The following is a 114284-nucleotide window of genomic DNA, read 5'->3' on the forward strand; positions in this document are numbered from 1 at the left end:
ATATCAGTCTCGCCTTCTTCAACGTTTTTTCAGCCACTCAGCAATGAAATCTGCCACGTTTTCCGGGCTGTTCAGATCCAGAACGGGTAGCGCCAGATCCAGTTTCTGATCGCTGGCCACCGCGATAACATGCTCATCAAGCAGTTCACCGACGCCTCCTTTAATCCCGGCGCGCCAGAGCACAATTTTAGGCACGGGTTCATCTTTGAAGCCTTCGACCAGCACAATCTCCAGCACAGAGGGATCCATGCGGCTCAGCAGATAAGGCAGATTAACAGAGGGCTCTTCCGGCGTCTCACACATCAATGCCCACCGCTGCGCGCTTGCTACGATGACCTGACGGGCTCCCGCCTTTCTGAGCAGATAGCTATCTTTGCCGGGTGTATCAATATCCATCTGATGATGGGTATGCTTAATCAGCCCGGCGCGAATCCCTTTACTGGCCAGCAGGGGGATCACCTGCTGTAGCAGCGTCGTTTTTCCGGTTCCGCTCCAGCCTGTAATAGCAAGAAGGGGTAATGCCATCTCAGCGTCTCTCCTTCAGATCCTCAGGTGTATTGATATTGCGGAAAGCCGACTCATCATCATCCAGCTGAACAGCATGACCGCCATGGTCGCGCAGGAAGTGCATAAGGCGCCGTTCACCCGCCTCCAGATACGCCTGAAGCGGTGCCGCCAGTTTCCGGTGAACCAGGGCCAGCGTCGGGTGGTCGCGCGACGCCGAACGAACCCAGACCGCCGGTGCTGCTCCGCGCTGTCCGGCCAGCTTTTCAACAAAGTTAAGCGGAATGGCTGGCGTATCGCAGGAACAGAACGCTGCCCATTCATCATCAATAGCGCGCAATGCACTATAGATGCCAGCCAGCGGGCCAGGATAATCCCCGACGAGATCCTGAATCACCCGACACCCGCTTAACTGATAGCGATCAATATTACGATTCGCATTAATCATGACAATGTTGACCTGTGGCCTGAACCGTTCAAGAACATGCTCATAAAGCGGCCTGCCATTGAGTTGCACTAATCCCTTGTCCTGACCACCCATACGGCGGCCCTGACCACCGGCCAGAATGATGCCGGTTACTGTCGTCATGCGTCTGCCCTCGCTGATAAGTCGTTGTGAAAGGAGAAAACGAAATGAAATGTCATCGTTTAAATGAACTGCTTGCGCTGCTGCAACCCGCCTGGCAAAAAGAGCCAGACCTCAATCTGGTCACATTTTTGCAGAAACTGGCTCAGGAATCTGGTTTCCGTGGCCCGTTAAGTGAATTAACGGACGATGTATTAATTTACCATCTCAAAATGCGTGACTCCGCCCGCGATGATGCGATTCCGGGCCTGAAAAAAGATTATGAAGTTGATTTCAAAACCGCCCTGCTGCGCGCACGGGGGGTCATTAAATCGGACGAGTAATGTTATCCTTGGCAGCTAAATGCAAGGGCAACTACAGGTAACATCATGAGCGACGCTGCTTTTAACTTCCAGACTCTGAATCCTGACGTGCTGCTGGATGCGCTGTGGGAGACCGGGATCCGCGTCGAATCAGGCCTGACAGCCCTGAACAGTTATGAAAACAGGGTTTACCAGTTCAGCGATGATGAAAAACGCCGCTACGTCGCAAAGTTTTACCGTCCGCAGCGCTGGCGTGCGGAACAGATCGCGGAAGAGCATCAGTTTGCGCATGACCTGCTGGCTGACGAAGTGCCGGTTGCCGCGCCGCTACGATTGCAGGGCGAGTCATTGCACAGTCACGCGGGCTTCTTTTTTGCTGTCTTTCCCAGTCTCGGCGGGCGGCAGTATGAGACAGACAACGAAGATCAGATGGAGTGGGTTGGCCGTTTTCTGGGGCGCATTCATCAGACCGGGCGTAAAGCCCTTTTCAGCCATCGGCCAGCTATAGGGCTGGAAGAATATCTGCATGAACCCCGGCAGGTGCTGGAGCGCGCTCTGCTCGTTCCTGAATCGCTCAAAGCCCCCCTGCTACAGGCTGTCGATAAGCTGGGAAACACGCTGCAGCAACAGTGGCACACTGCGTGGCAGCCGCTACGATTACATGGGGACTGCCATCCGGGTAATATCCTGTGGCGTGACGGGCCGTTATTCGTCGATCTGGATGACGCTCGTAACGGCCCCGCTGTGCAGGATCTCTGGATGCTGGTTAACGGCGACCGGCAGGAACAGCGTATTCAGTGGGATATCCTGCTGGAGGCGTACAGCGAATTCAGTGACTTCGATATTAATGAATTGTCACTGATTGAGCCTTTACGCGCCATGCGCATGGTTTATTATCTGGCCTGGGTTGTCCGACGCTGGGAGGATCCCGCTTTTCCGCGCGCGTTTCCCTGGATGACAGATGAAGATTTCTGGCGCAGGCAGATTTCACTCTTTACCGAGCAGGAGAAGCTGTTGCAGGAACCTCCTCTGCAGCTGACACCGCAATATTAATGACGTAGTCAGGAGATTTTTTCACGATGAAGAAAATTTGGTTTGCACTGATGGGTTTAGTGCTGGCATTCAGCGCGTCTGCTGCCCAGTTCACTGAAGGTAAACAATATGTGAATCTGCAGAAGCCGGTAGCTGGCGAACCTCAGGTGATGGAGTTCTTCTCCTTCTTCTGCCCGCACTGCTATCAGTTTGAACGCATTTATCACGTCAATGACGCGGTGAAAAAGAATCTGCCTGCTGACGTTAAACTGGTGAAATACCATGTTGATTTCCTTGGCGGCGATCTGGGTCCGGTCGTAACTCAGGCCTGGGCTGTCGCGATGGCGCTGGGCGTGGAAGATAAAGTCACGGCACCTATTTTCGATGGCATCCAGAAAACCCAGACCATTACCGATCCTGCCAGCCTGAAAGCGACCTTTGTCCAGGCGGCAGGTATCTCTGCTGCGGATTATGATGCGGCCTGGAACAGCTTTGCGGTTAAAGCCCTGGTAGCGCAGCAGCAGAAAGCCGCTGCGGATGTGGATCTTCGCGGTGTGCCTGCCATGTTCGTCAACGGCAAATACATGGTGAACAACGGCGGTCTGGATACCAGCTCTATGGATAATTTCGTCGCGGACTATGCGAACGTGGTTAAATTCCTTGTAAGCCAGAAGTAATCGGCTTCACCCTTCCATTAAACGCCAGCGCTGCTGGCGTTTTTTTTGGCTTTTGAACATCCGTCTGCTTTTTGTCCATCTCCAGGGCATAAATTTAATATCCACACAAGGGATCGCGCTATTAAAAATAGCGATCGGGTCACGGAAATAAAATAAACAATTGAAATTATTGATTTTTATTTGATACTGAATTGTACGGAGCCCTGAAAAACAGACCGTTATAATTTTTACGCACAAAGTTATCCACAGAACGATCGTTGCGATCCGGCTTCCGGAAGCATGAAAAAAACCTGGCGCGGTACGCCTTAGTTCACCATTTCTGCCAGGTTGTGGCATCCTTATAACCCAACTCATCGCAACGAAGACGACACAGACTTATGGCGCAAATTGCAGAAAATCCCCTGATTCTGGTTGATGGCTCATCCTATCTTTATCGCGCGTATCACGCGTTTCCGCCGCTGACCAATAGTGCAGGTGAACCCACTGGCGCCATGTACGGCGTGCTCAACATGCTGAAAAGCCTGCTGGCGCAATATAATCCGAGTCACGTTGCTGTGGTGTTCGATGCCAAAGGCAAAACCTTCCGGGACGAGCTGTTTGAGCATTACAAATCTCACCGTCCCCCGATGCCTGACGATCTGCGTGCGCAGATCGAGCCGCTCCATGAGATGGTGCGGGCGATGGGGCTGCCGCTGCTGGCGGTGAGCGGCGTTGAGGCTGATGATGTAATCGGTACGCTGGCGCTGGAAGCGGAGAAAAAAGGTCTCCCGGTGCTGATCAGTACGGGCGACAAAGATATGGCCCAGCTGGTCACGCCAGGCATTACGCTGATCAACACCATGACAAACACCATTCTCGGGCCGGAAGAGGTAGAGAACAAATATGGTGTTCCCCCTGCGCTGATCATCGATTTCCTCGCCATGATGGGCGACAGCTCGGACAACATTCCCGGTGTACCGGGCGTGGGTGAGAAAACCGCGCAGGCGCTGCTGCAGGGGCTGGGCAGCATGAAGACGATCTATGACAATCTGGATAAGGTTGCCGCTCTCTCGTTCCGTGGTGCGAAAACCATGGCGACGAAACTCGAACAGAATCGCGATGTGGCCTTTCTCTCCTACCAGCTGGCGACCATTAAGACCGATGTTGAGCTGGAGCAGCCGTGCGAGGCGCTCACGGTCACTGAACCGGATGTGGAGGCACTGCAGGCTCTGTTCAGCCGTTATGAGTTTAAACGCTGGCTGAGCGATCTGCAGGAGGGCAAATGGCTGCAGGGCAAAAAGAGCAACACCCAGGCGCAGAAAGCCCTGGCCGATGAGCCAGCCCCTGCGGTCGAAACCCGCAGCGTTCTCTCATCAGAAGGATATGTCACTATCCTGGACCAGGCGCTGTTTGAAACCTGGCTGGAGAAGCTGAAAAACAGCGACGTCTTTGCCTTTGACCTGGAAACCGATGCGCTGGACACCCTGAGCGCCAGCATCGTTGGCATCAGTTTCGCCATTGCCCCCGGGGAAGCCGCCTATCTGCCGGTTGCCCATGACTATCTCGATGCGCCTGATCAACTGGATCGCGCGGCCGTGCTGGCGCAGCTTAAACCTCTGCTGGAAGATGACAGCGTCTGGAAAGTGGGTCAGAACCTGAAGTATGACCGTGGCGTGCTGAAGAACTACGACATCGAACTGGCGGGCATCAGATTCGACACCATGCTTGAGTCCTACATTCTGAACAGCGTGGTGGGCAAGCATGATATGGACAGCCTGGCCGCACGCTGGCTTCACCACAAGACGATCACCTTCCAGGAGATCGCCGGCAAAGGCAAAAATCAGCTGACCTTCAACCAGATTGCACTGGAACAGGCTTCGCACTATGCGGCTGAAGATGCCGATGTCACCCTGCAGCTGCATCTGAAGATGTGGCCAGAGCTGGAGAAAGAAGCGGGGCCGAAGAACGTTTTCGAGCAGATCGAGATGCCGCTGCTGACCGTGATCTCCCGGATAGAGCGTAATGGCGTATTGATCGATCAGGGCATACTGGCGCAACACTCGAAAGAGCTGACGGCACGCCTGGCAGAACTGGAGTTAAAAGCGCATGAGCTGGCGGGCGAACCCTTCAATCTCTCCTCCACCAAACAGCTCCAGGTGATCCTGTTTGAAAAACAGGGCATCAAACCGACTAAGAAAACCCCGGGTGGTGCGCCTTCCACCAGTGAAGAGGTGCTGGCTGAGCTGGCACTCGATTATCCGCTGCCAAAAGTGATCCTGGAGCATCGCGGTTTATCCAAGCTGAAATCGACCTATACGGATAAGTTGCCGCAGATGATCAACCCGATAAGCGGGCGCGTGCACACTTCGTATCATCAGGCCGTGACCGCGACCGGGCGTCTCTCTTCAGCCGATCCAAACCTGCAGAACATTCCGGTTCGCAATGATGAAGGGCGGCGGATTCGTCAGGCCTTTGTGGCGGCGAAAGGTTATCGCATCGTGGCTGCGGACTATTCGCAGATCGAACTGCGTATTATGGCGCACCTTTCCCAGGACAAAGGGTTACTGGACGCGTTTGCTCAGGGCGAAGATATTCACCGCGCCACAGCATCGGAAGTGTTCGGGGTGCCGCTGGAGAAGGTCAGCGGTGAACAGCGTCGCAGTGCCAAGGCGATCAACTTTGGTCTGATCTATGGGATGAGCGCCTTTGGCCTGTCACGTCAGCTGAATATCGGGGCGGGCGAAGCGAAGAAGTATATGGATCTCTACTTCGAACGTTATCCTGGCGTACTGCGCTATATGGAGAACACCCGTCAGCTGGCGGCGAGTAAAGGCTATGTCGAAACACTGGAAGGCCGCCGGCTCTGGCTGCCCGATATTAAATCGGGCAACGCCATTCGCCGTAAAGCCGCCGAACGTGCCGCGATCAATGCGCCGATGCAGGGAACGGCAGCAGATATCATCAAACGGGCAATGATTGCTGTTGATGCGTGGCTTGAGCAGCAAAACGATGACACCGTCAGAATGATCATGCAGGTTCATGATGAACTGGTCTTCGAGGTCAAAGCGGAAGCGGTTGAAGAGGCCAGCCAGAAAATCCAGGCGCTAATGGAAGGCAGCGTGCGGCTCGACGTGCCGCTGCTGGTGGAAGTCGGCGTGGGCGATAACTGGGACGAAGCCCACTGATTGCCTGCTGCGGGTCGGTTCAGATGAGAGGGATCGACCCGGACTCAGGTATAAGAAAATCGTTGGGTTAACCGGTTTAGCTGAGCGAAGGCTGGTATGACACACAAGTGGTTTTCTAACTGCCTATCGGCTAAACATTTTTCTCGTCATTTAACTACATCGCAACGCTAATTCTGTGACGAGCATGGTAAAAAAAGTCCTTTTTGATGTAAGTAAGCAACAAAAAAGCCTTTGTCACGCACAGAAAATCAGGTAAAGTTCGTCGCGTAGGGTACAGAGGTAAGATGTTCTATCTTTCAGACCTTTTACTTCACGTAATCGGATTTGGCTGAATTTAGCCGCCCCAGTCATTCTGTGACTGGGGCGTTTTTTATTGGGCTTTTCACCGCGTCGCTTCAGCAGCGCGGGGCAGTGCCTTACTCTTCGGCGTCCTGATCCTCATAAGCCGGTTCAAGCGTGTTAAACCAGCTGTCCAGCTTCTGACGCACTTTATCCACGCCAATTTTCTTCAGCGATGAGAAGAGCTCGACCTGTACATCTCCGGCAAAGCCGAGCGCCGCTTCACGCACAACATTCAGCTGGGCTTTACGGGCACCCGAGGCGAGTTTATCGGCTTTGGTGAGCAGCACCAGTACCGGTATGCCGCTTTCCACTGACCACTGAATCATCTGGCGGTCGAGATCCTTGAGTGGGTGGCGGATATCCATCAGCACGACCAGTCCTTTCAGTGCCTGACGTTTTTGCAGGTATTCCCCTAGCGCACGTTGCCACTTCAGCTTCATCTCTTCCGGGACTTCGGCATAGCCGTAGCCAGGCAGGTCGACCAGACGCTTGCCCTCTTTGACTTCAAACAGGTTAATCAGCTGCGTACGTCCCGGCGTTTTACTGGTACGCGCCAGACCTTTCTGATTGGTTAACGTATTCAGCGCACTCGATTTTCCCGCGTTTGAGCGGCCAGCGAAAGCCACTTCAATTCCGGTATCGGCAGGCAGATGACGGATATCCGGCGCGCTCATGACAAAGTGGGTAACGTGATAATTCAGTTCAGACAAGGTGACACTCCAAAAAACGCATTAAGGCAATGCCGGCGATTATACGCGTTATGGCGCGAAAGTGCTCAATCACATCTCTTTAACAAACTGTGTAAGATATTTGCCATAGCTGCTGCGGGTTATTTCGCTTTTTACTTTAATTACTTAAAATAAAAAAAGATAAAATTCAATTGATTACATATTTTCGTTTCTTTTTTGAACGAACTATTTTCGATGGCGACTTGAGGGTTTTACCAGTTGGTCTACATTAGTGTGCAGTGCACGGCAGCACCCATCAGGAAGATGCCTCAGGGATGTCAGGATGGCAATGAGCGAGGGAATGGAAGCGGTCAGAGGAGAGGACCGGACAGGGATAAGGAATAGCTCAGGAGTTGAGCAGGCGCGGGATTGACCGGGATGTTACGAGCCAAAAAGGATTTAAAACATGATTCCTTCTTATGAAGGTATGAAATAAGGCGACAGCTTGAGCTGTCGCCTTTTTTCTTTGTCTGGTTTCTGCTAGATTTCGCCGCAATTCTATACTGAATAAAAAAGCCGGGACCGAACACTATGAAGCAACCTGCACGAGCTGCGCACGGCAAACCTGCCGGCAAAGCCAAACGCAAATCGCGTGACGAAATCAACAACGAAGCGCGCGATCGCAAACGTGATAAAAAGCATCGCGGGCACGCATCTGGCAGCCGTGCGAATCCGGCAGCGCCTGCCAATAGCAGCGGGCGTCAGTCGGACAGCGCGAAAGACCCACGCATCGGGAGTAAAAAACCGGTCGCCCTGATTGCAGACGGAAAGACCACGGCCACTAAGCCAAAGAAAAGCGTCGAAAAGCCCGCCGCGAAAAAAGTACGTCTGACGCCTGAGGAAGAGCTGGCGAAGCTGGAAAATGATGAGCGTCTGGATGCGCTGCTGGATCGACTGGAAAATGGCGAAACGCTGTCAGCTGAAGATCAGGGCTGGCTGGATGCCTCGCTGGATCGCATCGATGAACTGATGGAGCAGCTGGGCATCGTGATGGATGATGACGAAGATGACAAGGCAGAAGAAGATATGTATCGCCTGCTGAAGGGCAATTAAGCCAATTTGATCGGCATGTGGTTCCCGCATGCCGCACATTTCAGGTAAACGACAATGTTTTGGCCTGGATCAATTTTCGCGCTGCTGGCGACATGTTATCTGCTGTGGTTATTGTTTAAACTACGACGCCTGTCGCGTCTGAAGCAACGTTTACGTCGGGTCTCATCCCGCTCACCTTTCATCCCTTCTTCTTCGCGACCTTCTCTCAGACGACGTCACCGGAAGGAGTGAGCATGCCATCGCTGCAGACTGACTGGGATCGGGCGCTAATTGAAAAGTACAATTACGCCGGTCCGCGCTACACCTCTTATCCCACAGCGCTGGAGTTCAGCGAACAGTTCGCGGAAGCCGATTTCCGGCGCGCCGTGGCACGCTATCCGGATCGCCCGCTGTCACTCTACGTCCATATTCCTTTCTGCCATCGTCTCTGCTACTTCTGTGGCTGCAACAAGCTTGTGACGCGTCAGCGCCATAAGGCTGACCGCTATCTGGATGTGCTTGAGCAGGAGATTATTCAGCGCGCGCCGCTGTTTCGTCAGCGTCAGGTTACGCAGCTTCACTGGGGCGGGGGGACGCCTACCTTTCTCGACAAAGCCCAGGTTTCGCGGCTGATGGTGCTGCTGAAACAGCACTTCACGCTGACCGACGAGGCTGAGATGTCGATCGAGGTCGATCCGCGGGAAATTGAGCTGGATATGATCGATCACCTGCGATCGCTGGGATTCAATCGTCTGAGCATGGGCGTGCAGGATTTCAATAAAGCGGTGCAGGAGCGCGTCAATCGGGTGCAGGACGAGGCGGTGATTTTCGGCCTGGTGGCGCGGGCCCGCGAACAGGGCTTCAGCTCCACCAGCATCGACCTGATCTATGGTCTGCCCCTGCAGACGCCCGCCAGCTTCGCTTGGACGCTGGAGCGGGTGCTGGCGCTGAGCCCGGATCGCCTGAGTGTGTTTAACTATGCGCATTTGCCTGCGATGTTCGCGGCGCAGCGCAAAATCAAAGAGGATGAGCTGCCCTCCGCTCAGCAGAAGCTGGATATTCTGCAGCAGACCATCGCGACCCTGACGCAGCAGGGTTACCAGTTTATCGGCATGGACCACTTTGCGAAGCCGCAGGATGAACTGGCTATTGCGCAGCGCAGCGGGCAGCTGCACCGTAATTTTCAGGGCTACACCACCCAGGGCGACAGCGATTTGCTGGGGCTGGGCGTCTCCGCCATCAGTATGATTGGCGACAGTTATGCCCAGAATCAGAAAGAGCTCAATACCTGGTATGATTGTGTGGAACGGCAGGGAAATGGCCTGTGGCGCGGTCTCACCTTAAGCGAGGATGATTGCCTGCGGCGTGATGTGATTAAAACGCTGATTTGTCACTTCTCGCTGGATTTTGCTGCCACAGAAGCGCAGTGGGGGATCGACTTCAGGGATTACTTTGCTGAGGATCTGGCGCTGCTGGAACCGCTGATTGCTGACGGGCTGGTGGAATGTACCGCAACAGGGCTGAAGGTGACGGGAATTGGCCGGTTACTGATTCGTAATATCTGCATGTGCTTTGATCGCTATCTGCGTCAGAAAGCGCGTCAGCAGCAGTTCTCCCGCGTGATCTGAAAAAACGGGCCGGCAATCCTGCCAGCCCGTCCTGAACCGCTTACTCCATGCCAAGCTCTTTCAGCTTGCGCGTCAGTGTGTTGCGTCCCCAGCCCAGTAAACGGGCTGCTTCCTGCTTGTGGCCCTGCGTATGGCGCAGGGCGGTGGTCAGCAGCGTACGCTCCATCTCCGGCTGCGCTTCCGACAGCAGATTCTGATGACCGGAACGCAGGGCGCGGTCGGCCCACTGCGCCAGCAGCGTGGCCCAGCTGTCCGGCAGTGACTGCACCGGATTCTCCGGCGTGCTCGATTCGAACAGCTCCCCGGGCAGATCCTGAATCAGCACTTCCTGACCGGCTGCCATTACCGTCAGCCAGCGACAGGTGTTCTCCAGCTGGCGCACGTTACCCGACCAGTGCAGCCGGGTTAAGGCCGTTTCCGTTTCCGGGTGCAGAATCTTCGCTTCCACACCCAGCTCACGGGCGGCGACCTGCAGGAAATAGCGCGCCAGACGCGGAATATCCTCACGACGCTCACGCAGAGGAGGCAGATGCACGCGAATCACGTTAAGGCGGTGGAACAGGTCTTCGCGGAACTTGCCTTCCTGCACGCGCAGTTCCAGGTTCTGGTGCGTCGCGGCGATAATACGCACATCCACTTTAACCGGCGCATAGCCCCCGACACGATAGAACTGGCCATCGGCCAGCACGCGCAGCAGGCGGGTCTGCACATCCAGCGGCATATCACCGATTTCATCCAGGAACAGCGTGCCGCCATCAGCCTGTTCAAAACGGCCCTGACGGATCTGATTCGCGCCGGTAAAGGCACCTTTCTCGTGACCAAACAGCTCAGATTCGATCAAATCTTTGGGGATCGCGGCCATATTCAGCGCGATAAACGGCGCTTTGGCGCGCGGGCTATGGCGATGCAGCGCATGCGCCACCAGCTCTTTACCGGTTCCCGACTCACCATTAATCAGAACGCTGATCGACGAGCGCGACAGCCGTCCGATAATGCGGAAGACATCCTGCATCGCCGGGGCCTCACCGATGATATCGGTCGTCGGTCCGCTGACCGGCTGATTGCGCGGCTGCTGCTGCTCCTGATAGTGGCTGATCGCACGCTCTACCAGCGCCACGGCTTCATCAATATCAAAAGGTTTAGGCAGATAATCAAACGCCCCCTGCTGATAGGCGCTGACGGCGGCATCGAGATCTGAATGCGCCGTCATAATGATGACCGGAAGCATCGGATGACGCTGTTTAATCTGTTTCAGCAGCGCCAGGCCATCCATGCCCGGCATGCGGATATCTGACAGTAAAACGTCCGGGGTTTTGGTTGAGAGGGCATCCAGCACCTCGCCTGCGCTGTCAAAGGTCGCACAGCTTAAACCGGCTCCAGTGAGCGCGCGTTCAAGCACCCAGCGGATGGAGCTATCGTCATCGACGATCCAGACTATCCCTCGTTGCATAGAAACCTCACTGGCGAATAGGCAGGTAAACCGAAAACTCGGTATGTCCTGGCCAACTGTTAAATTCTATTTTTCCTGAATGCTGATCAATCAGGCTACGGGCAATCGAGAGGCCTAAACCGGTTCCGCCTTCACGTCCGCTGACCATCGGATAGAACAGCGTATCCTGCAGCTGGGCCGGAATGCCGGGGCCATCATCTTCAATATCAATACGTGCCACCAGGCGATAACGGGTGCCGTGCAGCGTCAGCTGGAAAGCCGTACGGGTGCGGATAATAATCGTGCCGCCCTCATCACCCAGCGCCTGCAGGGCGTTGCGGACCACGTTAAGCAGCACCTGCTCGATCTGGTCGGGGTCGTGCGGCAGTTCGGGCAGGCTGGGATCATAATCCCGCACCAGCGAGACATTCTCCGGCAGCTCCATCGACACCAGATTGACCACGCGTTCGGCCACCTGATGAATGCTCTGGGTAATGTGCATACCTGGCTGCTGCGGCCCTAACAGACGATCAACCAGATTCCGCAGCCGGTCAGCCTGTTCAATAATCACTTTGGTATATTCGTTCAGCGAGGGATCGGGCAGGGCACGGGATAAGAGCTGTGCCGCGCCGCGCAATCCACCCAGCGGGTTTTTAATCTCATGGGCCAGGCCGCGAACCAGATCGCGGGCGGCCACCTGCTGGGCGTGCTGTAACTGCTCCTGACTGAGACGACGCTGATTATCCATCGGCGCCATTTCCATCAGAATTAAGCCGTCGGGTAACCGCTGGGCGGTCAGCGACATAATGTGCGCCCGCCCATCAACCACCAGCGTCACTTCACTGTCCGTAAAACCCTGGCCAGCCTCAAGACTCTCACGCATCACCTCAATATTCAGCGAGAAGTAGCCGGTCAGTTCCGGTAACGGCGTGCCGAACAGTTTGCGCGAGCTTTGCGCCAGTAGCTGCTGCGCGGCCGGGTTGGCGTAATGAATAACCAGATCGTTATCCACCAGCAGAATACTGTTGATCAACGCGTTGAGAATCTGCCCTGCATCGGGCAGAGAGCCAGTTGCCATACCACGTTCCTCTGCACTAAATAGGTGCATTTTACTCTTTAAGCCTGAAAGGGCGCGAATGAACGGTGAATTCGCGGAGAAAAAAGCCCATCCGAAGATGGGCTAAAAGTTTCCACGGCAACAAAAATGTCTGACCAGTTAAACGCTGTAGTAAAGCTCGAACTCAACCGGGTGTGGCGTCATGCGAACGCGGTCCATCTCTGTTTTACGCAGTTCGATGTAAGCGTCGATTGATTCGTCAGTGAACACACCGCCACGGGTCAGGAACTCGCGGTCTTCGTTCAGTGCATTCAGAGCTTCTTCCAGAGAGCCTGCAACTTTTGGAATCTCAGCTTCTTCTTCCGGTGGCAGGTCATACAGGTTCTTATCCATCGCATCGCCAGGATGGATCTTGTTGATGATGCCATCCAGGCCAGCCATCAGCAGCGCGGTGAACGCCAGGTATGGGTTAGCCGCTGGATCCGGGAAGCGCGCTTCGATACGGCGGGCTTTCGGGCTGGCAACAACCGGAATACGGATAGAGGCGGAACGGTTACGGGCTGAGTAAGCCAGCATGACCGGTGCTTCGTAACCCGGAACCAGACGCTTGTAGGAGTTGGTGGTCGGGTTCGCCAGGGCGTTGATCGCTTTAGCGTGTTTGATGATACCGCCGATGTAGAACAGTGCCATTTCAGACAGGCCGCCGTACTTATCGCCGGCAAACAGGTTCTGGCCGCCTTTAGAGAGCGACATGTGGCAGTGCATGCCTGAACCGTTGTCGCCAAACATAGGCTTCGGCATAAAGGTCGCGGTTTTGCCGTAAGCGTGCGCGACGTTGTGAACGACATATTTGTAGATCTGAATTTCGTCCGCTTTCTTGGTCATGGTGTTGAAGCGGGTTGCCACTTCGTTCTGACCTGCGGTTGCCACTTCGTGGTGATGCGCTTCAACGACCAGGCCCATCTGCTCCATGGTCAGACACATGGCAGAACGGATGTCCTGTGATGAGTCAACCGGTGGCACCGGGAAGTAACCGCCTTTCAGACCTGGACGGTGGCCTTTGTTACCGCCTTCGTACTCTTTACCGGTGTTCCATGCGGCTTCGATATCGTCGATAGCGACATGTGAACCGGAGGTTGATGAACCAAAACGGATATCATCAAACAGGAAGAATTCAGGTTCTGGTCCAAACAGCACGGTATCCGCGATGCCGGAAGAGCGCAGGAAATCTTCTGCACGCTTGGCGATGGAGCGCGGGTCGCGATCGTAGCCCTGCATGGTGCCTGGCTCAAGAATGTCACAACGGATGATCAGCGTAGAATCTTCGAAGAAAGGATCCATGACCGCGGTGGTCGCGTCAGGCATCAGCACCATGTCTGATTCGTTGATGCCTTTCCAGCCGCCGATAGAGGAACCATCGAACATTTTGCCTTCTTCGAAGAAGTCAGCGTTAACCTGGTGAGCAGGGATCGTAACGTGCTGTTCTTTACCTTTGGTATCGGTAAAACGCAGGTCAACAAACTTAACTTCATGCTCGTTCATCATCGAGAGAACGTGTTCAGCGGACATACTCAACTCTCCTGGAAATGGTCTTTCATTATCTACATGGCGAGGAAACGTCGTTTCCGGAAGGCGTGGCGGGAAACTGCTTCCTGCTCCACCTCTTCCGGCACGCTCTTCAACCGACATCTGACTGGCGTTTACGCTTAAACAGACTAAAGCGAATTCTGTGCCAACTTTTTTGATGTTGCTTAAATCGCCTTGTGCTGCACCTTTTTGTCATTAAGACGCTGCACCACGATGGTTTTAGTGCACCATGATGGTGCTGCTGAGTGCACTTTGAGCACCATTTTGGTGCGCAGGACCAACTTAGTGCATTTTCTGCACCGGGAACAGTGCGAATTTGCGCCAATGCAATAAACTTTCAGTGAAAAGTGTGATCGTGTTCAGTCTTCCGCTTAATCCGTGTACAATAGCGCGCTATTTCTAATGCCTGAGGCAAAGCTGTGATCGAAAATTTGCGTAACATCGCCATCATCGCGCACGTTGACCATGGAAAGACCACCCTGGTTGACAAACTGCTGCAACAATCCGGTACTTTTGATGCCCGTACCGAAGCAACCGAGCGTGTGATGGACTCCAATGATTTGGAGAAAGAGCGTGGGATTACCATCCTCGCAAAAAACACCGCCATTAAGTGGAATGACTACCGTATCAACATCGTTGATACCCCAGGACACGCCGACTTCGGTGGTGAAGTTGAGCGCGTTATGTCCATGGTGGACTCGGTGCTGCTGGTTGTAGATGCGATGGATGGCCCTATGCCGCAAACCCGCTTCGTGACCAAAAAAGCGTTCGCGCATGGTCTGAAGCCGATTGTGGTTATCAACAAAGTAGACCGCCCTGGCGCGCGTCCGGACTGGGTTGTGGATCAGGTCTTCGATCTGTTCGTTAACCTGGATGCGACCGATGAGCAGCTCGACTTCCCTATCATTTTCGCCTCTGCGCTGAATGGTATTGCGGGTCTGGAGCACACCGACATGGCTGACGATATGACCCCGCTGTATCAGGCGATCGTCGACCACGTTTCTCCGCCTCAGGTTGAGGTTGAAGCGCCACTGCAGATGCAAATCTCTCAGCTGGACTACAACAACTACCTGGGCGTGATCGGTATCGGCCGTATCAAACGCGGTAAAGTGAAGCCTAACCAGCAGGTCACTATCATCGATAGCGAAGGCAAAACCCGTAACGGTAAAGTCGGCAAAGTCCTGACTCACCTGGGTCTTGAGCGTATCGACAGCGATCTGGCCGAAGCGGGCGATATCATCGCGATTACCGGTCTGGGCGAGCTGAACATCTCTGACACTATCTGTGATCCACAGAACGTGCAGGCGCTGCCGGCACTGAGCGTCGATGAGCCAACCGTTACCATGTTCTTCAACGTCAACACCTCACCGTTCTGCGGTAAAGAAGGTAAGTACGTGACTTCACGTCAGATCCTTGAGCGTCTGAACAAAGAACTGGTTCACAACGTGGCACTGCGTGTTGAAGAAACCGAAGATGCTGACGCGTTCCGCGTATCAGGTCGTGGTGAGCTTCACCTCTCTGTTCTGATCGAAAACATGCGTCGTGAAGGTTTCGAGCTGGCGGTATCCCGTCCGAAAGTCATCTTCCGTGAGTTCGAAGGCCGTAAGCAGGAGCCATTCGAAAACGTTACGCTGGATATCGAAGAGACGCATCAGGGTTCCGTTATGCAAGCCATGGGCGAGCGTAAAGGCGACCTGAAAAACATGGATCCGGATGGCAAAGGCCGCGTACGTCTTGACTACGTGATCCCAAGCCGTGGTCTGATTGGCTTCCGTAACGAATTCATGACCATGACTTCCGGTACCGGTCTGCTCTATTCGACCTTCAGCCACTACGATGACATCCGTCAGGGCGAAGTCGGCCAGCGTCAGAACGGCGTACTGATCTCTAACGGTCAGGGTAAAGCTGTTGCGTTCGCCCTGTTCGGTCTGCAGGATCGCGGTAAGCTGTTCCTGGGTCACGGTGCAGAAGTCTATGAAGGCCAGATCATCGGTATTCACAGCCGTTCTAACGACCTGACCGTTAACTGTCTGACCGGTAAGAAGCTGACCAACATGCGTGCTTCCGGTACGGATGAAGCCACGACCCTGGTTCCACCGCAGAAAATGACGCTGGAACAGGCTATCGAGTTCATCGATGATGACGAACTGGTAGAAGTGACGCCGCTGTCAGTGCGTATCCGTAAACGTCATCTGACAGAAAACGACCGTAAACGTGCTTCGCGTGGTTCTAAAGACGCATAATTGCGCCTTTAACTGAGAAAAGCTCCGCCATGCGGGGCTTTTTTTTTGCCTGAAGCCCCGCTTTTTTCAGCCGGACCCCGCCCGGCTCATCTGTACTCCCGCACGTTTTGCTCGCCTTCCGGCGTTTACGCTTTTCTCTCCGCGGATGCCTGTTCAGCCTGCACTTTTGCCGCTAGAGTGAATAGTCCAGGGAACCGAGGGAGAGACACCATGCTGTATATCTTTGATTTAGGCAATGTGATTATCGATATCGACTTTAACCGCGTGCTGGGTGTCTGGAGTGATCTGAGTCGTGTGCCGCTGGCGTCGCTGCAAAGCCATTTCCGGATGGATGAGGCATTTGAACAGCATGAGCGCGGCGAGATCAGCGATGAAGATTTCGCACTGGCGCTGTGTGAAAAACTGGAGATCGCGCTGAGCTATGAGCAGTTCGCTGCGGGCTGGCAGGCGGTGTTCGTGGATGTGCGTCCGGAAACCCTGGCGCTGATGAACCGGCTGCGGCTGGAGGGCCATCGGGTGGTGATCCTCTCAAACACCAACCGACTGCATTGTGAATTCTGGCCAACGCAGTACCCGGATGTGCAGCAGGCCGCTGACAGGCTCTATCTGTCGCAGGATCTGGGCATGCGTAAACCGGAAGCCCGGATTTACCAGCACGTTCTGGCGGCGGAAGGGGTGACGGCCGATCAGGCGGTCTTCTTTGATGATAATCCCGACAATATAGAGGCGGCCCGCGCCCTGGGAATTGAAAGTGTACTGGTGACTGACAGTTCGACAGTCCCCAACTGGTTTGCAGGTTAACAGTTACTCATGATGTCACATAAATTTCATCCCGGGCTGCATGCCTTCTGGCTGTGGCTCCGGCTGTTGTGGAAACGCATTGATGAAGACGGTATGACGACCCAGGCGGGTAATCTGGCGTATGTCTCACTGCTGGCGCTGGTGCCGCTGATCGCGGTGGTGTTTGCCCTGTTTGCCGCGTTTCCGGTCTTCTCCGATATCAGCGTGCAGCTGAAGCAGTTCGTCTTTAACAACTTAATGCCCGCCGCAGGCAACACGCTGCAGCGTTATCTGGAGCAGTTTGTTGCTAACGTAAACCGGATGACGGCGGTCGGGGCGATCGGCCTGATCGTGACCGCCCTGCTGTTGATGCATTCGGTCGATACTGCGTTAAACACCATCTGGCGTAGCGACAAGAAGCGGCCGATGGTTTACTCCTTCGCGGTCTACTGGATGATCCTGACGCTGGGTCCGCTGCTGGCCGGTGCCAGCCTGGCGATCAGCTCTTATCTGCTGTCGCTGCGCTGGATTAACGCCACTGGCGTCACCAGCCTGGTCGATCAGATGCTGCGTATTTTTCCACTGCTGCTGTCGTGGTTCGCCTTCTGGCTGCTCTACAGCATCGTTCCGACCCAGCGTGTACCGCCGCGCGATGCGTTGATTGGTGCGCTGGTGGCGGGTGCGCTGTTTGAGCTGGGAAAAAAGGGCTTCGCGCTCTATGTTACGATGTTCCCCTCTTATCAGCTGATCTACGGTGTACTGGCCGTGATCCCGATTCTCTTTCTCTGGGTCTACTGGACCTGGTGTATTGTGTTGCTGGGTGCGGAGATAACTGTCACCTTAGCCGACTACCGGCAGCTGAAACAGCAGCAAAAAGAAGAACAACGCGAGGAAACATGATTGCATTGATTCAGCGCGTGCAGCGAGCCAGCGTCAGCGTCGACCAGCAGGTGGTTGGCGAAATTGGTGCCGGATTACTGGTTTTGCTGGGCGTGGAAAAAGGCGACGACAACGCGCGTGCGGAGCGTCTTGCAGAACGTGTACTGGGCTATCGCATCTTCAGTGACGAACAGGGCAAAATGAACCTGAGCCTCCGCCAGACGGGCGGAAGCGTGCTGGTGGTGTCGCAGTTCACACTGGCCGCAGACACGCAAAAAGGGATGCGCCCCTCTTTTTCAGGGGGAGCCGAGCCGGCTGAAGCGGAACGTCTGTATGAATACTTCAGCCACTGCTGTCGCCAGCAGGCCATCACCACGGCGAACGGTCGTTTTGCCGCGGATATGCAGGTTTCGCTGGTGAATGATGGTCCTGTAACGTTCTGGTTGCAGGTGTGAGATCGTCAGCTGAGCGGCAGGGATCAGGCCACGCAAGCTCCGAACGGGAGAAACATTACATGTATCACCTTCGTGTGCCACAGACGGCGGAAGAGCTGGATATCTATTATCAGTTCCGCTGGGAGATGTTGCGTAAACCTCTGCGCCAGCCGCCGGGGTCGGAACGTGACGCGTGGGATGCCCTGGCGCATCATCAGATGGTGGTTGATGAGCAGGGAAACCCGGTCGCCATTGGCCGTCTCTATATCAATGCCGACAACGAGGCCGCGATCCGCTTTATGGCCGTTCACCCCTCGGTGCAGGGCAAAGGCCTGGGTACGCTGGTGGCGATGACGCTGGAGTCGGTGGCGCGTCAGGAGGGGGTCAAGCGGGTCACCTGCAGTGCCCGTGAGGATGCCGTCGCCTTCTTCGCCAAACTGGGCTACATCAATCAGGGCGAGATCACCGCGCCGCAGACTACGCCGGTACGTCACTTCCTGATGATTAAACCGGTCGTCACCCTTGACGATATCCTGCATCGCGCCGACTGGTGCGGTCAGCTGCAACAGGCCTGGTACGATCACATCCCCCTCAGCGAGAAGATGGGGGTGCGCATCCTGCAGTTTACCGGGCAGAAATTTATCACCACCATGCCGGAAGCGGGCAACCAGAATCCCCATCATACCCTGTTCGCCGGGAGCCTCTTCTCACTGGCTACGCTGACCGGCTGGGGATTAATCTGGCTGCTGCTGCGCGAGCGTCACCTTGGCGGCACCATTATTCTGGCGGATGCGCACATCCGCTACAGCCAGCCCATCAGCGGACGGCCGGGCGCCATTGCCGACCTGGGCTCCTTAAGCGGCGATCTCGACCGGCTGGCGCGCGGACGTAAAGCGCGCGTGCAGCTTGAAGTCGAGCTGTTTGGAGATGATGAGCGTGGCGCGGTGTTTGAAGGGGTCTATATCGTTCTGCCTGCCGATCCCGACGGGCCGCTGGAGGAGGGCGGTTCCGGCGCACGAATCAACTGAGGTTCGGGGCCGCCATGCGGCCCCGATGGGATTATCGGACCTCGCCCGCCTGCATCGTCTGCTGCACCTGCTGACTGTCAGTTACCACAGATAACGTGCCATTAACCGATGGACGCAGCGGCTGACCGGCGGCGAGCGCCGCGCGCAGCTGCAGCTGCATATTGCTGTCACCGGATAACGGCAACGCCGGCCATCCCCAGTTCTGCAACACATTGACCGGCACGGCACGACCTGTCAGCTGCAGCGTCAGCGGCCGGGCAGGCTGCTGGCCCAGGGTGGCTGTGCCTTCCAGCAGGCCTTTATTGCTGAACGCACTCAGTTCCGTCACCTGAATCTGCTGCGCATCGGCACTCAGCGTAATCGACGGATGACGCAGATCGGTGCGGTTAAAGGTCGACTCGGCCGCATTCAGGCTGAGCTTACCTGACCAGATCCCCCACTGATGCTGCTGCGCCAGCCGCAGGTTTTCGCCGGTGCCATCCAGAGAGGTCAGCTGGAAAGGAAACGCCGGATTGATATCAATGATCAGGTTACGGTTCGAGGTGAAGCGCGTCACCTCGACACTCTCCAGCCAGGCGGGCAGCGTGGCCTGCCAGCGGTCGCGCCAGTCCTGTGGCAGGGTATATTCCAGCCCGGCCACCGCCAGGTTTTTCAGCGTCAGACGTTTGTCGCTGCGTGACCATTCACCGTCAGCCCGGATCACCCCATTCGCCCAGCGTGAACTGAACTGGGTCAGCGCCACACCCTGCGGGGAGAAATCCAGGTTGATAATGGGATCGTTGAGCTCAAATCCGCCGTTAATGAAGTTGCTGGCATTCAGCGCCAGCGAACCGTCGTTACTCTGCCAGTCATCGTTCTGCCAGTTCACGTTTCTCAGCGTCAGATCAAGATCCGTCACCGCCCAGTCCGGCCCCTGCAGGCGGGCATCGGTCAGGTCCAGCCGGGTAATGGCAAGGGAGGGCACCACCTGTAACTTATGCAGAAAATCTTTCAGGCTGCTGGCGGTCTGCAGACGAATGTCGTTCAGGCGCAGCTGATTCACCTTCCAGTTGCCCCGGGCATCGCGTTCACCGTTACCGGTCATGGAACCGCGCGCCAGGTCGGCCCCCATATTGTCGATGCGCATCCGGCCCTGGGAAACGCTGCCCTGGATCAGGACGTTTTCAGCCGGTACTTCATTCAGCGTCATGCTGCCCGCGCTCATCTGGAAGCGGGCATCGCGGCCCAGCATATCCAGGGCAACGGGTTTCCACGGCATGATGCCGCCATTCACCTGGCGGGCGAGCAGCGGCAGCGCGGTGTTGGGGCTGTCGACACGCATATTATTGAGTTGCAGGCGGTCGGCCTGAATCGGCAGTGCGCTGCCCTGCGTCAGATTGGCCAGATTCACCTCGCCATCGCGCAGTTCCAGGCTGCTGAAGTGCAGCGGATCGCTGAACTGGATCAGCGCCAGGCCGAGATCGACCCGTCTGGCGACCAGTACCGCAGGCTGCCCGTCGTGACCAAAGCTGAAGTCATCCAGAATGATGTGAGAGGGGGAAGAGAAATTGTGTTCAATTTTACTCAGGGAGAGATGCCATTCGGTTTTGTCGCTCACCCAACGGCTGAACCAGCCTGCACCCCAGTGTGTCTGCAGCAGAACATAGATCACCACCAGGGTGAACAGCAGCAGCAAAAGCAGGGTGAGGAAAAACTTTCCAAGAAATTTCATTGCATCCTTCCCGAGTTGAATCCGGTGAGAGGTTGTTATGCCTGAATTCCCGTTACAGCTCAACAGCCTGGATGTAAATCCGAATAATTAGCAGGCAGGCCGGAGCCTGCCCGTGGCCTTACTTCTCCTGCGGGAAAATCAGGTTGAGGACGATCGCGGTGATACCGCCCGCCGCAATACCGGAAGAGAGCAGGGTTTTCAGCCAGTCCGGCGCAAACTGCAGGATCAGCGGCTGCTGCGAAACGCCCAGGCCCACCGCCAGCGACAGGGCGATAATCATGATGGCGCGACGGTTAAGCGGCTCGCGTGACACGATGCGGACGCCCGACGCGGCAATGGTGCCGAACATCACGATGGTGGCACCGCCGAGCACCGGTTCAGGGATCAGCTGCACCAGACCGCTGACCGCCGGGAACAGCCCCAGTACAATCAGCATCAGCGCCACCACAAAGCCGACGTAGCGGCTGGCCACACCGGTCAGCTGAATCACCCCGTTGTTCTGGCCGAAGCAGGAGTTCGGGAAGGTATTGAACAGCGCGGAAACAAAAGAGTTAAGGCCATTCGCCAGCACGCCCCCTTTCAGGCGTTTCATATAGAGCGGGCCGCTGACCGGCTGCTCGGAGACATCGGACGTCGCGGTGATATCGCCGATGGTCTCCAGGGAGGTCACCATAAACACCAGCATCAGCGGGATAAGCAGATTCCAGTCAAAGCCCAGACCATAGTAGAGCGGGGCAGGCACCACAATCAGCGGCTGATCGGCCGGTAAGCCCGCAGCAGGCAGCATGCCCATCGCCCAGGCCAGCAGATAACCCACCGCCATCGCAATCACCAGCGAGGCCACGCGCAGGTAGGGATTTTTCTGCCGGTTAAGCAGCACAATCACCAGCAGCACGGCTCCCGCCAGCATCAGATTCTTTGGCGCGCCGAAGGTGTGGTCGCTGATGGCACTGAAGCCACCGCCAATCGAGGTCAGTCCTACCTGAATCAGCGACAGGCCGATAATCATCACCACGATACCGGAAACCAGCGGTGTAATAATCCGGCGCGCCAGATGCAGGACGCGCGACAACACCATTTCGGTACAGGAGGCGACCATCAGCGTGCCAAACAGGGCGGCCATCATGGCGGGAACGTCAGCCCCGCCATTTTTCAGCGCCATCCCGCCCATGATTAGCGGCGTGACGAAGTTAAAGCTGGTGCCCTGAATCGACAGCAGGCCCGATCCCACCGGTCCCCAGGTTTTGATTTGCAGCAGTGAGGCCACGCCCGAGGCAAACAGCGACATACTGATTACGTGGCGGGTATCCTCTGCAGGCAGGCCCAGCGCCTGACAAATCAGAATCGCAGGCGTAATGACCGCCACAAACATCGCCAGCAGGTGCTGACCGGCGGCAAACAGCGTCTGCGGCAGTGGTGGACGATCTTCAAGACGGTAAATCAGTTCGCTGTGCCTGGCGGAGGGCTGGTCTGATTGTGGAGTGATGGACATCTTCTGTTCTTCCCGAAAAAGTGTGTGGCGATTGTAATCATCCGCAGGCTAAAAGCAATCGTTTGCCCGTGAGGATAACAGGGCTCTATTAGCGGGATTTTATTCAGACGTTGGTGTAGCGGGTGTTCTCTGGCAGCCAGCGTTCAATCAGGGCGCTGGCCTGTTCGGGATAGTGTTGATGGATATGGCGCGCCACGCGCTGCACTTCCGGCACCATCGCCTGATCGCGCAGCAGGTCAGCGACTTTAAATTCGGCGTTTCCGGTCTGGCGCGTGCCCAGCAGCTCACCGGGGCCGCGGATCTCCAGATCGAACTGGGCAATGACAAAGCCGTCATTGCTGTCGCGCAGCACCTGCAGACGCTTCTGCGCCGTCTTGCTCAGGGGCGCTTTGTAGAGCAGCACGCAGTGAGAAGCCACGGCACCGCGGCCTACGCGTCCGCGCAGCTGATGCAGCTGTGCCAGCCCCAACCGCTCCGGGTTTTCGATGATCATCAGGCTGGCATTGGGCACATCCACGCCTACCTCAATAACGGTGGTCGCGACCAGAAGCTGTAGCTCATTGGCTTTGAACGCCTGCATGACGGCCTGTTTCTCTGCCGGTTTCATCCGGCCATGCACCAGCCCGATGTTCAGGCCGGGCAGCGCGGTTTTCAGCGATTCCCAGCTCGCCTCCGCCGCCTGGGCTTCCAGCAGGTCTGACTCTTCGATCAGGGTGCAGACCCAATAGGCCTGGCGTCCTTCGCGACAGGCGTGCTCAACCCGCGCCACGATCTCATCACGCCGGGAGTCCGGGATAGCCACCGTGGTCACCGGCGTACGTCCCGGCGGCAGCTCGTCGATGGTGGAGGTATCCAGGTCGGCATAGGCGGTCATCGCCAGGGTGCGCGGGATCGGCGTGGCGGTCATGATCAGCTGATGCGGATGAAAACCCTGCTCTTCGCCCTTTTCCCACAGCGCCAGTCGCTGGTGGACGCCAAACCGGTGCTGCTCATCAATAATAACCAGCGCCAGCCCGCTGAACCGGACCTGCTCCTGGAACAGCGCATGGGTGCCGACTACCATCGCCACCTGACCGCTGGCTATCGCCTCCTGCTGCGCCTGACGGGCTTTGCCTTTCTGTTTACCGGCCAGCCAGCCGACTTCAATACCCAGCGGCGCAAACCACTGACGGAAGTTGCTGGCGTGCTGTTCAGCCAGCAGCTCGGTCGGCGCCATCAGCGCGACCTGCCTGCCGTGCGCGATCACATTCAGCGCCGCGAGTGCGGCGACCAGAGTCTTACCGGAGCCGACATCGCCCTGCACCAGCCGCATCATCGGAAAATCGTTGGCCAGATCCTGTTCTATCTCCGTCACCACGCGCGCCTGGGCGCGGGTGGGTGAAAAGGGCAGCGCGGCCAGCAGCTGGTCGCTGAGAGTGTGCCGTGGTGGCATCGGCAGCGCATAGTAACGCTGCGCACCGGCGCGCACCGCCAGCATACTGAGGTTGTGCGCCAGCAGCTCTTCCAGAATCAACCGGCGCTGTGCCGGATGACGGCCACTCTCCAGCTCACTGAGCCTGAGATCGGGCGGTGGACGATGCAGCGTGCGGAGCGCATCAGGCAGGCTGATCAGCCCGCTGCTCAGCTCCTGCGGCAGCAGTTCGGCAATCGGGCAGCTCTCCAGCAGCGTCAGCGCCTGATCGGTGAGATTACGCAGCGTGGCCTGACGAATCCCTTCGGTGGTGGGATAGACCGGCGTCAGGGTCTCTTCCAGCGTCACATTGCTCTGTTCGCCCTGAATGCGGTATTCGGGGTGGATAATCTCCGCGCCACGCTGGCCGCGTTTAATTTCGCCATAGGCGGTGATGCGACGGCCTGGCGAGAGATTATTCTTCATGCCCGCGTTGAAATTGAAGAAGCGCATCGTCAGAACGCCGCTGCCATCGCTGATCTGACAGACCATCATCCGGCGGCGGCCAAAGGTGATGTCGGTGTGCAGCACCTCGCCCTCTACGGTGGCCCAGATGCCGGGCAGCAGATCGTCAATCGCATAGAGTTGGGTACGATCTTCGTAACGCAGCGGGAGGTGAAGCAGAAGGTCCTGAATGGTGTGCAGGCCAATCCTGGCCAGCTTTGCCGCCTGGCTGGCACCGACGCCAGTCAGGGTACTGAGCGGGATGGCATCCAGCAGACGGCCTTTCATCTTTGTTTACCGGTTGACTGCATGGTCGCCCACCAGCTGGGATCGGCGTCGATTTCCCCCTGCGCATTGATGCGCGGATAGGGTAAGCCTTTCTGTTTTGCGACTCTTGCCAGCACCGGGAAGCCGCCTTCAAACAGCAGGCGCTGCTGCTCTTCGTCATCCAGCAGGCTGTGGTCGCGCAGGTAGAGTCCTGCATTCTGCCGCTGCCGCTGAGCTTCATAGAGGATAAGCGCGCAGGCGACGGAGACATTCAGCGACTGCACCATGCCCACCATCGGAATCACGATTTGCCGATCGGCCAGCGCCAGGGCTTCTTCGGTGATACCGGTTTTTTCCTGACCCATCAGGATGCAGGTCGGCAGGGTATAGTCGATCTCGCGGAAATCTACGGCATCAGCGGAGAGATGGGTAGCTAACACCTGCATCTTCTGCTGACGGAGCTGATTAACGGCATCGCCGATAGTGGGGTGGGTAACGACCTTGACCCAGCTGTTGCTGCCAGCGGATGCAGAAGCCTGGGTGCGCATCCGCTCGCTGGGCCAGACCGCATGCACCTCATGGATGCCGACGGCATCGGCGGTGCGGATCACAGCGGAAACGTTATGCGGCTTATGCACCTTCTCCATACAGACCGTGAGATCGTGCTGGCGCAGGGCCAGCATCGTCTGTATCCGGGCAAAACGTTGATCGTTCATGCACTAATTACGGTTACGGTGGACTTTGATCACATCCGGCATCACGCGGATTTTGCGCATGATATTCGCCAGATGGACGCGGTCGCGTGCGGTCAGGCGGATAAAGGCGCTGTAAACGCGGCCATCACGCTCTTCGGTATTCAGGCTCTGAATATTGGAACCGGCCGTATTAATGGCGGCCGTCAGGTTAGCCAGCGCGCCCTGATGGTTAAACATGTCGACCTTGATTTCCGCCACGAACTCCTGCTCGGTGACCTTATCCCACTCGACCGGCATGAATTTTTCGGGCTCTTTCTGGTAGCCGCGAATGTTCCGGCACGACTCATGGTGCACCACCAGCCCTTTACCGGGGCTGACATGGGCGACAATCGGGTCACCGGGAATGGGTCGGCAGCATTTGGCAAAGGTAATCAGTACGCCATCTGCACCTTTAATCGGCAGCTTACCGCGCTTGCTGCTGCTGATCGCCTTGCTGTCAGCCTGCAACAGATTCTTCGCCACCACCACGCTCATCGCATTGCCCAGACCGATTTCCGCCAGCAGGTCGTCAAGCGAGGTCAGCTTCATGCGATCCAGCTCCTGCCGGATATTTTCAGCCGGGATCTCCGCCAGTTTGCGGCTGCCGCCCAGCGCGTGGCTGAGCAGGCGACGACCCAGATTCACGGAGTCTTCGCGTTTGAGGTTTTTCAGCAACTGGCGGATCTTGGCGCGGGCTTTCGAGCTGACGACGAAGTTAAGCCAGGCGGCGTTAGGACGGGCGCCTGGCGCGGTGATAATCTCAATCGTCTGACCGCTGGTCAGGGGTTGCGACAGCGGATAGGGCTGACGGTCAACGCGAGCGCCGACACAGGCATGGCCGATATCGGTGTGCACCGCATAGGCGAAGTCCACCGGCGTGGCGCCGGTGGGCAGCTCCACGATGCGGCCTTCAGGCGTAAAGACGTAGATCTCATCCGGGAAGAGATCGGACTTTACGCTTTCGATAAATTCAAACGAACTGCCCGCACTCTGCTGCAGCTCCAGCAGGCTCTGCAGCCAGCGCTGAGCGCGAATCTGTGCGGTGGTGCCACTTTCGCCCGCCTGTTTGTATGCCCAGTGCGCGGCGACCCCCATTTCCGCCATCTGATCCATATCCTCGGTGCGGATCTGCACTTCCACCGGCACGCCGTGCGGGCCGATCATGGAGGTATGGAGCGATTGATAGCCGTTGGCTTTGGGGATGGCGATGTAATCTTTAACGCGGCCCGGACGCGGCTTGTAGAGGCTGTGCATCTGGCCCAGAACGCGATAGCAGGTATCCAGGTCTTTCACGATAACGCGAAAGGCATAGATATCCATGATCGAGTGAAAACGCTGCTCTTTCAGCGTCATTTTGCGGTAGATCGAGTAAAGATGCTTCTCACGACCGCTGACGCGGCAGGGGATGCCCGCTTCCTGCAGGCGGCCATCGATCTCAGAAAGAATCTTCTGGATCATTTCTTTACGATTACCGCGTGCGGCTTTCACCACCTCTTTAATCACCCGATACCGGTTAGGATAAAGGGCTTCGAAACCGAGCTCTTCCAGCTCCGTTTTAAGATGGTGAATACCCAGGCGATGCGCCAGCGGACTGTAAATCTCTAACGTTTCCAGCGCGATGCGGCGACGTTTGTCCGGGCGTAACGAACCCAGGGTGCGCATGTTGTGGGTGCGGTCAGCCAGCTTGATGAGAATGACGCGGATATCCTGCACCATCGCCATAATCATCTTGCGGAAGTTCTCTGCCTGCGCCTCTTTCTTGTCGCGGAATTTCAGCTTATCCAGCTTGGAAACGCCTTCGACCAGCTCCGCCACGCTTTTACCGAACAGCTGTTCCATGTCCTGATAAGTGGCAGGCGTGTCTTCGATCACGTCATGCAGCAGCGCGGCCATGAGGGTTTCATGGTCGAGCTTCATTTCCGCCAGAATACAGGCTACGGCAACCGGATGGGTGATATAGGGCTCACCGCTGGAGCGTGTCTGTCCCTCGTGGGCATCACGTGCGACAAGATAGGCTTGCTGGAGGCGCTTGATCTGCTCCTCTGGCAAGTATTTTTCAATCAGCTGATTGAGACTTTCAAACAGATACAAGGGCGACCTGCAGGTGGCTGTTAACGACGACCTTCAGCGATAGCGGTAACGGCCTGTAACTCAGCGGCTTCCTGCTCTTGCTGTTCCTGACGATCACGCACATCTAAAATCTGATTGGTGACCAGACCTTCTTCGATTTCGCGCAGGGCGATAACGGTCGGCTTATCGTTCTCTTCCGGAACCAGCGGATCTTTGCCGCCTACCTGCATCTGACGTGCACGACGTGCAGCGACCAACACCAGGTCAAAACGATTACCAACTTTTTCTACTGCGTCCTGAACGGTTACGCGTGCCATAGGTGTGCTACTCCACAGATGAAGAAATGACTGCGCATCATACTGAAACTGTATTCAGACTGCCAACAGTTTGCTGATTAAAGCATCGTGACGCGCCTTCTGGCGCGCCATACGCAGACGTTCTGCGCGAATAATGGTTTTCAGATCGGACAGCGCCAGATCGAAATCATCATTCACAATTAAATAGTCATATTCGGCGTAGTGACTCATTTCCGCTACGGCCTGAGCCATACGACGCGTGATCACCTCTTCGCTGTCCTGGCCACGACCGCGCAGACGGCGGTCGAGCTCTTCTTTAGAAGGCGGCAGAACGAAGATGCTGCGTGCGCCCGGCATTCTGGCGCGAATCTGCTGCGCGCCCTGCCAGTCGATATCCAGAAATACGTCAACGCCGGTTGCCAGCACCTGCTCAATCGCATGGCGCGAGGTTCCATAATAGTTGTCGAAAACCCGGGCATGTTCGAGGAAGGCATCTTCCGCGATCATCTGCTCAAATTCATGTTTCTCAACAAAAAAGTAATGTTCGCCATGGACTTCACCCGGACGCATACCGCGCGTCGTGTGCGAAACAGAGACCTGCGTGTCATACAACGGCTGGGTCTTTAACAGTGCCTGAATCAGGCTGGATTTACCTGCGCCGCTGGGTGCAGAAACAATATAGAGCGTGCCTTGAGCCATGGTTTTCTTGAATTGATTAAAAGCGGAGTCGATTTCCTGCCCAGTATACACAGCTTCCCGCTGCCACGCAGCGTTTGCGCAGCGGTAACAGCCAACTTTTGCGCATCTTCGCGCAATCCGCTGTCGCCACGCTGAAAATCTTACCGGTTTGCGTCGGTAGCCTTCGCGAAACCGAATATGGTCGCTGGCAGGTAATGAGGCCGGGGTGTGGAATACCCCAAAACCTCAGGAGAGCGAGCATGAAAAGAGTTAGCGGAGTGCTGCTGGCAACGCTTTTGTGGATCGTCACAGGGCCTGTGCAGAGCGCCCTGTGTCCGGTCTGGACCCCCATACGGGCGACAGAAGAGATGCGCCGACTGCAGCAGCAACTGCAACACTGGGATGATGCCTACTATCGGCAGGGCCAGAGTCCGGTTGTGGACGCGGATTATGATGCGCTGCAGCAGCGACTCAATCACTGGCAGCACTGCTTTAGTCCGCAGCAGCCCGCTTATGCGCCGCAGTTGCCGGACCAGGGCGAGCACCTGCATCCGGTGGCGCATACGGGTGTTAAAAAGGTGCGCGACCAACTGGCACTGGCTTACTGGATGCAGGACCGGCACGACCTCTGGGTGCAGCCGAAGATCGACGGCATCGCAGTATCACTGGTCTATCGTCACGGCAGGCTGGTATCGCTGCTGAGTCGTGGCGATGGGTTGCGCGGTGAAGAGTGGCTCTCTAAAGCCGCCGCCATCCCAGCTATTCCGCTGCAAATCGACACCGATCTTGAGAATGTGGTCCTTCAGGGTGAGCTCTTCCTGCTGATGACCGATCATCGGCAGGCGGTCGATGGCGGTAAGAATGCGCGCTCACAGGTGGCCGGAGCCATGATGAGTAAACAGCGTGTTCCCCTGCTGAAGTCGCTCGGCATTTTTATCTGGGCCTGGCCGGATGGCCCGGAGACGATGGCAGAACGCCTTCAGCAGCTCAGCCGCTGGGGATTTGGCCTGGCGGCCCGATGGAGTCACCGCGTGAAGGATGAAGAGGAGGTTGCCGCCTGGCGGGAACGCTGGTTTCATGCTGCGCTCCCCTTTGTCACTGATGGTGTCGTGGTCCATCAGAGCCAGCGCCCTGCGGGGCAACGCTGGCTGCCGGGCGAGGGAAGCTGGGCCGTTGCCTGGAAGTATCAGCCGCCCGAAGTCAGCACGGAAGTGCTCTCCGTCGATTTTCCGGTGGGCCGGACCGGAAAAATCGCGGCGGTGCTGAATCTGCAGCCGGTACAGCTGGATGACCGGACGGTCAGGCGGGTAAACATCGGATCGCTGCGGCGCTGGCAGGAGAGCGATATCGTCGCGGGGGATGTGATCACGCTGAGCCTGGCGGGTCAGGGCATTCCCCGGCTGGAACGGGTAATCTGGCGTGTAGCAGAGCGACACCCTCCTCACCCTCCTGAGGCATCACGTTACAGCCCGCTGAGCTGTTTTACCTTCAGTGCGACCTGTCAGAAGCAGCTGCTGGCGAAACTACGCTGGCTCAGCCAGAAAGGCGTACTGAATATTCCGGGCGTTGAGCGCGGGACCTGGCTGCGCCTGCTGGAAAGCGGCAGCATGACTCACCTGTTCGGCTGGCTGGTATTAACCCCGCAGCAGATTGCCGCAGCAACCGGATTGTCGCCGGAACGTGCCGGACAGCTCTGGCACCGTTTTAATCTCACCCGGCAGCAGCCGTTTCGTCGCTGGGTGGAGGCGTCAGGCGTTTCACTGCCGCGCAAGGCCCTGAATGCCCTGCCTGACCAGCAGTGGGAGAGCCTGATAGCGCGGGATGTGATGGCCTGGCAGACATTACCGGGTGTCGGCGCGGCGCTGGCAAATCGCCTGGTGGAGCAGTTTCATGATGCCCGGCTGCAGACGCTGATAACATTCCTGCAGCAGCAGGACATTCCCGCCAGCTCAGTGCTCGGGATGGGGATAGTTGAAAATCGGCAGACCCAGACGGAAGCGCAGCGCCAGTAAACGGGCGAAAAAGCCGAACAGCAGGGTAATGATGATCACCGCTTCATGCGCCAGCGAGGTTTTCAGCAGCAGGATGTAGATCCAGCCTGAGGCAAAAGCGATACCCGCGTAGATTTCCTTCTGAAACACCAGCGGAATACGGTTGCAGAACATATCCCGCAGTACGCCACCAAAGACGCCGGTGATCACTGCGCTTATGGCGGCAATAATCATGGCGTGGCCGGAATCCAGCGCAACCTGCGCGCCGATGATGGAAAAGACCACCAGACCCAGCGCATCCAGCACCAGAAAGACTTTACGCAGATGTGTCATCAGCGGTGCCAGAAAGGTAGTCACAACGGCGGCAGCCGCCACAATCATGATGTATTCGGGATGCTTCACCCAGCCCAGCGGATAGTGGCCCAGCAGGATATCGCGCACCGAACCGCCACCAATAGCGGTGACTGACGCAATGATAATGACGCCGAACAGATCCATTTTGCGGCGACCTGCGGCCAGCGCGCCGGTCATGGCCTCGGCGGTAATACCAATAATGTAGAGAACGGTCAGTAACATAGCAGACTCCGGTAAAACGGCGGCAACGCGACGGCATTGCCCGAGAGACGGCGACGGGGACTTTCTGGCGTCCGGCGTCCGGGATGAGCGCAGTTTATACCAGCCCGCCCCGGCGTCAGCATAGAAAGAGTTTTGCAGAACATCTGCGGCAGGGACAGGAGAGAACGGTGATGCCGGGCAGACGCATGCCTGACGTTTCAGTGACGGGGCTGGAAGCAGGACACAGCGACAACAGGTTCGCCTTCAGGCAGGCACTCATTCGGACAAAAGAGAGAAAGCGGGACAGCGGAGAAGAGTCAGAATCGAAAAGAGAGATGATGCAGCCGATAAAAAAGAAAAGGCGTGCTGGTTAACAGCACGCCAACGCATCGTTTCCGACGCTCAGAGCCCACCATACAGACTTATTTTATTATTTGTTTCGTGCACGAATTTTTAAAAATGCGTTCAGGCTGAAATGATATTCCGGCTGGAACCAGGAACGACCATAGTAGCAGTAAATCAGCATACGAATAGAGGCCATCGCCAGGTAACCCCAGATCGCACATAATACGGAGGGTGTCAGCCAGACGGTAAATAAGGTCACCGCAAGCCCGGCTAATACCGAAGAGGTTTCGGCAAACGCGATACGCGTATATTGTTTCTCACGCTGTAATATCGCACGATAATGCTGGCCCTGGGGAATGATAATAAACACCACGGAGACCATCTGCAGCATTAAGGCCAGTTCAGGCTGATGAAATAGCGAGGTCAGCAGATGACTGCCGGTAAATAAGAGTCCAAAAACCGCAACCCCCATCAACATATTACCCCAGTAGATTATAGAGAGGTCGTTGATCGAGAGCATACAGCGGCGGATGAGCTTGTTACAGAAGCCGCGATCGGCCAGCGCATCCACAGCCAGCAGGGCGATGACGGCAACTGCCAGCAGATTCAGTTCATTCGCCTGCAGAATCTGCGCCAGCAAGGAGAGTTGCAGGACGCCGATGCCAATAATTTTGATTGAAGAGAGCAGAGACCATTTTGCGCTATTAAGACTGCTTTCACGTATTGCCATCATATACTCGATAGAGCCCAGCGACTCTGTGAGAATTAAATAGTTGTGTTACGGCAAGCAGAATTTGCTGTGACACCGTTCTTTAGTGCAATTTTCCGGCCTGCGTTCTGAAAATTATTTCAGACCTGCCGTGTTATTATCGGTTTGAAAATAGTACCCGGATAAAAAGGTTCCCCGGTTAAGCGTCTGTGTCGTGTCATGGCGGCATTCTCCTTTACTGATGAGCATGCCGCCAGATCACGAATAAATCCTTTTGTCGTTTTATATTCTCCTGCCCGCATCCCTGCGGCATTCTCAGCATCCTTTTATTCAGATAACAAAAGAGAAGCTGAGCGGTCCATGACGTTTTCGTGCTTTATCATTATGGGTATTGCTGTGTGTGGAATGATTTATACATTGTTTTATTTAATTTAACACCATAAGAAAAGTCTGATTACGCTACCGCAGAAATAAATGGTTTCACTTTATGCATGATAAATATTAAATCCTCAGCACTGCGGAAATAAACAACGATTAATGATTAATGAATGCGCAACAGGCGAAAAGCGGGCGCGACAGGTAAAGAGGCCTGTAATCACGGGGGATCACCCTGCTGGCGGAAGAGATTACCAGGAATTTCCCTGGTAACAATGCTTAAGCCGCAGTGGTGGTCAATGCTTAACAGGGAGCAACAATCAGATGAGGGCGTAATGCTTTATCTGCAGAAATTTTTCTGTTTTTTTCATAAACGACCAGTGATAAATACAGGAAAAACTCCGTTCTAAGTGATTGATTTATTGGGTCAGCAGTTGATTGAGTTTTTCGAGATCCTTGCTAACCCATTCAATATCCTGCTTAAATTTCTCATCGGACGTAAATGGCTGGCGATAAATCGTCACCAGCACCTCAGCACCCTGTTCGTTAGCGATTACGCGCATCGGCACGTAGATCTCCTTTCCTGAACCGCCATCAATCCAGTGATCCATTACACCAAATGGATTGTGGGGCGAGAACCGCAGCTTCACACTGCCGAGCGGGCCCTTAGCACGCCAGCGATTTCCCTCCGGCTCCAGAGCACTCTGCGTCAGCCCTGACGCCCACTTTGGAAAAAAATCCGGCTTCCAGATGGTTTCATACAGATCTAACCAGTGACGGGGGATTGTCAGACTCAGCGTACGCGAGGAGAGCATATAACCTCCGGAGGATAAGCGAAAAAGGCATTAAAGCATGGCGGCAGGTTTGTTAAAACGTTGTAACAGCAGAACTGTGGGGTCAGCAGAGTTCTGTACAAACGGCAGACAGCAGAATAAGGCTGTCTGCCGCTGATTCAGATGAAATTGCCGCGCGCAGAAACCGGCTGCGCTTCGCTCTGACCGTCTGAATGACGCAGAACAAAGCCGTCCGACTGCGCCATCACGGCACAACTGTGATTGGGAAAGATGCGCAGCAGCGAACCGACGTCCGGGCGGCGATCCTGATAAAGCAGGAAACCGTGCTCCTCCGAGAGCTTCGTCACCTCATACGTGTGGCCGGCTTCATCCACGGCAATACCAAAACCGCTGGCATTGGTGCCGTGTGGGCCTTTGTCGGAACTCAGCATCTTCGATCCCGCATCCACAATCGCGAAGTGGTCGTTCACCGCTACGACGCGGGTGATGACGCTCATAGCCAGCTGGTCGACACGGCTTAAACCGAGTCGGCAGGCGGTGAGATCCAGGAGTGCATAGTTGCCGGGCCGGATTTCATCCAGGCAGGGCGCAATCTCTGCCGCCAGCGCGGTGGGTGTTGAGCCCACGGAGAGGGGGCAATCGGTAAATCCTGCCGCCTGCAGTTTTGCCTGAAGCCGCTGCATCAGGTGGGCCTCCTGACGGGCGATATCCGCAATCGCCGCGGCATGACCGGCACCATAAGCGTGACCGGCATGGGAAAGGAGTCCGGCAAAGCGTAACCCGTGATCCTTCAGCGCCTGAGCAATCACTATCGCCTCATCGGTGTCCGGGTTGACACCAATCCGATGCAATCCGACATCCACCTTAATCGCGACCGCCAGTTCGCACGCCGGTTGCTGCTGGCGGGCCTCAGCAATCGCCGCTACACCTTGAACGCTGTCCGCGATCAGGGTGAGCCTGACCTGATGCAGCACTGCCTGGCGCAGCAAATCGGCCACGCTCTGCGGCTGCACAATCGGGTAGGCCAGCAGCAGATCGCGCACGCCACCCAGAATAAACGTCACGCCTTCGCTGGGCTTAGAAACCGTAACGCCACGGGCACCCAGTGCAAGCTGGCGCTGCGCAATCCAGACGCTTTTATGCGTTTTGATATGCGGCCGCAACGCCACACCGGCCTCATTCGCTTTGCGCTGCATCTGCTGCAGGTTCTGATCCAGCCGCGCGGTGTCTACTTCAATATAGGGTGTAAGGCGATCATCAATCAGCGGGCGCTGCCACTGCTGTGCATCATTGATATCCATAAGATTGTCCGGCAATGACGAGGTAAGAGACACCATCATTCCCTAATTTGCGTGCTGATGCCAGCCGGGTAACGGGCAGAGAAGCGAAGCGTTCACGAGTGGCGATACCAACAGAAAAAAAGGGTGGCCGGAGGAAAGGGCGGCGGACAAAAACAAAAAAGCAGGCGCGGGGCCTGCTTTATGCGTTCACTCAGACGTAGAGCGATTGTTCACCCGGTGGCCGGGTTTTGAAACGGCGATGCAGCCAGAGATACTGTTCGGGCGCGCGCAGGATCTGATTTTCAATCACCTTATTCATATAAGCTGCCGCTGCGACCTCATCAGTATGAGGGTAATTTTCCAGCATCGCTTCGATGATCAGGTGGTAGCCATGATTGTCCGGATTGCGGATCAGCATAATCGGCACCATCGCAGGCTTCGCCAGGCGCGACAGGACAAATGTTCCGTTGGTGGTAGCGGCTTTCTCCACTGCAAACAGCGGCGCAAAGGTGCTGCCTTTCGGGCCGTAATCCTGGTCCGGCGCAAACCAGACCGACTCGCCCTGCTTCAGCGCATTGACCATGCCGCGCAGGTCGCGACGGTCGATCATCGCTTTGTTCGACCGCATCCGGCCCTTGGTCTGCACGTACTCCATTGCCTGATTGTTGTGCGGACGATACATTGCCATCATGGGCTGGCAGAGGCCGCTGATGCGCCCGCCCAGCTCCAGCGACATAAAATGCACACCAATCAGCATCACGCCGCGTTTTTCGTTCTGCGCCGCATAGAGATTGTCCATGCCGGTAACGTTAAACAGACGCCTGACCGCACGGTCAGACCAGAACCAGGCGATACCGGTTTCAGCCAGCGCCATGCCTAACGACGCAAAGTTACCGGCAATCATCGCTTCCGTTTTCTCTTCGCTGATACCGGGAAAACAGAGTTCAATGTTGCGACGGGTGATACGTTCGCGGCGCTGCATAAAATGACGGGAGATCTTACCCGCCCCGGCACCGAGACGCATAAGAACAGGATAGGGAAGCTGGACCAGAAGCCAGAGCACGCTCAGGCCAAACCAGGTAAACCAGTAACGCGGATGCAGCAGCGAACTGCTAAATTTTCCGGTGTTTTTCATTAACTACCTTCATGAGAGAAATGGACGTAACGCATAAAGAGCACTTCCATAGTCTCCAGGCGGTACAGCTGTACTGATTTCGACCGGCACTTTATCAAAAAGTGCCTTCAAAGAAAGGGAAACTCTGGAATCTACAGGATTGACCAGTTTCATGGAGCGATGTCGCCAGAAGGCATCACAAGGATGCAGACCAGAAAAAGCAGATAAATTTCAGCAGATTGAAGCAGGATTATCCGGAAGATAAAGCGTGTCAGATGAGACGCCAGGAAGAGTCCGGAAATGATTATTTATCTATCTTTACGTAAAAATGCGGCCCGTCAGGCGTGGGCGGGCTGCGATTTGCGAATGAATGTTAAAAGCCGATGCGGGAGCGATGAACGAAGCGTCATTGCTGACGCTTCGTTCAGGACGTGAGGCAGGGAGTTACTCGATATTCTGAATCTGCTCGCGCATCTGCTCAATCAGCACTTTCAGTTCGATCGCTGAGGCAGTGATATCGGCGTTGATCGATTTCGAGGCCAGGGTGTTCGACTCGCGATTGAACTCCTGCATCATGAAGTCGAGACGACGGCCAACGGCCTCTTTCTTCTTCAGGATGTTGTAGGTCTCTTTCACATGCGCGTCCAGACGATCCAGCTCTTCGGCGACGTCAACACGCTGCGCCATCATCACCAGTTCCTGCTCAAGGCGATTGTTTTCCAGCTGAACGTCCGCCTCTTCCAGTCTGGTGACCAGGCGCTCACGCTGCCATTTGATCACGTCAGGCATCTGCGCACGCACTTTGCTGACTTCCTGCGACACGCCTTCCAGACGCTGCTCGATCATCGCTTTCAGTGCGCTGCCTTCGCTTTCGCGCGCCGCAATGAAATCATTCAGCGCGTTATCCAGCGCCTGCAGCAGCTGCGTATTGATGGCGTCCAGATCCTGCTCCTGCGCGGACATCACACCCGGCCAGCGCAGAATATCCAGCGGATTGATGGCGCCTTCGTCGCTCTGCATTTTCACCCAGTTGGCCGCCTGCACCAGCTGTTTAGCCAGAGTCTCGTTCAGCATCAGTTCGCCCTGCGCACTGGGATCGGCGTCATAACGCAGATTGCACTCAATTTTACCGCGCGTCAGGCGCTGACGTATGCGCTCACGGATAACCGGTTCCAGCCCGCGAAACTGTTCCGGCAGACGGATATAGGTTTCCAGATAACGCTGGTTAACAGAGCGCAGCTCCCAGGCGGCGCTGCCCCATTCGCCTTTGGCTTCGCTGCGGGCATAAGCGGTCATACTGCGGATCATAAGCGGTACTCATTTGCGGAAAGATGGGTGAAGTATAGCGAGGCGAGCCACGGCATAACAGGCATAAGCGCCTCACAGGAAAATAACGAACCATTTCCGCTTTCCGCGGCAGCCACTTATGATGACCGCTGACCCCTTGTGAGGATAACTGATCTATGTCTCGCGTTATTGCCCTTCCTGTTGTGATGGCCCTGCTGCTGGCGGGCTGCCAGGCGCGCCACCACTCGCCACCTACGAAACCGCAACCTATCTGTGCGGGAGGCGACATGATGATGCAGACCACGCTGTGGTTTGGACTGAGTAAACCGGATGGTGGCAGGGTAAGTTCGCTCGACTGGATGAACTTTGTCGATAACGAGGTCACGCCGCGCTTCAGATCGGGGCTGTCGGTCTATGACGCCAGAGGGCAGTGGCTGGGCGAAAACGGCCAGCTGGCACGCGAAAACAGCAAAGCGTTAATGCTTATCCACGGGATCGATCCTGCCACCAGCCAGGCTATCGAGGCAATACGCAGCCTCTATAAGAAACGGTTTGGTCAGGAGTCGGTGATGCGGGTCGATGCGCCCGTGTGTGTCAGTTTCTGAGGGGAAAAGGGCGGCAGCGTCGCCGCCCGTTGAAAGGTCAGATAAACAGCCCGGCAAAAGCGGCAGAGAGCAGGCTGACCAGCGTAGAACCATACACCAGCTTCCAGCCAAAACGGGACACCACATTACCCTGTTTCTCATTCAGGCCTTTGATGGCGCCCGCAACGATGCCGATGGAGGCAAAGTTAGCAAAGGAGACCAGGAAGACCGACAGGATGCCCAGCCCGCGCGCGCTCATGCCTGCCGCCACTTTCTGCAGCTCAATCATCGCCACAAACTCATTGGCCACCAGCTTGGTCGCCATAATGCTGGCCGCCTGCAGGGCATCGGCTTTAGGGATCCCAACCAGCCAGGCCAGTGGATAGAACAGGTAGCCGAGCAGCTGCTGGAAACTGTAGCCGAACAGGGCGGCGAACAGCGCGTTAACGGCTGCGATCAGGGCAATAAAACCAATCAGCATAGCCAGAATGATCATCGCCACTTTGAAACCGGCCAAGATGTACTCACCCAGCATCTCAAAGAAACTCTGATCTTCATGCAGTTTTTCCAGCGCGATAGGCTGCTCATCCTGGCGGGTCATCGGGTTGATGATCGACAGGATAATAAAGGTGCTGAACATGTTAAGCAGCAGCGCCGCAACCACATATTTCGGTTCAATCATCGACATATACGCACCGACAATCGACAGCGACACGGTCGACATCGCGGTGGCCGCCATGGTGTAGAGGCGGCGTGGCGGAATGTCACCCAGAATCCCTTTGTAGGCGATGAAGTTCTCTGACTGACCCAGAATCAGCGTACTGACGGCGTTAAACGACTCCAGCCTGCCCATGCCGTTAATTTTCGACAGCAGGGTCCCGAAAAGACGGATCAGCAGTGGCAGGATACGCCAGTGCTGCAGGATACCGATCAGCGCCGAAATAAAGACAATCGGGCAGAGCACGCCGAGGAAAATAAAGGCCAGCCCCTGTTTGCTCATGCCGCCAAACACAAACTCAGTGCCCTGTGCGGCAAAGCCCAGCAGCGTTTCAAAGAAACCGGCGAATGAGCCGACCAGCGCCAGACCCCCGGCGGAGTGGAGGAAGAACCAGCCCAGGACTGCTTCCACCACAATCAGTTGAATAATAAAGCGCAGGCGAATCTGTTTACGGTCATGACTGACCAGCAGCGCAAGGGCGAAAATCACCACCAGCGCCAGCAGAAAATGAAGAATGGCGGCCATATGTGTTTTTTATCAGAGAGAAAGGAACGCGCATTTAGCCACAGCTGGCGGGGAATTTCATCTGATGGCTGCTCCGGACCGGCGCAAGAGACAGCGGGCAAGGAAGTCCGTATAATGCGCAGCCAATCATTAGCAAGCCGGAGATTACCCATGCGTCCAGCAGGCCGTAGCGCACAACAGGTGCGTCCAGTCACATTGACCCGCAATTACACCAAACACGCAGAGGGTTCCGTTCTGGTGGAGTTCGGCGAAACGAAAGTGCTTTGCACTGCCTCCGTAGACGAAGGGGTTCCGCGTTTCCTGAAAGGCCAGGGCCAGGGTTGGGTCACGGCCGAATATGGCATGCTGCCGCGCTCGACCCACAGCCGTATGGCGCGTGAAGCGGCAAAAGGTAAGCAGGGTGGCCGCACGCTGGAGATCCAGCGTCTGATCGCCCGTTCACTGCGCGCCGCCGTCGATCTGAAGGCGCTGGGTGAGTTCACCATTACGCTCGACTGCGACGTGATCCAGGCCGATGGCGGCACCCGCACCGCCTCCATCACCGGTGCCTGTGTGGCGCTGGCCGATGCGCTGAATAAGCTGGTTGCCAGCGGCAAGCTGAAAGCGAACCCGATGAAGGGGATGGTTGCGGCCATTTCCGTGGGCATCGTCAGGGGCGAAGCTCTGTGCGATCTGGAATACGTTGAAGATTCTGCTGCTGAAACCGACATGAACGTCGTGATGATGGAAGATGGCCGCATGATCGAGGTGCAGGGCACCGCAGAAGGTGAACCCTTCAGCCACGACGAACTGCTGACGCTGCTGGCACTGGCGCGCGGCGGCATTGAAGAGTTGATTCAGGCGCAGAAAGCGGCGCTGGAAAATTGATGTAACAGGCGACCACAGAGTCGCCTTTTCTTTATTTGAGGAGTGAGAAATGAAAGCCTGGCAGCGTCAGTTTATTGAATTCGCCCTGAACAAGCAGGTGCTGAAGTTCGGTGAGTTCACTTTGAAGTCCGGGCGTAAAAGCCCCTATTTCTTTAATGCCGGTCTGTTTAACAGCGGGCGGGATTTAGCGCTGCTGGGACGCTTCTACGCGCAGGCGCTGGTCGATGGCGCGGTCGATTTCGATCTGCTGTTCGGTCCGGCTTACAAAGGCATTCCGATTGCGACCACCACGGCGGTGGCGCTGGCGGATCATCATGACCGCGACGTGCCTTACTGCTTCAACCGCAAAGAAGCCAAAGATCACGGCGAAGGTGGTCTGCTGGTGGGCAGTCCACTGCAGGGCAAAGTGATGCTGGTGGATGACGTCATCACCGCCGGTACGGCGATCCGTGAGTCGATGGACATTATCGGCGCGCACAACGCCACGCTGGCCGGTGTGCTGGTGTCGCTGGATCGACAGGAGCGCGGACGCGGAGAGATGTCGGCGATTCAGGAAGTGGAACGCGATTACGGCTGCAAAGTGACCGCGATTATCACGCTGGCCGATCTGATTACCTGGCTGGAAGAGAAGCCGGAGATGGCCGATCACCTGGCGCAGGTGCGGGCTTATCAGAAGGCGTACGGGATTTAATCGAGGCGGGCGCGATGCCCGCCTTTTTTACTCTCAGGCCAGCTGAACGGCGATCAGCGGCCAGCGTGCCTCAAAGTCTGCGGTAGGGCTGAAGCGAAACTCAGAACGGACATAGCGCGACAGTAAACCTTCACAGAAAGCCAGCAGCTGACTGGCCAGCAGCGCCTCATCAGCCTGAAAAGCTTCACCTTCACGCATCTTCCGTTCACGCATGACCTGCCGAAGCTGCACTTCAATGCGCTCAAACAGCTGATTGATGCGGCCCTGCAGGCGGTCCTGCTCAAACATCAGCGCATGGCCGGTCAGAATGCGGGTCAGTCCTGGATTACGCTCACCAAATCCCAGTATCAACTGGACGATCAGACGCAGGCGCGTCATGGTCTCTTTTTCATCCTTGAGGATCAGATTGATGCGGGTAATCAGACTGTCTTCAATAAACTCAATCAGGCTATCGAACATCCGGGTCTTGCTGGGGAAGTGACGATAGAGCGCCGCTTCGGATACGCCTACCGTAGCCGCCAGTTTAGCGGTGGTAATGCGCTGACTGCCATCACCGGACTCCAGCATCTGCGCCAGTGCCTGCAAAATCTCTTCGCGACGATTCCGTTTCGCGACTTTTTTTTCTGCCATGACCTTAAAAACCCCTGAAATTTACCTAAAAACAGGCAACACCTACGCATCTGCCACAGGAACGCGTCCCATGGCGATGAGGAAAAATAACGGGCGTAAGTGAAAGTCGGTATTGCGGGTTACTGGCGACCTGAGTGGCCGAAGCCGCCTTCACCGCGCAGGCTGGCGTCGAAATCGTCTACCAGGTTAAATTCCGCCTGCACCACGGGCACGAAGACCAGTTGTGCCATGCGGTCGCCAGGCTGCAGCGAGAAGCTCTCCTGACCGCGATTCCAGACCGAGACCATCAGCTGTCCCTGATAATCGGAGTCGATCAGGCCCACCAGATTGCCTAGCACAATCCCATGTTTGTGGCCCAGACCTGAGCGCGGCAGGATCACCGCAGCCAGTTCAGGATCGGCGATATGAATCGCCAGGCCGGTCGGCACCAGCGTCGTGGTGCCTGGCGCGATAGTGAGAACCTCATCAATGCATGCGCGTAAATCTAACCCGGCAGAACCTGAGGTGGCGTAGGTCGGCAGGGGAAACTCTTTGCCGACACGCGGATCCAGGATTTTAACGTCTATTTTTTTCATCATAACGGCTGACAATCTCGTCTATTAATTGTTGGCCAAGGAGCGACTTATCGCTGAGCGGTAAGCGTTTTTCTCCATCCTGCCAAAAAAGGTGAAGAGCATTGGTATCGCTATTAAACCCCTGTCCGGTTTTAGCGACGTCGTTAGCGCAGATCAGATCCAGATTCTTGCGCACCCGTTTTTGCCGGGCGTATTCTTCCACATTCTGTGTTTCAGCCGCAAATCCGACAACGAATGGCCGCTTTTCCTGAAGGGCGGCGACGCCGGCAACAATATCGGGATTCTTTATCAGGTTCAGCGTGACGGTATCATCGCCGCCCTGTTTCTTGATTTTATCGGTCGCAATATCGACCGCCCGGTAGTCTGCCACGGCTGCGCTTGCAATGAAAATATGTTGTTTGTCTATCTCGCCCATCACGGCGGCCTGCATCTCCAGCGCGCTGGTGACATCAATGCGGCGCACGCCCGCTGGCGCAGGCAGGGTAACCGGGCCGCTGACCAGCGTCACCTGCGCGCCGCGTCTGGCGGCGGCGGCGGCTATCGCAAAGCCCATTTTGCCTGAGCTGTGATTGCTGATGTAGCGCACCGGATCCAGCGCCTCGCGGGTCGGACCGGCGGTGATCATAATGTTGAGATGTTGCAGATCGTTGACGGGTGCGGCCCACTGCACCGCATGGTCAACAATCGCCAGCGGATCAAGCATCCGGCCCGGCCCGACGTCGCCGCAGGCCTGGCTGCCGCTGTCCGGTCCCCAGATCAGCACGCCGCGCACCGCAAGACTCTGCAGATTCTGCTGTGTAACCGCCGCACGATACATCTGCTGATTCATCGCAGGCACCACCGCGACGGGGGAGGCCGTCGCCAGGACGGCAGTCGTCACCAGGTCGTTTGCCATACCGGCAGTGACCCGGGCAATCAGATCGGCAGTGGCTGGTGCCAGCACAATCAGGTCGGCCCATTTGGCCAGTTCGATATGACCCATCGCCGCTTCCGCAGCAGGATCAAGCAGATCGTCAAAGACCGGATAGCCGGACACGGCCTGCAGGCTGAGCGGCGTAATAAAGGCTTTCGCGCCCTCTGTCATCATCACGCGAACATCCGCGCCGCGGTCGCGCAGACGGCGCACCAGTTCAGGTGCTTTGTAAGCAGCGATCCCGCCGCTGACGCCAAGAAGAATTTTTTTGCCGGCTAATCCCATCATGATGTTGGCCTCACTAAGCTCTCAGCCGCTCGTGGCGGCGAATGCACGGACTTTATCACAAAAGCGTGGATACGCCTTTCCACAGGCTGCGTTTGCGAGCCGCCTCGTAGATCGTATCGCCACGCATAGCGGTTCGCATTCGGATGAGTCATGCTGATGCGTATCTCAGGGAGAGCAGATATGAAAATAAGCGGACCACGGGAAAAACTTCAGAAGCTGGGCGCGCATTCGCTCAGCGATACCGAACTCCTGGCTATTTTTCTCCGTACCGGATCGCCAGGGCAGAACGTCATTGCGCTGGCTGACCAGATGTTGCAGGATTTTGGCTCGCTTTATCAGCTTATGACGTCAGGCAAAACGGCCTTCAGCGGCATTAAAGGTGTCGGCGATGCCAAACTGGCGCAGCTGCATGCGATCGCCGAACTGGCGAAGCGCTTCTTCGCCAGCAAACTTGCCCGTGAAAGCGTGATGGAAAATCCGCAGATTACGCGGCAGTACCTGCAAAGTTTGTTAGCCGATCAGGAACGCGAGATCTTTATGACGCTGTTCCTGGATAATCAGCACCGGGTGCTGCGGGCACAGAATATGTTCTCGGGCTCCATCAACAGCGTCGAAGTTCACCCGCGCGAGATCGTCCGCGAAGCCCTGAAGCTTAATGCCGCCGCCCTGATCCTGGCGCATAATCATCCGTCGGGCGTAGCCGAACCGAGCCGGGCAGACCGTGAGGTGACCCATAAAATCAGCGAAGCCTGTCAGCTCCTTGATATCCGTCTGCTGGATCATCTGGTGATAGGTCATGGCGAATATGTCTCTTTCGCCGAGCGCGGATGGCTCTGATAGCGGGAATTTTCGCGCCAGGTGGCGGCTTTTTGCCCGATCATTCGGGATCTTTATCTGTTCGGGACTTGAGCACTTGGGCTGAGCGGCGTATACTACGCCACCTTTGAGAATCTCGGGTTTGGCGGTTAGGCCAGCTTAGCGGGTTCCATGGAACTCGCCTGGCGGGCTGCAAGCCTGACGAGGCGGCCAAAACCTAATTTTTAAAGCTCGAGCTGATTTGATTTTTGGAGAATAGACATGTCACGAGTCTGCCAGGTAACTGGAAAGCGTCCGGTGACCGGTAACAACCGTTCCCACGCAATGAACGCGACGAAACGCCGTTTCCTTCCGAACCTGCACTCACACCGTTTTTGGGTTGAGAGCGAGAAGCGCTTCGTTAGTCTGCGTGTATCTGTTAAAGGTATGCGTATTATTGATAAAAAGGGCATTGATACGGTATTAGCCGACATGCGTGCCCGTGGTGAGAAGTACTAAGGAACTGAATCATGGCTAAAGGTATTCGTGAGAAGATCAAGCTGGTTTCCTCTGCTGGTACAGGTCACTTCTATACCACCACGAAGAACAAGCGTACTAAACCAGAGAAGCTGGAACTGAAAAAGTTCGATCCGGTTGTACGTCAGCATGTGATCTACAAAGAAGCTAAAATTAAGTAATTTTAGTGTTCTGCTAAAAACCCGGCTCCGGCCGGGTTTTTTGTTTGTGTAAAACGCTGAGGAGAGGATATGCCAGAGTTGCCAGAGGTTGAAACCAGCCGCCGCGGTATCGAGCCGCATTTGGTCGGTGAAACTATCCTTCACGCCGTGGTGCGTAATTCACGTCTGCGCTGGCCTGTTTCGCAGGAAATTCTGGCGCTGAGCGATCAGCCGGTGCTCAGCGTGCAGCGCCGCGCAAAATATCTGCTGCTGGAGCTGCCGCATGGCTGGATTATCATCCACCTTGGCATGTCAGGCAGCCTGCGCGTGCTGTCTGAAGAGTTGCCTGCCGCAAAGCATGACCATGTTGATCTGGTTATGAGCAACGGCAAAGTGCTGCGCTACACCGATCCGCGCCGCTTCGGGGCCTGGCTCTGGAGCAGCGATCTGGCGGGCAGCAGCGTGCTGGCACATCTCGGCCCTGAGCCACTGAGCAGCCAGTTTGACGGGAATTACCTGTTTGAGAAGTCGCGCGGCAAGCGAACGCTGATCAAGCCGTGGCTGATGGACAACAAAGTGGTGGTGGGCGTGGGCAACATTTACGCCAGCGAGTCGCTGTTTACCGCCGGGATCCTTCCCGATCGTGCCGCCGGCAGCCTGTCGCAGGCCGAAGCGGAGCTGCTGGTCAACACCATTAAAGCGGTGCTGTTACGCTCCATCGAACAGGGCGGCACCACGCTGCGTGACTTCTTACAGAGCGATGGCAAGCCGGGCTATTTTGCGCAGCAGCTGCAGGTCTATGATCGGGCCGGTGAACCCTGCCGCGTCTGTGGCACACCCATTATCAGCGGCAGGCACGGGCAGCGCAGCACTTACTGGTGCCCACACTGTCAGCATTAAGCCAGTTTAGTCAGCAGGGCCTGATGAACGGCGGCGGGCAGGAAGGCGGTGACATCGCCGCCGTGACGCGCCACCTCTTTGACCAGCGACGACGAGACAAACGAGAAGCCTTCGGACGGCATCAGGAAAACACTCTCCAGCGTCGGCAGCAGATGACGATTCATCTGCGCCAGCTGCATTTCATATTCAAAGTCTGACACCGCACGCAGCCCCCGCACCAGCACATTAGCCTGCTGCTCACGGGCAAAATTCGCCATCAGATCGCTGAAGCCGACGACGTTGACGTTGGGCAGATGGCGCACGACCTCGCGGGCCAGCGCCACGCGCTCATCCAGACTGAACATCGGTTTTTTACCGGGACTGGCAGCAACGGCCAGGATCACCTGATCAAACATCAGCGCGGCGCGCGTCACGATGTCGAGGTGTCCAAGCGTAACGGGATCAAAGGTGCCGGGATAGATGGCTTTTGTGGTCATACTCGCCCTTTTGCCGAAGCATGATTCAGCGCCCAGAGGGCTGAATATTTATTGAAGGTATACTGCGCGTTGACCACCGCCAGAAGCCAGCCCTGCTTTCCGTCGAGAAAACCGGCACGCAGCACCAGCGTTTTCACAAATGCACCCAGCGTATGGCTGAACACGGAAAAGAGGCTGCATCCTTTACCACGCTGATGGCGTTCCGTTGCCCAGGCTTCGGCATAGGCCAGCTGCTTGCGCTGGAAAGCGACCAGATCGCGGCAGGTCAGATGCTGCAGGTCACCGGGCAACGCCACGACCGGTGCGCCCTCGCTCTGCAGCGATTCATGCACCAGATTGTCATTGTAGCGGAAGGTACGCGGATAGAGCCGCAGCACGCGGTCAGGATACCAGCCGCTGTGCCGCATAAAGCGTCCGAGAAACAGATTGCTGCGGCCCAGGCTGTAAATCGTCCGGCCGGGCGGCGCAGCCAGCACCTGCTCAATCGCAGCACGCAGTTCCGGTGAGACGCGCTCATCCGCATCGATCATCAGAATCATATCGCCGGTGGCATAGTGCTGCGCGCGCTGGCGCTGGATGCCGTAGCCCTGCCAGTCATCATTCCGGTAGACCTGTGCGCCTGCCCGGGCCGCGATATCAGTGCTGCCGTCATCACTGCCGGAGTCCAGCACGACAATTTCATCGGCCCAGCTGACCGAGGCCAGGCAGTCAGGCAGCAGCCCGGCTTCATTTTTGGTGATCATCACCACGGAGAGACGCTGGCGTACGGACATTAGTGGGCTCGCGGTGGCAGATGGGGTTCGAGTAACTGTAGCAGGCGCTGAAGCGCGCCCTGATTCTGATGCAGCACCTCTACCGCGTGACGTCCGTAATAGCGGCGATAATCGTCATCCTGCAACAGATTAGTGACCTCTTTTTCCAGCGACACCACGTCGGTAACGGTGATCAGCCCCTGGCCCTCCTGCAGCTTGCCGCAGATATCTTTGAAGTTCCAGATGTGCGGGCCCATCAGCACCGGAAGGGCATGTGCGGCCGGTTCCAGCGGGTTATGTCCGCCCCGTTCCACCAGGCTGCCGCCGACAAAGGCCAGATCCGCAATGCCGTACAGCAGCATCAGTTCACCCATTGAGTCACCGATAACTACCTGGGTTGCACCTGACGGGATCTCGCCGCTGCTGCGCAGAATAAAGCTGAAGCCGCGTTCCTGCGTCAGTTCGCGCGCATCATCAAAGCGTTCGGGATGGCGGGGAACCAGAATCAGCAGCAGATCCGGGAATGTCTGCAACAGGCGGCGATGCGCATCCAGCACGATAGCCTCTTCGCCTTCATGCGTGCTGGTGGCAATCCAGACCGGACGGCGTGGCGCCCACTGGCGCCGCAGCGTTACGGCGCGGGCGGCCAGCTCTGGCGTGACGGAAATATCAAACTTCAGGCTGCCGGTAATCGCCAGCTGGGACCGTTTCAGCCCCAGCCCCAGGAAGCGGTCGCCATCTTCGGCGTTCTGTGCGGCGATCAGCGTGATGCTCTGCAGCAGCCGGCGCATAAATTTGCCCAGCTTGCGATAGCCTTTGGCCGAGCGGGCGGAGAGGCGGGCGTTGGCGATCACCAGCGGAATATTACGCTGGTGCAGTATGCGGATGATGTTCGGCCACAGCTCGGTTTCCATAATGATCACCAGCCTGGGGTTGACCGTATCCAGAAAACGATTGATCGACCCCGGCAGATCGTAGGGCAGATAAACATGGTGAACATCTTTGCCAAACGCGGATTGTGCCCGCTCGGAGCCGGTCGGCGTCATGGTGGTGACGGTAATCGGCAGGGTCGGATAACGATGACGCAGCGCGCGCACCAGCGGAATCGCGGCCAGGGTTTCCCCCACAGAGACCGAGTGCAGCACGATGCCGTCGGGCGCGACTTTGCCGGTGCAATAGCCATAGCGTTCTGCCCAGCGTTTGCGATAGGCCGGCGCTTTACGACCGCGCAGCCACAGGCGCAGCCAGATCAGTGGCTGAATTAAGTAGAGCAGTGCGGTGTAAATGGTCGTCATAGTTACCGTTACAGCAGGTTCGCGTCTGAAAAAAGATTAAAATCGGATGGCGGCATGTTATCAGAAACCCTGCATGCACTCATCCCGGATTGTCAGTTGCCGCTCAGTACCTGCTGATAAAGCGACGTCAGCGCCTGCGCCAGTCGCGACGGGCCGTAAGGTTCAATTTTGCGCCGTGCGGCGTCGCCCATGCGTGAATCGCGGGAAAGTGCCGGTATGGCGTTCACCGCCTGATTTAACCCTTTGATATCCAACGCATCACAGACGAAGCCTTCCTGACCGGCGGTAATGAATTCGGCGCCACCGCAGCCGGTGCTGGTAATGACCGGCAAGCCGCAGGCCATCGCCTCCAGCACCACATTCGGGAAAGGATCGTAGAGCGTGGGCAGCAGCAGGCCATCCGCTGCGTGATAAAACGGCTGCACATCCTGCCGGACGCCGACAAAGCGCAGCCGATCCAGGCAGTTCAGCTGCGTGGCCAGCTGCTGATAGCGTGACTGTTGCTTGTCCTGACCCACCACAATCAGATAGCGATCGCTGGCGGCCAGCGCCTGAATCGCCGCTTTCAGCCCTTTACGTTCAAAGCCGGAGCCGACATAAATCAGTACGGTGGCGTCAGCGGGCAGCGCCAGCTGCTGGCGGCTCGCCTGACGCGCCGCTTCCGTAGCGGGCTGAAAACGGCTGGCGTCGATGGCGTTGTGAATCACATGGATCCTGCCGGCGTCAAGCGAGAAACAGCGCAGGATATCGCGCTTCACCATCTCCGAATTGCAGATCACCGCTTTCAGCGTCGGCGAGTTAAACATCTCCGCTTCCGCCTGCAGAACGTAGCGGTGATAAGGACTGAGTGCCGCGCTCAGCCGCTGCCAGGGCGAGACGATGCGGGCGCGCTGTTCCAGCCAGACGCGATGAACGCCATCCCCGGCGCGGAAAATGTCACAGCCCGCGATGCGCTCATGGCTCTGCACAATATCGAACTGCTCCCGCTCCCAGCAGGCGCGGGCCGCGCGGGCAAAACCGCGTTCTCGGGAGATGCGGCCCAGCTTTGCCGGGTTGCAGATATGCAGATGCCAGTCAGGGTTTGGCGTGCCCTGCCAGCTGCGGGTAATGATGTTGAGGTCGAGCTGTTCGCTACCCAGCGCCTCCAGCGCGCGTGAGATAAACCGCTCGGCGCCGCCATCCGGCCGGTATTTCTGCCGGACGATCGCCAGCCGTAACTTACTCATTCAGGTAACTCCTTGCGGCCGCGACCACATCCTTCACCGGGATCGCCGACAGATAGCGCTGGTCAGTGCGGGTGTCGATAGAATCGGGTGAGGGCAGCGGGCCATAATCGCCCGCCCAGATGACGTGATTGTTGTCGCCCCAGGGCCGCCAGTGCTGCAGTTTGGTCGGGCCAAACAGCGCAATGCAGGGCGTTTTCAGCGCGGCGGCCATGTGCATCGGAGCGGAGTCGACACCAATAAACAGCCGGGCGTGCTCAATCAGCGCGGCCAGCTGCGGCAGCGTGAACTGGCCCGCCAGCGACACCACGTCCGGCGACGCACAGAGCGCCCGGATGCGGTTAATCATGGCCAGCTCCTGCTTGTCCGGTCCGGCGGTCAGCACGACCTTACGGCCGGGCTGCGCCAGTTGTTCGATCGTGGCGGCCACGCTCTCCTCTTCCCAGCATTTGAAGCCCCAGCGCGAGGTTGGCTGCACCACGATATAGGAGCCGGTCACCCGGTGTTCCGCCAGGCGGGCCTGTACGATCTGCCGGTCTGCCTCGCTGTAGTGCATCGACACGCGTGCGCCATCGCTGCTGATGCCCAGGGGCGCCAGCGCCGACATATTCTGCTCAACGGTGTGCAGTTTGCTGTGATTGTGCGTGGGCACCAGGCGGTTATGGCACCATCGCCACAGGGCGTTATCCCGCTTTTTAAAGGCGAACCCGATGCGAACGGGCGCCCCGGAAAGCCGGGTAATCAGGGCTGCGCGCCACTGATCGGCCAGATTAATCACCAGATCATACTGTGCATCACGAATGGCGCGGATCAGGGCTCGCTCATGGCCCAGCTTGCGCCAGGTGCCTTCCTGCTTCCATTTACGATCGATAACGTGCAAATGGCGGATAGCCGGATGCGCTTCCAGCATCGGGCGGGTTTCCTGATAGAGCAGCACATCGATGCTGGCCTGCGGATACCGCGCCCGCAGCGCATTAATCGCGGGCGTGGTGAGCAGCATGTCACCATGATGGCGCAGCTTAATCAGTAATATATTTTGGGGTGAGATGTTTGCTGGAGTCAGGCTGGCCATAAACAAGAGTTCTCAGAATTCAGTGAACCGATTGTAGGGCAAACGCTTTTTAGGATAAAGCCAGCCTCAGCGGTTATTTAGCCCGCCAGCGATAGAGCCGGCCCAGCCACAGCAGTAACTGATACCACTGCTTGATGCCCCGGGCATTGCGCAGCATGCGCAGATGCGTCCGGCTGGCAAAGAGATCTGCGATAATGGCCTGGCGGGCCTGTTCGTCGGGTTCCCGTCTCACGCTGTGGCAGACGCTCAGCGCCTCATGGGTCACCTGATAGTGAAACGATGGGTAGATTTTTACGCGGTCCCGATAGCGGATATTCAGCTCTTCCAGCAGCCGCGCGATTTTCAGGTAGTGACGCTGATATTCAACGTTGCGCGCCCCTGTCCGTTTGCGATTGCTGATCGAGGCGTCGTGCATATAGTAGCGATAGAGCACCGCGTCGGTATAACGCACCCGACTGGCCAGCAGCATAAATTCGGTGGTCCAGGGAATATCCTGATGATGCAGACCGGGTTCAAACTGCAACTGATGCTGCTCAATCAGCGCCCGGCGATAGATGCCCAGCCAGACCACATGCATATAGCGATGGGTTTTCAGGGCAGTGTTGAGCCAGGCGGCACCGCTCAGCACCGGCGTGCTGCGCAGGCGATCCAGCGGGATCAGCGGCTTTACCCGCTGGCTGTGTTTGAAAAACCACTCGGCGTTGCACTGCGCCGCATCCAGATCGTCCGCCTCTGCCATCGTCACCAGCGTCTGGTACATCTCGGGCTGCTGGGTATCATCGGCGTCAGGGAAGGTGACATATTTTCCGCGCGCGATAGCCAGTCCCGCATTGCGCGCCCGCGAGACACCGCCGTTCTCCTGATGAATGACACGAATGTGAGCGTGATGCTGCGCATAGTGGTCGGCGCGTTCGCCTGAGCCGTCGGTGGAACCATCGTCGACGATAATAATTTCCAGCGAGGTCAGTGTCTGCGCCAGCAGTGACCGCATGAACTCATCAAACATGCTGCCCGCGTTATACATCGGGGTAATGATACTCAGCAGAGGAGAAGTACTCATGACACTCTCTGCGCCAGCGTGATATTCACTGCGAAAGGGCGTTGCCTCGTCATAAATCATGTCCAAATCAGCAGAATGAAAACAGGAGTGTCGCGATTATAGAACGGGCTGACCAGCCTGCTTTACTAAAAAGCCACGCACGACCTCTGGAGTGTGTTATGTGCGTTTTTTTTACGCATCCGGCTGATGCAGGCGCGGACGCATCAGCCAGCGATCTCTGTGTCGGGCTCGCAGGCGTGATAGCTGACAGAACCGGCCTCCTTTCGCGCCTGCACGCCGGGGCTCACTACGGCTGGCGCGGATTAAAAAACTTCAGCCTGACATATTTCATCATCCAGCTCATGCTTTCAGCGTACTCTTTCTGATGCCACTTTATGCGGGCAAAGCGCTTGATCTCTTTGTAATGCTTTGGCGCATCAAGCGGCTGCGTGGCCCATGGCGAACGCTGGTAATAACGGTAGTAAAGACGGGAGAGATCGCTGCCCCCCCAGGCGTGCCAGGGTTTGCATTTGCCGGTGTAGTGAATCATCACGGTGTCGTCGGGTACGCCGGAGTGGTCCCAGACTTTGTTGGCAATGATGTCATAAATATGGTTGTAACGATCCGGCAGGATCAGGATCTCCTCCTCCAGCACAATATTCAGCGCATCCTGGTCGGGGAAACCAAACCCGGCGCCGCGGGTCACCAGCACGTCAGTAATGCGCGCCGTGGTCTGCCTGTCGAGCCAGCGTGGAATATTGATCAGCATAAAGCCGGAATTGAAATAGTGATGGTGCGTCAGCCCCAGCCGCGCGCACTGGTTCTGCCGCGCCCGCGGCGTGTCATTGCAGGCCGCCAGCGTGTAGTCCGTGATATCCAGCGTAAACAGGGGCGAGTAATCCCCGACGACCAGGGTGTCGGCGTCGAGGTAGATCACCCGATCGCTGTAGCGCGCCACGGTTTCAGGGATCAGGAAGCGGTAGTGAATACTTTTGGGGTAGCGTCCCACCGCAGGCAGTTGATCAACCCAGGCGCTGTTGAAGATATGCAGCGTAATTGCCAGCCGATGACCGGTCGCCAGCGTACGCAGCTTTTCCACATCCTCTTCACGCAGCGAATCGGAAAAAATGTGGGCGTGGAAAGCGGTATCGGGATGATGGCAAAGAAGTGAAAACAGCGTAATGCCCAGACCACGCGCGTAGGCATGGTTGATGCCAAACGCAACATGAACCGGATTATCATCCATGTCAGCGAGCGTGTTCACCAGCAGCTGACTTTGCTGAACGGCGTCAGCAAGAGGGGTAATGGCCATTACGCTTCACTATTCCAGATTATGAGTAATAAACGTTTGTATTCTAGTCAGTTTATCGTCATCCAACCCGAATAATTTTTCAGCGGGCTGATCAAACTTAAAACGCGTAGCAAAAACGAACGTCGAGGCAGCAATATTATCGGGTCCGATAAATAACACGTTGTTAACCGGACGCTGTTCTCTGATTTCACACGGCCCGTAAAGCATGATCACCGGAACCTGCTGCGCGTCGGCGATATAGGCATTGCCAGAGTCTGAGGAGATGTAGAAATCCATCTGCGCGATGGCCCACGGAACCTCTTCCAGCTTTAGCTCACCAATCAGGCTGACAATATTCTCTTTCGGCCCGGTCAGGCTCAGTAACTCATCCAGCCAGGGCTGTTCAGCGGGCGGGCCAAAGACATAAAAGGTGCAGGGCAGGTCAGACAGCGAGGCCATCAGCTGCTGCCAGACGGTGGCCGGAATGGTTTTAGCCCGGTTACCGGCAGAGATGCTGATGCCGATTTTAATGCCGCTGCGCGGGTTCAGCAACGCGGCAGGCGGCGCAGGCGGCTGCCAGAGCGGCGAGGTCGCATGCTTGGGGAAATCGGTATGGCGATAGTCGCGGTTGATGAGCTTCAGGTAACTGTCGAGCGTTAAGTCCGTTTTCGTATGTTCGACAATGCCGCTGGCCCGGCGATAGAAGGTTGAGTGGTAGGATTTGCGCACGTAAGTGCGCAGAAACTGCCGGTTGGGCGCATTGCATAATGCCGCAAAAAACAGGTTCACGCTGTTTGGCTGTACCAGATAGACGTTGTCATAGCGGTTCATCAGGGTGAACGCCAGCTTCAGTTTGGCCAAAAAGCTGCGCTTCGCCTCTTCGATCAGAAAATAGCGGCTGACCGTGTCGTCGTGACGTGCCAGCGGCTCCACCGCTTTGCTGATCAGCAGCTCAGACTGACCCAGCGCGCGCAGCATCGGGGTGATATTAATAAAGTCCCCAATCTTCGCCGTCTGGATAATTAAGCTGCGTCCGGTCGGGCGGTAAAAGAGCCGCATCAGCGCCCGGAAAGGCAGCAGCAACAGATAGATCAGCACATAGTTCATGGTGTGTTTTCCGTAATAACGGCCTGCAGTCTCTCTGCCACCGTGTCAGCCGTCAGCTCCGCCAGATGATGATTCGGAGCACTCAGTGCCTGCTGATTCTGCCCGTAACCGCCAATCAGTCCGGGATCGGTCGGGCCATACAGTGTGAGATTGGGACGATCCAGCGCCGCGGTCAGATGGCTCAGACCGGTATCGACGGACACCACCGCCCGGGCACCCGCCAGCTGTCGGGCGACCGCTTCCAGCGTCAGTTTTGGCAACACCTCCACATGCGCAAACCCTTCCGCCAGACGCAGCGCACGCTGATGCTCATGCTCGGCACCCCACGGCAGTTTCACCCGCAGTCCACTGGGCTGCATCAGGGCAATCAGCTGCCGCCAGTGTGATTCCGGCCAGTGCTTATTGTCGCGCGTCGTGGCATGCAGAAAGACCAGATAATGGTGCGCGTCGGCGGGCAGATGATGCAGGAAGTGCCCGGCGATCGCATAGTCGCCCTGATGCTGCGGCTTTTCATAACCGAGACTTTTGGCAAACAGTTCGCGCGTCCGCTCTACCGCGTGCTGCTGCCTGCTCACCTCATGGCGGACGTCAAACCACCAGCTGGCAAACGGCTCACGCGCGCTGCGGCTGTCCTGTCCATGCTTCACCCCTTTGGCTAAGCGCGTCACCAGCGCGGCGCTTTTAATCAGCCCCTGCGCATCAATCACGATATCGTACTGGCGTGACTGTAACGCACGCTTAAACAGCACGCGCTCTTCACGCTGCTGGCTGCCAAACCAGTGTTTACGCCAGCGCCGGATGGCGACTGGCAACACCCTGTCGACCGCGGGATGCCAGCCAGGGATCTGAGCAAAATTCTCTTCCACCACCCAGTCAAAACGGATGCCGGGAATGGCAAGCATCGCATCGGTGAGAGCCGGAAGGGAGTGCAGCACATCGCCCATCGACGACGTTTTTACGATCAGGACGTGCATGGCACCTCCTGAGGCGCGAGCAGCTCACGCAATGTCTGGTGGACGCGCTCTGGCTGAATATCGATCAGGCTCTGATGATAACCCTGTTCAGCATCGCCTTTGCGCACTTTGTGGTAGCCGGTGATCAGGCGGATAATGCGCGCCTGACGCGCCAGCGGCGGCGTAAAGTCCGGGCTGCTGGGTCCATAGAGCGCCACCAGCGGGCGGTCCAGCGCGGCGGCAATGTGCATCAGGCCGGAGTCGTTACTGACCACGGCACGACACTGCGCCAGCAGGATCACCGCCTGCTCCAGTTGGGTTTCACCCGCCAGATTCCGGCAGTGTCCGCGCGCCTCTTCAGGCAGCGCCGCGATAATCTCTTCGCCGGTCGGACGATCTTTGGCGGATCCAAACAGCACGATCTGGAAGCCTTCTGCAATCAGCTGACGGGCCAGCGAGGCGTAGTGATAGTGTGGCCAGCGTTTGGCCGGGCCAAATTCAGCACCGGGGCAAAAACCGATGATCGGGCGGGTCGCGGTGAGCCGGAACTGGGCGGCCGTTTCACGCATCTCCTGCTCATCGACCTGCAGTCTGGGCCACAGCAGCGGCTGTGGCAGCTGCGCCGCCGAGGCAACGGGGGTGTCGTAGCCCAGCGCAACATAGCGCTCAACCATCAGCGGAAAAGCCGCTTTGTCCAGCACCCGCAAATCGTTCAGCAGGCCGTAACGCATCTCGCCACGCCAGCCCACACGCCGTCTGATGCCGGCAAAAAAGGGCACCAGCGCCGATTTGAAGGAGTTAGGCAGGACATAGGCCCGGTCGTAATGGCTGGCGCGCAGCACTTTTCCCAGCCGGCGACGTTCGCCGATTTCCAGCGCGCCATGCCCGAGTGGCATCGCCAGCGCCTGATTCACCTCCGGCATGCGTGACAGTAATGGACGGCACCAGGCCGGTGCCATCACGTCAATCACCGCATCGGGATGTTCGGCTTTGAGGGTGCGATAGAGACTTTGCGACATCATCATATCGCCGACCCACGACGGGCCGATTACCAGAATTTTCATCGCCGGAGCAGCTTCCTTTATGCGTTGCGATTCAGCCAGACCATATATTCAGCGACGCCCTGCGCCACCGTTTTAAACGGCTTGTCGTAGCCGGCGGCACGCAGTTTTGTGAGATCGGCCTGGGTATAAGCCTGATAACGGCCTTTGAGTTTTTCCGGGAACGGGATGTATTCGATCTGACCTTTCTGATGGAAATTCAGCACCGCGTCAGCCACTTCCTGGAAGGACTCGGCGCGGCCAGTGCCGCAGTTGTAGATGCCGGAAATATTATTCTCCCAGCACCACAGGTTGACTTCGGCCACATCGTCAACGTGGATGAAGTCGCGCTTAAAGCCATCGCTGCCTTCAAACAGTTTTGGATTCTCACCGTTGCTGATCTGCGTGTTCAGATGGAAGGCTACGCTTGCCATGCTGCCTTTATGACCTTCACGCGGGCCATAGACGTTGAAGTAGCGGAAGCCGCACACCGGCGAGTTCGCCTCCGGCAGCATCTGGCGGACATAGTGGTCGAACAGCATTTTGGAGTAGCCGTAAACATTCAGCGGCTGCTCATACTGGCGCTCTTCGATGAAATGGTCGTTGCGTCCGCCGTAGGTGGCCGCGGAGGAGGCGTAGAGGAAGGGGATCTCGCGTTCAAGGCAGAAGTGCAGCAGCTCTTTGGAGTACTGATAGTTATTCTCCATCATGTACTTGCCATCCCACTCGGTGGTGGCGGAGCAGGCACCCTCGTGGAATACCGCTTCGATCGGGCCTAAGTCGTCACCCGCCATCACGCTGATCAGAAACTCTTCTTTGTCCATGTAATCGACGATGTCGAGGTCGACTAAATTGGCAAATTTGGTGCCATCCTTCAGATTATCCACCACCAGAATATCGGTGTGACCGCGTTTGTTCAGCGCTTTGACGATGTTGCTGCCAATCATGCCCGCGCCGCCAGTTACGATAATCATGTTATTACCTTCAATGTTGTAGGGTGAAACAGGAGGTTTCACGCACGAATGCCTCACATCATAACATTTCATCCGAGTGCAGACAGCCAGATGACTCTTTAACGCTTTGTCCGTCTCTCCTCGCGGCGTGAACTATGCTGCAAAAATGACATTCTGTTGGGCGATTTGTCGTGAAGATGCGGCCTGTTCAGTAAGATATGCCAGATTTTTGCCATCTGAGGAGAGCAATAATGCCTGCGCAATTTTACCAACAACTTCGTCAGCAGCTTGATGACGCACGTCAGGAAGGACTGTTTAAACAGGAGCGGATCATCACCTCTGCCCAGCAGACGGCGATTGCGGTTGGCGACGACCCGGCAGTGATTAACTTCTGCGCCAATAACTACTTAGGGCTGGCAAACCATCCGGCGCTGATTCAGGCGGCAAAAGAGGGAATGGATTCGCATGGGTTTGGCATGGCCTCGGTGCGCTTTATCTGCGGCACTCAGGACAACCATAAGGCGCTGGAGAAGCGGCTGGCGGAGTTTCTCGGGATGGAGGATGCGATTCTCTACTCCTCCTGCTTTGACGCCAATGGTGGCCTGTTTGAAACGCTGCTGGATGCGCAGGATGCAGTGATCTCTGACGCGCTGAATCACGCCTCTATCATCGACGGCGTCCGGCTGTGCAAAGCGCAGCGTTACCGTTATGCCAACAACGACATGGACGGGCTGCGCACGGCGCTTCAGACGGCGCGTGACAACGGCGCGCGGCATATTCTGATCGCCACCGATGGCGTCTTCTCTATGGATGGGGTGATTGCCAATCTGCCTGCAATCTGCGATCTGGCCGATGAGTTCTCTGCGCTGGTTATGGTGGATGATTCCCATGCGGTGGGCTTTGTCGGGAACAGTGGACGCGGCACCCATGAATATTGTGACGTAATGGGCCGGGTCGACATTATTACCGGAACGCTGGGTAAAGCGCTGGGCGGCGCATCCGGCGGTTACACCGCCGCGAAAGCTGAAGTGGTGGAGTGGCTGCGCCAGCGCTCCCGTCCCTATCTGTTCTCCAATTCCCTCGCGCCAGCCATCGTTGCCGCCTCGCTGCGGGTGCTGGATCTGCTCAGCGAAGGCGACGGGCTGCGCCAGCGTCTGTGGGATAACGCCCGCTTCTTTCGCGAGCAGATGACGGCAGCAGGCTTTACCCTGGCCGGTGCCGATCACGCGATTATCCCGGTGATGCTCGGGGAAGCGCGTGTCGCCCAGGCGTTTGCCCGCCTGCTGCAACAGGAAGGCATCTACGTGACCGGTTTCTTCTATCCGGTGGTGCCGAAGGGGCAGGCTCGTATTCGCACCCAAATCTCGGCGGCGCACACTCAGCAACAGCTGGAACGTGCGGTAACCGCCTTTACCCGCATCGGCAAACAACTGGGCGTCATCGCCTGAGGAGTCGGTTATGAAAGCACTCGCCAAACTGAAGAAGGAACCGGGCATCTGGATGGTGGACGATGCGCCAGTGCCTGAGCCGGGGCATAACGATCTGCTGATTAAAATCCGTAAAACCGCTATCTGTGGAACCGATATACATATCTACAACTGGGATGACTGGTCGCGTAAAACCATTCCGGTGCCCATGATTGTCGGCCATGAATATGTGGGTGAGGTGGTTGCTATCGGGCAGGAGGTGAAAGGCTTCACCATTGGCGATCGGGTCTCGGGCGAGGGGCATATCACCTGTGGGCATTGCCGCAACTGCCGTGCCGGACGCACGCACCTGTGCCGGAACAGTGTGGGGGTCGGGGTAAACCGCCAGGGCTGCTTTGCGGAATATCTGGTCATCCCGGCGTTTAACGCGTTTAAAATTCCCGACAACATTTCCGACGAGCTGGCGGCTATTTTTGACCCCTTTGGCAACGCGGTGCATACCGCACTCTCCTTCGATCTGGTTGGTGAGGATGTGCTGATCTCCGGCGCAGGGCCGATCGGGATCATGGCCGCCGCTATCTGTCGCCACGTTGGCGCACGCAACGTGGTGATCACGGATATCAACGAATATCGTCTGGATCTGGCGCGAAAAATGGGGGTCACCCGCGCGGTTAATGTCGCGCATGAAGATCTCCGTGATGTGATGCAGGCGCTGGGCATGACCGAAGGCTTTGATGTCGGGCTGGAGATGTCCGGCGCGCCGCCCGCTTTCCGCGCACTGCTGGAGGTGATGAATCACGGCGGACGGATTGCCCTGCTCGGCATTCCACCGGGTGAAATGGCGATCGACTGGAATCAGGTGATCTTCAAGGGTCTCTTTATCAAAGGGATTTATGGCCGGGAGATGTTTGAAACCTGGTACAAAATGGCGGCGCTGATCCAGTCCGGCCTCGATTTAACCCCGATCATTACCCATCGTTTCGGCATCGACGATTTCCAGCAGGGCTTTGATGAGATGCGCTCAGGGCGCTCGGGAAAAGTGATACTGAACTGGGATTAACGCAGCGGCCGCCGGGACGGCCGCCTGCTCAGCTTCGCTTCTTCTCTTCGTCGGTCAGGTAGCGCACTTTGCGCGTATAATCCTGGCCTTTGAAGTTCAGCGGCTGCTGCGGATCGGCAAGGTATTTCTGCCACTCTGACAACGGGAATCCGCCATGCGCGCCTACCACTTCAGAGGGGATCACCGCCGACTGGCCGCCAATTTTTTTCGAGACCGGCCAGTTGGCCCATTCTCCCAGATTGACGGTTTTAATATCCAGCATGTCCAGCAACACCGCGAGCGGCAGCTGATCGGTCGGCGGCTGGCTGTCGTTCATCAGATTCCAGGTATCATTAAACAGCGTCAGCCACAGCGGTGAAATGCGCTGCCAGACGTCGCGGGTGGCCGCCAGGTAAGCTCCGTTAACGTGATCCACCAGATAAGGCCGGACGCTGTGCGGATAGTAGGCGGGAATCGCCTCCTGGGGCGCTTCAGCCAGCTTGGCAATCATCTTTCCCTGACGGAAGCTGGAGTAGAGATGGCCCGGCTTCATCATGATCTCTGGCATTTTAAGCAGATTGAGGTCGGAATCGATCATCAGAATGCCGTCGCCCTCAGCCTGCAGGGGAGCCTGCAGCTTAATCAAACGGCTGCGGTAGATCTGCTTGTAGCGATAGGAGGCTTCCCGATGTGGCACATCCAGCGTTGCCACGCGGGTTTTCGCCGGCAGGCTGCCAAAGGCATGAGCGGGCTGATCGCTGACAATTACAATCTCTTTTACCTGAGTGGCAAAGCGTGCCGCAAAATCGGTGCTGAGCCGCGCTTCTTCGATATAGTCCGCGCCGGTACAGGGGATCACCACAGAGGTGACCGGCACCGAACCCTGCACCTCTTTATGCGAATAGGGCAGATTATGGCGCGCTCTGATGTGACGGTATCGGGGATTCAAAAAGTTAAGCATGAGGTTTCTTTCTGGTGACGCTCTGTAAGATATTCTCGACACCGCTGATATAGGTTTCAATGGCGTACTGTTCACGGACACGTTTTGCTGCCGCATTGATCAGGCGCTGACGCAAATGCGCATCTTCCCACAGCGCAGTAAGCTGCTGGGTCAGCTGCACCACGTTGCCATAATCAAACAGCAACCCGGTTTCGTCATGACTGATCAATTCGGCAGTGCCGACGACCCGGGAGCCGACGACGGCGGTATTTACCAGCATCGCTTCCAGCACCACCCGCGGTAAGCCCTCGCTGCGCGAGGCAAGAATAAAGGTATCAAAGGCGGTCAGGTAATCCAGCGCATTGTTCTGGAAGCCCGTAAAGACCACGTGATGCTGAATATTCTCGGCGGTTGCCAGTTGCAGCAGATGCTGCAGTTCCGGACCCGCCCCGACGATCACCATTTTCCAGTCGGCCTGAGGATTAGCACGTTTAAAGCGGCCCAGCGCCTGCAGAATATGGTGGTTAGATTTACGTAATATCAGAGAGCCGATCGAGCCAAAGACAAACGTCGACGGGGATAGCTTAAAACGCTGGCGTACCTCAAGGCGATCAGGCAGAGGCTGGTGGATATCGATAGCATTACTGACGGTGAAACAGCGTTCAGCATCAACACCGTGGCTGCGCAGGGTCTTACTGACGCCCTGCGAGACGGCGATCACCGCCTGACAATTCTGATTCACCATACTGACCAGCCGTGGCTCCAGGACCGGATCGATACGGCAGTGCTGCACTACCGCGACGTCCAGGCTGCGCGCCGCCAGGTAGCCCTCTATATTGGTGCTGGGCTGGTTATTCATATAGAGGGTGTCAAACTTCCCCAGCTGCAGCAGGGAATGGATCTTGCTGGCGTTGGGAATGACCCGCCAGCGCGTATCGATCTCATCGATGGCGCGCTTTTTGAGTTTTTTATTGAAAAACAGCAGCGCACGCGTGGCTTCTTTCACAAACTTTGCCCAGCGCGGCTGTCTGATTTGCGGAATAAAAAAGACCGGAATAGCCAGTGCATTGAGGGTGGCCTCAATGGTTTCATCGTTGCCACGGCTGTAGTTATGATAAAAACAGCAGGTGATATCAAATTTCTGACGATCGATACGTTTCAGCAGCTCCAGCATACTGTTGGTGCCGCCGCCCCACTCTCTGCCGTTATCCAGCAGCAGGATTTTTTGTTTATTAATCGTCATCCCTATCACTGTTCCCGCACAGCCCGTTATTGCCCGACCCAGGATTATAGTAATTTCTGCGCATAATTGAACGCTAAGCCTGAGACTTAGCATTCATAGTACATTCAGAACAGGTTTTTCAGCGTTTTAAACAGCGGACTGGTGTTCAGGCTCTCACCGATGACCGCCAGAGCGCGGGTCGCCGGAACTGGGGCCAGCGGCTGCTTCGGCTTACACAGCGCCGCAGGCTGGAAGCGAGGTGTCGCCGGTTTGGCCAGTGCCACCGGTGTCCGGGACGCGCGGTGAAGCGGCTCGTTCAGCAGCTGGCTGGGGCGAACCAGCGTAATATCGGCTGGCAGGGTGGGCAGCATCTGCTGCAGGACCCGCACGGTGGCAGGGTGAGGATGCCCAATGGCAATGGCGTATCCGTCGCGCTGCGCCAGCTTCACCGCCCGGCTGAACTGCTGGCGGATGGCATTGCTGTCCTGGCTGTCATCAAGAAAGACCCGGCGTTTTAACACGCTGACCTGGGTGCCCTGAGCCGCCGGCACGGCCTGGCTGTTGGCAATGGTCATGCTGTCCAGAAAGTAGAGGTTGTAGTGGTTCAGCGCCTGCATCACCTTCTGCATACCGGACAGGCTTGATGTCATCCTGCTGCCCATATGGTTGTTCAGACCGACCGCATAAGGCACGTTGTTCACCGCATTACGCATGATGCGGGCCACCTCTTCACTGCTCATCTCCGGCGTCAGCGTATCTTTTTCCAGCGGCTGTTTGCTCAGGGGCGCCATCGGCAGATGGATCAGGACCTCATGCCCTCCCTGATGCGCGCGGGTCGCCATCTCATGGGCATGAGGCGCGTTGGGCAACACGGCCACCGAAATGGCCTGCGGCATCTGCAGGACTTTGTTCTCTTCGGCAGGGCGATAGCCGAAATCATCAATGACAATGGCCAGTTTACCCGCCTGCGCAGCGAAGCTGAACAGCAGGGCACTTAACAGAAGGGAGATCTTTCGACGTTGCAGCAAAACCTATTTTCCTAACCACGGCAGTGGATTGACGGCCTGTCCCTGACGTCGGATTTCAAAATAGAGCGACGGGGTACCGCGGCCACCACTGGTGCCCACCAGTGCGATAGGCTGTCCTGCCTTCACCTGCGTACCCACGCTCACCAGCGCACTCTGGTTGTAGCCATAGAGACTCATATCGCCTTTACCGTGCTCCAGCACCACGACCAGACCGTAGCCCTGCAGCCAGTCAGCCATCAGCACACGACCGTCGGCAATCGCCCTGACCTCGGTGCCTTCGCGCGCATCGATCACCAGACCTTTCCAGCGTAATTCACCCTGCAGCTGTTCGCCAAAGCGATGTTCGATGCGACCGCGTACAGGCCACATCGCCTGTCCGCCTGCGCGACCCAGTCCACCGGTGCGGGCCACCAGTTCGCGTTCGCTCTGGGTCGGCTGATAACTGGAGCCTTTTGCTTTCGCCTGCGCCTGACGCTGACGTACTTTTTCCGCCTCACGCGCTTCACGGGCGGCACGTTCGCGTGCCTCGCGTTCCGCCCGCGCGATCTTGTCCTGCAGGCGGCTTTCGTTCTGCCGCATCTCGACCAGATCGGCCTGATCTTTTTCCAGCGCGCTTTCCAGCGACGTCAGGGTCTTTTTACGGGCGTCGCTCGCCTGCTGCAGCTTCTGTTGCTGACTCTGCTGCTGGGCGAGTAGGGTTTTCTGCTGCTGTTGCTTCTGCTCCAGCGCGGCGCGTTGCTGATCTAAATCCTGACGCGTCTTTTGCAGCGATTCGATACTTTTCTGACGGGCCGCGTTCAGATAGCCGAAATAAGCCAGAATGCGCTCGCTGCGCTGGCTCTCTTCGCCACCCAGCAAAAGCTGCACGCCGCTGTGCTGGCCCTGACGGAAAGCCGCATCAAGCTGCTCAGACAGCAGGTTTTCCTGCTGGCTTTGCTGTTTCTCAAGGCGGGCAATAGAGGCGGTAAGCTGCTTTATTTCGTCATTCAGGGCGGAGAGGCTGTTGCGGGTGTCACGCAACTGGCGACTCGCCTGCGCGATGATTTTTTCCTGGCTCTGAAGCTGATCCAGCAGTTTACTGCGCTGCACCTTCTGCGCTTTAACGCTTTTCTCTTTCTCAGCAATGTTTTGCTGGATGGATTGCAGCTGAGATTTGCTGTCTTCCGCACTTTGGGCTGCGGCAGGCAATAACAGTGCGCCCGCACAAAGCAGGCTAAGGGAGAGGCTGGACAGGTGGCTGAACAACGGCAGGTTATCGCCGTTGGAACGGGTCCTTGTGTGCGAAACGGTTGTTTTTCCCTTCATAGGCCAATGATTATTCCACGATGAACCGCCGCTTACCAGTGCTCCCCACGGGCATTTGCTTTTCCGGTTATGTCCACATTCACAACGACATGGATTAAGCCTTACGCCATTTTTGCTATTCAGCCACTTTTTTTGGAAAATGGAGCACAAATCGATACTCTGGCCGCATAGCATCTGTACATGCGAAGTGGCGCAGGTATACTCAGAACCCTTGTTTTAGCTTATTAGCCCGGTCTGGAGTCGTTACCCCTCATGCAAGAAATTATGCAGTTTGCAAGCAATCACCCCATCCTGAGTCTCGCATGGGTCGTTTTACTCGTTATGGTGATTGTCACTACCGTTAAAGGGATGTTCTCTAAGGTAAAAACGATCAGCCGCGGTGAAGCCACCCGCCTGATTAACAAAGAGGACGCGGTAGTGGTAGACGTGCGTTCGCGTGACGATTTCCGCAGAGGGCATATTTCAGGCGCGCAGAACATTGCTGCCGCTGAGATTAAAAAAGGCAACCTGGGCGAACTGGAAAAGCACAAAGCACAGCCCATAATTGTGGTGTGTGCAACCGGACAGAGCGCTGCCGATCCTGCTGCCCACCTGAGCGCGGCAGGCTTCACCCAGGTTTCAGTGCTGAAAGATGGTATCAGCGGCTGGAGCGGCGAAAACCTGCCACTGGTTCGCGGCAAATAATCCTACAGAGGTGCTGAGCATGGCAAACGTTGAAATGTATACCAAGGCCACCTGTCCTTACTGCCATCGGGCGAAGGCGCTGCTGACGCAAAAAGGCGTCGCGTTTCAGGAGATCCCTATCGATGGCGACATGGCGAAACGCGAAGAGATGATTAAGCGTAGCGGCCGTACCACCGTACCTCAGATTTTTATTGATGCGCAGCACATCGGCGGCTGCGACGACTTATTCGCGCTCGATAATCGCGAAGGTTTAGATCCCCTACTGCAGGCGTAATTTTACGCCGGATAATCTCATACATAGGATTTGGTCACATGTCAGAACATAACACCAACGAAATGCAATTCCAGATTCAGCGCGTCTTCACCAAAGATATCTCTTTTGAAGCGCCTAATGCCCCGCAGGTTTTCCAGAAAGAGTGGGAACCGGACGTTAAACTGGATCTGGACACTGCATCTTCTCAGCTGGCTGACGAAGTGTACGAAGTCGTCCTTCGTGTGACTGTAACCGCTAACGTGGGCGAAGAGACCGCTTTCCTGTGTGAAGTACAGCAGGCGGGTATTTTCACCATCAGCGGTATTGAAGGAACGCAGATGGCACATTGCCTGGGCGCTTACTGCCCGAACATCCTGTTCCCGTATGCCCGCGAATGTATTACCAGCCTGGTATCACGAGGCACCTTCCCGCAGCTGAACCTGGCACCGGTTAACTTTGATGCGCTGTTCATGAACTACCTGCAGCAGCAGCAAGGTGAAGAAGGTGCTGAACACCATCAGGATGCCTGATGACCACACACGCTTCGATTAGCGTCATCGGTGCCGGCTCCTACGGCACCGCTCTGGCGATTACGCTGGCCCGTAACGGCAATCCGGTACAGTTGTGGGGACATAATCCTTCGCACCTTGCGCAACTCCAGACAGACCGCTGCAACACGGCCTTTTTGCCCGATGTTCCTTTCCCCGACAATCTCTCCCCTGAACCTGACCTGACCCGCGCCATTGCCGCCAGCCGCGACCTGTTGATCGTGGTGCCAAGTCATGTGTTTGGCGATGTGCTGCAGCAGATCAAGCCGCATCTGCGACCAGACTCCCGTATCGTCTGGGCGACCAAGGGGCTGGAAAAAGAGACCGGACGACTGCTGCAGGATGTGGCACGCGACATTGTGGGCGATGCCATCCCGCTGGCCGTGATCTCTGGCCCCACCTTTGCCAGAGAGCTGGCTGCTGGCCTGCCTACCGCGATTGCGCTGGCGGCAACGGATGCGCAGTTTGCCGACGACCTGCAGCAGAAGCTGCACTGCGGAAAAAGTTTCCGCGTCTACAATAATCCCGACTTCATCGGCGTACAGCTGGGCGGCGCGGTAAAAAACGTGATTGCCATTGGCGCCGGGATGTCCGACGGGATTGGATTTGGCGCGAATGCGCGTACCGCACTGATCACCCGTGGGCTGGCCGAAATGAGCCGTCTGGGCGCTGCGTTAGGTGCCGATCCCACCACCTTTATGGGGATGGCGGGCCTGGGCGATCTGGTGCTGACCTGCACCGATAACCAGTCGCGCAACCGTCGTTTTGGCATGATGCTGGGCCAGGGTGAGGATGTCGATAGCGCACAACGCATTATCGGACAAGTTGTAGAAGGCTACAGAAACACGAAAGAAGTCAAAGCGTTGGCTGCGCGTATGGGCGTGGAAATGCCGATTACTGAGCAGATTTATCAGGTACTGTATTGCGAAAAACCGGCGAGAGATGCAGCATTGAGCCTGCTGGGACGAACAAGGAAGGACGAAAACAGCACAGGCTAACGCAGGACGCGTAGCATCATCACCTGCAGCGCCATTCAGGCGCTTTTTTTATCGGGAGAAAACAGCAATGTCGTCTGATGAGTTAGAACTGGTCTGGAATAATATCAAAGCAGAAGCACGCGCCCTGGCTGATTGTGAGCCGATGCTGGCCAGCTTCTTTCACGCGACATTGCTTAAGCATGAAAATCTCGGCAGTGCACTGAGTTATATGCTGGCCAATAAGCTGGCGAATCCGATAATGCCCGCCATCGCTATTCGTGAGATCGTCGAAGAGGCTTACCGCGAAGATCCATCAATGATCCTGTCTGCAGCATACGATATTCAGGCCGTGCGTCAGCGCGACCCGGCGGTGGATAAATACTCTACGCCTCTGCTCTATCTCAAAGGTTTTCACGCCCTGCAGGCCTACCGCATTGGTCACTGGCTGTGGAATGAAGGCCGCCGCGCCCTGGCGGTCTATCTGCAGAATGAAATCTCTGTCTCCTTTGCCGTTGATATCCATCCGGCGGCCAGCATTGGTCATGGCATCATGCTCGACCATGCCACCGGCATCGTCATTGGTGAAACGGCCGTGGTGGAGAACGACGTTTCGATCCTGCAATCGGTGACGCTGGGCGGAACCGGCAAAACCAGTGGCGACCGTCATCCGAAGATCCGTGAGGGGGTGATGATTGGTGCCGGTGCAAAAGTTCTGGGGAATATTGAAGTGGGTAAAGGAGCAAAAATCGGTGCCGGTTCGGTGGTGCTACAGCCTGTACCGCCGCACACCACGGCAGCAGGCGTGCCCGCACGCATCGTCGGCAAGCCCGGCAGCGACAAGCCGTCGATGGATATGGATCAGCACTTCAACGGCAGCCTGGCGGGTTTTCAGTTTGGCGACGGCATCTAGTCTTTAATCAGCGCGCCCGCATAATCCAGCTGGCGCCACGCTTCATAAACCACCACCGAAACGGCGTTCGACAGGTTCATACTGCGGCTTTCGGCTCTCATCGGGATCCGGATTTTCTGCTCTGCCGGTAACGCCGCCAGGATCGCCGCCGGAAGCCCGCGGCTCTCCGGTCCGAACAGCAGATAATCTCCCGCCTGATACGCGACAGCGCTGTGTGCAGGCGTCCCTTTGGTCGTCAGCGCAAACAGGCGTTTCGGTGACTCGGAGGCGATAAACGCCGGATAGTCAGCGTGAAATTTAATTGCGGTAAATTCGTGGTAATCCAGTCCCGCACGGCGCAGGCGTTTGTCATCCCACGCAAAGCCAAGCGGCTGGATCAGATGAAGCTGAAAGCCCGTATTGGCGCAAAGACGAATGATATTGCCGGTATTCGGCGGAATTTCTGGTTCAAACAAGACAATGTTAAGCATAAGGCCCCCGATGACAGGGGCCGAAGCATAGCAAATTATTGGCGGCCGGAGGAGTAGAGCGGCAGCCAGAGGGTGAGACGCAGGCCGCCCAGCGGGCTGTCATCGGCTTTTACCCAGCCCCGATGCTGCTGTACGGCCGTGTCGACGATCGCCAGGCCGAGACCGGTGCCGCCTGACTCGCGGTCGCGCGCTTCATCGGTCCGGTAGAAGGGACGGAAAATCTGTTCACGATCTTCCGGGCTGACGCCAGGACCGTCATCATCCACATGCACCGTGATGCCGGAAATATCGACCGAGAAGCTGACGCTGATGTGCGAGTGGGAATAACGCAGCGCGTTGCGCACGATATTTTCCAGCGCACTCTCCAGCGCATGCGGGTTGCCATAAAGCGGCCACGGGCCAGGCGGATAGGGGATATCCATCTTCTTACCCATCTGCTCAGCTTCAAAGCGCGCATCTTCCAGCACCCCATTCCACAGCTGATTCGCCTTCATCGCCTCGCTGACCAGCGCATTTTTATGCTGGGTGCGCGACAGCACCAGCAGGTCGTTGATCATGCCATCGAGACGCTGCGCTTCCATTTCGATGCGGCCCAGCTCTTTACTTTCGCCCTGACGCCGGCGCAGCAGTGCGGTCGCCAGCTGCAGGCGGGTCAGCGGGGTACGAAGTTCATGGCTGATGTCGGATAACAGCCGTTGCTGACCGGTCATCATCCGCTCCAGCGCGCTCACCATCTGGTTAAAGCTCGACCCCGCAGCCAGAAACTCCTGAGGCCCCGACTCCAGCTCTGGATGCTGGCGCAGATTCCCGCTGGCCACCTCATCGGCCGCATATTTTAACTTACGTGCCGGACGCGCCAGGCTCCAGGCGAGCCACAGCAGCAGCGGCGAGCTGATCAGCATGGTAACGATCAGCAGCAGAAGGGGACGGTCAAACAGCAGATTGACGAAATCGAGCTGAGAACTGTTGGCCGGGCGGATCATATAAAGCTGGTAGTTATCTTCGCCATCCCGGACGGCGAAAGGCCCTACCAGCTCAACACGGCCATACTTCTTTTTCTGCGGATGATCGGCATTGTCAGACTGGCCGATAAAGTTACGGATCACCTGCATTTCATTATGCTGCGCACCGATCACCCGACCTTCGCTGGTCACTAACAGCAGCCGCTGACCTGGCGGTGCCCACTTTTCCACGGCCCGAAACAGACGACGCCACCACATCAGATCGTTAGGGGGATCCTGCGACAGCTCAGCTTCGACATGCTGCTCGATCATGATGCCCTGCCGCTGTTCACTCTCCAGCAGCGAGGTCATCTGTCGTGAATCGAGCTTGGGCACCATGAGCACCAGCATCAGCACCAGCGCCAGGGTTAACCAGAAGATGGCGAAGATACGGGTGGTCAGACTTCCTATCATGACGCTGAAACCATCAGATAGCCGCGGCCCCGCAAGGTTTTAAACCAGGGATGACCATCGTGACGCTCAGGCAGTTTGCGACGCAGATTGGAGATGTGCATATCGATGGCGCGGTCAAAAGGGGTCAGGCGCTTGCCCAGCACTTCCTGACTCAGGTGCTCACGCGATACCACCTGGCCCAGATGCTGTGCCAGCAGGTAGAGCAGGGTGAACTCCGTACCGGTAAGCTCCAGCGTCACATCGTTAAAGCTGGCCTCCTGGCGACCCGGATTGAGGCGCAGGCAGTCGACTTCCAGCGTAGGAGAGCTGTTGTCGTGCTGCTGCTGCTGCTCACTCCAGTTCGAGCGGCGCAGAATAGCGCGGATACGCGCCACCAGTTCGCGATCGTTAAAGGGTTTAGGCAGATAGTCATCTGCACCCAGTTCGAGGCCCAGTACGCGATCCAGCTCGCTGCCGCGCGCGGTTAGCATGATGACGGGGGTCTGATGTTGCTGACGCAGTTCTTTCAGGGTGTCGATACCGTTTTTCTTCGGCATCATGACATCCAATAAAAGCAGATCAATAGAGTTATCGAGCAGGTTCAGTGCCTGTTCGCCATCGCTGGCGACCACCACTTCAAACCCTTCCATTTCTAACAATTCTTTTAAAAGCGAAGTTAATTCGCGGTCGTCATCTACCAACAGGATTTTATTCATTTTTGTAGCCCTCCGCAGGCAAAATACCGTGTTCCTGGCGCACCTATCCATCGCTTTACGTAGTTTTACACCCCCTGACGGATGTTTGCAGCTGTCGCCGTACACTGGCTCTCGTTGAATCGCAAAACGGAACGAACTGGAGTACACGATGCGCACATTAACCGCCGTCGTCCTTGCCTCAGCGGTGGCGCTGAGTGGTGCCAGCGCAGGTGCCCGGGAGGCGACGACGATTGACGAAATGCATCATGGCGGATTGCCGACAGGCAGTATGACGCAAAATCCGCAAAGCCACATGTTCGATGGCATCGAGTTGACGGAAGAGCAGCGTCAGCAGATGCGTGACCTGATGCAACAGGCCCGGCATGAGCGCCCGGTCGTTCACATTGACGATATTGCAGCACTGCATGAATTAGTCACTGCAGACCAGTTTAACGAAGCGGCCATCCGCGAAAAGGCGGAAGTTATCGCCCGTGTTCAGGTTGAACAGCAGGTTGAGCTGGCCCGCGTACAGAATCAGATGTTTCAGCTGCTGACGCCGGCCCAGCAGGCCAGGGTTCAGCAGAATTATCAGCAGCGGCTTAACGAGCTGCGCCATATTTCGAAATTGCAGCCAGCGTCATCGCTGCAGGCAGTGAGTCGTACCAGCAGTAACCAGTAACATAGTATCCCTGTTTTCCTTGCCATAGACACATCCCTGTCTTCCCCCGCCATGATGGTGGGGGTTTTTTTTATCTTTTTTTCACTTTTTTTATTTTGACAGGAATCATCACTCTGTAACAAAAGCCGCTTTTTATTAGCGCCTGTTTAACGTTTGTTTGCCAGTCCTGCCGATTTATGACTTTACGGGCCACTCTTTCGCGTTAAGCGTACCGGTAGGTTTTTCAGACGGATGAAACCGGCTAACCTGCTGAAAGACAATAAGTTACTGACCCGCCTCTTGATTTTCATTCAACTAATCAATGGGTTGCTTATCCCGCGTTACGCTTGCCGGTTTAGGCGCACCCTCTACACTTAGTTCTGTCACTGCAGGGAAATGCAGTGTCTTTGCGAAGTCTCAGGGAGCAGCAACCACATTATGTAGTCCTGAATGAATCTATTAACGGAGTAAGTTATGGCAGAGCATCGTGGTGGTTCAGGTAATTTCGCAGATAATCCGCAAAAAGCGTCTGAAGCCGGTAAAAAAGGCGGCCAGAACAGCGGCGGCGGAAATTTTAAAAACGATCGTGAAAAAGCATCAGAAGCCGGGAAAAAAGGCGGCAAGAAGTAATCGCCTCTCTTCCTTAGGGCGGGCCTGCCTCTGAGCATGGCCTGATCCTGATGTGTATGACACTCTGCCCCGTCCTCTGTGAGGTCGGGGCTTGTTTTTTTCTCCCTTTCAAACCCTGTCACTGTCAAAAGAAACTGACCGGCTGAGCGACCTGCTGAGCACGCTCCGCTTCCCGGTGTTAAACTGCAGCCACTCTTTCATCTGAGTGCGTATCGTCATCGATGCGCTACAGGAAAACTGGCATGCAACCCTCTTATGGCCGACTGGTAAAGCGCGCTGCGCTTGCCGCTACCATTCTTGCTTCTGTGTTGTTACTCGTGAAAATCTTTGCCTGGTGGTACACCGGATCGGTGAGTCTGCTGGCCTCTCTGGTGGACTCGTTGGTCGATATCGCCGCCTCGCTCACTAATCTGCTGGTCGTACGCTATGCCCTGCAGCCGGCTGATGAAGATCATACCTTCGGCCATGGCAAAGCGGAGTCACTGGCCGCGCTGGCCCAGAGTATGTTTATTTCCGGTTCGGCCCTGTTCCTGTTTCTGACCGGCCTGCAGCATCTGGCCTCCCCCAATGTGCTGCGCGCACCGGACGTCGGGATTGCGGTGACCGTGGTGGCACTGAGTTCGACGCTGATTCTGGTCGCCTTTCAGCGCTGGGTGGTACGCAAAACCTGCAGTCAGGCAATCCGGGCCGATATGCTGCACTACCAGTCGGACGTCATCATGAACGGTGCCATTTTGATTGCGCTGGTGCTGAGCAGCTATGGCTTTGCGCGCGCAGACGCCCTGTTCGCGCTGGGGATTGGCCTGTTTATTCTCTACAGCGCGCTGCGTATGGGCTACGAGGCGGTGCAGTCGCTGCTGGACCGCGCGTTGCCGGAAGAGGAGCGGCAGCAGATCCTGACCCTCGCCACCACCTGGCCGCAGGTGCAGGGCGTTCACGATTTGCGCACCCGTCAGTCCGGGCCGACTAAATTTATTCAGCTTCATCTGGAGCTGGAGGATCAGCTGCCGCTGGTACAGGCGCATCGGGTTGCCGATCAGGTTGAGAAGGCGCTACGTAAAGAATTTCCCGGATCGGACGTAATTATCCATCAGGATCCCTGTTCTGTGGTACCGTTCGAGAAACAGGATTCTGCCGGTTTTTAACCCAACTGAATCAATTTGATACGCAAGGTATGACCTGGCGTTAACATTGCTGCAAAAATTAGTGAAAAGTTGTCTGACCTGAATCAATTCAGCAGCAAGCCTTTGATATACTATCTGCCATCACATGTCGCGCGAGTCATAAATGGCCGTCTGCCGCGATCGACAGGCAGGATTAACCCTTAGTTTGAACAATCCAGAGGTTGTCATGATCAAGAAAATTGGTGTATTAACCAGCGGCGGTGACGCCCCAGGCATGAACGCAGCTATTCGCGGAGTGGTACGTTCCGCGCTGAGTGAAGGACTGGAAGTTTTTGGGATCTATGACGGCTATCTGGGACTGTACGAAGATCGCATGATCAACCTCGATCGCTACAGCGTCTCTGACATGATCAATCGCGGCGGCACGTTCCTGGGCTCGGCGCGTTTTCCTGAGTTCCGTAACGAAGATATCCGTCAGGTCGCCATTGAGAACATGAAAAAGCGCGGCATCGATGCGCTGGTGGTGATTGGCGGTGATGGTTCCTATATGGGTGCCAAGCGACTGACTGAGATGGGCTTCCCCTGCATCGGTCTGCCCGGCACCATCGATAACGACGTTGCCGGAACAGATTACACCATCGGTTACTTCACTGCGCTGGAAACGGTGGTGGAAGCGATTGACCGCCTGCGTGATACCTCTTCTTCGCACCAGCGCATCTCTATCGTTGAAGTGATGGGCCGCTACTGTGGCGATCTGACGCTGGCGGCGGCGATTGCCGGTGGCTGTGAGTTCATCGTGCTGCCAGAGTTCCCCTACACCCGCGAAGAGCTGGTGGCGGAGATCAAAGCGGGCATCGCCAAAGGGAAGAAACATGCCATCGTGGCGATTACCGAGCACATCTGCGATATCGACGATCTGGCGCGTTACATCGAAACAGAAACCAAACGTGAAACCCGTTCGACCGTACTGGGTCACATTCAGCGTGGCGGTGCGCCCTGCGCCTATGACCGCATTCTGGCGTCGCGGATGGGTGCCTACTCCATTGAACTGCTGATGCAGGGTTATGGCGGCCGCTGCGTCGGTATTCAGAACGAGAAGATGGTCCATCACGACATCATTGACGCGATTGAAAACATGAAGCGTCCGTTCAAGCGTGACTGGCTCGACACCGCGAAAAAACTCTACTGATCATACGGCGGAGCGTGCTGCACAGCACGCTCCGGCAGTCTGGCTCTATATTCCTCGCAGTTATAACCGCTTATTTTTAATTCTTTAATCTCTCAATTGGTTTATGTCACGCTTAGCCCATAACGACATTGGGAGAGTGCGTAATGAACAAGTGGAGTATTGGTGTTACCCTGTTGCTGGCCTCGACCAGCGTTCTGGCGAAAGACATTCAGCTGTTAAACGTTTCCTACGACCCAACGCGTGAGCTGTACGAACAGTACAACAAAGCGTTCAGTGCGCACTATAAACAGGAAACCGGCGATAATGTTGTCGTACGTCAGTCACATGGCGGCTCCGGTAAGCAGGCGACCTCCGTCATCAACGGCATTCGTGCCGATGTGGTCACGCTGGCGTTGCAATCGGATGTCGATGCCATTGCCGAGCGGGGACGTATCGATAAAAACTGGCAACAGCGTCTGCCGGACAACTCTGCGCCTTATACCTCGACCATTGTCTTCCTGGTGCGTAAAGGGAACCCGAAAGGGATCCATGACTGGAGCGACCTGACGAAACCCGGCGTCTCCGTGATTACCCCCAACCCGAAAACCTCCGGCGGTGCACGCTGGAACTACCTGGCAGCCTGGGGCTGGGCGCTGGACCACAACAATGGCGATCAGGCAAAAGCCCTGGCGTACGTCAGAGCGCTGTTTAAAAACGTTGAGGTGCAGGATTCCGGGGCACGCGGCGCAACTAATACCTTCGTGGAGCGCGGAATTGGTGATGTGCTGATCGCCTGGGAAAATGAAGCCTACCTGGCGGTGAATAAGCTGGGCAAAGATAAGTTTGAGATTGTCACCCCGAGCGAATCCATTCTGGCGGAACCGACGGTGTCAGTGGTCGATAAAGTGGTGGACGAAAAAGAGACGCGCAAAGTCGCCGATGCCTACCTGAAGTATCTCTACTCGCCGGAAGGTCAGACGATTGCAGCACAGAACTACTATCGCCCGCGTGATGCTGAAATCGCGAAGAAATTCTCCAGCACCTTTGCGCCGGTGAAGCTGTTTACCGTTCAGGATAAGTTTGGCGGCTGGGCGCAGGCACAGAAAGCGCACTTTGCCGATGGCGGCAGCTACGACAAGGTCATGAAACCCTGATCTCTGGCGGTCAGCGCCGATTGGCGCTGACCGCTGATCTTTCCTCTTCGCCCCGATGATCCCTTCTGATTCGAATACCCCGTGACATTCTTTTCCTGCCAGGCGAGGATGCAGGCTGCTTAGCCATTCAGGAAGCGTCATCATGCCGATAAAACGTCGTGCAGCCCGTCTGGCTGCCGGTCTGCTGGTGCTGGTCATTGCGGGAATGCTGGCGGCTGCCATGCATTTCAAAAAGAACAGCGATGCGCTGTGGCAGATTGTCAGCGAACAATGTCTGCCCGGTCAGCAGCGTCATGGCGATCCCGCACCCTGTCAGCGCGTCGATCTCAGCCAGCACTATGCGATGCTGAAAGACCGCAACGGGCCGCTGCAGTATCTGCTGATCCCGACCAACAGGATCAGCGGCATCGAAAGCCCGACCTTACTCCATCCCGGCACGCCCAATTATTTTGCCCTTGCCTGGCATGAACGCTCCCTGCTGGCGCAGCGTCACGGTTCGCCTGTCGATGACCGGGTGCTCTCACTGGCGATTAATGCCCACTATGGGCGCACGCAGAATCAGCTGCACATTCATCTCTCCTGCCTGCGGGCCGATGTGCGTCAGCAGCTCGACCGGCTGACACCGCCGCGCAGCGATCAGTGGCAGCGCGTCACGCTGCGCAGTCACCGCTACTGGCTGCGTACCCTGACGCCGGAGGCGCTGGCGCAGCAGAGTGCGTTTATCCGGCTGGCAGACGAACAACCTGCCGCGCGGGCAGAGATGGGAAAATATGGGCTGGCTCTGGCGGAATTACGGGATGGGCGACTGGTGCTGATGACGATTGAGCAGAACTGGCTGCTGCTGAACAGGGGATCGGCGGAGGAGTTACAGGACCACAGCTGTCAGCTGATTGCGCCGACAAAAAAGGCGGCCTGAGCCGCCTCTGCTTCAGCGCCTCAGACTCAGGCGTTTTTGGCCGCCGCTGCCGCTTTTACGATGACAGCGAAAGCGTCCGCTTTCAGTGACGCACCGCCAACCAGCGCACCATCGATGTCAGGCTGGGTGAAGAGCTCAGCCGCATTTTTGTCGTTCACTGAGCCGCCATACTGAATGATGACCTGCTCTGCGATGGCCGCATCTTTCTTCGCGATATGATCACGAATGAATTTGTGGACAGCCTGTGCCTGCGCTGGGGTGGCAGATTTGCCGGTGCCGATAGCCCAGACCGGCTCATACGCGATGACCGCATCTTTAAAGGCTTCTGCGCCCTGGGATTCCAGCACAGCATCCAGCTGACGCGCGCAGACTTCTTCGGTTTTACCCGCTTCGTTTTCCGCTTCGGTTTCGCCGATGCACAGCACCGGTACCAGACCCGCAGCTTTCAGCACGGCGAATTTCTTCGCGATGAATTCGTCGCTCTCTTTGTGGTAGGTGCGGCGTTCTGAGTGACCGATAATGATATATTTCGCACCGATGTCTTTCAGCATCTCTGCGGAGACTTCACCGGTGAAGGCGCCAGACAGGTTAACGTCCACATTCTGCGCACCCAGGGCGATGTGGCTGCCGGAGATAGCGTGTTTTGCCTGCTCGAGATAGAGCGCTGGTGGTGCAATCGCGACGCCACAACCTTCAACGCCAGAGAGTTCCTTGCGCAGACCGGCGATCAGTTCAGCTGTCATCTGCTTGCTGCCATTCAACTTCCAGTTACCCATAACCAGTGGATGTCGCATTCTATCCTCCGCATAACGCGATACATGAAAAATCGCTGCCAGCTGGCAGCGTTGACTGCCAGACAGTATAGAGATCAAATGTTGCGATGGCTTTGCTTTTCGTCATTTTCAGCCACTTCCTCAGGGGCTGGCGAGCGCCAGTTTGACCGGCTCAACGGCAAAGGTCAGCCCTTTGTCGCCGTGGTCCGCCACCACAAAACGGAGTGCGCCTTCCACCCGGGCAAAGTAGGGAAGATCTTTCCCCTCCTTCAGCAGTGCCTCCAGCTTTTTCCGCCCCTCATCGGCACTTAATCCCGGTACAAAGAAGCGCAGCATGGCGGTCATGTAGGTCAGCGCCTTTTGCTGTGAGGCGTTCTGATCCGGGCCGGGCAGGGGCAGCCAGGTAATCTGCAGCGTCTTGATTTTGCCGGTACCCGGCTCCAGCGCCGTCGAGGCGTACAGGGTTTCATTGATTTTGCTGGCGGCACGCGTCAGGTTGCTTTTATCCCCACGATTATCGATGGCACGATACTCCGGCAGCATCAGCGTCCCGTTGGCCTGATTATACTTTTCGCGAAACTGGCCGATAGTCATATCAAAAGTGGGTGCGCCCGCCAGCAGATAGGGGGCAGCAGGCAGCGTATCGGCCCGCTCCTGTGGTGGCGGGTCGGCGGCAAATACCGGAACCGTCAGCGCAAAGGATAACAGCAGTGCGCCAGGCAAATTCTTCATTTTGTCGATCCTAACCCGTAAACTCAGGCGCAAATTAAAACGGTTTTTATCCGCGAGGTCAAAAGCGCGGCGGTTCTCTTTCTCTGGATAATAATGCATGACGTTACAACAATGGTGTTTTTCCTGGCGTGGCCGACTGGGGCGCCGGGATTTCTGGATCTGGCAGGCGGTCTGGTTGCTGGCCACCACGCTTCTGTTTGTCTTTGCCGCTAACGACTGGCTTGATACCCAGATGGCGGCCTTCGGCGTGGTCTGTCTGCTGTGGCCCGCCAGCGCAGTCATCGTCAAACGACTGCACGACCGTAACCGTCGCGGCTACTGGGGCTTTCTGGTGATCGTGGCCTGGTTGCTGGTCGCGGGGAACTGGAGCATGCTGCCTGGAATTCTGCCCTGGCTGCTGGGGCGCGCGATTCCGTTTGTCTTACTGGCGGGTCTGCTGCTCGATCTCGGCGTCTTTCGCGGCACCCCCGGCGCTAACCGGTTTGGTGCCGCGACCCAGCCGGTGCGATACCGGCCAGCGCCTCACCAGTAATGTTCGCTGGTGATATGACCCGGTTTACGCTTCAGATGCTTGCGCATTCCGCGCGTCTCTTTCAGTAACTGTTGGGTATCGCGCACCATCTGCGGATTACCGCACAGCATCACATGACTGCTGTCGGCATCCAGGGTGAGTCCGGTCGCCTGCTCCAGCTCACCGTTTTCGATCAGCGCCGGCACCCGGCCCGTCAGCGATCCGGCGATCGCTTCGCGGCTTACCACTGTCTGAATACGCAACCGGCCGGGATAACGCTGCTGCAGTTGCTGCATCAGCGGCAAAAAGCTCAGGTCGGCGGCGTAGCGCGCGGCATGGACCAGCACGATGTTTTCAAAGCGATCCAGACCCTCGCCCTGCTGCAGCATCGACAGATAGGGACCAATCGCGGTGCCGGTGGCCAGCATCCACAAGGTTTTGCAATCCGGCACTTCATCCAGCACAAAAAATCCTGCCGCTTCTTTGGTAATCATCACCGGGTCGCCCGGCCGGAGCGCCTGAAGATGCGGACTCAGCTTGCCGTCCGGCACGGTAACCAGATAGAACTCCAGCAGATCATCGCTGGGGGCGTTGACGTAGGAGTAGGCGCGCTGAACCCGTTCACCGTCGATTTCCAGCGCGAGCTTGGCAAACTGCCCTGCGACAAAGGGATCGATGGGCGCGTTGACCCGGAGACTGAACAGCGCATCCGTCCAGTTTTTCACTTCCTTTACTTCCGCATTGACCCATTCAGCCATAATCACTCCCGGATTGTTGATTATTCAGGCAGGTCATTATTTTCGCGACTGCCCGCTGAGAATGCCAGTCTGCGGAGCGGCAAAGGCTCTAATCGTCAAACTGTTCCATTGTCTTTACAGGCTGGCCCATAAAATTGACAGCCGCAACCCCGGCCCTTTTTGCCCGCCTCTCGCTTTGTCACGCAATCCTGATATTTTGCCCGCCATAATCTGGTGACCAGCGGGTGAACCGCTGCTTAAACCTCCTTTCACAGAAAGATATTTTGCAGAATCATGATTAGTAAACTGGAAAATCGCCCGCTGCTGGTGATGCTCATTGTGCTGGTGGCCGTCGGGCAGATGGCTCAGACGATCTATGTCCCGGCGATGTCGGTAATGGCGGATGCCCTGAATGTGCGGGATGGTGCGCTGCAGCGTGTGATGGCTGCCTATCTGATGACCTATGGCGGATCCCAGCTGATCTACGGCCCGCTGTCGGACAGCGTCGGGCGGCGTCCGGTGATCCTGACGGGCATGCTGATCTTTATGATCGGCGCGGTCACTGCGCTGATGTCGACATCGCTCGACATGCTGGTGTTGGGCAGCGCGATTCAGGGGCTGGGAACCGGCGTGGCGGGCGTCATGGCGCGCACGATGCCGCGCGATCTCTATGAGGGGCACGCGCTGCGCCGCGCCAACAGCCTGCTTAACATGGGGATTCTGGTCAGCCCGCTGCTGGCGCCGGTTATTGGCGCGCTGCTGACCCAGCTCTTTGGCTGGCACGCCTGCTTTGCCTTCCTGCTGCTGCTCTGTCTGTCCGTCACCGGCGCGATGGCGCGCTGGCTGCCGGAAACCCGGCCTCAGAGCGGGGAAGTCACGCCTTTCTTCAGGCGCTACGTTCGCCTGCTGAGTGACGTCAATTTCGTCCGCTACATTGTGCTGCTGATTGGCGCACTGGCCGGGATCGCCGTCTTTGAGTCGAGCTGTGGGGTACTGCTCGGCGGCGTGCTTGGCCTGCCCAGCCTGACCGTCAGCATCCTGTTCATTCTGCCGATTCCGGCGGCGTTCTTTGGTGCCTGGTTCGCCGGGCGCGAGCAGGGCTCCTGGCACAGCCTGATGTGGTGGGGTGTGAACAGCTGCCTGCTGGCGGGCATCCTGATGTGGATCCCGGCATGGTTTGGCATCATGAATATCTGGACGCTGCTGGTGCCTGCGGCGCTGTTCTTCTTCGGGGCCGGGATGCTGTTCCCGCTGGCGACCTCCGGTGCGATGGAGCCTTATGCCTGGCTGGCGGGGAGTGCAGGCGCGCTGATTGGCGGGATGCAGAACCTGGGATCGGGCCTGGTGGCCTGGCTCTCTGCCCTGATGCCGCAGCGCGATCAGTTCAGCCTGGGGATGCTGATGTTCTTCACCGCGCTGGTGATGCTGCTCTGCTGGTTGCCGCTTTCTCGTCAGCCGGAGCGCGGCAACCAGCCGGTTACAGGATAAACGGATGGAGCGCCGGATCTTTACGGTCGAGGTAGTGAATCGACTGGATACGGCGGATGGTGCGTGATTTACCGCGGATCAGCAGGGTTTCGCTGGTGGCGATATTGCCCTGACGCGTGATGCCTTTCAGCAGCTCGCCACTGGTGATGCCGGTGGCAGCAAACACCACATTGTCGTTGCGCGCCATCTCACTCAGCGTCAGTTTTTTACCCGCTTCGATGCCCATCTCTGCACAGCGCTGTAGTTCCTGCTCACCGAGCCGGCGGTTTTCGGCGCTGTCGCCCTTCACATGATGACGCGCCAGCAACCGGCCCTGCATATCGCCGTCCAGCGCGCGGATCACCGCCGCAGAGACCACCCCTTCCGGCGCGCCACCGATGCCATACATCACATCCACTTCGCTGTCCGGCATGCAGGTCAGAATCGAGGCCGCGACATCGCCATCCGGGAAAGTAAACACCCGCACACCCAGCTGCTGGAGCTGGCCGATCACCGCGTCATGGCGGGGCTTTGCCAGAATGGAGACGGTAAGCTGCGACAGCGGCTTGTTCATCGCGATCGCAATATTGCGCAGGTTGGTTTCCAGAGGCTGATCGAGGTCAATCGCGCCGCGCGCCGCCGGGCCGACAATCAGTTTTTCCATGTACATATCGGGGGCGTGCAGGAAGCTTCCCTTGTCGCCCACGGCCATCACGGCCAGTGCATTCGCCTGACCCAGCGCCGTCATGCGGGTGCCCTCGATCGGATCGACCGCGATATCGACCGCGTCACCGCGACCCGTACCGACGCTTTCACCGATGTAAAGCATCGGCGCTTCGTCGATCTCGCCTTCACCGATCACAATCTGACCGTCGATTTCAATGGAGTTCAGGACATGACGCATGGCATGGACAGCCGCGCCATCGGCCGCATTTTTGTCGCCGCGTCCTAACCAGTGGTAGCCCGCCAGGGCGGCAGCTTCGGTTACGCGGGAAAATTCAATGGCAAGTTCTCGTTTCATGGCATCTACCTGACAAAAAACAGGCAGGCAGTGTAACACAGCGGGGCAGTGGGGCGGGGAAAGGCCCGCGACGATCGTCGCCGCGGGCCCCGATATTACTCCTGTTCTTCCCAGGCCTGAGCGCGGGCAACCGCTTTTTTCCAGCCGGCATAACGGAAGTTACGCTCGGTGGTTTCCAGGCTCGGGCGGAACTCACGTTCGATAACGGCTTTCGCGCGCACTTCGTCCAGATCCTGCCAGAAGCCCACGGCCAGACCGGCCAGATAAGCAGAACCCAGCGCGGTCACTTCGCGGACTTCCGGGCGCTCAACGCGGGTGCCCAGAATGTCAGCCTGGAACTGCATCAGGAAATTGTTGGAGACCGCACCGCCATCCACACGCAGCGCCTGCAGGCGGGTGTTGGCATCGTTCTGCATCGCCTCCAGCACGTCGCGCGTCTGATAAGCGATAGACTCCAGCGTCGCGCGGATGATGTGGTTGGAGTTAGCACCACGGGTCAGACCGAAGATCGCGCCACGGGCATACGGGTCCCAGTAAGGCGCGCCCAGGCCGGTGAACGCCGGCACCATGTAGACGCCGTTGGTATCTTTGACTTTCATCGCGAAGTATTCAGAGTCAGCGGCTTCGCTGATCAGCTTCATCTCATCGCGCAGCCACTGAATAGAGGCACCGCCAATAAACACTGCACCTTCCAGCGCATAGTTCACTTCACCGCGCGGACCACAGGCAATGGTGGTCAGCAGGCCGTGCGTGGAGGTTACCGCTTCAGTCCCGGTGTTCATCAGCATAAAGCAGCCGGTGCCGTAGGTATTTTTCGCCATGCCAGGCTGAACACAGAGCTGGCCATACAGCGCGGCCTGCTGGTCACCGGCGATACCGGCGATTGGAATACGGGTGCCGCCCTTACCGCCGATGTTGGTCTGGCCGTAGACCTCTGAGGAGGACTTCACTTCCGGCAGCATTTCACGCGGGATATCCAGGATATCCAGCATACGCTGATCCCACTCCAGCTTGTGAATGTTGAACATCATGGTACGGGAGGCGTTGGTGTAGTCAGTGATATGCACACGACCCTGCGTCATTTTCCAGACCAGCCAGGTATCCACGGTGCCGAACAGCAGCTCGCCACGTTTTGCACGCTCACGCGCACCCTCAACGTGATCCAGAATCCACTTCACTTTGGTGCCGGAGAAGTAGGGGTTAATCACCAGGCCGGTGGTGTGCTGGATGTACTCTTCCAGACCCTCTTTCTTCAGTTTGTTACAGTAGTCCGCAGTGCGCGGATCCTGCCAGACGATGGCGTTGTAGATCGGCTTGCCGCTCTCTTTTTCCCAGACAATCGCGGTTTCACGCTGGTTGGTGATACCGATTGCCGCAATCTCATCAGAGCGGATGTCGGCGTGCGCCAGCACTTCTACCAGTGTCGAGCTTTGCGACGCCCAGATATCCATTGGATCATGCTCAACCCAGCCCGCTTTCGGGTAGATCTGGGTAAATTCGCGCTGCGATACCGCGACGATATTTGAGTCGTGATCGAGGACCACGGCACGCGAACTGGTTGTGCCCTGATCGAGCGCGACAATATACTTTTTATCTGTTGTGGTAGTCATAAATTCAGTCCTGATGATAAAAGGTGAAACTTACGCTTTACGCTGCTGAGCGCGTGCAACGGGTTTGTCTGCCGGGGCATTTGCAGGTGCCTGCGCGATACCTGGCAGGTAGCGACCAATCAGAGTGCGATATCCTACTGCGCCCAGGCAGGCACCGACCAGCGGGCCAAAAACAGGGACCAGGAAGTAAGGAATATCTTTACCACCGGTGAACGCCACGTTACCCCAGCCTGCGATGAAGGCGAACAGCTTCGGTCCGAAATCACGCGCCGGGTTCAGGGCGAAGCCGGTCAGTGGACCCATCGAGCCGCCGATAACGGCAACCAGCAGGCCAATCAGCAGCGGTGCCATCGGGCCACGCGGAACGCCGTTGCCATCGTCGGTCAGCGCCATAATCACTGCCATCAGTACAGCGGTAATGACCATCTCGACCAGGAACGCCTGACCGACGCTGATGTGCGGGTTAGGATAGGTAGAGAAGATGCCCGCCAGATCCAGACTCTGAACGGTGCCACGCACCATCTGATGACTCTGCTCGTAATCGAAAAAGAGGCTGTAGTAAAGACCATAAACCAGCGCGGCCGCGCAGAATGCGCCGGCGACCTGCGCCAGAATGTAGGGCAGTACTTTACGACCGTCGAAGCTGGCGAACAGGCAGAGCGCGACCGTCACGGCAGGGTTCAGGTGTGCGCCTGAAACGCCTGCGGTCAGATACACCGCCATTGAGACGGCTAAGCCCCAGATAATGCAGATTTCCCACTGACCGAATGCGGCACCGGCGAGTTTCAGAGCAGCCACACAGCCTGCGCCAAAGAAGATTATCAAGCCTGTCCCCAGAAATTCGGCAATACACTGACCTTTGAGCGTGTTAGTTGTCTGACTCATAATAGTGGTTCCTGAAGCGAGGTTAAATTTTATCAGTTTTTGTTCTCAGTCCATGAGTCACCCAGCTTTGATGTAGGGCTGATGTGAATTTATCGTTAACGAACATAAACGAGAAATAGCGAAATCATTTTTTGTGTACTGTGTCATAAAAATGCGCGATTTCGCGTATTCCGGCTTTCTTTAACCACAATTCGCGCCCTGTTGCCGTGGGATCGGACCACGGCTGTCCTCTGCGACGCCCGGTTTCAGGGATTGACTGAAAAGTGTTACAGACTGCGCGCGCGGCGGCCACGTTGCTGGACTTGCGGGGTGAGGCTACATACAATCGGGACAACGTTGCTGGCTTAAGCTGGCATCATCAACGCCTTGCAGAATTTAGGAGAGGTCAGAAAGATGTCATTTGAAGTGTTTGAGAAACTGGAAGCGAAAGTACAGCAGGCGATTGATACCATCACCCTGTTGCAGATGGAAATCGAAGAGCTGAAAGAGCAGAACAACTCACTGCGTAACGATGCGCAACAGGTTGCGGGCAACCACGATGCACTGATGCGTGAAAATCAGCACCTGAAAGAAGAGCAGCATGTGTGGCAGGAACGTCTGCGTGCGCTGCTGGGAAAAATGGAAGAGGTTTGAAGCCTCAGCTGACGTGAAAAAACGGGTGCTCTGGCACCCGTTTTCATGTCTGCGCTATTCGATGTCCAGCGCGTCTTCTGACAGAATGATACCGGTATTGTCAGCGTAGAGATGGTCGCCGGAGAAGAAGGTGACGCCGCCGAAATTGACGCGCACATCGCTTTCGCCAATCCCTTCACCCGCTGCGCCAGCCGGGATCGCCGCAATGGCCTGAATGCCAATTTCCAGCTCTTCCAGCTCATCCACCTGCCGCACCGAACCGTACACGACCAGCCCTTCCCACTCGTTGGCCGCCGCCAGCTGCGCCAGCTGCGCATCCACCAGCGCCCGACGGACAGAGCCGCCGCCATCGATGACCAGTACCCGACCCCGGCCATTTTCTTCCAGCAGATCGTAAAGTAAGCCGTTGTCTTCAAAGCATTTCACTGTGGTAATCTGACCACCGAATGAAGTGCGCCCACCGAAGTTTGAAAAAAGCGGTTCAACAACATTCACTTCTTCATGGTAGATATCGCAGAGTTCAGATGTATCGTATTTCATAAGGGTTTCGTCTGTTTGCCACAGGAGAGGTAAGTATATCGCTATATGCAGATTGTTGGCAAAATCATCAGTATGAAAAAAGCATCGTTCGATCAAGAACATGCACAAAAAAGCCCAGCCGGGTGGGCTGGGCTTCTGAAAAGCATAAAGCGGTGAATCAGAGAATGAAGCGGCTCAGGTCTTCGTCTGCCACCAGCACATCCAGATGCTTGCCGACATACTCCGCATCGATGGTCACAGACTCACCGGAGCGATCGCTGGCGTCATAGGAGATATCTTCCATCAGACGCTCCAGCACGGTATGCAGACGACGCGCACCGATGTTTTCGGTGGTTTCGTTGACCTGCCACGCGGCTTCTGCGATGCGACGAATCCCCTCTTCGGTAAACTCAATGTTTACCCCTTCGGTGTTCATCAGCGCCTTGTACTGCACGGTAATCGAGGCATTCGGCTCGGTCAGAATGCGCTGGAAATCGTTCACGGTCAGCGCCTGCAGCTCAACACGAATCGGCAGACGACCCTGCAGTTCCGGGATCAGATCGGAAGGGCTGGCTACCTGGAACGCACCGGAGGCGATAAACAGGATGTGGTCCGTTTTCACCATGCCATGCTTGGTGGAGACGGTGCAGCCTTCAACCAGCGGCAGCAGGTCGCGCTGCACGCCTTCGCGTGACACATCCGGGCCGCCTGAATTCTGGCCGCCACGCTTACAGATTTTGTCGATCTCATCGATGAATACGATACCGTGCTGCTCAACGGCGTCGATGGCGTCCTGTTTAAGCTCATCCGGATTGACCAGTTTTGCCGCTTCTTCTTCGATCAGCAGCTTCATCGCTTCTTTGATCTTCAGCTTGCGGGCTTTCTGCTTCTGGCCGCCCAGGTTCTGGAACATCGACTGCAGCTGGCTGGTCATCTCTTCCATGCCCGGAGGGGCCATGATTTCAACACCCGGCCCGCTGGCCGCCAGATCGATCTCAATCTCTTTGTCATCCAGCTGGCCTTCGCGCAGCTTCTTACGGAATGACTGACGCGCCGCAGAGGGTTCAGCACTCTGTTCTGACTGACCCCAGTTGTTTTTAGCCGGTGGGATCAGCACGTCCAGAATGCGCTCTTCAGCCATCTCTTCGGCGCGATATTTATTCTTCTCAATCGCCTGACTGCGCACCATCTTAATGGCCGAATCGGTCAGATCGCGAATGATAGAGTCCACTTCCTTACCGACATAACCGACCTCGGTAAACTTGGTGGCCTCAACCTTGATGAACGGCGCATTGGCCAGCTTCGCCAGACGACGGGCAATCTCGGTTTTACCGACACCGGTCGGACCGATCATCAGGATGTTTTTAGGGGTCACTTCGTGGCGCAGCTCTTCGTCGAGCTGCATGCGGCGCCAGCGGTTACGCAGTGCGATAGCCACGGCGCGCTTGGCGCTGTCCTGGCCGATAATAAAACGGTTCAGTTCGCTGACGATTTCGCGTGGAGTCATCTCAGACATATTTATACCCTTACGCCTTAGACGTTAATTCTTCGAAATTAACGTTGTGGTTTGTGTAGATGCAGATATCACCCGCGATGTTCAGCGACTTCTCAACGATGTCGCGTGCGCCCAGTTCGGTATTCTCCAGCAGCGCGCGTGCCGCTGCCTGAGCGAAAGGCCCACCGGAGCCGATAGCGATCAGATCGTTTTCAGGCTGGATGACGTCACCGTTACCGCTGATAATCAGCGATGCGGACTCATCCGCAACGGCCAGTAAGGCCTCCAGACGACGCAGCATACGGTCGGTACGCCAGTCTTTGGCCAGTTCCACCGCCGCTTTGACCAGATGGCCCTGATGCATTTCCAGCTTACGTTCGAACAGTTCAAACAGGGTGAAGGCGTCTGCGGTGCCGCCAGCAAAACCGGCAATCACCTTATCGTTGTATAAACGACGCACTTTTTTGACGTTGCCTTTCATCACGGTATTGCCGAGCGTAGCCTGGCCATCACCGCCAATCACTACCTGGCCGTTGCGTCGTACACTTACTATTGTTGTCACGGGCAGACCCCTTGTTGCAGTCGGAAAAGGACTCCGCGCACCGGGCGCGGAGTATCATGCAACAGATATGGGGCGGGTTTGACGGGTTTCAACCCCCGATGGAGAGTGGAATGCAGCCGCTGTGTCCGGAACTGCGCAGGCGCTTCAGGGTGCTGTCGGCCGAGGCGCGATCTTTATAAGGACCGATAACCACACGATTCCAGCCGCCGCCAGTAGTAATCCGGCTTTCAAAACCTTCAAAGGCTAAGCCGGCTCGGACCGATTCAGCCTGGTCGGTGCCTTTAAACGAACCACACTGCACCATCCAGCGCTGTGAAGAGGCCTTTTCAGCCGGTTTCACTTTTGCCGTTTCCTGCGGTTTTGACTGCGCCTCTGGTTCACGCGTAATCGGCGCGGCCTGCTGCGTCTGGCGCTGTACATTTTGCTGCTGCTGCTGCTGCTGGCGTTGCTGTGCCTGCTGCTGTTGCTGACGCAGTTGTTGTTGCTGTAACTGCTGCTGACGCTGCTGCTGTTGCTGAGCCTGCAACTGCTGACGTTGCTGCTGCTGAACCTGCTGCTGCTGGCGTTGCTGTTGCTGCTGAACCTGTTGCTGCTGACGTTGCAGTTGTTGCAGCTGCTGCTGATGCTGCAGCGTCTGCTGGCGTTGCGCCGGCGTCTGTTCGTTCCACGGCACTTCGTTGAGCTGAGTCGGCTGCTGACGCATATCAGCCTGCATCTGCTCCAGCAGCTGACGCTGCTCATCGGTCAGCTGTGTCTGCGACTTCACTTCGCCACCCGATGAAGGCTCGATAGGGGTCGGCACGGTAATCTGACGATTTTCCAGCTCTTTAATATATTTCCAGCGCTCTTCTGGCTTCGGCGGTAAGCCATTGCCGTTGGCTTTATGATCCGTAATGACCGGCACGTCCTCTTTTTTATGATGCGCCAGGAACCATAAACCACCGGCAAAGGTCACCAGCACTGCGACCGCCAGTACAATCATCAACTTAGAAATGCCCGAGCCGCCTTTGCTCTTTTTGCCACGGCTGGGGCTTTTTTTGCGACGCGTCCCTGTTGAACGCCCGCGGCCTACATAATCTTTTTGTGCCACTCTCGTTCTTATACCCTTCAAAAATAGTGCCTGATGGGCGAAATAGTGATGCTTACGCGCCCGGCAAGGAGTCCGTCATGTTACTTAAGGGTCGGAACTTTGACCAGCAGTGTTCGCCTTAAGAATCTACTGAAAAGAATCAGACGAAAAGGCTTATTTTTCACGCTTTTTTGCGCGCGCTGTGCTGCCCCGAATGGTTAAACCGGCATCCAGCAGCCGCGAGCCACTGATCACCCGTTTGCCATTCAGCTCATCCAGCAGCAACAGCATCGCTTCGCGGCCTATCTGGTAACGCGGCTGCGTGACCGTTGTGAGCGGCGGCTCGCAGTAACGGGAGAGCTCAATATCATCGAAGCCAACCACAGAGAGATCCTCCGGTATCCGCACGCCGCAGCGTCTGGCCTGATTCATCGCGCCCAGCGCCATAATATCGCTGTGGCAGAACAGTGCGCGCGGAGGCTGCGGCAGCGTCATCAGCTGGTTCATGGCAGCCACACCCGCTTCAAACGTAAAATCGCCACGCACGATATAGGCAGGATCGACCGTCAGCCCGCTGCGACGCATCGCCTGTACGTAGCCCTGCAGGCGATACTGGCAGAGCGGCATCTCCTGCGGCCCGGCGATACAGGCGATCTGCGTGTGGCCCAACTGTAGCAGATGATTCACCGCTTCGAAGGCGGCGGTCAGATTATCAATGTGAACCGAGGGCAGGGACATCTCCGGCGCGAACTCATTCGCCATCACCATCGGCGGCAGATTGCGCTGCTCATCAATGCTGGCGTCAAAGGGCAGCTGGGAACCGAGCAGCACCATGCCATCTATCTGCCGCGTAACCATCAGATTAAGAAAGGTTCTCTCCTGCTGATTCTGATGGGCGCAGTCGCCAATCAGGACCAGATAGCCCTCTTCGGCAGCGGCGACTTCAACGCCACGAATAATTTCGCTGAAAAAGGGATCGCAGATATCAGGGACAATAACCAGGATAGTTCGCGTCTCGTTACGCCGTGCGTTGCGCGCGGGACCGTGAGCCGAATAGCCAACGGCGGCAACCGCCTGCTCGACTTTCTGGCGGGTGGCCGCAGAGACTTTCTCCGGGTTCATCAGCGCACGCGATACGGTGGCGGTTGAGACACCCGCGTGTTCCGCGACATCCTTCATCGTGGCGGCGGGCGGTTGTTGATTCTGCTCCAACACATGCTCCTGACGCGTTATGGCGCGTTCGATTCTGTTTTTGCCTGACATAAAAGCAAACCGGGCAACATTGTTAACGATTGCCCGGCCGGTTGTTACTTAATTTGCATAAAAATTGTGACTTAAGCGACAATTTTCGATCCCGCTCGCAGTGTCAGAAAAAATCAGCTTTCCGTCGGGTCGATATCCAGCGTCCATTTAACCTTACGGGCGGCGGGCAGGGTTGAAACCAGCGGTAACGAGCTGCTCAGCAACTGCTGCAGACGCTGGCGGGAGGGGTGCTGTAAGAGCAGCTGCCAGCGCCAGCGCCCGCTGCGTTTGGGCTGCAGCGCGGGCAGAGGCCCCATAAACCACATCGCCTGATCATTCAGCGGACTCGCCTCCAGCAGGTTGCGAAGCTGTTGCAGAAACTCTGCTGCCTGCTGGTTATCCATATCTTCGGCGCGGAACAGCGCATGGCGGCTCCAGGGCGGCAGGTGAACCGCCTGTCGCTCCAGTAACGCCTGTTGGGCGAACGCCGGATAGCCCTGATGCAGCAGCGTCTGCAGTAACGGATGCTCCGGATGATGCGTCTGCAGCAGAACTTCGCCCTGTTTGCCCGCCCGGCCAGCCCGCCCGGCGACCTGAGTGTAGAGCTGGGCAAAGCGCTCCGCCGCACGAAAGTCCGCGGAGAACAGCGCACCGTCGACATCCAGCAGCGACACCAGCGTGACGTCAGGGAAGTGGTGGCCCTTGGCCAGCATCTGAGTGCCGACCAGGATGCGTGCGCCACCGCGGTGAACGTCGGCCAGATGCTGCTCCAGCGCCCCTTTGCGACTGGTGGTGTCGCGATCGATCCGCGACACCGGCACGCCGGGGAAGAGGGTGCCGAGTTGCTGCTCAAGCTGCTCCGTGCCCACACCGACCGGCAGCAGATGGGTCGAACCGCACTGCGGGCATTGATTGGGCAGCGGACGCTGGCTGTCGCAATGATGGCAGCGCAGCTGGCGATGATGCTGATGCAGCGTGTAGTAGCGGTCACAGCGGGTACACTCGGCAATCCAGCCGCAGTCGTGACAGAGCAGGGCGGGCGAAAACCCCCGGCGGTTGAGAAATAGCAGCACCTGGTTGTCGGCCTGCAGGTGCTGGCGCATTTTCGCGATCAGGCCTGGAGCCAGGCCGCCGATCAGCTGCACGCCCTTTAAATCGATAAGCTGTTGCAGCGCCGGTCTGGCGTTACCGGCACGTTTTGTCAGGTCGAGCTGGCGATATTTGCCGCTGCGCACGTTGTGCAGCGTCTCCAGCGCCGGTGTCGCGGAGCCCATCACAATCGGGATGTTCTCTTCATGCGCGCGGAAGACAGCCAGGTCGCGCGCCTGATAGCGCCAGCCCTCCTGCTGTTTGTAGGAGCTGTCATGCTCCTCATCAATAATAATGACGCCGGGACGCGCCAGCGGGGTAAACAGCGCCGAGCGGGTTCCAATGACAATCGCCGTTTCGCCGCGTCGCGCACGCAACCAGACGGCCAGCCGCTCGCTGTCGTTCAGGGCGGAATGCAGCACATCGATGGGGGCATCAAAACGTTCACGAAAGCGTGCGATAGTCTGCGGGGTCAGGCCAATCTCAGGCACCAGCACCAGCGCCTGTTTACCGCGCGCCAGCACATTCTCCAGTACGCTGAGGTAAACCTCGGTTTTGCCGGAACCGGTAATCCCCGCCAGCAGCCAGGCCGCATAGTTCTCATCATCGGCCCGAATGGCGCCGACGGCCATCGCCTGGTCGGTATTCAGGCGCAGACGCTCGCCTTTGACGGCATAGGTTGACCGCCAGTCATGCCGGTCCGGCTGATGCGCATGCAGTTCGCACAGCCCTTTGGCGCGCAGAGCCTGCAGGGTCGCGTCGGTGAGATCGTGATCGCCAGTCTGATGACGATAGAGCGGCTGCTGACGCAGTGCCGCCAGCGCCTGCTGCTGCTTAGGCGCCCGCTTCAGGCTCTCTGGCGCGGTCGCCCGGCCCAGCTCGGTGATTTCCCAGCGCCATAGCGGAGTATCCTGCGCCGCTTTCCCCTGACGCAGCAGCACCGGAATTGCGTGGCTCAGGACTTCGCCCTGCGGCGAGTGATAGTAGTGCGCGGCCCAGTTCAAAATGCGCCAGAGCGAGGGCGGAAAGAGTGACTCGCTATCCAGCACCTCGCCGACCCGCCTGAGCTGCGCTTCCGGCAGGTCGCTGCTGTCGCGGAAGGCGACCACGATGCCGATCATTTTTCGATTGCCAAAGGGCACACTCACGCGGCCGCCAATGACCGGCTGCGCGCCCTGCGGCGGCAGATAATCAAACAGGCGGGGCAACGGGACGGGCAGGGCAACCTGAACGACGGGCATAACTCTCTCTTTCCGGCTCAATCATCGGGGAAGCTAGTGTACACGCTGTACCCGGCTGGCGGGTATCTCAGGATAGATTTGCAGCAATCAAAAGTTATCTGTATAATATGCGGCCTTCGGTGAGAAAGATCTGGCCGGAGTATACACTTTTACGTTCAACCGCGTGTGGTGCTGTGCAGGTTAACGCCTGGCACGGAGAGCGACACGGCCTTTTATGAGGTTTCCCATGAAACAAGGTATTCACCCGAAATACGAAGCAGTTACTATCAAATGTACCTGCGGCAACGAGATTCACACCCGTTCTACTCTGACTCACGAACTGAACCTGGACGTTTGTGGCAAATGCCACCCGTTCTATACCGGTAAGCAGCGTGAAGTGGCAACTGGTGGCCGTGTTGACCGCTTTAACAAGCGTTTCAGCGTGCCAGGCGCTAAAAAATAAGATTAAAAGGCACCTGAACCTGCGGGTTCGGCGGCAGAAAAGACCCAGCTTCGGCTGGGTTTTTTTATGTCTGCGTGATGGCGAAAACCCTCTCCCGGCAGCCTGACCAGGCCGGCGACAGCGTGAACGTCTGAATATTGTGAACTGAAGCGGGCATAAGCGGAGCAGGGCGGGTCAGGAAAGCGGCTCCCTGAGCGGAGCCTGCTTCTCTGAAACGGGTAAAGCGAAGGAGCCTGACGGATTAATATTCCCAGGTGTCCGGATCGACGCCCATCTGGCGCATGATCGCTTTTGCCTCTTCCGGGATCTCATCGCTGCGCTCTTTGCGCAGGTCAACGTCATCCGGCAGCGGCTGGCCCGTGAAAGCATGTAAAAAAGCTTCGCAAAGCAGTTCGCTGTTGGTCGCGTGGCGCAGATTGTTCACCTGACGACGGGTACGCTCATCCGTTAAAATCTTCAGCACACTCAAGGGGATAGAAACCGTTATCTTCTTGACCTGCTCGCTCTTCTTACCGTGCTCAGCGTACGGGCTGATATATTCGCCGTTCCATTCAGCCATGGGTTACCTTAATTAATAAACGTTAAATGTGAGGAAATCAGCGGATTATGCCTGATTTTTTCCTGCCTGACCCCTGATATGGCGGGTTTTCTTCGCTCACAACCTCTGCTGCACAGAGGGGAACGCCAGGCGATGACGCATAATTTTAGCGGTTATTGCGGGTTTGCTCAATCTATACGCAAAGACATTTAGATGTCCAGATGTATTGACGTCTAATTAAGGGGTGATATCCTGTGTGCTACATTTTCTTCACTCTTCAGGAACAATTCGCTCATGACGCGTAAACCGGCAACTATCGCAGTGCGCAGCGGTCTGAATGATGACGAACAGTATGGCTGCGTTGTCCCGCCCATTCACCTCTCGACGACCTATAACTTCCTGGATTTCAATGAGCCGCGCGCGCATGACTACTCCCGTCGTGGTAACCCGACGCGTGATGTTGTTCAGCGTACGCTGGCGGAACTGGAAGGGGGAGCGGGTGCGGTATTAACCAATACCGGCATGTCGGCGATTCATCTGGTGAGTACGCTGTTCCTGAAGCCTGGCGATCTGCTGGTTGCGCCACACGACTGCTACGGCGGCAGCTATCGGCTGTTTGACAGCCTGAGCAAACGCGGCGCGTATCGGGTGAAATTTGTCGATCAGGGTGATCCGGTGGCGCTGCAGGCGGCGCTGGATGAAAAACCTAAGCTGGTGCTGATTGAAAGCCCCAGCAATCCGCTGCTGCGCGTGGTCGATATCAACGGGATTTGCGCGGCGGCACGCGCGGCGGGTGCCGTCAGCGTTGTCGACAATACCTTTATGAGTCCGGCCCTGCAGAACCCGCTGGCGCTGGGCGCCGACCTGGTTATTCACTCCTGCACCAAATACCTGAATGGTCACTCCGACGTGGTTGCGGGTGCGGTGATTGCCCGCGATCCGCAGCACGCGACCGATCTGGCCTGGTGGGCGAACAATATCGGCGTGACCGGCGCGGCGTTTGACAGTTATCTGCTGCTGCGCGGGATTCGTACTCTCGCACCACGTATTGCGGCGGCGCAACGTAATGCCCTGGCGATTGTGGCATATCTGCAGCAGCAGAAGCTGGTGAAAAAGTTGTATCATCCTTCGCTGCCGGAGAACGCCGGACACGAATATGCCGTACGTCAGCAGCGCGGCTTTGGTGCCATGCTGAGTTTTGAGGTCGAGGGTGATGAGGCGCTGCTGCGTCGCTTCCTGAAAGCGTTGCGGCTGTTTACGCTGGCCGAATCGCTGGGCGGTGTGGAGAGTCTGATCTCCCATACCGCCACCATGACGCACGCGGGGATGTCAGCAGAAGCACGCGCGGCAGCGGGCATTTCCGATACGCTGCTGCGGGTTTCTGTCGGCATCGAAGATCACGAAGATTTAATAGCCGATCTGGATAATGCATTCCGGGTCGCAGCCGAGGGTTAAGCATGATGATTTCAGCAGGCGCAGGAACGCCAGATATCCGGCAGTTGCACAAGTTTGGCGGCAGCAGCCTGGCCGATGCACGCTGCTACCAGCGCGTTGCCAGCATTATGGCGGACTACAGCCAGCCGGGCGACCTGATGGTGGTCTCTGCCGCTGGCTCAACCACCAACCAGCTGATAAGCTGGCTGACGCTGAGCCAGAGCGATCGCCTCTCTGCGCACCAGGTGCAACAGGCGTTACGGCGCTACCAGAGCGAGCTGATTAGTGCGCTCCTGCCTGCTGAAGTTGCGGAACCGCTGATCGGCGCGTTTATTCGCGATCTGGAGAAGCTGGCTGCCCTGCTGGATGCGCCGATCACCGATGCGGTCTACGCCGAAGTGGTCGGACATGGTGAAATCTGGTCGGCGCGCCTGATGTCTGCGGTGCTGAGCCAGCGCGATCTGCAGGCCTGCTGGCTGGATGCACGCGAGTTTCTGCGGGCTGAACGTGCAGCTCAGCCGCAGGTGGATGAGGGCAAGTCCTGGCCGCTGCTGCAGACCTTGCTGGCGCAGCATCCTCACAAGCGCATCGTGGTCACCGGATTTATCAGCCGCAACGACGCCGGTGAAACGGTGCTGCTGGGCCGCAACGGCTCCGACTACTCCGCCACACAGATTGGTGCGCTGGCGGGTGTCGGCCGTGTCACCATCTGGAGCGACGTGGCGGGCGTCTACAGCGCCGATCCCCGTAAAGTTTCGGACGCCTGTCTGCTGCCGCTGTTAAGGCTGGATGAAGCCAGCGAGCTGGCGCGCCTGGCGGCCCCGGTGCTGCACACCCGCACCCTGCAGCCGGTCTCCGGCAGCGATATCGATCTGCAGCTGCGTTGCAGTTATCAGCCGGAGCAGGGGTCTACCCGTATTGAACGCGTCCTGGCTTCCGGTACCGGTGCGCGGATCGTCACCAGCCACGACGATGTCTGCCTGATCGAGATTCAGCTCCCGGAGCAGCATGACTTCGCGATCCTGCATAAAGAGATCGACCTGCTGCTGAAGCGAGCGCAGCTGCGTCCGCTGGCATTTGGTGTGCATCCGGATCGCCAGCTTCTGCAACTCTGCTATACCTCCGAAGTGGTCAACAGCGCCTTTGCGCTGCTGCAGGACGCGGGTTTACCGGGTCATCTGCAGCTGCGCGACGGGCTGGCGCTGGTGGCGCTGGTTGGCGCAGGCGTCACCCGCAACCCGCTGCATACCCATCGCTTCTGGCAGCAGTTAAAAGATCAGCCGATCGAGTTCATCTGGCAGTCAGAAGAGCACATCAGCGTGGTGGCAGTGCTGCGCGTCGGGCCGACCCGGCATCTGATCCAGGGGCTGCATCAGTCGCTGTTCCGTGCTGAAAAGCGCATCGGCCTGATGCTGTTTGGCAAAGGCAATATCGGTTCGCGCTGGCTGGAGCTGTTTGCCCGTGAGCAGGAGACACTGTCAGCGCGTACCGGCTTTGAATTTTTGCTGGCGGGCGTGGCGGACAGCCGTCGCAGCCTGCTGAGCTATGAGGGGCTGGATGCCAGCCGGGCGCTCGCCTTCTTTGATGACGAGGCCGTGGAGCGCGATGAGGAGTCGCTGTTCCTCTGGATGCGCGCCCATCCGTTTGATGATCTGGTGGTGCTGGATGTCACCGCCAGCACCCCGCTGGCGCAGCAATATCTCGACTTCGCCAGCCACGGTTTCCATGTGATCAGTGCCAACAAGGTCGCGGGGGCCTCCGACAGTCAGACATGGCGGCAGATCCGGGATGCTTTTACCAAAACCGGGCGTCACTGGCTCTATAACGCAACGGTGGGCGCGGGTCTGCCTATCAACTATACCGTGCGCGATCTGCGCGACAGCGGCGATACCATTCTGGCCATCAGCGGAATTTTCTCCGGGACGCTCTCCTGGCTGTTCCTGCAGTTTGACGGCACCGTGCCCTTTACCGAGCTGGTGGATCAGGCGTGGCAGCAGGGATTAACCGAGCCCGATCCGCGCGCTGACCTCTCAGGTCAGGATGTGATGCGTAAGCTGGTGATCCTGGCGCGTGAGGCGGGCTATAACATCGAGCCGGATCAGGTGCGGGTGGAGTCGCTGGTGCCTGACAACTGTCAGCAGGGTTCGGTTGACCACTTCTTTGAAAACGGCGAAGAGCTGAACGAACAGATGCTGCAGCGACTGGAAGCCGCGCAGGAGATGGATCTGGTGCTGCGTTACGTCGCCCGCTTTGACGCGAACGGCAAGGCGCGCGTGGGCATCGAAGCGGTCCGTCCGGAGCATCCGCTGGCCTCGCTGCTGCCGTGTGATAACGTCTTCGCAATTGAGAGTCGCTGGTATCGGGATAACCCGCTGGTGATCCGCGGGCCTGGCGCGGGCCGGGATGTCACCGCAGGCGCTATTCAGTCAGACATTAATCGCCTCGCCCAACTGCTTTAACGCCTCCTCAGGCGCTTCGGCGCCTGTTTTCAATGCGTTACCTCTGCCCTGCGCAGCCACCTTCACGCTGGCTGACAATGACGCACGTCTGTTGATTATTTTTAAGTTGACGGCAGACGCAGATTGCGTCATTTTGAACTTCTGGACGTCTAAACGTGTAGATGTTTACAGGCCGGTTATTAATCGATGAGGATGCAGGATGAGTTTCTTTCATGCTAATCAGCGCGAAGCGCTAAACCAGAGCCTGGCAGAGCTGAACGGGCAAATTAATGTTTCCTTTGAGTTCTTTCCGCCTCGTACCCACGAAATGGAAGAGACCCTGTGGAGCTCTATCGATCGCCTGAGCAGCCTGAAGCCGAAATTCGTTTCTGTGACCTACGGCGCGAACTCCGGGGAACGCGACCGCACCCACAGCATCATCAAAGGCATTAAAGATCGTACCGGTCTGGAGGCAGCGCCCCATCTGACCTGTGTCGATGCCACGCGTGACGAGCTGCGCGCTATCGCACAGGATTACTGGAACAATGGCATTCGTCATATTGTGGCGCTGCGCGGCGATCTGCCGCCCGGCAGTGGCAAACCGGAGATGTATGGCAGCGATCTGGTGTCGCTGCTGAAAGAAGTCGGCGAGTTTGATATCTCCGTCGCCGCCTATCCGGAAGTGCATCCCGAAGCAAAAAGCGCCCAGGCTGACCTGATTAACCTGAAGCGCAAAATTGATGCGGGCGCCAGCCGGGCGATCACCCAGTTCTTCTTCGACGTGGAAAGCTACTTACGTTTTCGCGATCGCTGTGTGGCGACCGGTATTGATGTGGAAATCGTGCCGGGCATCCTGCCGGTCTCCAATTTCAGACAGCTGCAACGCTTTGCCACACTGACTAATGTGCGTGTGCCGGGCTGGATGCATGCAATGTTTGCCGGGCTGGATAACGATCCGGAGACGCGCAAAATGGTGGGGGCCAATATCGCCATGGATATGGTGAAAATTCTGTCGCGCGAGGGGGTGAAAGATTTTCATTTCTATACGCTGAACCGGGCTGAAATGAGTTACGCCATCTGCCACACCCTGGGCGTACGGCCTGCTGCTGCTGCGGCATAATCGCGCCACGCGCAGACAATAAAAAAGTCGGGCATCGCCCGACTTTTTTTATCACTGCCCGCCGACGCTCATCAGCGCCGGATTAACCGGTGTTACGCATCCCGGCGGCAACACCGGCGATGGTGACCATCAGTGCCTGCTCCACGCGGGCATCCGGCTCTTCGCCGCGCGCTTCCTGGGCGCGTGAACGATGCAGCAATTCCGCCTGCAGGACGTTAAGCGGGTCGGTATAGACGTTACGCAGCGCGATCGACTCGGCAATCCACGGCTGGTCAGCCATCAGGTGCGAGTCGTTGGCGATGGTCAGCACTGCTTTGATATCCGCATCAAGCTGATCGCGCAGCTGTTTGCCCAGCGGCCAGAGCGATTTATCCACCAGCCGCTGATCATAGTATTCCGCCAGCCACAGGTCCGCTTTCGAGAAGACCATCTCCAGCATCCCCAGACGGGTAGAGAAGAACGGCCAGTCGCGGCACATCGCCTCAAGCTGATCCTGATGGCCTGCCGCCATCGCCTGCTGCAGAGCCGCACCGGCCCCCAGCCACGCGGGCAGCATCAGGCGGTTCTGCGTCCAGGCGAAGATCCAGGGAATAGCACGCAGCGACTCCACGCCGCCGGTTGGCCGGCGCTTGGCCGGACGCGAACCCAGTGGCAGTTTACCCAGCTCCTGTTCCGGCGTGGCCGAACGGAAATAGGGCACGAAATCAGCATTTTCACGCACGTAACCGCGGTACATCGCGCAGGAGTCAGCCGAGAGCTGATTCATAATGTCGCGCCATTCGCGTTTCGGCTCCGGCGGCGGCATCAGGTTCGCTTCCAGAATCGCGCCGGTGTAGAGCGACAGGCTGGCGATAGTCACCTCAGGTAATCCATACTTAAAGCGGATCATCTCACCCTGTTCGGTCACGCGCAGACCGCCACGCAGGCTGCCCGGTGGTTGTGACAGCAGTGCTGCATGAGCAGGCGCACCGCCACGGCCAATGCTGCCTCCGCGTCCGTGGAACAGCGTCAGGGAGATCCCGGCTTTCTCGCAGGTTTTGATCAGGGCATCCTGCGCCTGATACTGCGCCCAGCTGGCGGCCATCACACCGGCATCTTTCGCCGAGTCAGAGTAGCCAATCATCACCATCTGCTTGCCCTGAATAAAGCCGCGATACCAGTCGATGCTCAGCAGCTGGCTCATGACGTCGTTAGCGTTGTTCAGGTCATCCAGCGTTTCGAAAAGCGGCGCCACCGGCATCGCATAGCTGATACCGGCTTCTTTCAGCAGCAGGTGAACGGCCAGCACGTCAGAGGGGGTTTTCGCCATCGAAATGACATAGGCGGCGATAGAGCCCTGTGGCGCTTCGGCCGCGACGCGACAGGTCTCCAGCACTTCACGCGTTTCATCGCCTGGTTCCCAGTTGCGGGGCAGCAGCGGACGTTTGGAGTTCAGTTCACGGATCAGGAAAGCCTGCTTGTCCGCTTCGGACCAGCTCTCGTAATCGCCCAGGCCCAGGTAGCGGGTCACTTCTGCAATCGCTTCAGTGTGACGGGTGCTCTCCTGGCGCAGATCGATACGCACCAGCGGCACGCCAAAACATTTCACGCGGCGCAGCGTATCGAGCAGCTGGCCGTTAGCGATGATGCCCATGCCGCACTTCTGCAGGGACTGATAGATGGCGAACAGCGGATCCCACAGCTGGTCGTTAGACACCAGCAGGTCGGCCGGACGCGGCAGGCGTTCCCCTTTCAGGCGATGCTCCAGGAACGACTGCGTGTTCATCAGCTGGCTGCGCAGGCGTTTCAGAATCACTCGATAGGGTTCCAGCGCCTCCGGATCGCCGCTGAGTTCGCGGATCTCTTCGCTGCACTCTGACATCGACAGCTCAGAGATCAGCACGCCAATATCGCGCAGGAACAGGTCGGTGGCTTTCCAGCGGCTTAATTGCATCACATGACGGGTAATCGACGCCGTCACATTCGGATTGCCGTCGCGGTCACCGCCCATCCAGGAGGTGAACTGAACCGGCACGAAATCGACTGGCAGTCTGATGCCGAACGCCTCTTCGACCTGCTCGTTCAGTTCACGCAGAAAGGCGGGAACGCCTTCCCACAGGCTGTTTTCCACCACGGCAAAGCCCCATTTCGCTTCGTCGATCGGGGTAGGGCGATATTTACGGATCTCATCGGTATGCCATGCCTGGGCGACCAGCTGGCGCAGACGGCGCATGATCTGATTACGTTCGTAGTCGGAGACATCGCTGTGATCGAGCTGTTTCAGGCAGCTGTTGACCTCAACCAGCTTGTGGATCAGCGTGCGGCGGGTGATTTCGGTCGGGTGGGCAGTCAGCACCAGCTCCAGCGACAGCGACTCAATCGCCGTCAGGATGTCGCTTTCGCGAATATCTTTCTGCTGCTTCAGGGTATCAAAGGTCTTTTTCAGCAGTTCAGGATGATTCTCACCCTCGCCACTCTGCGAGATGGTCTGATACTGCTCCGCTACGTTAGTCAGATTAAGGAACTGGCTGAACGCGCGCGCCACCGGCAGGAGCTCCTCGTTGGAGAGGTTCTGCAGCGTATTGAGCAGTTCTTTACGATGAGTGTCATTGCCTGCGCGGGATGACTTGGAGAGCTTACGGATGGTTTCCACCTGGTCGAGGATGTTCTCGCCCAGTGCATCCTTAATCGTATCCCCGAGCAGTTTGCCGAGCATACTGACATTACTTCGCATTGCGGAATATTGTTCGTTCATTGGACCCTGACACCCTTATCGTCTTGAAAAACTTCTACACCCGACCTTTCAGGCAGCCGAAAATCAGCAACGTGTTGTTCCCGGCACACGGAGGGGAACCGGCGCCGTTGCCGCCTGTCCGCTTTCTGAAACGCTCTGGATAATCACCCGGTGGGTATAACATCGTCTTGTATCTAGCCACGTAATGTTGCATTCGTCAAATGAGATAAAGTGCGGCGAAGTAGCGGCTAAATAACGGGAATTATTGGTATTTATGGGGAGTGAAGCGGGATAAGTTATTCTTATTGTTAAATCCCGCAGATTGAGGGGGCATTTTGCTGTTATTGCAGTGAAATGCCCCATTTGCTGTTAATCAGTGACAAAAATGCTGCACAACCTGACTGATAAGCGCCCGCGTCGGCTTAATAAATGCCGTATCGATAAACTCATCTGGCTGATGTGCCTGATTAATTGAACCTGGCCCCAGTACCAGCGTCGGACAGAGCTGCTGAATAAACGGCGCTTCGGTGCAGTAGTTAACGATTTCGGTAGGCGTGCCCAGCAGTTTTTCGACCACACTGACCAGCTCATGATTAGCCGGACACTCATAACCCGGGATTGGCGGATGCAGCTCGGCCACGGTGACACGCCCTGGCCAGCGGGCGCTGACCGGGGCCAGCGCCTCATTCAGCAGCCCGTCGAGATCGCCAAGCGACAGGCCGGGCAGCGGACGGATATCCATGTGCAATTCACAGCAGGCGCAGATACGGTTCGCCGCATCACCGCCATGAATATGACCGAAATTCATGGTGGGATAGGGGATGGCAAAGCCATCGTGGTGATAGCGCTCCTGCAGCGTCGTGCGGAGCTGCATCAGGTGGGTGATCGACTCATGCATCAGCTCGATAGCGTTAACGCCACGCGCCGGATCGCTGGAGTGGCCCGATTTTCCTTCGATACGGATCACGTTCGACAGATGGCCTTTGTGCGCACGGACCGGCTTAAGCGAGGTCGGTTCACCAATGATGGCGCAGTCGGGGCGCAGTTGCGTCGATTCAGAAAAATATTTGGCTCCGGCCATGGTGGTCTCTTCATCCGCCGTGGCAAGAATATAGAGCGGCTTACTCAGCGTGCTGACATCCACATCGCGCAGCGTATCGAGAATAAAGGCGAAGAACCCTTTCATATCGGCCGTGCCCAGACCATAGAGCTTGTTGTCGTGCTCGGTCAGGGTAAAAGGATCGCGTGTCCAGCGGCCATCATCAAAGGGCACGGTGTCGGTATGACCCGCCAGCAGCAGGCCGCCCGCGCCGCTACCGGTGCGCGCCAGCATATTAAATTTGTTGCGCGTTCCCGGCACCGGCTGCACTTCAACGCTGAAGCCGAGGTCGCGGAACCAGCCTGCCAGCAAACTGATTAAAGTTTCATTACTCTGATCCAGTGCGGCATCGGTTGCGCTGATCGAGGGTGTGGCGATTAACTGGCTGTACAGTTCAATAAAAGGCGGTAATTTTGTCTTCACTGTTGGCGGTCCTTGGGTTAGGATGTATCCATATTCATGCAGTAATAGTGAATAAAAATACATTAACGTCCTCTGCAAGGGAACCTTAAATCGCTGCAGATGACAGGGTGGGTAACGGGGCAAGGCCGCGACCCGGAATGTGCGACTGTAAAAAGGGTTACAGCCTGATGTTGAATACGCTGATCGTTGGTGCCAGTGGTTACGCTGGTACAGAGCTAGCCACCTTCCTGAATCGTCATCCACATATCAACATAACCGCTTTGGCGGTTTCCGCGCAAAGCCCTGATGCCGGCAAGCGCCTGTCCGACCTCCATCCGCAGCTGAAAGGCGTGGTGGATCTCCCGCTGCAGCCGCTCAGCAGCGCGGCGGAGTGGGCGGGCAAAGTGGATGTGGTGTTCCTGGCGACCGCCCATGAAGTCAGCCACGATCTGGCGCCCGAATTTCTCAAGGCCGGTTGCGTGGTGTTCGATCTGTCGGGCGCCTTCCGCGTCAACGACGCCGACTTCTACACCCGCTTCTATGGCTTCACCCATCAGCATGGCGAGTGGCTGGATAAGGCCGTTTACGGCCTGGCGGAATATCAGCACGAGAAGATTCAGCAGGCGCAGCTGGTGGCCGTGCCCGGCTGCTACCCGACTGCCGCTCAGCTGGCACTGAAGCCACTGGTGGATGCCGGACTGTTAAACGACGCGCAGTGGCCGGTCATCAATGCCACCAGCGGCGTGAGCGGTGCCGGGCGTAAAGCCAATGTCGGCACCAGCTTCTGCGAGGTCAGCCTGCAGCCTTACGGCCTGTTCAATCATCGCCATCATCCGGAAATTGTCGCGCACCTCGGTACGCCGGTGATCTTCACGCCGCATCTGGGGAGTTTCCCTCGCGGTATTCTGGCGACCATTACCTGTCGTCTGAAAGCGGGTGTCAGCCGTGATGATGTCGCCGCAGTGTTCCATCGTGCCTATGATGATAAACCGCTGGTGCGGTTCTATGAGCAGGGCGTACCTGCGCTGAAAGCCGTTGTGGGCCAGCCCTTCTGCGATATCGGTTTTGAGATGCAGGGCGAGCATCTGATTGTAGTGGCCGCCGAAGATAATCTGCTGAAAGGCGCGGCATCGCAGGCGGTACAGTGCCTGAACATCCGGTTCGGCTTCCCTGAAACGCAGTCACTGATTTAACGGATAACTAAACCATGACCAATCCATTGATTATCAAGCTGGGCGGTGTGCTGTTAGACAGCGAAGAAGCGCTGGCCCGCCTGTTTGACGCGCTGCTCACCTGGCGCAGCGCCCATCAGCGTCCGCTGATCATTGTCCACGGTGGCGGTTGCCTGGTGGACGAACTGATGAAAAAGCTGGCGCTGCCGGTGACGAAGAAAAACGGCCTGCGTGTCACGCCTGCCGACCAGATCGACATTATTACCGGTGCGCTGGCGGGAACCGCTAACAAAACGCTGCTGGCATGGGCAAAAAAATCGGGCATCCGCGCGGTCGGCCTCTGCCTGGGTGATGCGGGCATCGTCAACGTCACTCCGTTTGACGAAGAGCTCGGCCATGTCGGCCACGCGATGCCGGGCGATCCGGCTCTGCTGAACACCCTGCTGGCGGCCGGTTATCTGCCGGTAGTCAGCTCAATCGGTATTACTGACAGCGGTGAACTGATGAACGTCAACGCGGACCAGGCGGCGACCGCACTCGCCTCGACGCTGGGCGCGGATTTGGTTCTGCTGTCTGACGTCAGTGGTATTCTCGACGGTAAAGGCCAGCGCATTGAAGAGATGACGGCCGATAAAGCTGAACAGCTGATTACCCAGGGCATTATCACCGATGGCATGATTGTGAAGGTACACGCTGCGCTTGATGCGGCGCGTACCCTGGGCCGCCCGGTGGATATTGCCAGCTGGCGTCACGCCGAGCGGCTGCCTGACCTGTTTAACGGCGTGTCGATTGGCACCCGGATTCTCGCTTAACGACTCTGATTCAAGGATTACGAAATGCAAACGCAAAACATCAAAAAAATCGTTCTGGCTTACTCCGGCGGTCTGGATACCTCAGCCATCATTCCATGGCTGAAAGAGAACTACGGCGGCTGTGAAGTGGTCGCTTTTGTGGCGGATATCGGTCAGGAGCGCGGCGATCTGGAAGGTGTGGAGAAGAAAGCCCTGCAGTCCGGCGCCTCGGAGTGCCATGTGGTTGACCTGCGTGAAGAGTTCATCAGCGACTATGTCTATCCGGTGCTGCAGACCGGCGCCCTGTATGAAGGCACATACCTGCTGGGCACCTCAATGGCGCGTCCTATCATCGCAAAAGCGCAGGTTGAGCTGGCGCTGAAAGTGGGTGCCGATGCGCTGTGCCACGGCGCAACCGGTAAAGGGAATGACCAGGTGCGTTTTGAAACCACCTACACCGCGCTGGCTCCGCAGCTGAAAGTGGTGGCACCGTGGCGTGAGTGGAATCTGCGTTCACGCGAAGCCCTGCTGGACTACCTGAAAGAGCGCAACATCCCGACGACCGCGTCGCTGGAAAAAATCTACAGCCGTGACGAAAACGCGTGGCACATCTCCACCGAAGGCGGCGTGCTGGAAAGCCCGGCCAATGCACCGAACAAAGATTGCTGGGTCTGGACGGTCGATCCGCTGGAGGCGCCCGATCAGCCTGAAGATGTGACCGTGACCGTTGAGAAAGGCCGTGTGGTCGCCGTCAACGGCGAAAAAATGAGTCCGTTCCAGTGTCTGGAAAAACTCAACGTGCTCGGCGCGAAGCATGGCGTGGGCCGTATCGATATCGTTGAAAACCGTCTGGTCGGCATTAAATCGCGCGGCTGCTATGAAACGCCTGGCGGCACCATCATGGTCAACGCCCTGCGTGCGGTAGAGCAGCTGGTTCTGGATCGCGACAGCTTCAAATGGCGTGAGCAGCTGGGCCATGAAATGTCCTACGTTGTTTATGATGGTCGCTGGTTTGCACCGCTGCGTAAGTCGATTCAGGCGGCTGCCGAATCGCTGGCGGAAGAGGTTAACGGTGAAGTGGTTCTGCAGCTCTTTAAAGGCCAGGCAACCGCGACCCAGAAGCGTTCTGCGAACAGCCTCTACTCAGAAGAGTTCGCGACCTTCGGTGAAGATGAAGTTTACGATCACCGTCATGCGGGCGGCTTCATCCGTCTGTTCTCACTCTCGTCGCGCATTCGTGCCCTGAACGAGCAGAAGAAGTAATTTTCGGGCGGGGTACGCCCCGCCCCACAGTTTCACTTCAGGGGCGGCATTTATGCCGCCTCTTGTTTAACGATTCAGAGGAGTTTTCACATGGCACTTTGGGGTGGACGGTTTACTCAGGCAGCAGATCAACGTTTCAAACAGTTCAACGACTCGCTGCGCTTCGATTACCGCCTGGCAGAGCAGGACATCATTGGCTCTGTTGCCTGGTCCAAAGCGCTGGTAACGGTGAATGTCCTGACTCAGGATGAGCAGCAGCAGCTGGAAGCAGCCCTGAATGCGTTACTGCAGGACGTGCGTGAAAATCCTGAGCAGATCCTGCAGAGCGATGCCGAAGATATTCACAGCTGGGTGGAAGGTCAACTGATTGACAAGGTCGGCGCGCTGGGTAAAAAACTGCACACCGGCCGTAGCCGTAACGATCAGGTCGCGACCGATCTGAAGCTCTGGTGCAAGGTGCAGGTTGAGGCGCTGCTGGGCGCAACGCGCGATCTGCAGCAGGCGCTGGTGGTGACGGCGGAAGCCAACCAGGATGCGGTGATGCCGGGCTATACCCACCTGCAGCGTGCTCAGCCGGTGACGTTTGCCCACTGGTGTCTCGCCTATGTGGAAATGCTGGCGCGCGATGAGAGCCGTCTGCAGGATACGCTGAAGCGGCTGGATGTCAGCCCGCTGGGCTGCGGCGCCCTGGCCGGTACCGCTTACGAGATCGACCGTCAGCAGCTGGCAGGCTGGCTGGGCTTTGCGTCCGCCACACGCAACAGTCTGGACACCGTCTCAGACCGCGACCATGTGCTGGAGCTGCTCTCCGATGCCGCGATTGGCATGGTGCATCTGTCACGCTTTGCCGAAGATATGATTTTCTTTAATACCGGCGAAGCGGGCTTTATCGAGTTGTCAGATAAAGTCACCTCTGGCTCCTCTTTAATGCCGCAGAAGAAAAACCCGGATGCGCTGGAGCTGATTCGCGGCAAGTGCGGTCGGGTGCAGGGCGCGCTGACCGGGATGATGATGACGCTGAAGGGGCTGCCGCTGGCGTATAACAAAGATATGCAGGAAGACAAAGAGGGGCTGTTCGACGCACTCGACACCTGGCTCGACTGTCTGCATATGTCGGTGCTGGTGCTGGATGGTCTGCAGGTTAAACGTCCGCGCTGCCAGGAGGCCGCCGAACAGGGTTATGCAAACTCCACCGAGCTGGCGGACTATCTGGTTGCCAAAGGGGTGCCGTTCCGTGAAGCGCACCATATCGTTGGCGAAGTGGTCGTGGCCGCGATTGGCGAGGGTGTGGCGCTGGAGGCCCTGCCGCTGGCGACGCTGCAGCAGTACAGCACGGTAATTGGTGAGGATGTCTATCCGATCCTGGCGCTGCAATCCTGTCTGGATAAGCGTAATGCGCAGGGCGGTGTCTCTCCGCAGCAGGTTGCGCGTGCCATCAATGAGGCAAAACAGCGTCTGGCGTAATCTGCAGATAAAAAAAAGCGGGCATTTCAGATGCCCGCCAACCTCTAGCTTCATAACAACTACTTTTTTTATAGGCACATCATCAGAGCGCCAGCTCTCCCGGCTGACCCTCAGATTTTTTACGCTGACAGCAAGTATTGCTGCAGATCGTCACTCCCGCCAATATGACGACCGCCGATAAAGATTTGCGGCACCGTCGCCCGGCCGGTAACGGCGCGCAGACTGACCGTTGTGGCATCCTGGCCCAGCACAATCTCTTCGTACTGAATCCCCTGATCGACCAGCATCTGTTTTGCCTGAATGCAGAAGGTGCAGCCAGGTTTAGTAAAGATGGCGACCGACTCCTGAGCTTTACAGGCCGGGTCCAGGTAGCGCAGCATGGTGTCAGCATCAGACACTTCGAACGGGTCGCCAGGCCGATTCGGCTCCACAAACATTTTCTCTACCACGCCATTGCGCACCAGCATGGAGTAGCGCCAGGAGCGGGGTCCAAAGCCGAGGTCAGCTTTCTCGACCAGCATCTCCATGCCACGGGTAAATTCGCCGTTGCCATCAGGAATAAAGGTGATGTTGTCTGCGCGCTGCTCCGCTTTCCAGGCGTTCATCACAAAGGTGTCATTCACCGAGACGCACAGGATGCTGTCCACACCCAGGCGGGTAAACTGTCCCGCTAATTCGTTGTAACGCGGCAGATGAGTAGATGAGCAGGTGGGTGTAAACGCTCCCGGCAGTGAAAATACGATAACCGTTTTATCTTTAAACAGCGCATCGGTGGTGACATCGACCCAGCGATCGCCCTGGCGTGTGTGAAAAGTCACTGAGGGGACTGCTTTACCTTCCTGACCTGCCAACATTTCTTACTCCTGATCAACCACGTTCCATTTGATGCGCGCATTATTCCCAACCACGCTTGATAGGGCCAATCGTTCATTGCTATTCTATCTATCGCCACGGGCTATCGTGGTCTGGAGGGTAATAATGAATATTCGTGATCTTGAATATCTGGTTTCGCTTGCTGAACACCGCCACTTTCGTCGTGCTGCGGATGCCTGTCATGTCAGTCAGCCCACGTTAAGCGGGCAGATCCGCAAGCTGGAAGATGAGCTGGGCGTGATGCTGCTGGAGCGCACCAGTCGTAAAGTACTGTTCACCCAGGCCGGTTTGCTGCTGGTGGATCAGGCGCGAACGGTGCTGCGGGAAGTCAAGGTGCTGAAAGAGATGGCCAGTCAGCAAGGGGAAGCGATGTCCGGTCCGCTGCACATCGGCCTGATCCCGACGATCGCGCCCTACCTGCTGCCACAGATTATCCCCACGCTGCACCAGACGTTCCCGAAACTGGAGATGTATCTGCACGAAGCGCAGACGCTGCAGCTGCTGGCGCAACTGGACAGCGGCAAGCTGGACTGCGCGATTGTCGCGCTGGTCAAAGAGAGCGAGGCCTTTATCGAAGTCCCGCTGTTTGACGAGCCGATGAAGCTGGCGGTCTACGCTGATCACCCGTGGTGTGACCGCGACCGGGTGCCGATGTCCGATCTGGCAGGTGAAAAACTGCTGATGCTGGAGGACGGGCACTGCCTGCGCGATCAGGCGATGGGCTTCTGCTTTGAGGCGGGAGCGGATGAAGATACCCATTTCCGTGCAACCAGCCTTGAGACGCTGCGCAACATGGTGGCGGCAGGCAGCGGCATCACGTTGTTACCGGCGCTGGCCGTTCCGCCGGAACGCATCCGGGATGGGGTCTGCTATCTGCCCTGTTACAAGCCGGTTCCCAGACGGACGATCGCGCTGGTTTACCGTCCGGGCTCCCCTCTGCGCAGCCGTTATGAACAGCTGGCAGAGGCGATCAAAGCCCATATGGAGCACTATTTCGACGCCACTTTAAAACAGGCGGTTTAACCCGTTTAGCGCGGCAACGCGATAGGCTTCGGCCATGGTCGGATAGTTAAAGGTGGTATTCACGAAGTATTCAATCGTGTTGCCACCATTTTTCTGTTCCATAATGGCCTGACCGATATGAATAATCTCGGCGGCACGCTCGCCAAAGCAGTGGATCCCCAGAATCTCTTTGGTTTCCCGGTGAAAGAGGATCTTCAGGCTGCCAACGTTCATCCCCACGATCTGCGCGCGCGCCAGATGTTTAAACTGTGCGCGGCCCACTTCATAAGGCACCTTCATGGCCGTCAGCTGCTGCTCGGTTTTACCCACAGAGCTGATCTCAGGAATGGTATATATCCCGGTCGGAATATCTTCGATCAGGTGCGCTGACGCTTCCCCTTTGATGATCGCCTGCGCGGCAATGCGTCCCTGGTCGTAGGCGGCAGACGCCAGGCTCGGGTAGCCAATCACGTCACCCACGGCATAGATGTGTGGCTGGGCGGTCTGATACATGCTGTTTACTTTCAGCAGGCCCCGGCCATCGGCTTCCAGGCCGACATTCTCCAGCGACAGCGAGTCGGTGTTACCGGTACGGCCATTGGCATACAGCAGGCAATCCGCTTTTACTTTTTTGCCCGACTTGAGATGCATGATCACGCCATCTTCCACGCCTTCGATCTTCTCAAACTCTTCGTTGTGACGAATCACCACGCCGCTGTTCCAGAAGTGATACGAAAGGGAGTCAGACATCTCCTGATCCAGGAACGCCAGCAGGCGATCGCGGGTGTTGATCAGATCAACCTTCACGTTCAGGCCACGGAAAATCGACGCATATTCACAGCCGATCACGCCTGCACCATAAATGATGACGTGGCCGGGTTCGTGGTGCAGGTTGAGGATCGAGTCGGAGTCATAGACGCGCGGATGGGTGAAGTCCACATCCGCAGGATGATAAGGACGTGAGCCACAGGCGATAACAAACTTCTCTGCCGTCAGCGTCTCGCGGGTGCCATCCGGCTGTTCAATCTCGATCGTATTGGCATCCACGAAATGCGCATCGCCCTGATAAAGCTCGCAGCGGTTGCGCTCATAGAAACCCTGGCGCATGGCTGTCTGCTGGCTGATCACGTTTTCCGTGTGGTTGAGAATGTCGGCAAAGGAGGAGCGAAGCAGACGGGTGTGATCGCTGTAGAGCGGGTTCTGGTTAAATTCGATAATGCGGCTGACGGCGTGGCGAAGGGCTTTGGAGGGGATGGTACCCCAGTGCGTACAGCCGCCACCGATGTTGTGGTAGCGTTCGATCACGGCGATGCGCGCTCCCTGTTTTACCAGCCCCATCGCCGCACCTTCACCGCCGGGCCCTGAGCCAATCACAATGGCATCGTAATCGTAAGACTTTTGCATACCGATACGTCCTATTATTTATACATTTTTACAACGAGATTCTAACATCTCGTCGCGCACTTCTGAATTCTATCAGCGATTTTCATCACAGTTTGGCAAAGAGTGAGGTTCACAGACGGTGACAAAGATTGCCACTCTGTACGCTGAAAATTTTGATATAGTGGCCCCATAACACCGCTAAAGGCAGAGAGAATGGGCGTCAGAGCGCAACAGAAAGAACGTACACGACGTACACTGATTGAAGCCGCTTTCAGTCAGCTCAGCGCCGAACGCAGTTTTGCCAGCCTGAGTCTGCGGGAAGTTGCCCGCGAAGCCGGTATCGCACCTACCTCGTTTTACCGTCATTTCAAGGATGTTGACGAACTCGGCCTGACGATGGTGGATGAAAGCGGTCTGATGCTGCGCCAGCTGATGCGCCAGGCGCGCCAGCGAATTGCCAAAGGCGGCAGCATTATCAAAACGTCGGTCGCGACCTTTATGGAGTTTATCGGCAACAATCCCAACGCTTTCCGCCTGTTGCTGCGCGAACGTTCCGGCACCTCTGCTGCTTTTCGTGCCGCAGTGGCGCGTGAAATTCAGCACTTTATCGCTGAACTGGCGGATTATCTTGAGGTCGAAAATCGCATGCCGCGCAGTTTCACCGAAGCGCAGGCTGAAGCGATGGTGACGATAGTCTTCAGCGCCGGTGCAGAAGCACTCGACGTTGATACGGAGCAGCGACGAAAGCTTGAGGATCGGCTGGTGCTACAGCTGCGCATGATCGCCAAAGGCGCCTATTACTGGTACCGCCGTGAGCAGGAGCGGCTGGCGGTTACCCTGGAAAAACCCGAAGAACAATGAGTAAGGATCCCTCCATGACCCACCCAGGTATTCGCGATAAAAGCACGCTGGCGCTGGCTTTTATTACCGGCTTAGCGATTAACGGCTCCTTTTCGGTGCTGTTCAGCGCCTTTGTTCCCTTTTCGATTTTTCCGCTGATTTCACTGGGTCTGGCAGCCTGGTGTCTGCATCAGCGTTATCTCAATACCAATATGCCGGATGGTATGCCAGGCCTGGCGGCCGCCTTTTTCCTGCTGGGCATTCTGGTCTACAGCGCGCTGGTGCGGGCAGAGTATCCGGATATCGGATCGAACTTTGTGCCGACCGTCCTGATGGTGGCGCTGGTGTTCTGGATTGCGACGCGGTTTAAACGCAAACGTCACTAAGCATAAAAAAACGGGAACCGCAGGGTTCCCGTTTTTTTTACGCTTTTCGCGTCAGCAACACGCCGCATTCCATATGGTGGGTATAGGGGAACTGATCAAACAGCGCCAGCCGCGTCACATCGTGCGTTTTCGCCAGCGTCTGCAGATTGTCGCTCAGGGTCTGCGGATTACAGGAGATATAAAGGATGCGCGGATAAGCCTGCACCATCTTCACCGTCTCTTCATCCAGTCCGCTGCGCGGCGGGTCGACAAAAATCGTCTCGCAGTCGTAGCTGCTCAGGTCAACGCCTTCCAGACGATTGAAGCTGCGCACCCCATTCATCGCCTGCGTAAACTCTTCCGCCGCCATACGAATAATCTGCACGTTATCGATCTGGTTTACCGCAATATTGTACTGAGCTGAAGCGACGGACGGCTTCGCGATCTCCGTGGCCAGCACGCGACGGAAATTGCGTGCCAGCGCCAGCGAGAAGTTGCCGTTGCCACAGTAGAGTTCCAGCAGATCGCCCTGTGAATCCCGTGTCACATCCAGCGCCCACTCCAGCATCTGAATATTCATCGCGGCGTTCGGCTGGGTAAAACTGTTCTCGACCTGACGATAGATAATCTCGCGGCCTGCCACCGGCAGACACTCATCCACATAGTCGCGATCCAGACAGATTTTGGTTTTGGTCGCGCGACCAATCAGCTGCACATCCAGCCCTTCGGCGCGTAACTGATCACGCAGCGCCGCGGCTGCCTGCTGCCACTCATCATCCAGCTTGCGGTGATAAAGCAGCGAAATCACAATCTGATTGCTCAGGGTCGAGAGATAGTCGATCTGAAACAGTTTATGGCGCAGGATGCGGTTATCGCGGATCGCGGCGATCATCTTCGGCATCAGCTGATTGATCAGCTGGCTGGCCGCCGGGAACTGATCAACGCGGATCCGCTCGCGCGTCTGCTGATCGAAGATGATGTGATAGATGTCATCGCCGTCATGCCACAGGCGAAATTCGGCGCGCATCCGATAGTGGCTGACCGGCGAACGGAACACCTCCACGTCGGGCGCCGCAAATGGCGTCATCATCGTCTCTAAACGACTGACTTTTTCCGCCAGCTGGGCGTCATACTCTTCAATAGGGAGATGTTCGGGTGTCATGAGTAATCCTGATTAATAGCTTACCAGCGGGCGATTGTAGGCATTCACTTGCTGATGTCCAGTCCTGCAGCGAGAAGATATCTGGCTATCTGGACTTCCCAATCCCCACTCCGTAGACTGCTGACGCCGGCCTCATGCCCGAGTTAATAGGGAATCCAGTGCAAATCTGGAGCTGACGCGCAGCGGTAAGGAATGTCGTGATGTGTGCAATTGCAGACACTGTCCTCCGGGATGGGAAGTCATCATCACTTATGGTTCCCAGCCCGAAGACCTGCCGGTGTAACGTCGCTACTCGTACAATCATCGCGTGCTATCGATTGTCGGCCTGCGGCATCCTGCTGGGTCTTATGGATGCATGAATAAATGACAAAAAAAACGCTTTCGCTGTGCGCTCTGGGCGCCACGGCCATTTCTCTCTGGGCGCAAAACGGTTACGCGCAGGCAAATGATGAAACGCAAATCGTCACCGCTAACCGCTTTGCTGAACCTGTTTCGGGCGTGCTGGCGCCCACAACGGTTGTTACGCGTGATGAGATCGATCGCTGGCAGGCCAAAAGTCTGACGGATGTCATGCGTCGCCTGCCGGGTGTCTATGTGGCGCAGAATGGCGGATTAGGTCAGCAGAGTTCGCTGTTTATCCGGGGCACCGAATCCCGACATGTGCTGATCCTGATTGATGGCATCCGGCTTAATCAGGCGGGTATCAGCGGTTCGTCTGACCTCAGCCAGATCCCCCTGTCACTGGTTCAGCGTATCGAATATATTCGCGGTGCGCGTTCGGCAGTTTACGGTTCCGATGCGATTGGCGGCGTCGTCAATATCATCACCGGTCGTGCGCAGCCGGGCTCTACGCTGACGGCGGGCATGGGCTCCCGGGGTTATCAATCTTACGATGGCTCCACTCAACAGAGGCTGGGCGAGGCGACCACACTGACGCTGGCCGGCAACTACACCTATACCCGGGGGTATGATGTGGTGGCGGGCTACCCGAATGACTATGGCCCGGCCCAGCACGATCGCGACGGCTTTATGAGCAAAACGCTGTATGGCAATCTGGAGCATCAGTTCAGCGATGAGCTCACTGGTTTTGTGCGCGGCTATGGGTTTGATAACCGTACCGCCTACGATGGTTCTTACAGCTACGATCAGAGCTTCACGAATGTCGTCGGGCTGGCGGATACCCGGCAGCTCTACAGCCAGACCTGGGACACCGGGTTACGCTTCAGCCGTGACCTTTACTCTACTCAACTCATCGCCAGTTACGGTCATACCAAAGACATCAACTACGACCCACGCAATGGCCGTTACGGCGCGGCATCCACCTTTGATGATGTGACTCAGTACAATCTGCAGTGGGGTAACACCCTGCAGCTGGGGCAGGGCGCGCTTAGCGCCGGTATCGACTGGCAGAAAGAGACAACCGAGCCAGGCACTAACTATCTGTCTGACGGTTATGAGCAGCGCAACACCGGTCTCTACCTCACCGGTCAGCAGCAGGTGGGCAGCGTCACGCTGGAAGGCGCGGTTCGCAGTGACGACAACAATCAGTTCGGCTGGCATAACACCTGGCAGACCGCGGCGTCATGGGAGTTTATCTCCGGCTATCGCCTCTTTGCATCGTATGGCACGGCCTTTAAAGCACCGAACCTGTCCCAGGTTTACAGCCCGTTTTATGGCAATCGCGACCTCGATCCGGAAAAAAGTAAGCAGTGGGAAGGGGGTGTTGAAGGGCTGAGCGGACCGGTGAACTGGCGCGTGTCAGGTTATCGCAACGACATCGATAACCTGATTGATAGCGATCCCCAGACCTTCCGTTACTACAATATTAAGCAGGCGCGGATTAAGGGCGTTGAGGCCACAGCCGGATTCGACACCGGTCCGCTGACGCATCAGCTCTCATACGATTATGTCGATGCGCGGGATGGCACCACCGGCCAGCCGCTCATTCGCCGGGCTAAACAGCAGGTGAAGTATCAGCTCGACTGGACGCTGTATACCTTTGACTGGTCCGTGACTTATCACTATCTGGGTGACCGTTATGACACCGACTTCAACAGCACGCCCAGCCGTCGCGTGAAATCAGGCGGTGTCAGCCTGTGGGATCTCGCGGTCTCATATCCTGTCACTTCACAACTCACGGTTCGTGGTAGAATTGCCAACCTGTTCGATAAAGATTACGAGACAGCGTATGGCTATCAGACTCCAGGACGAGAGTATTACCTCAGCGGCAGCTACACCTTCTGATTTACGCCCCACGGTGCTGGTATTTGATTCCGGCGTCGGCGGGCTTTCTGTCTATGATGAGGTCCGGCAGCTCCTGCCAGACCTTCATTATCTTTACGCCTTTGATAACGCCGGTTTCCCTTATGGGGAGAAAAGCGAAACCTTCATTGTCGATCGGGTGGTTGCCATCGTTGCGGCGATTACTCAGCGCTATCCGCTCTCACTCGTCATCATCGCCTGCAATACGGCCAGCACGGTTTCACTGCCCGCGCTGCGGGAACGCTTTGCGTTTCCTGTTGTAGGTGTGGTGCCTGCAATTAAACCGGCTGCGCGCCTGACGCGTAATGGCGTGGTGGGGTTGCTGGCAACGCGGGCGACGGTACGTCGTCCTTATACACATGAGCTGGTGGCGCAGTTTGCCGGTTCCTGCCACATCGAAATGCTGGGATCAGCGGAGCTGGTGGAGCTGGCCGAAGCTAAACTCCACGGCGCACAGGTGGCACTGGAAGAAGTACGCCGCATCGTTCAGCCGTGGCTGCGGATGGCTGAGCCACCGGATACGGTCGTTTTAGGCTGTACGCACTTTCCTTTACTGCGCGAAGAGCTGCAGCAGGTGTTACCGGACGGCACGCGCCTGATCGATTCCGGTGCGGCGATAGCACGACGCACGGCCTGGCTGCTGGAGCATGAAGCGCCTGAAGTGCGCTCATCGCAGCAGAACGTCGCTTTTTGCACGGCGCTGGATGATGAAGCCGTACAATTATCACCCGTTTTACAGCGTTATGGCTTCCCGTTGCTGGAAAAACTGGCGCTTTAGCGGCTTTTCGCTGAAAAAAACAGCACTCAGAATTTTATTTGAAATTAGCACTTGTCAGCCTCCGAGAACTCCCTATAATGCGCCTCCACTGACACGGCACAACGGCTTACGAAGCGCCGGGTTAAGTAGGTTCGAAATCATACGAACCAGTGAGTTAAGCGAAAATAAATGCTTGACTGACAATGCGGAAAGCGTAATATACGCAGCCCGCGCCGCAGTAAATCGCG

At 57.0% G+C, this 114284-nt stretch carries 108 protein-coding genes and 1 riboswitch; of the genes, 49 read left to right on the top strand and 59 right to left on the bottom strand.

What is annotated here, in order from left to right; all coding sequences use genetic code 11:
• Positions 1-18: 18 nt before the first annotated feature.
• Positions 19-525, bottom strand: coding sequence for a molybdopterin-guanine dinucleotide biosynthesis protein MobB (mobB, locus tag ACNY69_RS19720; RefSeq protein WP_293770610.1), 507 nt, complete (start codon positions 523-525; stop codon positions 19-21).
• A 1-nt stretch (position 526) separates the two neighbouring features.
• Positions 527-1093: a molybdenum cofactor guanylyltransferase MobA gene (gene mobA / locus ACNY69_RS19725; protein WP_293770608.1), complete on the bottom strand. Its 567-nt coding sequence runs from the start codon at positions 1091-1093 to the stop codon at positions 527-529.
• Between the two features lie 44 nt (positions 1094-1137).
• On the opposite strand from mobA, the gene ACNY69_RS19730 reads away from it, so the two are divergent.
• From ACNY69_RS19730 to spfP, 5 genes are all read left to right on the top strand, one after another.
• Positions 1138-1413 (top strand): YihD family protein, encoded by a 276-nt coding sequence (locus tag ACNY69_RS19730; RefSeq protein WP_418799737.1) that lies wholly within the window; start codon positions 1138-1140, stop codon positions 1411-1413.
• Positions 1414-1458: 45 nt separating this feature from the next.
• The gene (locus ACNY69_RS19735) at positions 1459-2445 is read left to right on the top strand and encodes a serine/threonine protein kinase (protein WP_367395940.1); all 987 of its coding nucleotides are present in this window, start codon (positions 1459-1461) and stop codon (positions 2443-2445) included.
• 26 nt (positions 2446-2471) lie between these two features.
• Positions 2472-3101 (top strand): thiol:disulfide interchange protein DsbA, encoded by a 630-nt coding sequence (gene dsbA, locus ACNY69_RS19740; RefSeq protein WP_293770604.1) that lies wholly within the window; start codon positions 2472-2474, stop codon positions 3099-3101.
• Positions 3102-3478: 377 nt separating this feature from the next.
• Positions 3479-6265: a DNA polymerase I gene (gene polA, locus ACNY69_RS19745; protein ID WP_418799740.1), complete on the top strand. Its 2787-nt coding sequence runs from the start codon at positions 3479-3481 to the stop codon at positions 6263-6265.
• Positions 6266-6549: 284 nt separating this feature from the next.
• A complete protein-coding gene (gene spfP, locus ACNY69_RS21685; RefSeq protein WP_071892919.1) occupies positions 6550-6597 on the top strand; it encodes a small protein SpfP in 48 nt (15 codons plus the stop codon).
• Positions 6598-6681: 84 nt separating this feature from the next.
• Here the strand turns inward: spfP and yihA are convergent, their stop codons facing one another.
• The gene (yihA, locus tag ACNY69_RS19750) at positions 6682-7317 is read right to left on the bottom strand and encodes a ribosome biogenesis GTP-binding protein YihA/YsxC (protein WP_111141987.1); all 636 of its coding nucleotides are present in this window, start codon (positions 7315-7317) and stop codon (positions 6682-6684) included.
• Between the two features lie 549 nt (positions 7318-7866).
• On the opposite strand from yihA, the gene yihI reads away from it, so the two are divergent.
• Positions 7867-8388 carry a Der GTPase-activating protein YihI gene (gene yihI / locus ACNY69_RS19755; protein ID WP_111141988.1) on the top strand — a complete coding sequence of 174 codons (522 nt, stop codon included), beginning with the start codon at positions 7867-7869 and terminating at the stop codon, positions 8386-8388.
• A gap of 233 nt (positions 8389-8621) precedes the next feature.
• Positions 8622-9995, top strand: a complete 1374-nt coding sequence (hemN, locus tag ACNY69_RS19760) for an oxygen-independent coproporphyrinogen III oxidase (RefSeq protein WP_418799743.1) — start codon at positions 8622-8624, stop codon at positions 9993-9995.
• A 40-nt stretch (positions 9996-10035) separates the two neighbouring features.
• On the opposite strand, the gene glnG is transcribed toward hemN, so the two are convergent.
• The 3 genes from glnG to glnA all read right to left on the bottom strand — a co-directional run bounded on the left by glnG (position 10036) and on the right by glnA (position 14050).
• Positions 10036-11445 carry a nitrogen regulation protein NR(I) gene (glnG, locus tag ACNY69_RS19765; protein WP_128085010.1) on the bottom strand — a complete coding sequence of 470 codons (1410 nt, stop codon included), beginning with the start codon at positions 11443-11445 and terminating at the stop codon, positions 10036-10038.
• 7 nt (positions 11446-11452) lie between these two features.
• Positions 11453-12502, bottom strand: a complete 1050-nt coding sequence (gene glnL, locus ACNY69_RS19770) for a nitrogen regulation protein NR(II) (protein ID WP_111142116.1) — start codon at positions 12500-12502, stop codon at positions 11453-11455.
• A gap of 138 nt (positions 12503-12640) precedes the next feature.
• A complete protein-coding gene (gene glnA, locus ACNY69_RS19775) occupies positions 12641-14050 on the bottom strand; it encodes a glutamate--ammonia ligase (RefSeq protein WP_009088151.1) in 1410 nt (469 codons plus the stop codon).
• 437 nt (positions 14051-14487) lie between these two features.
• Here glnA and typA point away from each other — a divergent pair, with 437 nt between their 5' ends.
• The 5 genes from typA (at position 14488) to fabY (ending at position 19432) form a co-directional block, all read left to right on the top strand.
• Positions 14488-16311 (top strand): ribosome-dependent GTPase TypA, encoded by a 1824-nt coding sequence (gene typA, locus ACNY69_RS19780; protein ID WP_111142115.1) that lies wholly within the window; start codon positions 14488-14490, stop codon positions 16309-16311.
• Positions 16312-16521: 210 nt separating this feature from the next.
• Positions 16522-17112, top strand: a complete 591-nt coding sequence (gene yihX, locus ACNY69_RS19785) for a glucose-1-phosphatase (protein ID WP_111142114.1) — start codon at positions 16522-16524, stop codon at positions 17110-17112.
• A gap of 9 nt (positions 17113-17121) precedes the next feature.
• On the top strand, positions 17122-17991 hold the full coding sequence (locus ACNY69_RS19790; RefSeq protein ID WP_111142113.1) for a virulence factor BrkB family protein: 870 nt from the start codon (positions 17122-17124) through the stop codon (positions 17989-17991).
• Entirely contained in the window at positions 17988-18425 is a 438-nt protein-coding gene (dtd, locus tag ACNY69_RS19795; RefSeq protein WP_111142112.1) for a D-aminoacyl-tRNA deacylase, read from the top strand. Before ACNY69_RS19790 ends, dtd begins: the two co-directional genes overlap by 4 nt.
• A gap of 59 nt (positions 18426-18484) precedes the next feature.
• On the top strand, positions 18485-19432 hold the full coding sequence (gene fabY, locus ACNY69_RS19800) for a fatty acid biosynthesis protein FabY (RefSeq protein WP_293770573.1): 948 nt from the start codon (positions 18485-18487) through the stop codon (positions 19430-19432).
• 31 nt (positions 19433-19463) lie between these two features.
• Here fabY and ACNY69_RS19805 read toward each other — a convergent pair whose 3' ends face one another.
• From ACNY69_RS19805 to gmk, 7 genes are all read right to left on the bottom strand, one after another.
• Positions 19464-21143 (bottom strand): AsmA family protein, encoded by a 1680-nt coding sequence (locus ACNY69_RS19805; RefSeq protein ID WP_367395937.1) that lies wholly within the window; start codon positions 21141-21143, stop codon positions 19464-19466.
• Between the two features lie 118 nt (positions 21144-21261).
• The gene (locus tag ACNY69_RS19810; protein WP_293770567.1) at positions 21262-22635 is read right to left on the bottom strand and encodes a nucleobase:cation symporter-2 family protein; all 1374 of its coding nucleotides are present in this window, start codon (positions 22633-22635) and stop codon (positions 21262-21264) included.
• A gap of 103 nt (positions 22636-22738) precedes the next feature.
• The gene (gene recG, locus ACNY69_RS19815) at positions 22739-24817 is read right to left on the bottom strand and encodes an ATP-dependent DNA helicase RecG (protein WP_418799749.1); all 2079 of its coding nucleotides are present in this window, start codon (positions 24815-24817) and stop codon (positions 22739-22741) included.
• Positions 24814-25512 carry a tRNA (guanosine(18)-2'-O)-methyltransferase TrmH gene (trmH, locus tag ACNY69_RS19820; RefSeq protein WP_293770563.1) on the bottom strand — a complete coding sequence of 233 codons (699 nt, stop codon included), beginning with the start codon at positions 25510-25512 and terminating at the stop codon, positions 24814-24816. The genes recG and trmH overlap by 4 nt, the downstream gene beginning before the upstream one ends.
• Before the next feature lie 3 nt (positions 25513-25515).
• A complete protein-coding gene (spoT, locus tag ACNY69_RS19825) occupies positions 25516-27621 on the bottom strand; it encodes a bifunctional GTP diphosphokinase/guanosine-3',5'-bis pyrophosphate 3'-pyrophosphohydrolase (protein WP_111141263.1) in 2106 nt (701 codons plus the stop codon).
• A gap of 20 nt (positions 27622-27641) precedes the next feature.
• The gene (rpoZ, locus tag ACNY69_RS19830) at positions 27642-27917 is read right to left on the bottom strand and encodes a DNA-directed RNA polymerase subunit omega (protein WP_003851346.1); all 276 of its coding nucleotides are present in this window, start codon (positions 27915-27917) and stop codon (positions 27642-27644) included.
• Positions 27918-27971: 54 nt separating this feature from the next.
• Positions 27972-28595, bottom strand: a complete 624-nt coding sequence (gmk, locus tag ACNY69_RS19835; protein ID WP_111141262.1) for a guanylate kinase — start codon at positions 28593-28595, stop codon at positions 27972-27974.
• A 239-nt stretch (positions 28596-28834) separates the two neighbouring features.
• Between gmk and ligB the strand changes: the two genes are divergently transcribed.
• Complete coding sequence (gene ligB, locus ACNY69_RS19840) at positions 28835-30586, top strand: NAD-dependent DNA ligase LigB (RefSeq protein ID WP_293770562.1); 1752 nt, start codon at positions 28835-28837, stop codon at positions 30584-30586.
• Here the strand turns inward: ligB and ACNY69_RS19845 are convergent.
• The 6 genes from ACNY69_RS19845 to ACNY69_RS19870 all read right to left on the bottom strand — a co-directional run bounded on the left by ACNY69_RS19845 (position 30524) and on the right by ACNY69_RS19870 (position 37045).
• On the bottom strand, positions 30524-31141 hold the full coding sequence (locus tag ACNY69_RS19845; RefSeq protein ID WP_111141260.1) for a trimeric intracellular cation channel family protein: 618 nt from the start codon (positions 31139-31141) through the stop codon (positions 30524-30526). The genes ligB and ACNY69_RS19845 overlap by 63 nt on opposite strands.
• 409 nt (positions 31142-31550) lie before the next feature.
• Entirely contained in the window at positions 31551-32195 is a 645-nt protein-coding gene (locus ACNY69_RS19850) for an oligosaccharide flippase family protein (RefSeq protein ID WP_418799828.1), read from the bottom strand.
• Positions 32196-32968: 773 nt separating this feature from the next.
• On the bottom strand, positions 32969-33364 hold the full coding sequence (locus ACNY69_RS19855) for a polyketide cyclase (RefSeq protein WP_111141258.1): 396 nt from the start codon (positions 33362-33364) through the stop codon (positions 32969-32971).
• A 137-nt stretch (positions 33365-33501) separates the two neighbouring features.
• On the bottom strand, positions 33502-34644 hold the full coding sequence (locus ACNY69_RS19860) for an alanine racemase (RefSeq protein WP_418799753.1): 1143 nt from the start codon (positions 34642-34644) through the stop codon (positions 33502-33504).
• A gap of 190 nt (positions 34645-34834) precedes the next feature.
• Positions 34835-35758: a kdo(2)-lipid IV(A) palmitoleoyltransferase gene (lpxP, locus tag ACNY69_RS19865; protein WP_111141256.1), complete on the bottom strand. Its 924-nt coding sequence runs from the start codon at positions 35756-35758 to the stop codon at positions 34835-34837.
• Positions 35759-36181: 423 nt separating this feature from the next.
• A complete protein-coding gene (locus ACNY69_RS19870) occupies positions 36182-37045 on the bottom strand; it encodes a YicC/YloC family endoribonuclease (RefSeq protein ID WP_111141469.1) in 864 nt (287 codons plus the stop codon).
• 155 nt (positions 37046-37200) lie between these two features.
• Here ACNY69_RS19870 and ACNY69_RS19875 point away from each other — a divergent pair, with 155 nt between their 5' ends.
• Positions 37201-37629, top strand: a complete 429-nt coding sequence (locus ACNY69_RS19875) for a DUF3574 domain-containing protein (protein WP_418799757.1) — start codon at positions 37201-37203, stop codon at positions 37627-37629.
• Between the two features lie 37 nt (positions 37630-37666).
• Here ACNY69_RS19875 and ACNY69_RS19880 read toward each other — a convergent pair whose 3' ends face one another.
• Positions 37667-38851 carry a NupC/NupG family nucleoside CNT transporter gene (locus ACNY69_RS19880; RefSeq protein WP_111141471.1) on the bottom strand — a complete coding sequence of 395 codons (1185 nt, stop codon included), beginning with the start codon at positions 38849-38851 and terminating at the stop codon, positions 37667-37669.
• 150 nt (positions 38852-39001) lie between these two features.
• Here ACNY69_RS19880 and rph point away from each other — a divergent pair, with 150 nt between their 5' ends.
• Together rph and pyrE are read left to right on the top strand one after the other, a co-directional pair.
• Positions 39002-39718, top strand: coding sequence for a ribonuclease PH (gene rph / locus ACNY69_RS19885; protein ID WP_111141472.1), 717 nt, complete (start codon positions 39002-39004; stop codon positions 39716-39718).
• Between the two features lie 49 nt (positions 39719-39767).
• Positions 39768-40409, top strand: a complete 642-nt coding sequence (pyrE, locus tag ACNY69_RS19890; protein ID WP_111141473.1) for an orotate phosphoribosyltransferase — start codon at positions 39768-39770, stop codon at positions 40407-40409.
• A gap of 33 nt (positions 40410-40442) precedes the next feature.
• Here the strand turns inward: pyrE and slmA are convergent, their stop codons facing one another.
• The 3 genes from slmA to coaBC all read right to left on the bottom strand — a co-directional run bounded on the left by slmA (position 40443) and on the right by coaBC (position 42815).
• Positions 40443-41039 carry a nucleoid occlusion factor SlmA gene (gene slmA, locus ACNY69_RS19895; RefSeq protein WP_313655808.1) on the bottom strand — a complete coding sequence of 199 codons (597 nt, stop codon included), beginning with the start codon at positions 41037-41039 and terminating at the stop codon, positions 40443-40445.
• Between the two features lie 119 nt (positions 41040-41158).
• Positions 41159-41617 carry a dUTP diphosphatase gene (gene dut, locus ACNY69_RS19900; RefSeq protein WP_146240874.1) on the bottom strand — a complete coding sequence of 153 codons (459 nt, stop codon included), beginning with the start codon at positions 41615-41617 and terminating at the stop codon, positions 41159-41161.
• Positions 41595-42815: a bifunctional phosphopantothenoylcysteine decarboxylase/phosphopantothenate--cysteine ligase CoaBC gene (coaBC, locus tag ACNY69_RS19905; protein ID WP_418799762.1), complete on the bottom strand. Its 1221-nt coding sequence runs from the start codon at positions 42813-42815 to the stop codon at positions 41595-41597. The genes dut and coaBC overlap by 23 nt, the downstream gene beginning before the upstream one ends.
• 180 nt (positions 42816-42995) lie before the next feature.
• On the opposite strand from coaBC, the gene radC reads away from it, so the two are divergent.
• The 4 genes from radC to mutM all read left to right on the top strand — a co-directional run bounded on the left by radC (position 42996) and on the right by mutM (position 45187).
• Positions 42996-43652, top strand: a complete 657-nt coding sequence (gene radC, locus ACNY69_RS19910) for a RadC family protein (RefSeq protein WP_111141477.1) — start codon at positions 42996-42998, stop codon at positions 43650-43652.
• 240 nt (positions 43653-43892) lie between these two features.
• Complete coding sequence (gene rpmB / locus ACNY69_RS19915; RefSeq protein WP_111141478.1) at positions 43893-44129, top strand: 50S ribosomal protein L28; 237 nt, start codon at positions 43893-43895, stop codon at positions 44127-44129.
• Between the two features lie 11 nt (positions 44130-44140).
• Positions 44141-44308, top strand: a complete 168-nt coding sequence (gene rpmG / locus ACNY69_RS19920; protein WP_001051798.1) for a 50S ribosomal protein L33 — start codon at positions 44141-44143, stop codon at positions 44306-44308.
• 69 nt (positions 44309-44377) lie between these two features.
• Positions 44378-45187 (top strand): bifunctional DNA-formamidopyrimidine glycosylase/DNA-(apurinic or apyrimidinic site) lyase, encoded by an 810-nt coding sequence (gene mutM, locus ACNY69_RS19925; RefSeq protein WP_418799772.1) that lies wholly within the window; start codon positions 44378-44380, stop codon positions 45185-45187.
• On the opposite strand, the gene coaD is transcribed toward mutM, so the two are convergent.
• From coaD to rfaD, 11 genes are all read right to left on the bottom strand, one after another.
• Positions 45184-45663, bottom strand: a complete 480-nt coding sequence (gene coaD, locus ACNY69_RS19930; protein ID WP_418799775.1) for a pantetheine-phosphate adenylyltransferase — start codon at positions 45661-45663, stop codon at positions 45184-45186. The genes mutM and coaD overlap by 4 nt on opposite strands.
• On the bottom strand, positions 45660-46436 hold the full coding sequence (locus ACNY69_RS19935) for a glycosyltransferase family 2 protein (RefSeq protein ID WP_418799778.1): 777 nt from the start codon (positions 46434-46436) through the stop codon (positions 45660-45662). The genes coaD and ACNY69_RS19935 overlap by 4 nt, the downstream gene beginning before the upstream one ends.
• Positions 46436-47710 (bottom strand): lipid IV(A) 3-deoxy-D-manno-octulosonic acid transferase, encoded by a 1275-nt coding sequence (gene waaA, locus ACNY69_RS19940; RefSeq protein ID WP_418799781.1) that lies wholly within the window; start codon positions 47708-47710, stop codon positions 46436-46438. Before waaA ends, ACNY69_RS19935 begins: the two co-directional genes overlap by 1 nt.
• A gap of 92 nt (positions 47711-47802) precedes the next feature.
• On the bottom strand, positions 47803-48936 hold the full coding sequence (locus ACNY69_RS19945; RefSeq protein ID WP_418799783.1) for a glycosyltransferase family 4 protein: 1134 nt from the start codon (positions 48934-48936) through the stop codon (positions 47803-47805).
• The gene (rfaQ, locus tag ACNY69_RS19950) at positions 48929-50005 is read right to left on the bottom strand and encodes a putative lipopolysaccharide heptosyltransferase III (RefSeq protein ID WP_111142155.1); all 1077 of its coding nucleotides are present in this window, start codon (positions 50003-50005) and stop codon (positions 48929-48931) included. Before rfaQ ends, ACNY69_RS19945 begins: the two co-directional genes overlap by 8 nt.
• Positions 50006-50078: 73 nt before the next feature.
• Positions 50079-51065, bottom strand: a complete 987-nt coding sequence (locus ACNY69_RS19955; protein WP_233499017.1) for a glycosyltransferase — start codon at positions 51063-51065, stop codon at positions 50079-50081.
• Positions 51066-51351: 286 nt separating this feature from the next.
• Entirely contained in the window at positions 51352-52356 is a 1005-nt protein-coding gene (locus ACNY69_RS19960) for a glycosyltransferase family 8 protein (RefSeq protein ID WP_367395933.1), read from the bottom strand.
• 9 nt (positions 52357-52365) lie between these two features.
• On the bottom strand, positions 52366-53442 hold the full coding sequence (locus ACNY69_RS19965) for a glycosyltransferase family 9 protein (protein ID WP_293770524.1): 1077 nt from the start codon (positions 53440-53442) through the stop codon (positions 52366-52368).
• Entirely contained in the window at positions 53439-54416 is a 978-nt protein-coding gene (gene rfaC / locus ACNY69_RS19970) for a lipopolysaccharide heptosyltransferase RfaC (RefSeq protein WP_418799787.1), read from the bottom strand. The genes ACNY69_RS19965 and rfaC overlap by 4 nt, the downstream gene beginning before the upstream one ends.
• The gene (gene rfaF / locus ACNY69_RS19975; protein ID WP_111140724.1) at positions 54404-55459 is read right to left on the bottom strand and encodes an ADP-heptose--LPS heptosyltransferase RfaF; all 1056 of its coding nucleotides are present in this window, start codon (positions 55457-55459) and stop codon (positions 54404-54406) included. The genes rfaC and rfaF overlap by 13 nt, the downstream gene beginning before the upstream one ends.
• A 17-nt stretch (positions 55460-55476) precedes the next feature.
• A complete protein-coding gene (gene rfaD, locus ACNY69_RS19980; RefSeq protein WP_111140723.1) occupies positions 55477-56409 on the bottom strand; it encodes an ADP-glyceromanno-heptose 6-epimerase in 933 nt (310 codons plus the stop codon).
• A gap of 230 nt (positions 56410-56639) precedes the next feature.
• Here rfaD and ACNY69_RS19985 point away from each other — a divergent pair, with 230 nt between their 5' ends.
• Positions 56640-57836 (top strand): glycine C-acetyltransferase, encoded by a 1197-nt coding sequence (locus ACNY69_RS19985; protein WP_293770612.1) that lies wholly within the window; start codon positions 56640-56642, stop codon positions 57834-57836.
• Positions 57837-57846: 10 nt separating this feature from the next.
• Positions 57847-58875 carry an L-threonine 3-dehydrogenase gene (gene tdh / locus ACNY69_RS19990; RefSeq protein ID WP_418799791.1) on the top strand — a complete coding sequence of 343 codons (1029 nt, stop codon included), beginning with the start codon at positions 57847-57849 and terminating at the stop codon, positions 58873-58875.
• Between the two features lie 28 nt (positions 58876-58903).
• Here tdh and ACNY69_RS19995 read toward each other — a convergent pair whose 3' ends face one another.
• From ACNY69_RS19995 to envC, 4 genes are all read right to left on the bottom strand, one after another.
• Positions 58904-59815 (bottom strand): glycosyltransferase family protein, encoded by a 912-nt coding sequence (locus ACNY69_RS19995; RefSeq protein ID WP_111140720.1) that lies wholly within the window; start codon positions 59813-59815, stop codon positions 58904-58906.
• Complete coding sequence (locus ACNY69_RS20000) at positions 59808-61037, bottom strand: glycosyltransferase (protein WP_418799794.1); 1230 nt, start codon at positions 61035-61037, stop codon at positions 59808-59810. The genes ACNY69_RS19995 and ACNY69_RS20000 overlap by 8 nt, the downstream gene beginning before the upstream one ends.
• 104 nt (positions 61038-61141) lie before the next feature.
• The gene (locus ACNY69_RS20005) at positions 61142-62044 is read right to left on the bottom strand and encodes a divergent polysaccharide deacetylase family protein (protein ID WP_418799797.1); all 903 of its coding nucleotides are present in this window, start codon (positions 62042-62044) and stop codon (positions 61142-61144) included.
• 3 nt (positions 62045-62047) lie between these two features.
• The gene (envC, locus tag ACNY69_RS20010) at positions 62048-63349 is read right to left on the bottom strand and encodes a murein hydrolase activator EnvC (protein ID WP_111140717.1); all 1302 of its coding nucleotides are present in this window, start codon (positions 63347-63349) and stop codon (positions 62048-62050) included.
• 252 nt (positions 63350-63601) lie between these two features.
• Between envC and ACNY69_RS20015 the strand changes: the two genes are divergently transcribed.
• The 5 genes from ACNY69_RS20015 to cysE all read left to right on the top strand — a co-directional run bounded on the left by ACNY69_RS20015 (position 63602) and on the right by cysE (position 66721).
• A complete protein-coding gene (locus tag ACNY69_RS20015) occupies positions 63602-64033 on the top strand; it encodes a rhodanese-like domain-containing protein (protein WP_111140716.1) in 432 nt (143 codons plus the stop codon).
• A gap of 19 nt (positions 64034-64052) precedes the next feature.
• The gene (grxC, locus tag ACNY69_RS20020; RefSeq protein ID WP_111140715.1) at positions 64053-64307 is read left to right on the top strand and encodes a glutaredoxin 3; all 255 of its coding nucleotides are present in this window, start codon (positions 64053-64055) and stop codon (positions 64305-64307) included.
• A 38-nt stretch (positions 64308-64345) separates the two neighbouring features.
• Positions 64346-64816 carry a protein-export chaperone SecB gene (gene secB / locus ACNY69_RS20025; RefSeq protein WP_111140714.1) on the top strand — a complete coding sequence of 157 codons (471 nt, stop codon included), beginning with the start codon at positions 64346-64348 and terminating at the stop codon, positions 64814-64816.
• Positions 64816-65832: an NAD(P)H-dependent glycerol-3-phosphate dehydrogenase gene (gpsA, locus tag ACNY69_RS20030; RefSeq protein WP_199560018.1), complete on the top strand. Its 1017-nt coding sequence runs from the start codon at positions 64816-64818 to the stop codon at positions 65830-65832. Before secB ends, gpsA begins: the two co-directional genes overlap by 1 nt.
• 67 nt (positions 65833-65899) lie before the next feature.
• Positions 65900-66721, top strand: a complete 822-nt coding sequence (cysE, locus tag ACNY69_RS20035; protein ID WP_111140712.1) for a serine O-acetyltransferase — start codon at positions 65900-65902, stop codon at positions 66719-66721.
• On the opposite strand, the gene trmL is transcribed toward cysE, so the two are convergent.
• The 3 genes from trmL to cpxR are packed head-to-tail and all read right to left on the bottom strand — an operon-like array spanning position 66718 to position 69301.
• Positions 66718-67191 carry a tRNA (uridine(34)/cytosine(34)/5-carboxymethylaminomethyluridine(34)-2'-O)-methyltransferase TrmL gene (gene trmL, locus ACNY69_RS20040; RefSeq protein ID WP_111140711.1) on the bottom strand — a complete coding sequence of 158 codons (474 nt, stop codon included), beginning with the start codon at positions 67189-67191 and terminating at the stop codon, positions 66718-66720. The two genes, cysE and trmL, sit on opposite strands and share 4 nt — an antisense overlap.
• 35 nt (positions 67192-67226) lie before the next feature.
• The gene (gene cpxA / locus ACNY69_RS20045; RefSeq protein ID WP_111140710.1) at positions 67227-68606 is read right to left on the bottom strand and encodes an envelope stress sensor histidine kinase CpxA; all 1380 of its coding nucleotides are present in this window, start codon (positions 68604-68606) and stop codon (positions 67227-67229) included.
• Complete coding sequence (gene cpxR / locus ACNY69_RS20050) at positions 68603-69301, bottom strand: envelope stress response regulator transcription factor CpxR (RefSeq protein ID WP_111140709.1); 699 nt, start codon at positions 69299-69301, stop codon at positions 68603-68605. Before cpxR ends, cpxA begins: the two co-directional genes overlap by 4 nt.
• Before the next feature lie 148 nt (positions 69302-69449).
• Between cpxR and cpxP the strand changes: the two genes are divergently transcribed.
• The 6 genes from cpxP (at position 69450) to ACNY69_RS20080 (ending at position 74930) form a co-directional block, all read left to right on the top strand.
• The gene (gene cpxP, locus ACNY69_RS20055; protein WP_111140708.1) at positions 69450-69959 is read left to right on the top strand and encodes a cell-envelope stress modulator CpxP; all 510 of its coding nucleotides are present in this window, start codon (positions 69450-69452) and stop codon (positions 69957-69959) included.
• 453 nt (positions 69960-70412) lie between these two features.
• A complete protein-coding gene (locus ACNY69_RS20060) occupies positions 70413-70568 on the top strand; it encodes a con-10 family general stress protein (RefSeq protein WP_003851267.1) in 156 nt (51 codons plus the stop codon).
• A gap of 242 nt (positions 70569-70810) precedes the next feature.
• Positions 70811-71713, top strand: a complete 903-nt coding sequence (gene fieF, locus ACNY69_RS20065) for a CDF family cation-efflux transporter FieF (RefSeq protein ID WP_418799805.1) — start codon at positions 70811-70813, stop codon at positions 71711-71713.
• Between the two features lie 205 nt (positions 71714-71918).
• Positions 71919-72881 (top strand): 6-phosphofructokinase, encoded by a 963-nt coding sequence (gene pfkA / locus ACNY69_RS20070; RefSeq protein WP_111140706.1) that lies wholly within the window; start codon positions 71919-71921, stop codon positions 72879-72881.
• Between the two features lie 143 nt (positions 72882-73024).
• The gene (locus tag ACNY69_RS20075; RefSeq protein ID WP_111140705.1) at positions 73025-74014 is read left to right on the top strand and encodes a sulfate ABC transporter substrate-binding protein; all 990 of its coding nucleotides are present in this window, start codon (positions 73025-73027) and stop codon (positions 74012-74014) included.
• A 142-nt stretch (positions 74015-74156) separates the two neighbouring features.
• Positions 74157-74930: a CDP-diacylglycerol diphosphatase gene (locus ACNY69_RS20080; RefSeq protein ID WP_111140704.1), complete on the top strand. Its 774-nt coding sequence runs from the start codon at positions 74157-74159 to the stop codon at positions 74928-74930.
• Positions 74931-74956: 26 nt separating this feature from the next.
• Here ACNY69_RS20080 and tpiA read toward each other — a convergent pair whose 3' ends face one another.
• Positions 74957-75724, bottom strand: coding sequence for a triose-phosphate isomerase (gene tpiA / locus ACNY69_RS20085; protein WP_111140703.1), 768 nt, complete (start codon positions 75722-75724; stop codon positions 74957-74959).
• 120 nt (positions 75725-75844) lie between these two features.
• Positions 75845-76435 (bottom strand): DUF1454 family protein, encoded by a 591-nt coding sequence (locus ACNY69_RS20090; protein WP_111140728.1) that lies wholly within the window; start codon positions 76433-76435, stop codon positions 75845-75847.
• Between the two features lie 97 nt (positions 76436-76532).
• On the opposite strand from ACNY69_RS20090, the gene ACNY69_RS20095 reads away from it, so the two are divergent.
• Positions 76533-76967: a DUF805 domain-containing protein gene (locus tag ACNY69_RS20095; RefSeq protein ID WP_293770509.1), complete on the top strand. Its 435-nt coding sequence runs from the start codon at positions 76533-76535 to the stop codon at positions 76965-76967.
• On the opposite strand, the gene fpr is transcribed toward ACNY69_RS20095, so the two are convergent.
• Positions 76958-77704, bottom strand: a complete 747-nt coding sequence (gene fpr / locus ACNY69_RS20100; protein WP_111140701.1) for a ferredoxin--NADP(+) reductase — start codon at positions 77702-77704, stop codon at positions 76958-76960. The genes ACNY69_RS20095 and fpr overlap by 10 nt on opposite strands.
• 273 nt (positions 77705-77977) lie before the next feature.
• On the opposite strand from fpr, the gene emrD reads away from it, so the two are divergent.
• Complete coding sequence (gene emrD, locus ACNY69_RS20105; RefSeq protein ID WP_111140700.1) at positions 77978-79171, top strand: multidrug efflux MFS transporter EmrD; 1194 nt, start codon at positions 77978-77980, stop codon at positions 79169-79171.
• Here the strand turns inward: emrD and glpX are convergent.
• The 3 genes from glpX to ACNY69_RS20120 form a co-directional block, all read right to left on the bottom strand.
• Positions 79161-80171 (bottom strand): class II fructose-bisphosphatase, encoded by a 1011-nt coding sequence (glpX, locus tag ACNY69_RS20110; protein WP_293770505.1) that lies wholly within the window; start codon positions 80169-80171, stop codon positions 79161-79163. The genes emrD and glpX overlap by 11 nt on opposite strands.
• A 95-nt stretch (positions 80172-80266) precedes the next feature.
• Positions 80267-81781 carry a glycerol kinase GlpK gene (gene glpK / locus ACNY69_RS20115; RefSeq protein WP_367395925.1) on the bottom strand — a complete coding sequence of 505 codons (1515 nt, stop codon included), beginning with the start codon at positions 81779-81781 and terminating at the stop codon, positions 80267-80269.
• Between the two features lie 30 nt (positions 81782-81811).
• On the bottom strand, positions 81812-82666 hold the full coding sequence (locus ACNY69_RS20120; RefSeq protein WP_111140413.1) for an MIP/aquaporin family protein: 855 nt from the start codon (positions 82664-82666) through the stop codon (positions 81812-81814).
• A gap of 393 nt (positions 82667-83059) precedes the next feature.
• Here ACNY69_RS20120 and zapB point away from each other — a divergent pair, with 393 nt between their 5' ends.
• Positions 83060-83299, top strand: coding sequence for a cell division protein ZapB (gene zapB / locus ACNY69_RS20125; protein WP_003851242.1), 240 nt, complete (start codon positions 83060-83062; stop codon positions 83297-83299).
• Between the two features lie 54 nt (positions 83300-83353).
• Here the strand turns inward: zapB and rraA are convergent, their stop codons facing one another.
• The 6 genes from rraA to priA form a co-directional block, all read right to left on the bottom strand.
• Complete coding sequence (gene rraA, locus ACNY69_RS20130; protein WP_111140414.1) at positions 83354-83839, bottom strand: ribonuclease E activity regulator RraA; 486 nt, start codon at positions 83837-83839, stop codon at positions 83354-83356.
• A 157-nt stretch (positions 83840-83996) separates the two neighbouring features.
• Positions 83997-85334: an HslU--HslV peptidase ATPase subunit gene (gene hslU, locus ACNY69_RS20135; protein ID WP_111140415.1), complete on the bottom strand. Its 1338-nt coding sequence runs from the start codon at positions 85332-85334 to the stop codon at positions 83997-83999.
• A 10-nt stretch (positions 85335-85344) separates the two neighbouring features.
• Positions 85345-85875 (bottom strand): ATP-dependent protease subunit HslV, encoded by a 531-nt coding sequence (gene hslV, locus ACNY69_RS20140; protein ID WP_111140416.1) that lies wholly within the window; start codon positions 85873-85875, stop codon positions 85345-85347.
• 88 nt (positions 85876-85963) lie between these two features.
• Positions 85964-86965: a cell division protein FtsN gene (ftsN, locus tag ACNY69_RS20145; protein ID WP_367395923.1), complete on the bottom strand. Its 1002-nt coding sequence runs from the start codon at positions 86963-86965 to the stop codon at positions 85964-85966.
• Positions 86966-87118: 153 nt separating this feature from the next.
• Positions 87119-88156, bottom strand: a complete 1038-nt coding sequence (gene cytR, locus ACNY69_RS20150; protein WP_111140418.1) for a DNA-binding transcriptional regulator CytR — start codon at positions 88154-88156, stop codon at positions 87119-87121.
• 164 nt (positions 88157-88320) lie between these two features.
• Positions 88321-90516: a primosomal protein N' gene (priA, locus tag ACNY69_RS20155; protein WP_111140419.1), complete on the bottom strand. Its 2196-nt coding sequence runs from the start codon at positions 90514-90516 to the stop codon at positions 88321-88323.
• Positions 90517-90742: 226 nt separating this feature from the next.
• Between priA and rpmE the strand changes: the two genes are divergently transcribed.
• Positions 90743-90958, top strand: a complete 216-nt coding sequence (gene rpmE, locus ACNY69_RS20160) for a 50S ribosomal protein L31 (RefSeq protein WP_003851227.1) — start codon at positions 90743-90745, stop codon at positions 90956-90958.
• 241 nt (positions 90959-91199) lie between these two features.
• Here rpmE and metJ read toward each other — a convergent pair whose 3' ends face one another.
• Positions 91200-91517: a met regulon transcriptional regulator MetJ gene (gene metJ / locus ACNY69_RS20165; RefSeq protein WP_009088019.1), complete on the bottom strand. Its 318-nt coding sequence runs from the start codon at positions 91515-91517 to the stop codon at positions 91200-91202.
• Between the two features lie 273 nt (positions 91518-91790).
• Here metJ and metB point away from each other — a divergent pair, with 273 nt between their 5' ends.
• From metB to metF, 3 genes are all read left to right on the top strand, one after another.
• On the top strand, positions 91791-92951 hold the full coding sequence (metB, locus tag ACNY69_RS20170) for a cystathionine gamma-synthase (protein WP_418799815.1): 1161 nt from the start codon (positions 91791-91793) through the stop codon (positions 92949-92951).
• Between the two features lie 2 nt (positions 92952-92953).
• Entirely contained in the window at positions 92954-95389 is a 2436-nt protein-coding gene (locus tag ACNY69_RS20175; RefSeq protein WP_111140421.1) for a bifunctional aspartate kinase/homoserine dehydrogenase II, read from the top strand.
• Between the two features lie 199 nt (positions 95390-95588).
• Complete coding sequence (gene metF / locus ACNY69_RS20180; RefSeq protein WP_111140422.1) at positions 95589-96488, top strand: methylenetetrahydrofolate reductase; 900 nt, start codon at positions 95589-95591, stop codon at positions 96486-96488.
• A gap of 82 nt (positions 96489-96570) precedes the next feature.
• Here metF and ppc read toward each other — a convergent pair whose 3' ends face one another.
• Together ppc and argE are read right to left on the bottom strand one after the other, a co-directional pair.
• Positions 96571-99222 (bottom strand): phosphoenolpyruvate carboxylase, encoded by a 2652-nt coding sequence (ppc, locus tag ACNY69_RS20185; RefSeq protein ID WP_111140423.1) that lies wholly within the window; start codon positions 99220-99222, stop codon positions 96571-96573.
• Between the two features lie 352 nt (positions 99223-99574).
• Positions 99575-100723, bottom strand: a complete 1149-nt coding sequence (gene argE, locus ACNY69_RS20190; protein ID WP_111140424.1) for an acetylornithine deacetylase — start codon at positions 100721-100723, stop codon at positions 99575-99577.
• Positions 100724-100890: 167 nt separating this feature from the next.
• Between argE and argC the strand changes: the two genes are divergently transcribed.
• The 4 genes from argC (at position 100891) to argH (ending at position 105392) form a co-directional block, all read left to right on the top strand.
• The gene (gene argC, locus ACNY69_RS20195) at positions 100891-101895 is read left to right on the top strand and encodes an N-acetyl-gamma-glutamyl-phosphate reductase (RefSeq protein ID WP_367395922.1); all 1005 of its coding nucleotides are present in this window, start codon (positions 100891-100893) and stop codon (positions 101893-101895) included.
• A gap of 14 nt (positions 101896-101909) precedes the next feature.
• Positions 101910-102686 carry an acetylglutamate kinase gene (gene argB, locus ACNY69_RS20200; protein WP_111140425.1) on the top strand — a complete coding sequence of 259 codons (777 nt, stop codon included), beginning with the start codon at positions 101910-101912 and terminating at the stop codon, positions 102684-102686.
• Between the two features lie 24 nt (positions 102687-102710).
• Complete coding sequence (locus ACNY69_RS20205; protein WP_111140426.1) at positions 102711-103928, top strand: argininosuccinate synthase; 1218 nt, start codon at positions 102711-102713, stop codon at positions 103926-103928.
• Between the two features lie 90 nt (positions 103929-104018).
• Positions 104019-105392 carry an argininosuccinate lyase gene (argH, locus tag ACNY69_RS20210; RefSeq protein ID WP_111140427.1) on the top strand — a complete coding sequence of 458 codons (1374 nt, stop codon included), beginning with the start codon at positions 104019-104021 and terminating at the stop codon, positions 105390-105392.
• 119 nt (positions 105393-105511) lie between these two features.
• Here argH and ACNY69_RS20215 read toward each other — a convergent pair whose 3' ends face one another.
• Positions 105512-106246 (bottom strand): glutathione peroxidase, encoded by a 735-nt coding sequence (locus ACNY69_RS20215; protein ID WP_111140428.1) that lies wholly within the window; start codon positions 106244-106246, stop codon positions 105512-105514.
• Between the two features lie 124 nt (positions 106247-106370).
• Here ACNY69_RS20215 and oxyR point away from each other — a divergent pair, with 124 nt between their 5' ends.
• A complete protein-coding gene (gene oxyR, locus ACNY69_RS20220; protein WP_111140429.1) occupies positions 106371-107288 on the top strand; it encodes a DNA-binding transcriptional regulator OxyR in 918 nt (305 codons plus the stop codon).
• Here oxyR and sthA read toward each other — a convergent pair.
• Positions 107271-108671, bottom strand: coding sequence for a Si-specific NAD(P)(+) transhydrogenase (gene sthA, locus ACNY69_RS20225; protein WP_111140430.1), 1401 nt, complete (start codon positions 108669-108671; stop codon positions 107271-107273). The genes oxyR and sthA overlap by 18 nt on opposite strands.
• Before the next feature lie 192 nt (positions 108672-108863).
• Here sthA and fabR point away from each other — a divergent pair, with 192 nt between their 5' ends.
• Both fabR and ACNY69_RS20235 read left to right on the top strand, forming a co-directional pair.
• Entirely contained in the window at positions 108864-109511 is a 648-nt protein-coding gene (gene fabR / locus ACNY69_RS20230) for an HTH-type transcriptional repressor FabR (protein ID WP_111140431.1), read from the top strand.
• A 14-nt stretch (positions 109512-109525) separates the two neighbouring features.
• Positions 109526-109876, top strand: a complete 351-nt coding sequence (locus ACNY69_RS20235; RefSeq protein WP_111140432.1) for a YijD family membrane protein — start codon at positions 109526-109528, stop codon at positions 109874-109876.
• Between the two features lie 37 nt (positions 109877-109913).
• On the opposite strand, the gene trmA is transcribed toward ACNY69_RS20235, so the two are convergent.
• Entirely contained in the window at positions 109914-111017 is a 1104-nt protein-coding gene (gene trmA, locus ACNY69_RS20240) for a tRNA (uridine(54)-C5)-methyltransferase TrmA (RefSeq protein WP_111140433.1), read from the bottom strand.
• Positions 111018-111127: 110 nt separating this feature from the next.
• Positions 111128-111310: riboswitch (cobalamin riboswitch) on the top strand.
• 70 nt (positions 111311-111380) lie between these two features.
• Between trmA and btuB the strand changes: the two genes are divergently transcribed.
• Together btuB and murI are read left to right on the top strand one after the other, a co-directional pair.
• On the top strand, positions 111381-113261 hold the full coding sequence (btuB, locus tag ACNY69_RS20245; protein ID WP_418799825.1) for a TonB-dependent vitamin B12 receptor BtuB: 1881 nt from the start codon (positions 111381-111383) through the stop codon (positions 113259-113261).
• On the top strand, positions 113206-114057 hold the full coding sequence (gene murI, locus ACNY69_RS20250; protein WP_111140435.1) for a glutamate racemase: 852 nt from the start codon (positions 113206-113208) through the stop codon (positions 114055-114057). Before btuB ends, murI begins: the two co-directional genes overlap by 56 nt.
• Positions 114058-114284: the final 227 nt, after the last annotated feature.

Origin of the sequence: Pantoea graminicola, assembly GCF_048452665.1 — a bacterium.
Lineage (GTDB): Bacteria > Pseudomonadota > Gammaproteobacteria > Enterobacterales > Enterobacteriaceae > Pantoea.

Bases quoted from the DNA above. Each gene is read 5' to 3' on its own strand.
- mobB (WP_293770610.1), bottom strand. From the start codon at position 525: ATGGCATTACCCCTTCTTGCTATTACAGGCTGGAGCGGAACCGGAAAA.
- mobA (WP_293770608.1), bottom strand. From the start codon at position 1,093: ATGACGACAGTAACCGGCATCATTCTGGCCGGTGGTCAGGGCCGCCGT.
- ACNY69_RS19730 (WP_418799737.1), top strand. From the start codon at position 1,138: ATGAAATGTCATCGTTTAAATGAACTGCTTGCGCTGCTGCAACCCGCC.
- ACNY69_RS19735 (WP_367395940.1), top strand. From the start codon at position 1,459: ATGAGCGACGCTGCTTTTAACTTCCAGACTCTGAATCCTGACGTGCTG.
- dsbA (WP_293770604.1), top strand. From the start codon at position 2,472: ATGAAGAAAATTTGGTTTGCACTGATGGGTTTAGTGCTGGCATTCAGC.
- polA (WP_418799740.1), top strand. From the start codon at position 3,479: ATGGCGCAAATTGCAGAAAATCCCCTGATTCTGGTTGATGGCTCATCC.
- yihI (WP_111141988.1), top strand. From the start codon at position 7,867: ATGAAGCAACCTGCACGAGCTGCGCACGGCAAACCTGCCGGCAAAGCC.
- hemN (WP_418799743.1), top strand. From the start codon at position 8,622: ATGCCATCGCTGCAGACTGACTGGGATCGGGCGCTAATTGAAAAGTAC.
- glnG (WP_128085010.1), bottom strand. From the start codon at position 11,445: ATGCAACGAGGGATAGTCTGGATCGTCGATGACGATAGCTCCATCCGC.
- glnL (WP_111142116.1), bottom strand. From the start codon at position 12,502: ATGGCAACTGGCTCTCTGCCCGATGCAGGGCAGATTCTCAACGCGTTG.
- glnA (WP_009088151.1), bottom strand. From the start codon at position 14,050: ATGTCCGCTGAACACGTTCTCTCGATGATGAACGAGCATGAAGTTAAG.
- yihX (WP_111142114.1), top strand. From the start codon at position 16,522: ATGCTGTATATCTTTGATTTAGGCAATGTGATTATCGATATCGACTTT.
- ACNY69_RS19790 (WP_111142113.1), top strand. From the start codon at position 17,122: ATGATGTCACATAAATTTCATCCCGGGCTGCATGCCTTCTGGCTGTGG.
- dtd (WP_111142112.1), top strand. From the start codon at position 17,988: ATGATTGCATTGATTCAGCGCGTGCAGCGAGCCAGCGTCAGCGTCGAC.
- fabY (WP_293770573.1), top strand. From the start codon at position 18,485: ATGTATCACCTTCGTGTGCCACAGACGGCGGAAGAGCTGGATATCTAT.
- ACNY69_RS19805 (WP_367395937.1), bottom strand. From the start codon at position 21,143: ATGAAATTTCTTGGAAAGTTTTTCCTCACCCTGCTTTTGCTGCTGCTG.
- ACNY69_RS19810 (WP_293770567.1), bottom strand. From the start codon at position 22,635: ATGTCCATCACTCCACAATCAGACCAGCCCTCCGCCAGGCACAGCGAA.
- recG (WP_418799749.1), bottom strand. From the start codon at position 24,817: ATGAAAGGCCGTCTGCTGGATGCCATCCCGCTCAGTACCCTGACTGGC.
- trmH (WP_293770563.1), bottom strand. From the start codon at position 25,512: ATGAACGATCAACGTTTTGCCCGGATACAGACGATGCTGGCCCTGCGC.
- rpoZ (WP_003851346.1), bottom strand. From the start codon at position 27,917: ATGGCACGCGTAACCGTTCAGGACGCAGTAGAAAAAGTTGGTAATCGT.
- gmk (WP_111141262.1), bottom strand. From the start codon at position 28,595: ATGGCTCAAGGCACGCTCTATATTGTTTCTGCACCCAGCGGCGCAGGT.
- ligB (WP_293770562.1), top strand. From the start codon at position 28,835: ATGAAAAGAGTTAGCGGAGTGCTGCTGGCAACGCTTTTGTGGATCGTC.
- ACNY69_RS19845 (WP_111141260.1), bottom strand. From the start codon at position 31,141: ATGTTACTGACCGTTCTCTACATTATTGGTATTACCGCCGAGGCCATG.
- ACNY69_RS19850 (WP_418799828.1), bottom strand. From the start codon at position 32,195: ATGGCAATACGTGAAAGCAGTCTTAATAGCGCAAAATGGTCTCTGCTC.
- ACNY69_RS19855 (WP_111141258.1), bottom strand. From the start codon at position 33,364: ATGCTCTCCTCGCGTACGCTGAGTCTGACAATCCCCCGTCACTGGTTA.
- ACNY69_RS19860 (WP_418799753.1), bottom strand. From the start codon at position 34,644: ATGGATATCAATGATGCACAGCAGTGGCAGCGCCCGCTGATTGATGAT.
- lpxP (WP_111141256.1), bottom strand. From the start codon at position 35,758: ATGAAAAACACCGGAAAATTTAGCAGTTCGCTGCTGCATCCGCGTTAC.
- ACNY69_RS19870 (WP_111141469.1), bottom strand. From the start codon at position 37,045: ATGATCCGCAGTATGACCGCTTATGCCCGCAGCGAAGCCAAAGGCGAA.
- ACNY69_RS19875 (WP_418799757.1), top strand. From the start codon at position 37,201: ATGTCTCGCGTTATTGCCCTTCCTGTTGTGATGGCCCTGCTGCTGGCG.
- ACNY69_RS19880 (WP_111141471.1), bottom strand. From the start codon at position 38,851: ATGGCCGCCATTCTTCATTTTCTGCTGGCGCTGGTGGTGATTTTCGCC.
- rph (WP_111141472.1), top strand. From the start codon at position 39,002: ATGCGTCCAGCAGGCCGTAGCGCACAACAGGTGCGTCCAGTCACATTG.
- pyrE (WP_111141473.1), top strand. From the start codon at position 39,768: ATGAAAGCCTGGCAGCGTCAGTTTATTGAATTCGCCCTGAACAAGCAG.
- slmA (WP_313655808.1), bottom strand. From the start codon at position 41,039: ATGGCAGAAAAAAAAGTCGCGAAACGGAATCGTCGCGAAGAGATTTTG.
- dut (WP_146240874.1), bottom strand. From the start codon at position 41,617: ATGATGAAAAAAATAGACGTTAAAATCCTGGATCCGCGTGTCGGCAAA.
- coaBC (WP_418799762.1), bottom strand. From the start codon at position 42,815: ATGATGGGATTAGCCGGCAAAAAAATTCTTCTTGGCGTCAGCGGCGGG.
- radC (WP_111141477.1), top strand. From the start codon at position 42,996: ATGAAAATAAGCGGACCACGGGAAAAACTTCAGAAGCTGGGCGCGCAT.
- rpmB (WP_111141478.1), top strand. From the start codon at position 43,893: ATGTCACGAGTCTGCCAGGTAACTGGAAAGCGTCCGGTGACCGGTAAC.
- rpmG (WP_001051798.1), top strand. From the start codon at position 44,141: ATGGCTAAAGGTATTCGTGAGAAGATCAAGCTGGTTTCCTCTGCTGGT.
- mutM (WP_418799772.1), top strand. From the start codon at position 44,378: ATGCCAGAGTTGCCAGAGGTTGAAACCAGCCGCCGCGGTATCGAGCCG.
- coaD (WP_418799775.1), bottom strand. From the start codon at position 45,663: ATGACCACAAAAGCCATCTATCCCGGCACCTTTGATCCCGTTACGCTT.
- ACNY69_RS19935 (WP_418799778.1), bottom strand. From the start codon at position 46,436: ATGTCCGTACGCCAGCGTCTCTCCGTGGTGATGATCACCAAAAATGAA.
- waaA (WP_418799781.1), bottom strand. From the start codon at position 47,710: ATGACGACCATTTACACCGCACTGCTCTACTTAATTCAGCCACTGATC.
- ACNY69_RS19945 (WP_418799783.1), bottom strand. From the start codon at position 48,936: ATGAGTAAGTTACGGCTGGCGATCGTCCGGCAGAAATACCGGCCGGAT.
- rfaQ (WP_111142155.1), bottom strand. From the start codon at position 50,005: ATGGCCAGCCTGACTCCAGCAAACATCTCACCCCAAAATATATTACTG.
- ACNY69_RS19955 (WP_233499017.1), bottom strand. From the start codon at position 51,065: ATGAGTACTTCTCCTCTGCTGAGTATCATTACCCCGATGTATAACGCG.
- ACNY69_RS19960 (WP_367395933.1), bottom strand. From the start codon at position 52,356: ATGGCCATTACCCCTCTTGCTGACGCCGTTCAGCAAAGTCAGCTGCTG.
- ACNY69_RS19965 (WP_293770524.1), bottom strand. From the start codon at position 53,442: ATGAACTATGTGCTGATCTATCTGTTGCTGCTGCCTTTCCGGGCGCTG.
- rfaC (WP_418799787.1), bottom strand. From the start codon at position 54,416: ATGCACGTCCTGATCGTAAAAACGTCGTCGATGGGCGATGTGCTGCAC.
- rfaF (WP_111140724.1), bottom strand. From the start codon at position 55,459: ATGAAAATTCTGGTAATCGGCCCGTCGTGGGTCGGCGATATGATGATG.
- rfaD (WP_111140723.1), bottom strand. From the start codon at position 56,409: ATGATTATCGTAACTGGCGGCGCGGGCATGATTGGCAGCAACATCGTC.
- ACNY69_RS19985 (WP_293770612.1), top strand. From the start codon at position 56,640: ATGCCTGCGCAATTTTACCAACAACTTCGTCAGCAGCTTGATGACGCA.
- tdh (WP_418799791.1), top strand. From the start codon at position 57,847: ATGAAAGCACTCGCCAAACTGAAGAAGGAACCGGGCATCTGGATGGTG.
- ACNY69_RS19995 (WP_111140720.1), bottom strand. From the start codon at position 59,815: ATGCTTAACTTTTTGAATCCCCGATACCGTCACATCAGAGCGCGCCAT.
- ACNY69_RS20000 (WP_418799794.1), bottom strand. From the start codon at position 61,037: ATGACGATTAATAAACAAAAAATCCTGCTGCTGGATAACGGCAGAGAG.
- envC (WP_111140717.1), bottom strand. From the start codon at position 63,349: ATGAAGGGAAAAACAACCGTTTCGCACACAAGGACCCGTTCCAACGGC.
- ACNY69_RS20015 (WP_111140716.1), top strand. From the start codon at position 63,602: ATGCAAGAAATTATGCAGTTTGCAAGCAATCACCCCATCCTGAGTCTC.
- grxC (WP_111140715.1), top strand. From the start codon at position 64,053: ATGGCAAACGTTGAAATGTATACCAAGGCCACCTGTCCTTACTGCCAT.
- secB (WP_111140714.1), top strand. From the start codon at position 64,346: ATGTCAGAACATAACACCAACGAAATGCAATTCCAGATTCAGCGCGTC.
- gpsA (WP_199560018.1), top strand. From the start codon at position 64,816: ATGACCACACACGCTTCGATTAGCGTCATCGGTGCCGGCTCCTACGGC.
- cysE (WP_111140712.1), top strand. From the start codon at position 65,900: ATGTCGTCTGATGAGTTAGAACTGGTCTGGAATAATATCAAAGCAGAA.
- trmL (WP_111140711.1), bottom strand. From the start codon at position 67,191: ATGCTTAACATTGTCTTGTTTGAACCAGAAATTCCGCCGAATACCGGC.
- cpxA (WP_111140710.1), bottom strand. From the start codon at position 68,606: ATGATAGGAAGTCTGACCACCCGTATCTTCGCCATCTTCTGGTTAACC.
- cpxR (WP_111140709.1), bottom strand. From the start codon at position 69,301: ATGAATAAAATCCTGTTGGTAGATGACGACCGCGAATTAACTTCGCTT.
- cpxP (WP_111140708.1), top strand. From the start codon at position 69,450: ATGCGCACATTAACCGCCGTCGTCCTTGCCTCAGCGGTGGCGCTGAGT.
- ACNY69_RS20060 (WP_003851267.1), top strand. From the start codon at position 70,413: ATGGCAGAGCATCGTGGTGGTTCAGGTAATTTCGCAGATAATCCGCAA.
- fieF (WP_418799805.1), top strand. From the start codon at position 70,811: ATGCAACCCTCTTATGGCCGACTGGTAAAGCGCGCTGCGCTTGCCGCT.
- pfkA (WP_111140706.1), top strand. From the start codon at position 71,919: ATGATCAAGAAAATTGGTGTATTAACCAGCGGCGGTGACGCCCCAGGC.
- ACNY69_RS20075 (WP_111140705.1), top strand. From the start codon at position 73,025: ATGAACAAGTGGAGTATTGGTGTTACCCTGTTGCTGGCCTCGACCAGC.
- ACNY69_RS20080 (WP_111140704.1), top strand. From the start codon at position 74,157: ATGCCGATAAAACGTCGTGCAGCCCGTCTGGCTGCCGGTCTGCTGGTG.
- tpiA (WP_111140703.1), bottom strand. From the start codon at position 75,724: ATGCGACATCCACTGGTTATGGGTAACTGGAAGTTGAATGGCAGCAAG.
- ACNY69_RS20090 (WP_111140728.1), bottom strand. From the start codon at position 76,435: ATGAAGAATTTGCCTGGCGCACTGCTGTTATCCTTTGCGCTGACGGTT.
- ACNY69_RS20095 (WP_293770509.1), top strand. From the start codon at position 76,533: ATGACGTTACAACAATGGTGTTTTTCCTGGCGTGGCCGACTGGGGCGC.
- fpr (WP_111140701.1), bottom strand. From the start codon at position 77,704: ATGGCTGAATGGGTCAATGCGGAAGTAAAGGAAGTGAAAAACTGGACG.
- emrD (WP_111140700.1), top strand. From the start codon at position 77,978: ATGATTAGTAAACTGGAAAATCGCCCGCTGCTGGTGATGCTCATTGTG.
- glpX (WP_293770505.1), bottom strand. From the start codon at position 80,171: ATGAAACGAGAACTTGCCATTGAATTTTCCCGCGTAACCGAAGCTGCC.
- glpK (WP_367395925.1), bottom strand. From the start codon at position 81,781: ATGACTACCACAACAGATAAAAAGTATATTGTCGCGCTCGATCAGGGC.
- ACNY69_RS20120 (WP_111140413.1), bottom strand. From the start codon at position 82,666: ATGAGTCAGACAACTAACACGCTCAAAGGTCAGTGTATTGCCGAATTT.
- zapB (WP_003851242.1), top strand. From the start codon at position 83,060: ATGTCATTTGAAGTGTTTGAGAAACTGGAAGCGAAAGTACAGCAGGCG.
- rraA (WP_111140414.1), bottom strand. From the start codon at position 83,839: ATGAAATACGATACATCTGAACTCTGCGATATCTACCATGAAGAAGTG.
- hslU (WP_111140415.1), bottom strand. From the start codon at position 85,334: ATGTCTGAGATGACTCCACGCGAAATCGTCAGCGAACTGAACCGTTTT.
- priA (WP_111140419.1), bottom strand. From the start codon at position 90,516: ATGCCCGTCGTTCAGGTTGCCCTGCCCGTCCCGTTGCCCCGCCTGTTT.
- rpmE (WP_003851227.1), top strand. From the start codon at position 90,743: ATGAAACAAGGTATTCACCCGAAATACGAAGCAGTTACTATCAAATGT.
- metJ (WP_009088019.1), bottom strand. From the start codon at position 91,517: ATGGCTGAATGGAACGGCGAATATATCAGCCCGTACGCTGAGCACGGT.
- metB (WP_418799815.1), top strand. From the start codon at position 91,791: ATGACGCGTAAACCGGCAACTATCGCAGTGCGCAGCGGTCTGAATGAT.
- ACNY69_RS20175 (WP_111140421.1), top strand. From the start codon at position 92,954: ATGATGATTTCAGCAGGCGCAGGAACGCCAGATATCCGGCAGTTGCAC.
- metF (WP_111140422.1), top strand. From the start codon at position 95,589: ATGAGTTTCTTTCATGCTAATCAGCGCGAAGCGCTAAACCAGAGCCTG.
- ppc (WP_111140423.1), bottom strand. From the start codon at position 99,222: ATGAACGAACAATATTCCGCAATGCGAAGTAATGTCAGTATGCTCGGC.
- argC (WP_367395922.1), top strand. From the start codon at position 100,891: ATGTTGAATACGCTGATCGTTGGTGCCAGTGGTTACGCTGGTACAGAG.
- argB (WP_111140425.1), top strand. From the start codon at position 101,910: ATGACCAATCCATTGATTATCAAGCTGGGCGGTGTGCTGTTAGACAGC.
- ACNY69_RS20205 (WP_111140426.1), top strand. From the start codon at position 102,711: ATGCAAACGCAAAACATCAAAAAAATCGTTCTGGCTTACTCCGGCGGT.
- argH (WP_111140427.1), top strand. From the start codon at position 104,019: ATGGCACTTTGGGGTGGACGGTTTACTCAGGCAGCAGATCAACGTTTC.
- ACNY69_RS20215 (WP_111140428.1), bottom strand. From the start codon at position 106,246: ATGTTGGCAGGTCAGGAAGGTAAAGCAGTCCCCTCAGTGACTTTTCAC.
- oxyR (WP_111140429.1), top strand. From the start codon at position 106,371: ATGAATATTCGTGATCTTGAATATCTGGTTTCGCTTGCTGAACACCGC.
- sthA (WP_111140430.1), bottom strand. From the start codon at position 108,671: ATGCAAAAGTCTTACGATTACGATGCCATTGTGATTGGCTCAGGGCCC.
- fabR (WP_111140431.1), top strand. From the start codon at position 108,864: ATGGGCGTCAGAGCGCAACAGAAAGAACGTACACGACGTACACTGATT.
- ACNY69_RS20235 (WP_111140432.1), top strand. From the start codon at position 109,526: ATGACCCACCCAGGTATTCGCGATAAAAGCACGCTGGCGCTGGCTTTT.
- trmA (WP_111140433.1), bottom strand. From the start codon at position 111,017: ATGACACCCGAACATCTCCCTATTGAAGAGTATGACGCCCAGCTGGCG.
- btuB (WP_418799825.1), top strand. From the start codon at position 111,381: ATGACAAAAAAAACGCTTTCGCTGTGCGCTCTGGGCGCCACGGCCATT.
- murI (WP_111140435.1), top strand. From the start codon at position 113,206: ATGGCTATCAGACTCCAGGACGAGAGTATTACCTCAGCGGCAGCTACA.